Here is a 93,001-nt window from a genome sequence, read left to right as displayed (position 1 = left end):
CCCCCCCCCCCCCCCCCCCCCCCCCCCCCGCGGCACCCGGACGCAGCTGTCCCCCATGACCACGAGCCCGTCCAGCGTCAGCATCTCCGCCATATCCAGCCATGTGCGCTCCGGGGTGGTCACAGGAATCCCATCGACCGTGGTGACCTCGTCGCTGTAGAGCTTCATTCTGTGCACGATGACATGGGGCCTGTTGAGGTGGGCCGCGTCCTCGGGCCTGATGAGACTCCGGCGAACGCCGCGTCTGCAAGGGTGAAGGGGCGGGCGGGGAGTTCCTCCGGCAACGGGCGGGGCGTCTTCATCGGTCCATAAGACCAGACTCGGGCAAAGGTCGCAGAAGTTATCCACAACATCGATCGAGTGCTCCGTACTTGTCGTTCTCGCGCGTGAAAACGACAAGTACGCAGCTATCGATGGAGTCAGTCCTCGCTGTGGAGGTCCCGCTGGCGGGCGCTGAGCAGTTCAAACTCGGGCCGGGCGGCAACGAAACGTTCGACGGCGGCAAGCACCTCAATGAGGTGCGCGCGGTCCGCTGCCACGAGGCCGACGCCCAGCTGGGTGCGCCGGTACTGGCTGTGGTCCCCCACCTCGGCGACGGAGACATCGAAGCGGCGCTTGACTTCAGCGATGAGCGGCCTGATGACTGAGCGTTTTTCCTTAAGGCTCTGGACGTCGCCCAGGAGGATGTCGAATTCGATCCAGCCGATCCACATGGCTCCGGACCTTCCCTAGTCGATGGCGAGCTCGCCCATCTGGTCCCAGCCGTCGCCGTCGAGCTGGCGGCTGATGATCCTGGGAGTTTCGGCGAGCGCCTGGGGCATGTCCGCCATGGCCTGCTTGAAGTGGGCGCTGTTGACGTGGTCCCCGGCGGCGTCGTCCTTGAAGGCTTCCACCAGGACAAACTCGTTGGGGTCGTCCACGCTGCGGGACCAGTCGAACCACAGGTTGCCCGGCTCCTCCCGGGTGGCTTGGGTGAAGTCGGCCACCAGGCTGAGCCAGCGCTCGGACCATTCAGGCTTGACCTTGAACTTGACGACAATAAAAATCACGTGGGGATTCCTTCCGCGGCGAGGGTGCGTGCCCCTTCAATGTACCGGGACGTCACGTAGCGTTGTGCCGCGCGCGTGACAAGGCCGCCGGCGGCGTAGAACCAGTTGGCAGGTTTGCTGAACGCGCGGATCCGCACTAACACCTCCCCGCGAGCGTTGATTTCCACCTCGAAGGATTCCTCGCCCCTCGCCGGATGCCCGGGCAGCGTCCCATAGCCGAATCCTGCCGTCTGCGGCACCGCCTCGGAAGCGGGTTCCCGGACCCACACCACCTCGCACGGGGCGTTCAGCCGGAAGGGCCCAATGCCGAAGCCGCTCACCACCCTTGCCCCCGGTACCGCTACGGGGGAATCGGCCCGGACGCGCAGCCCTGCCCTTCGCTGCAGCTCCCACCCGAGGATGCCCTCCGCAACCCGCCGGTACACGGGCAGGCCAGTGCCTATCCGGACCTCCTTCAGCACGGCGGCGTACCCGGCAGGTGCGGTGCCCTGTTCCGTGTTTCCGATACCGGGATAGTTCAGTGCTCCTGGTGCCCCTCCCCTAGTGCCCACGTGCGCCGCCCAGGCGGGCCCAGCCCAGCTGCTCCCGCTGCTTCCTGTTGAGGCCTGCCACCACCAAGTCATAGGAGTCCTCCACCATGTCCCTGATCATGCCGTCCGGCAATGTCCCGTCCAGCTGCACACCGTTCCAGTGGGTCTTGTTCATGTGCCAGGCACCCGTGATTTCAGGGTGCGCGGCGCGGAGCTGGACTGCCAGGCCCGGCTCGCATTTGAGGTTCACGTATCCGTCCTTGGTGGTCATCGAGGAGAGCGCAAAGACCTTGCCTTCATTCCGGCCGCCGCCGGCAACCTGGGCGCGGACCTTGAAGACGGCGGTTTCAGGTCCAAAGGGATAATCCTCGTACGCGCCGGGGAAGGAGAGGCAGATTTTCCTCAGGGCATCGGGGTCCATGCTGGAAGCCTATAAAGCCGCCGCCTCCGGTGCTAGTCTGCGAAGATGTCACACGATCAGGGAGCCATACCTGTTCTGGACCTGGATACGGCGCGGCTGGCCGACGGGTCATTCAGCCCGGACTTCATTGAGCAGCTGCGGCACGCCACCCACAACGTGGGCTTCTTCCAGGTCACCGGCTATGGTGCGGCCACCGGGCAGGCCGAACACCTGCTGGACGTCATCAGGCGCTTCTTCGACTTGCCGCTGGAGGAGCGCATGAAGCTGGACAACCGGCTGTCACCGCATTTTCGCGGCTACACCCGGATGGGCACCGAGGTGACCCAGGGAAGGGCTGACGCCCGGGAACAGATCGACTACTCGCCCGAACGGGAGCCCGTTACCGATTATCCGGAGGACCAACCGTACTGGCTGCTGCAGGGCCCCAATCTCTGGCCTGACGATTCCTTTCCCGAGCTGCGGCCCGCCGCGATGGCATGGGCGGAGTTAATGTCCAAAGTGGGGATGGAACTTCTCAGGGCGATCGCCGTTTCCCTGCAGCTTCCGGAGGACTACTTTGACGAACCGTTCCAGGGGACGCCAGCCTGGATGGGTAAGCTGGTGCACTACGTGGGAGGAGTCGTGGAGGCCGCTGGTGACCAGGGCGTTGGCTCGCACGCCGACTACGGATTCGTCACCCTGCTGCTCCAGGACGGCGTGGGCGGATTGGAGGTCCTGCCGCCAGGGGCCAGCGACTGGGTTCCGGTGGAACCGATTCCGGGCGCGTTGGTGGTGAACCTGGGCGAGATGCTGGAGGTGGCCACGGAGGGCTACCTTGCGGCCACCATCCACCGCGTACAGGCTCCCCCGCCAGGCGTGGACAGGTATTCCGTTCCCTTTTTCTGGTCGCCGCGGCTTGATGCCGTGATCGATCCTGTGCCGCTGCCACCCGAGCTGAAGGCCGCCGCGAGGGGAATTACCGATGATCCGGCCAATCCCCTTCTTTCGTCATTCGGCCTGAACATGCTCAAGGGCAGGATGCGCGCGCACCCGGACGTCACTGAGCGGCACTATCCGGAGTTCGTGAAGCGCTGAAGCCACCCGCCAGTCAGAGGCTGAACTTCCACGCCTGCTGGGCCGGGCAGCTGTCCATCACGACGTCCAGCCCCGCTGCCTTGGCCCGCTCCGCCGCAGCCTCGTCAATGACGCCCAGCTGCATCCACACCGCTTTTGCGCCCACTGCGATCGCCTGGTCCACCACGGCCCCCACCTTTTGGGAATTGACAAAGCAGTCCACGACGTCGATGGGCTGCTTTGAGGGCGGGATGTCCAAGAGGCTGCGGTACCCGGTTTCGCCGTGGACAGGGTCCCCGGGCAGGTTCACCGGAATGATTTCCATGCCCAGGCGGTCCCTGATGAACAGCGAGGTATCGAAGGCGGCCCGCCATTCGTTGGTGCTCAAGCCAACAATGGCCCACCGCCCCTTGGTGCGCATCAGGCGTTCAATGACTGCGGGATCGTTCGTGTGGCCCATGGGCCCAGCCTACGCGGAGAAACAGTCAGCAGGGCCAAACACCCCCCGCCTGCCCGCCCACGCCTAACGGATGAACTTTTCCAGCCACTTGGTCCCGGGCATGGTCTTTGCGGCAGCGGAAGCAGCGCCATCCTTCTCTGCTGCCGGCTGTCCCGGTTCCGAAAGAATGCCAGGACCAGCGCCGGCCCCCTGCCCGGATTCGCCGTCCGCTGCATCAGGTGCGCTGCCAGCGCCGGCCCCTTGGTCCGCCCTGTCGCCCTGAGCAGTACGGGGCCCGCCGTTTTGCCCGGCGGCGCCGCCATTCTTCTCCGATTCCTTCGCCCCGGCCTGTCCACTGGCGACTGAAAGCTCCCCCGGACCGTTCCGGACCTGACCGGGCGACTGGGGCAAGGGAGCTTGCCCGGCCGGCGGCGATTGCAGGGTCAACGGGGAGTCTTCGGCAAGGGAGGCTTCACTGCCGGCCGGGCCGGCGTCGCGCTGGGCAGGGAGGTCAGTGCCGTCGTCGTGATTGGCCTGCTGATGGAACCCCGGGCCGGCGGCCTGGGGCGTGCGGATGGTCCAGGACGGCGCCCAGTCCTCCAGCATCTGCTGGATCGAGAGGCTGCCGGCAGGGGCGGAACCTGCCGGGCTGGCCGCAACGGTACCCACACCCATGCCCATTCCAGCCACCAGGGCCAGCCCGACGACGGTGGGGCGGTGTGAACGGAGCCGGCGGCGCCTGCCGAGCTCGTCGCCCGGGCCGGGCCTGGTGCCATCGCGGTGCTGGGCGGGAAGATCTTCCGGTGCAGCATCAACGGGCTCGCCCAGCAGCGCTGCCAGCCGTCCCGAGGGAACCGGCACAGGCAAGTTCGCCAGTTGGCCTACGGCGAGGAGGGCGCGGCGAAGTTCCACGTCCTGCGCCAGGCCGGCGTCGAGGAGCATCTCCTCCGCTACGGCGGCGATGTGCTGCGCTTGTGGTGTCATTGCTTCAGGTACTCCTTCACTTCCGCAAGGTCCCGGAGCTTGAGGAGCGCCCGGCGCTGGAGCTGCTTCACGGAACCCTCGCTCCTGCCCATCGCATCCGCTGCCTGCTCCACGGTAAGCCCGGCCACGAGGCGGAGGGACAGTACCTCGCGCTGGTCCTGCGGCAAAGAGTCAAGCAGCCCCAGGACTTCCTGCGGTGAAATACGCTCAAGGGCCTCGGACTCGGCCGACGAATCTTCCCGCTGGTCCAGCTCGGGCTCAAAGGGCAGTCTGGCGGGGGTGCGGCTTTGGCGCCGGTGGTCATCCACCATCCTGGCGTGGGCAACCGAAAAGATGAAGGTGCGGAGTCCTGCGGCTCCCCCGTGTACGGAGTCAAGGCGCGGCAGGATGGAAAGGAACACTTCCTGCATGGCCGCCTCCGGATCCTCGACTCCCCGGGCTGTCAGGTAGCCCAGGACCTGTGCTGCATACGTCCGGTAGACAAGGCTGAAGACGGCTGCCCCAGCGGGCCCGTCCCGCAGGGCCTCGTCTGTCAGGGCATCAGTCACGGACGTAGTGCTTTCAGTCAAAAGGGGTTCGTTTGAGCGGAGAAGCTGCCCGGCCTGCGTAAGGCCGGTTTCCCCGCACCACTTTACCCCTCAGTAATCACCAACCCCGACTGCACCGTATGCCCCGCCGGTCCCATTGGACAGCTGCCCCTGCCCCCGGAAAGTGAAAGAGCCGGCCTGGAACGTGATGGGGGACAAGTTCCAGACCGGCGCTACATAGGGGTAATCGCCGCAGGTACGCCAGGGGTTACGCGTTCGGGGAGAAAACTTTGAAAATCTTTTTTTCCGGGAAGTCAGCGGGCGGCCGCGGCAGTCCAGCGGGGCCTGCTTCCCTGCCGCCGCGGCACCTTGGCGAGGACGAACGTGTGCCCATTCGCCGGGACCCGCGGGTCATCACAGTCCGCCCCTCCGGGCACGGGCGCCCGGCCCTGCACCTCGGCAGGTGAGTCGGCAGGTGACCGGCGCACGGCGACGCCGGCCGGGCAGAGATCGGTGACCAGCCCTGTGCCTGCGCATTCGCGGACGGCAGCGATGCCGGCTGCGAGGGCATGCTTGTCCTCATACGGCCCGGAGACAGCCACCACTGCGCCATCAGGTGCCAGGAGCCGGAACCTGAAATACGCATCAGAGTCGACGAATGCCTCGAACTTTCCGGCCATGACAATCCTTCCTCGGGTCACACGGTGTACAGACGAGTCTCGCGGCCGCGCCTGCAGCCTTACAAGACCACCCGCGTTAATCCTGTGTAAATTGCCGCAAGGCTATTCCCCCGACCTGACAACGACCGCGGCGGGCCACCTCTGGAAGGTGGCCCGCCGCCGTCGTGAGTGCCAAAAAGTCAGTCGTTGATGAGGTCGTTCACCACGATGGTCTGGTCCCGGTCCGGTCCCACGCCGATCGCGGAGAAGCGCGTGCCGGACAGCTTCTCCAGGGCAAGCACGTAATTGCGGGCGTTCTCCGGCAGGTCCGCCAGGGTACGGGCGCCGGTGATGTCCTCGGTCCAGCCCTCGAAGTACTCGAAGATGGGCTTGGCATGGTGGAATTCGGTCTGCGTCATGGGCATTTCATCGTGCCGGACACCGTCCACGTCATAAGCAACGCACACAGGGATCTGCTCGATGCCGGTGAGGACGTCCAGTTTGGTGACGAAGTAGTCCGTGAAGCCGTTGACGCGGGAGGCGTGGCGGGCCAGGACGGCGTCGTACCAGCCGCAGCGGCGCGGACGGCCTGTGTTGACGCCGAACTCCCCGCCCGTCTTCTGCAGGTACATGCCCATCTCGTCGAACAGTTCCGTGGGGAACGGGCCGGCGCCAACGCGGGTGGTGTACGCCTTGATGATGCCGATGGAGCGGGAGATGCGGGTGGGCCCGATGCCCGAACCGACGGAGGCGCCGCCTGCGGTGGGGTTGGAGGAAGTGACGAACGGGTAGGTGCCGTGGTCCACGTCCAGGAACGTTGCCTGGCCGCCTTCCATCAGGACAACCTTGCCCTCGTCCAAAGCCGAGTTCAGGACCAGCGTGCTGTCGATGACCAGGGGGCGGAGCCGCTCGGCGAAGGAGAGGAAGTACTCCACGATCTCCTCCACCAGGACGCCGCGGCGGTTGTAGACCTTCACCAGGAGTTCGTTCTTCTGGCGCAGGGACCCTTCCACCTTCTGGCGGAGGATGGATTCGTCAAAGACGTCCTGCACGCGGATGCCCAGGCGGGCCACCTTGTCCATGTAGGCCGGACCGATGCCGCGGCCGGTGGTGCCGATGGCGCGGCTGCCCAGGAAGCGCTCGGTGACCTTGTCCAGCACCTGGTGGTAGGGGGCAACCAGGTGGGCGTTGGCCGAGACGCGGAGCTTCGAGGTGTCTGCACCGCGGGCCTGCAGGCCGTCAATTTCCTGGAAGAGGGCCTCGAGGTTGACCACGCAGCCGTTGCCGATGATGGGGACTGCGTTGGGGCTGAGAATACCTGCCGGCAGCAGCTTGAGTTCGTACTTTTCACCGCCTACGACGACGGTGTGCCCGGCGTTGTTGCCGCCGTTCGGCTTGACGACGTAGTCAACACGGCCGCCCAGAAGGTCGGTGGCCTTGCCTTTTCCTTCGTCGCCCCACTGGGCTCCTACGATCACAATTGCTGGCATGGGATCCTCCCCCATTCGTTCGGGCTGTCCGGTTGGCCACTGGGTGGCGGTCCTGCACAGCGCCGTTCATGAGAATGCCCCGAACGTACCGGCTGTCGCTGGTCCGCGGGCGGCGCAGCGACGCAAGAGTTCCGGGGCTCTTACCACCCAAGTTTAGCCGATGAGGCACTTGGTCCACTCGTTGGCCGCCGCGGTCCTCCCTGCACGGCAAAGGGCTCGTGCGGGAGGACCGCGGCGGACTGTCAGTGTGTGTTGCTACTCGTCGTCGGCTTCCTCTCCCGGGCGGGAGGTCTGGGTGGCGAGGCTGTCCCAGAAGGAGGTGTCGGCGTCGGCAATTGAACCGTCAGCGATGGCGGCGGCGGTGGCCGTCAGCGTGGTCACCGTCTGCTTGATCAGGTAGCCGTTGCTCCGGAGCCCCAGGGCGTAGCCGTCCAGGTAGTGGTCAGACATGCCGCGCATCTCGAACAGGAGCGTTGCGATGCCGTATTCCACTGCGATGCCGTTGCGGCTGATGGTTTCGGCGCTTCCGCCCACGTACTTGCCCAGGTGGCCCCAGCCGGTGGAATCGACGTTGTGGAACACCACGGCGCCCAGCTGCTTGGACTTTTCCACCAATGCCGGATCGGCGTTGGGGGTGGTGGGGTACAGGATGGAGCCGGACACCAGTTCGCCGTCACGCTGGCTGCGGGTGCCCTGGTGGTGCAGGTCGATCATGTAGTCCACGTTGTACTTGCGCATCACGTTGTTGTGCAGCGCTTGGGTCTCGGGCTGGATCTTGGCCACATGGTCGCGGTTGAGGTCCACTTCGTTCGCGTTGTAGCGCGTCATGTTCCGGTCGCCCTTGGCCAGGTAGTCATCCAGGGAAAAGTTCACGTCACCCATGGCACCGTCCGCGTTGAGCATGGGCACGATGAGGATGTTCACGCCGTCCAGGACATCCTGCGATTTGCCGGTGCCAAGGTGCTTGACGAATTCCAGCGCACCTTCCGTGGTGAGCTGTTCGTTGCCGTGCTGCTGCGTCAGGTAGAGGATGGTGGGCTTGGCCGGGTCCGAGATGTACTTGACCAGGTGGATGTCCCGGCCCTTCACCGTTTGGCCGATGACTTCCAGTTCCATGGCGGACTGGCGGGCGTCCTGGTCTTTGAGGAACGAGACCATCTGGTCGTAGGTGGCAAGCTTCGACGTGGTGATCTGGCCGTTGCCGTCATAGTTGGGGCCTTCGCCCACGGCCATCGCGGGTGCGGGCGCAGCGATTGCCGCAAGGGCCAGGGCTCCCGATACGGCCAGGGTCCTGAAGGTTGCCAGGGTAGTTCTCACGGTGCGGTACCTCTTCCAGTGCATGTGGGTGCGACCAGCCCGCCATGTCCCCCATCACGGGCTGTGACAGAAGCAAACCAACCTGGACGAATCCTGTCAATCGATATGACTGAATGCCGCAGGCAGTTATTACGTTCTGAAAGAGCACATCCGTTGCAGGCGACCGGCGTTTCGTTTCGCCGGGCTTGCTAAACTGGGAAAGGCCGACCAGGAATCGGCCCACCCCAACTAACCGCCGTTGATGAGGCCGTGCCGTCGTGCGCCCATTTTCACCGTCGGAAGCAACATCAATCCCCGCAGGAGATCAAGCACTTCATGACAGCCCTGGCACCCGAATCTTTCCATGAGCAGCTCCTGAGCCGCCGTTACGAACCCAACGTTGCCGCCGTCAACGAACTGTGCGATTCCCTGCAGGACGCCAAGCCCGGCACGGTGGTGCCCTACGTCGATCCCATGCACGACGTGGACGAGTGCCGCATCATCAGCCTGTACTCGAACATCGGCGCGGCGGACAAGTCCGGATTTATCACTCCCGGGGACGATGACGCCGCCACCCGGATGCTGGGCATCCAGTGGAAGCTGGGCCTGCGTCCCGAGTTCGTGATGCCGTGGAATGTCCACCCGTGGCACATCCCGGGGGAAGCGAACGGCAAGTTCACCCCGGACCAGATCTCGGCCGGCCTCAAGCCGCTGCTCAAGTTCCTGGCCCTCGTCCCCCGCGCGTCGGTCATCGTTGCCCACGGCACGGAAGCCAACCGCCTGGCCAACCTGCTGCTGAAGACCGAAGTGCCGCTGCTCTGGCGCCGTGGCCTGAAGACCTACAAGGTGCGCTCCCTCAGCGGCCGCGCCTTCGCCGGCTCACCCGCCCGCCAGGAGGAGTACCTCGAGGACATGCGCGTGGCCTACGCGGACGCGATGGCCCGGACAGGGCTGCAGAAAGCCAGCTGACTCCCGACTTCCAGGCATTACTACGACGGCCGGCACCTTTTCGAGAAAGGTGCCGGCCGTCGTCGTCATACAAAGGGGCCTCCGCCGCCCAGGATTTCCCTGGCTGAGCGAAGCGAGGGAGGCTGTGGGGACCTACTTCGCCTCTATGGCTGCCTTGGCCGCGGGGTCGGAGTCGTTGAGGAACTTCTCGATCCGTTCCGGCTCCTCCGCCTCGCCGATCGCAGCTGACGCCCGGCCAAGCGAGTACAGCGCGCGCAGGAAGCCTTGGTTGGGTTCGTGCTCCCAGGGAATGGGACCAACGCCCCGCCACCCGTTGCGGCGCAGCGAGTCAAGGCCGCGGTGGTAGCCCACGCGCGAGTAGGCGTAGGAATCGATGGTGCGCCCTTCAGCCCAGGCCTCTTCGGCCAGGACGGCCCACAACAGCGAGGACGTGGGGTGCCTGGCCACCAGGTCCAGGGCTTCCTGGCCCGCTTCCAGCTGCTGGTAGACCTCAGTCTCGGCAGGGAGGAGCGTGGGCTCGGGGCCCATCAGGTTCCTTCGGAACTCGTCGGACATTCCTAGAAGGTCTTTCCGGCCGAACCGAGCTGCTTGGTGGCTTCGACAACGCGGGCTGCCAGGCCGGCTTCGGCGGCTGCGCCCCAGACGCGGGGATCGTACGTCTTCTTGTTGCCAACTTCGCCGTCGACCTTCAGGACGCCGTCGTAGTTCTTGAACATGTGGTCCGCCACGGGGCGCGTGTAGGCGTACTGGGTGTCGGTGTCGATGTTCATCTTGATGGTGCCGTAGGAGACTGCGTCCGCGATTTCCTGGTCCGAGGAGCCGGAACCGCCGTGGAACACGAGGTCGAACGGGCTGTCCTTGCCGATCTTGGCGCCAACCTGGGCCTGGATGTCCTTCAGGATCTCCGGGCGCAGCTTCACTCCGCCGGGCTTGTAGACGCCGTGGACGTTGCCGAAGGTCAGGGCGGTGATGTAGCGGCCGTTCTCGCCTGCGCCCAGCGCTTCGATGGTGGCGAGGGCGTCTTCCACGGTGGTGTAGAGCTTCTCGTTGATCTCGTTTTCGACGCCGTCCTCTTCGCCGCCCACGGTGCCGATCTCCACCTCGAGGATCATCTTTGCGGCGGCGGTGCGCTCGAGCAGTTCGCGGGCGATGCGCAGGTTCTCCTGCAGGGTCTCCGCGGAGCCGTCCCACATGTGGGAGTTGAACAGCGGGTTGCGGCCGGCCTTGACCTCGGCCTCGGACGCTGCGAGCAGGGGCAGGACGAAGCCGTCCAGCTTGTCCTTGGGGCAGTGGTCCGTGTGCAGCGCGATGTTGACGTTGTAGTTCTTCGCCACTTCGCGGGCGAAGGCCGCGAAGCCCAGCGAACCGGCAACCATGTCCTTGGTGGACGCGCCGGACCAGTATGCGGCGCCGCCGGTGGAGACCTGGACGATGCCGTCGGACTCAGCTTCGGCGAAGCCTCGGAGGGCGGCGTTCAGCGTCTGTGAGGATGTTACGTTCACGGCCGGGAATGCGAAGCCGCCCGCCTTTGCGCGGTCGATCATCTCGGAGTAGATCTCTGGGGTTGCAATGGGCATGCTGACTCCTATGCTGAGGTTCGTCTGTGGGCTGGTAACCCTGGAGTACCGCTTACGGCTAGCACCATCCTAGCCATTTCCGTGCAGCATGTGCTCCCGGTTACGTCCCGCCGCCACCCGGGACGGCAGTTCAGGACACGGCGGGCTACACGTGCTGGTTGAACACGTGCCGGCGCACCCAGGCGTGCATGGCAATGGCCGCTGCCGAGGCTGCGTTGATGGACCGGGTGGAGCCGAACTGTTCGATGGACAGGGTGGCCACGGCCGCTTCATGGACCTCCGGCGTCAAGCCGGGTCCTTCCTGGCCGAACACCAGCACGCAGTCCCTGGGCAGTTCATAGGTCTCGAGCGGCACGGAGTCCGGGAAGATGTCGATCCCGATGATCGCCAGCCCCTCCCCCTGCGCCCACGCCACGAAGTCCTCCACGGTGGGGTGGTGCCGGACATGCTGGTAGCGGTCGGTGACCATGGCACCCCGCCGGTTCCACCGCCGTCGTCCGATGATGTGCACTTCCTTGGCCAGGAACGCATTGGCCGTGCGCACCACGGTGCCGATGTTCAGGTCGTGCTGCCAGTTCTCGATGGCGACGTGGAAGTTGTGGCGCCGGGAGTCGAGTTCCGCAACAATCGCTTCGTGCTTCCAGTAGCGGTACTTGTCCAGCACATTGCGGCGGTCGCCGTCGGCAAGGAGGTCGGGGTCCCAGTGGTCCCCTTCCGGCAGCTCGCCTTCCCAGGGCCCGACGCCGACCTCCGCCTTTTCAGGGGCGGCCTCCTCAGGCTGCGGGTTGAGTTCGTCTGGCAGGCCGGGCGTCTGGTTCACCCCTCAACACTAGACTGGACCACTGGAGCATTCATCACCGTGGAGGTAGACGTGGCAGAAGCAGACCAGGTAGCAGGGAACCCGGCGGTATACCGCAGCGGCCAGGAGATTGAATGCTGGCTGACGGACATGGACGGCGTCCTGGTCCACGAAAACCAGCCCATCCCCGGCGCGGCCGAGCTCATCCAGCGGTGGGTGGACACCTCCAGGCGCTTCCTGGTGCTGACCAACAATTCCATCTATACCCCGCGCGACCTGGCTGCGCGCCTGCGCTCCTCCGGCCTGGAGATCCCCGAAGAGAACATCTGGACCTCTGCGCTGGCCACGGCGCAGTTCCTCAAGGACCAGGTGCGGGGCTCGGAATCCGGAAACCGCGCCTACACCATCGGTGAGGCGGGCCTGACGACGGCACTGCACGAGGCAGGCTTCATCCTCACCGACCAGAATCCGGACTTCGTGGTGCTTGGCGAGACGCGCACCTACTCCTTCGAGGCCATCACCATGGCCATCCGGCTGATCCTTGCCGGCGCGCGGTTCATTGCCACGAACCCGGACGCCACCGGCCCATCCAAGGACGGCCCCATGCCGGCCACGGGAGCGATCGCGGCGCTGATTACGAAGGCCACCGGCCGTGAGCCGTACATTGTGGGCAAGCCGAACCCCATGATGTTCCGCTCTGCCATGAACCAGATCGATGCCCACTCCGAGACCACTGCCATGATCGGGGACCGGATGGACACGGACATCATCGCCGGCATGGAGGCGGGGCTGCACACCGTCCTGGTCCTCAGCGGCATCACCCACAAGGACGACATCGCTGCGTACCCCTTCCGGCCCAACCAGGTCCTGAACTCCGTGGCGGACCTGAAGAACCAGATCTAGAACACCGTCACCCGGGAACCGCCGCGGGGGAGCGGGAAGTGCTCATCCAGCAGTTCTTCCAGAATGGGCCGGTAGACGTTCGGGTTCCAGCCCGGACTCGCGTGGGCGGGCCTGGCACCGACGGTCTGCAGGGAGCTCGACACCATGTTCGCCTTGAAGGCTACGGCCCACGCCTCCACCGCCGTCTGGTAGCGGACGGTGCGGTCACTGGGGTTGCCGATGTAGGCCATCTTGGCGCCCCCGATCTTGTCCGCGAACCGGCTGCCCTCGAAGTGGTAGATGTATGCCGACTCGGACTGGATGAGCACGCTGGACGGGGCGATCGGTGACAGCTGCTCCAGCGTCTGGTCAAGGATCTGGCGCCAGCTCCGCTCGTCCTTGTGGATGACCCGCTCCCCCAGCTCGTAGCCGCCGCGGAGGGTGGACGGGAACCGGAACCCACGCTCATAAAGGAACACCACGCCGTCGAACCAGCTCTGGTCCAGGACGTCGTGCTTGCTGTAGGGACTGGAATCGAGAACGATGAACTCCACTTCCACGCCGTGGATTTCCAGCAGGCGCGCGGCAACCTGGGTAGCCACCATCCCGCCGAAGCTGTGGCCGTAGAAAAACAGCTTGGTGAGCTTCTGTGCCCGGACGTATTCGATGACCGCAATCACCACCTCGTCGATGTCCAGGCCCTGGTTTGAATATCCGATGGCGGCAAGGCGGGCGCGCTTGTTCAACGCCCCCCGGAGGGAGTTGAGGATCCACTGGGATTCCTCCCAGCTCGTCTTGTAGCCGGGGAACAGGAACCAGCTGGCGTCGGGGTAGTAGGCATCGGCGAAGCCGTCATCGACGGGAAGGATCCGGTTGCTCCGGCGCTGCGACTGCACCTGGCGGGTCAGCAGCATGTCCGCCGCAAGCAGGCCCGAAGCACCGGCTCCGGACAGGAACCCACGCCGGGAAAATTGTTTAAGGGCAGCACCTTCGGCCAGCAGCCGGGCCCCCGGGACCCCGGGCCGGTCCTGCGGACTTACCTCCCCCTCATACGGCACACCCCTACCGTAGGCACACCTGAAGACGCCGCCGCAAGAAGGCGGCTGTAACCATTCAGTGACGCCCGGTCAGGCAGCGGCGCTCAGCTGGCCGCCTGACCCTCCGAGGCAGGCAGGGATGCAGCGGACTCCTGCTGCCGGCGCCGCAACTCTTCGCCAATGTCGTTGTAGCGGCCCAGCAGGTCCGAGCCCGCGAACGCTTTGGGACTGTCCAACAGGGCAAAAATCGAGTCGCTCGCCGTCAGCAGTTCCGCGTCCGAATACTCCTCCAGGGGCCGGCCGCACAAGTCGTCCAGGCGGCCGGCAGGCACCAGCGGAAACCCGTCGGCGAGGTCCCCCACGCCGTCGCAGCCGTCGGCAAGCCCTTCGATGAGTGCCAGCTCCCGTCCGCTTGGCTCCTGACCCGCGGCCCATTCAGCAGTGCCAAGGGTGAGGTCCAGGGAAACGCCGCTGCCATAGATTCCCGGCAACGTGCCGGTGTCAATGGCATTCAGGTCGCTCCGCAGGCCGGCGAGGGCGGAAGACTCCACGAGTACAGCCCCGGAGAGGTAAACGCGGATATGGGAGCGGATGCCCATTCGCCGGATCCGCCGGATGATGTGGGCGAGTTCGGGCCGGGAGCCCTGTGTCAGGCTTCCCCGGACATCGATCCGGACAATGTCCGCGGGGACATCGAGGTTAACAAGGGCATTTAAGGCGCGGTCCATAGGTACTCCAAAAGAGGTGTCTATGGCCGACGGCTCAACCTCGGTAAGCGTAACCTCCCTCGAAGCCCCGCACAACCCGCCAGTAACAAGGAAGGAAGCTTGCTAAGCGCTCTGGTCCGCCTGGACTCTGCCCGGTTCCTGGAAATGGGTCCGGGTGCCGACACCGCCAACGGAATCAACCAGGGACTTGGCGATGTCCCTCAGCTTGGTGTTCGTGTTGGAGGAGGCTTCCGTCAGGATGGCGACTGCCGCCTCCTGGCTGCACCTGTTCTGCGCCATCACAATGCCGATGGCGATGTCGATGATGGTGCGGGATTCCAGGGTGGCCCGGAGGTTTGCCGCGCTGTCCGTATGGAGCGAGAACCGTACGGCAAGCCGCAGCGCCTGGGAGATCTCGCGGGTGAATTGCCGGGCCCTGGCAGTGGCGCGCTCATCGAACTTGTGCGGGGCGTCCGAGTACAGGTTCAGGGCCGCCTTCGCTTCGCCCTGCAGGTTGAAGGGCAGGGACAGCACGGACCGCAGTCCATGGGATGCCACGGCGGAGGCATAGTCCGGGCCCCAGCGGTTCTCCTCGAACAGGTCAGGAACGTGGACTTCGCGTTCCTCCTGGGCGGCGGTGAGGCAGGGGCCCTGCGAGAGTGAATACTGGATCTGGTCCACTTCCCGGGCCGAGTCGCTGCTCCAGCCGATGGTGGCAGCCTTGCGGTCGCGGAGCAGCGTGATGCCGCAGAGCGCGTCGTCGCCGTCGCCCGCCATCTGGTGCGCGGAGAACCGGGCGAGCTCATTGAGGAAGTCCTCAAAGTCGGCACTCTCCAGGATGAGGTTCTGGACCTGATCGGTGGTGCTCAAAGGCTGTTCAGGGGGGAGCATGGTGCACGTTCTCCGTACGGGGAATGAAGGGGTTACCGCAAATGATAGAACAGCCTCACGGTGCGGTCCACATCGGCGGCGGGCACCGCAGGCGGCCCAAGGCCGGCCCGCGGTGGCGCATGGAGCGGGAAGGCTAGGAAAGCCCCAGTTCGTCCTTGCCGAATGCGAACAGGTAGGGCACCCCGGTTTCCGCTTCGATCTTTTCCTTCGCGCCGGTATCGCGGTCCACGATGACGGCAACGGCCACCACGTTGCCTCCGGCCCTCCGGACGCCCTCCACGGCCGTCAGCGCCGAGCCGCCAGTAGTGGACGTGTCCTCCAAAACCAGGACTTTCCGTCCTTCGACCGACGGGCCTTCCACCTGGCGGCCCATGCCATAGGACTTCTGCGCCTTGCGGACCACAAACGCGTCCACAGTGCGTCCGGCGTCCACTGCCGCGTGCATGACCGCGGTACCCACGGGGTCAGCACCCATGGTGAGTCCGCCCGCGCACTCAAAGTCGATTCCGGCGTCGTCCGCCAGCGCCAGCATGACCTGGCCCACCAGCTTGGACGCCTCGTGGTGCAGCGTGATGCGGCGAAGGTCGATGTAGTAGTCAGCCTCGGCTCCGCTGGAGAGGATCACCTTGCCGCGGACCACGGCGAGTTCCTTGATCAGTTCCAGCAGTCGGGCGCGGGCGGCTGCAGTATCCACTGCAGTGTCACTGGGGGAAGTCATGGACTCCAGTTTAGTGGGGGCGGCCCGGTGTGGATGCTTGAGCGTTGTTGACACCGCTGGCTAGGCTGTTCCACATGCGCGAACTCCAGGCCAGCATCATCAAGGAAATGGGCGTACAGCCCCGGATCGATCCCGCCGGGGAGGTGCGCAAGCGCGTCACATTCCTCAAGGATTACCTGAAGGCCACCCATACCAAGGGTTTCGTCCTGGGCATTTCCGGCGGCCTCGATTCGTCGCTCGCCGGAAAGCTGGCCCAGCTTGCGGTCGAAGAACTTGAAGCAGAGGGCGTGGAGGCCAACTTCGTGGCGGTGCGGCTGCCCTATGGCGTCCAGCATGACGAGGAAGACGCCCAGGCCGCCCTCGACTTCATCAAGCCCAAGACGGAATGGACCTTCAACATCTCAGCGGCCGTGGACGGCTTCGAGGATGAGTTCGAGAAAACCGTAGGCACGGAAATCTCCGACTTCCACAAGGGCAACACCAAGGCCCGCACCCGCATGATTGCCCAGTACGCCCTGGCGGGCGAACACAACTACCTGGTGGTCGGCACGGACCACGGCGCCGAGTCCGTGACCGGCTTTTTCACTAAGTACGGCGACGGCGGCGCGGACATCCTGCCGCTGTTCGGCCTGAACAAGCGGCAAAACAGGGCCCTGCTGGCCGAACTTGGAGCGCCGGCACGGGTCTGGGAGAAGGTGCCCACGGCGGACCTCCTGGACGACAAACCAGGCCGCACCGATGAAGACGAGCTGGGCCTGAGCTACGACCAGATCGACGATTACCTGGAAGGCCGGGATGTTCCGGAGTCCGTGGCCGAGTCGATCGAACAGAAGTACCTGCGCACGCGGCACAAGCGCACGGTCCCCGTCACCATCTTTGACACCTGGTGGAAGACCGAGGGCCCGGAGGAGCCGCGCGCAGGGCTGTAGGAATTCAGCGCGCCCGGTTCGCCTTTCCGTCCCCGCCCAGCTGCTGGGTGATGCGGTGGGCCTCCGCCATCAACAGGTTCCCCAGCTCTTCCTGGCGTTCCGCCCGGAAGCGCGGCTCGATCCCGGTGAGTGAGAGGGCCCACGCCGGCCGGCCGGACGGATCGAACACAGCGGCGCCCATTCCCCAACTGCCTTCGAGGACCAGCCCGGGATTAACCGAGTAGCCCGCCTGCCGGGTCCGGGCAAGGTTGGCCCGGACTACCTCCTCGGAGTGCCCCGCCGCGAATGCGCCGGCATGCTCCCGCCAACTGCCCAGCAGCTCCTCCTGCTCGGCCTCCGGCAGGAAGGCCATGATGGCGGTGCCCGCGGAGGCCACCCCGAGCGGGAAGCGCACGCCCTCGTGCAGCACGAAGGACCGGACCGGGAAACTGCCCTCCTCACGCAGCAGGCACACCGTCTCGGAACCGCGGCGGATGGAGAAGAAGGCACTTTCGCCAGTGGCCTCGGCAAGCCGGCGGAGGCTGGGCCTGGCGATGTCCTCCAGCGGAAACCGCGCCGACGCCACCGATCCCATCAGGAGGATCTCCGGGCCCAGGACCCAGTTGCCGCTCCCGGCATCGTGGTCCAGCAGCCCCTCGGAAGCCAGGGAGGAGAGGAGCCGGTGGACGGTGGGCCGCGTCAGGCCTGATTCCTGTACCAGGGCGGCCAGGCCCATTCCCTCCGCGCTGCGGCCCACCAGCCGTAACAATCCGGCGATGCGGCTCACCACCTGGGCTCCCTGCACGGGCACTTGGCTCATTCCACTCCTTCAATGTCCATAATGTGGATGAGGTTCAGCATACCGTCCACAGTGTAAAACGCTGCGTTCTACGCTAATCCGCGCTTCTTGACACCCCTAAAAACTCCCCGTACTGTCCCTTTGCAGACCCGTTGTCCACAACGTGGATAACTCCCGGAGACTCAACGAGGAGACGCCATGACCAAACTCCAGCCAACCGCCGTTGCCGCCCTGGAAGGGGCCCTGCGGGACGGCATCACCCTGGCCGTAGGCGGGTTCGGCCTCAGCGGCATCCCCGCGGACCTGATCGAGGCGGTGCGCAACTCAGGGGTCAAGGACCTGACCGTGGTGTCGAACAACATGGGCGTGGACGGCAAGGGCCTGGGCATCCTCATCGAGGCAGGCCAGGTCCGCAAGGTGATCGCAAGCTATGTGGGCGAAAACAAGCTGTTCGCGGAGCAGTACCTCGCCGGACGGCTCGAGGTTGAGTTCACGCCGCAGGGAACCCTTGCCGAACGCCTCCGGGCCGGCGGCGCCGGGATCCCTGCTTTCTACACCAGGACCGGCGTGGGCACCCTGGTTGCCGAAGGCAAGCCCCACGAGGTGTTCGACGGCGAAACGTACGTCCAGGAGCGCGCCATCCGCGCCGACGTCGCTCTTGTCCACGCCCACACCGCGGACACGGACGGAAACCTCACCTACCGCTACACAGCCCGCAACTTCAACCCCGTCATTGCAACGGCCGGGCTGCTGACCATCGCGGAGGCGGAAGTCATCGTGGAACCGGGCGAACTGGACCCCAACCACATCGTCACGCCCGGCGTGTACGTCCAGCGCCTGGTCAAGGCCAGCAAGCGCCTGAAGGACATCGAGCAGCGGACCGTCCGTCCGCGCCCCCTGTCCATGGATGCCGAAGCGCTGGCCGTCTGAAAAACCGAACCCACGGAGGAGTACCCATCATGGCTTGGACCAGGGATGAAATGGCTGCCATCGCAGCCGAAGAACTGAACGACGGCGACTACGTCAACCTGGGCATCGGCATCCCCACGCTGGTGGCCAACAACCTGCCCGACGGCGTCCGGGTTGTGCTGCAGAGCGAAAACGGACTGCTCGGCATGGGACCGTTCCCCTACGAAGGCGAGGAGGATGCGGACCTCATCAACGCCGGAAAGCAGACCGTCACGGTGTTGCCCGGTGGAAGCATCTTTGACTCGGCCACGTCTTTCGGGATGATCCGCGGCGGCCACGTCAAGGTCGCGATCCTGGGCGCCATGCAGGTATCCGGCAGCGGCGACCTGGCCAACTGGACCATCCCGGGAAAGATGGTCAAGGGCATGGGCGGGGCCATGGATTTGGTGGCCGGGACCCCGCGGGTGGTGGTCCTCACGGAACACACCGCCAAGGACGGCACCGCGAAGATCGTCCGCGAGTGCACGCTGCCGCTGACCGGGTTGAGCTGCGTGGACCGGATCGTCAGCGACCTTGCGGTCTTCGATCTTTACCCCACGGACGACGGCGGGCGGCAGCTTACGCTGACCCGGCTGGCACCGGGGATCACCGTTGAGGAGATCCGCGAAAAGACGGAGGCTGCGTTCACTGCCGCGCTGGAAGAGCCGGCCGCCGCAGAATCCGCCATGGAAGGAGCTTCGGCATGAGCCTCAAGGAACAGTTCGGCAAGGATGTCCTGCTCACGGGCTGGGGCCACAGCCGGTTCGGGAAGCTGGCGGACGAGACCCTGGAATCCCTGATCGTCCAGGTGTCCACCGAGGCCATCAGCAATGCGGGCATCGAGGCCGGCCAGATCGACGAGATCTACCTGGGCCAGTTCAACTCCGGCATGATGCCGCTGGCATTCCCTTCGTCGCTGGCCCTGCAGGTCTCGGACCAACTCGCCAACGTTCCCGCCACACGGGTGGAGAACGCCTGCGCCTCGGGTTCCGCCGCGTTCCAGCAGGGCACCAAGTCCCTCCTGGCCGGCACGGCAAAGACCGTGCTGGTGATCGGCGCCGAGAAGATGACCCACGCGGGAGCCGATGTTGTGGGGGCAGGCCTGCTGGGCGCCGACTATGACATGGCCGGCAAGGCGTCCACCACCGGTTTCACCGGCCTCTTTGCCGAGGTGGCCAAGCACTACGGAAAGCGGTACGGCGACGGGGACCTGGGCGACGTCCTGGGCAGCATCGCCGCCAAGAACCACCGCAACGGCGTGGACAACCCCTATGCCCAGCTCCGCAAGGACCTCGGCGAGGACTTCTGCCGCACCGTGTCGGACAAGAATCCCATGGTGGCTGATCCCCTGCGCCGGACGGACTGCTCCCCGGTCTCAGACGGTGCCGCCGCCGTCGTGCTGTCAACCTCACCAACGGGCGGTGCCGTTGCGCCCGTGCGGCTCGCCGGCTTCGGCCACGCAAACGACTTCTTCCCCGCGGCCCGCCGCGACCCCGTGGCCTTCGAGGCCACGCGGGTGTCCTGGCAGCGCGCCCTGGCGATGGCCGGCGTCGGACTCCAAGACCTGGACTTCGCGGAGGTGCACGACTGCTTCACCATCGCCGAACTGCTGATGTACGAAGCCATGGGACTCACCGATCGCGGCCAGGGGGCCCGCGCCCTGGTCGAAGGCTGGGTGTACAAGGACGGCAAGCTGCCCGTCAACGTCTCGGGGGGCCTTAAGGCGAAGGGCCACCCGGTGGGCGCAACCGGGGTCTCCCAGCACGTCATCGCAGCCATGCAGCTCAGCGGCACCGCCGGGGACATGCAGCTCGCCGGCCCCCGCCGGGCCGCCGTCCAGAACATGGGCGGCGTTGGCATTGCCAACTACGTCAGCGTGCTCGAGGCCCTCTAAGCCCTTGGAGTTTTCGTCCGGATATGCCCACGTCGCAGGCCCGTAGCCCTGCATATCTGGACAAAAACTCCATTCCCTGACGCACCCGGCCCACACTTGCGCCGAGCTCGGGTTGGCACCGGGGCGGCCGCAATTGCCACCGCCACTAGGCGTGAAGGCATGCCCTGACCTCGCCAAATGTTGCCCAACCCTTGCAAGAGGGGCTTCCGCCCCGTACGTTGGGGACTGCGGGGGACGTTCTCCGCGCACTTCGGGCCGACTGCCCGGGGAGAGAATCAGAGTCACACGAAGGAATGCAGCCATGGCAACAGGCACAGTTAAATGGTTCAACGCCGAAAAGGGTTTTGGCTTCATTGCCCCCGATGACGGGTCCGCTGACGTTTTCGCCCACTACTCGGCAATCGCCAGCAGCGGATACCGCTCACTCGATGAGAACCAGAAGGTTGAATTCGATGTGACCCAGGGTCCCAAGGGCCCGCAGGCAGAGAACATCCGCCCGCTCTAAGGCTTAGGCGACCTCCGGCTCCTGCCGGGGAACCTGTACCAGGCAGCGGCCCCTCCAGCATCATGCTGGAGGGGCCGCTGTTTTGCTTTTCCGCTTCAGCTCCGCCCCTCCCCCCCATTCCTGTTCCGGGTTTGGGACAATTGGAGGGTGATGGGACAGGACCAGGGCCAAGACCCCTGGGAGGAGTTCGACAGGCTGGGACCGGCGGCGCCTGACCGCGTTCCCGGGCACCCCGGCGGGGAACCCCTCGGCTTTGGTTTCCGCACCGGCGTGCGCAGCGCGCGTGTCGCCATCGGATTTGCCGTGTACGCCCTCGCGCTGGGGACCGTCCTGGCACTGACCGGATGCATATTTTTCGCTGCCCGCGGGCAATGGCTGCTCGTGGGGCTGATGCTGGCCATCGAGGCAGTCTTCATTTTCGCGTTCAGCCGCCTGGTGGCCCAGGCCCGGAACCGGTCAGCCCGGCGCCATCCCCGCGGCCACGGTTTTCCCGAAAAGCCCGCTTGACCTTGACGCCGCGTCAACCCCTACGCTCAAAGCATGGATGCGGCGGAAGGCACAAGGGGCCCGGACTGGGCCATCCAGGACATCGCGCGGATGGCCGGGACCACCAGCCGCACGCTGCGGCATTATGACGACATTGGGCTTTTGAAGCCCAGCCGGATCGGCGGCAACGGCTACCGGTACTACGACGCCGCCGCCCTCCTGCAGCTGCAGCGGATCCTCCTCCTGCGGGAGCTTGGGCTGGGCCTGCCGGCCATTGCCGAGGTCTTTCGCCAGCAGACGGACGCCGTCAAGGCGCTCAGCCACCACCTGGAGTGGCTGGGCCAGGAACAGGAACGGCTTTCGCGGCAGATGGCGTCTGTCCGGCAAACGATCGAAACAATGAAAGGAGGAGGCGAGATGGTGGCGGAAAAGATGTTCGACGGCTTCGACCACACGCAGTACAAGGACGAGGTGGAAGAACGTTGGGGCAAGGATGCCTACGCAAAGGGCGACGCCTGGTGGCGGGGTATGGATGCAGCGGAAAAACAGGCGTGGAAGTCCGGCGCTGGAAGGCTCGGCAGAGACTGGATCGCTGCCGCAGGTTCCGGGGCTGCCCCGGATGGGGCTGAGGCCCAGGACCTGGCCCGGCGGCATGTGGAATGGCTGTCATCAATTCCGGGGACACCCGCCGCCGAGCAGGGCGGGGACATCAAGGGGTACGTGACTGGGCTGGCGGAAATGTACGTGGCCGATGCCAGGTTCGCCGCCAACTACGGGGGCGAAGCGGGGGCGGAGTTTGTTCGTGATGCACTGCTGGTTTACGCGGGCCGGAACCTCTAGGTTCCGGCCGAAGCAGGGCGGCCCGGCTAGACGAAGGCCGACTTGCCGGTGACGGCACGTCCCACGATGAGGGAATTGATCTCATAGCTGCCCTCGTAGGTGTAGAGGATTTCAGCGTCTCCGAAGAGCTTGCCCATCTCGTAGTCGGCGCTGATGCCATTGCCGCCCAGCAAGGACCGCCCCATGGCCACCGATGCGCGGGCAAGCCGGGTGGTGGTGGCCTTCGCCATGGCGGCCTGGGCCATCTCCAGCTTCCCCTCCTCCTGGATGCGTGCCAGCTGCACCATGAGCGCCAGGGAGGCAGTGGCGTTGCCCAAAATGTCCGCGAGCTGTTGCTGGACCAGCTGGAACCGCGCCAGTTCCCTGCCGAACTGGCGGCGGCTCAACGAGTAGGCGCGGGCAACGTCGAACGCGGCCAGCTGGATCCCGGCGGCCTGCCAGCCCACCCATGCCCGGGAGTCCCGCAGCAGGTGGTTCGCCTTGGTGAAGTCGGTGGCTCCGGGAAGCAGGTTGGCGGCCGGAATACGGACGTCGTGTAGGGTGATGTCCGCATTCTGCATGATCCGCAGGCCTATCTTGTTGCAGATCTTGGTGGCTGCATAGCCGGGCCGGCCCGTCTCCACAAGGAAGGCCTTGACCTGCCGGTCAGCCACGTCCCGCGCCCAGACCAGGGCAAAGTCGGCGATGGTTCCCGCGCCGATCCAGCGCTTGGCGCCGTTCAGGATCCACTCGTCGCCGTCCAGCCTGGCGGACGTCTCCAGCCCTCCGGAAATGTCGGACCCATGGCCGGGTTCCGTCAGCGCAAAGGCCCCCAGGCTGGTGAAGGCTTCCAGCCCCGGCAGCCAGCGGACCTTCTGCTCCTCGGACCCCAGCTCGGTGAGGGTGCCCACGATCAGTTCGTTGTGGATCCCGGCCAGGGCCGAGAGGGACACATCCGCCCGGGCCAACTCCACATACATGAGCCCTTTGAACAGAAGGGAACTGCCGTCCACCTGGAGCGCCCCAAGGCCATGCCGGCCCAACTCCGCCAACAGTTCGAAGGGGAACTCTTCGCGGTTCCAGTACGGGATGGATGCCTGGCGCACCCTTGCCTGCAGGAATTCGCGGACACTGAGGTACCGCTGGCGTTCGCGCACAGGCAGGAGGTCCGCCACATACATCAGGTCCGCGTCAGGAAAAGGGAGTGCGTCGGCGGGACGTTGCGGCTGCAGGGGCTCCACGGGCTGCACGGGTATAAGTCCCTTCCGCTTCACCTAACCATTGGATGTCCTAGTATATTCACAAGGCTAGGAAAAGTGAGCCACGTCACCACAAGGAAAGGTGTGCCATGGCCGCCCCGCTGTCCCGCGATCCCATTGCTGAAGCCCAGCGGAACTGGGAAGAACACGGCTGGGGGGATGTGGCCGCTCCGATGGCGGCCATAACGGCCATTATGCGCACCCAGCAGATCCTGCTCGCCAGGATCGAGTCCATCCTCAAACCGTTCGGCCTCACCTTTGCCCGCTATGAACTCCTGGCGCTGTTGAGCTTCGCCAGGAAGGGCTCGCTTCCCATGAACAAGGCGAGCGCCCTGCTCCAGGTCCACCCCACGTCCATCACCAATGCAGTGGACCGGCTGGAACGCGCCGGCCTGGTGGCCCGCTTCCGGCACCCTACGGACGGCAGGACCACGCTGATTGAACTCACCACCGAGGGGCGCACTATTGCCAAGCGTTCGACGGCGGCACTCAACGCCGAGGTGTTCAGCGCACCTGGGTTTGATCCCGGCGACGTGGAACACCTGATCCGGATCCTCCACGCCTTCCGCCGGAACGCCGGCGATTTTGAGGAGTGAAGGGGATTGTTTGGATTGGTGATGCGGCTGGTCAGCGCCGGAACTTTGCCCGCTTGAACCGCCTGACCACGAGTGCGATCACCGCAACCCCCAAGGCAGCGTAGACAGCGTAGTTCAGGAATCTGGAGTACTGCTCGATCAGCTGGTACTGGGTGCCCAGGAGGTACCCCAGGCCAATCAGTGCTCCGTTCCAGAGGCCGCTGCCGGCCAGGGTGAACAGGCTGAAGGTGCCCACCGGCATGCGGGACGCCCCCGCCGGGAGCGAGATCAGGCTGCGGATCCCGGGGAGCAGCCGGCCGAAAAAGATCGATGACCTGCCGTGGCGGCGGAACCAGCCTGCCGCATGTTCAAAATCCTCCCGGTCCACCAGCGGAAGCCTGGACAACCCCCGGATGGAACGCTCCAGGCCCAGTTTGGCGCCAAGCCAGTAGAGGAACAGTGCACCAAGGTAGGCCCCGAGGGTGCTGGTGACGAACACGAGCAACAGGTTCAGGGCTCCCTGCTTGGCGAGGTAGCCGGCCAACGGCAGGATCACCTCGCTGGGGATAGGCGGCACCACGGTTTCGGCCAGGGTGAACGCACCTACACCCCACTCGCCCAGCCGCTCTATGGCGCGGGCAGCCACACCTACCAAACCGGTGAGATTGCCTGTCGAGCCACCAGCATCCGCCGCCATCGCCCACATACAATTCCCCCATCCGGTTCAAGGTTGCCCTGCCCTGTCTACCTTACGCACCTGTAAACAGGCTGGGCCCATCCTTACCGGTGCCTGAATTCCGGCTGGCGCTTCTCGGTGAACGCCGCCATGCCTTCCTTCTGGTCCTCGGTGGCGAAGAGGGAGTGGAACAGCCGGCGCTCGAACAGGACCCCCTGGGCCAGCCCGGTTTCGAAGGCGGCATTCACGGCTTCCTTCGCCACCATGGCGGCGGGCTTGGACTTGGACGCGATCACCTCGGCAGCCTTGAGGGCTTCCTCCAAAACATCCTCCGCAGGCACCACCCGGGACACCAGGCCGCAGCGGTCAGCCTCCTCCGCTCCAATGAACCGCCCCGTGAGGATCAGGTCCATGGCCTTGGCCTTGCCCACAGCGCGGGTCAGCCGTTGCGAGCCGCCCATGCCCGGCAGGACGCCCAGGTTGATCTCCGGCTGCCCGAACTTGGCGTTGTCCCCCGCGATGATGAGATCGCACATCATGGCCAGTTCGCACCCGCCCCCCAGGGCGAATCCGGACACGGCGGCAATGGTGGGAATGCGGAGCCGGGTGAAATCCTCCCAGCCGCGGAACCAGTCGGCGGCGTACATATCGATGTAGCCCTGGGCCGCCATCTCCTTGATGTCAGCCCCGGCAGCAAAAGCTTTGCCAGAGCCCGTGATGACCACCGCCCCGACGCCCGGATCGGCATCCATGATCCTCACGGCGGACACGAGTTCCTCCATGGTGGCCTTGTTGAGGGCATTAAGCGCCTGTGGCCGGTTCAGCGTCACCAGGCCTACCCGGCCCCGCTGTTCCACGAGGATGTTCGCGTATTCCGTCACTCCGGGCTCCCGTCGTCCTGCGCTGCATTGCGTGCTGCGCTTGGTAGTGCACCGCCTGATGCGTCGTGCGGTGCACTGCTTCTTGAAATGTCTGGTTCGGTGCCGGCCCGGTGCCCGGACATGGCGCGGATGTCCGTGATGATGCCCGAGAAGTCCCTGCCGGCGCCCTCCCCCGCGGCAAACGTATCGTAGATTTCGGCAGCCAGCGGGCCCATCCGCGCCGCCACCCCCGTACTTTTCAGCGCGTTGAGGGCAAGGTTGAGGTCCTTTGCCATCAGGGCTCCGGCGAAACCGGGCTGGTAGTCCCGGTTGGCAGGGCTCGTGGGAACGGGCCCGGGTACCGGGCAGTTGGTGGTGAGCGCCCAGCATTGCCCGGACGCCGCCGACGCTACGTCAAACAGTGCCTGGTGGCTCAGCCCCAGCTTCTCCCCCAGCACAAAAGCCTCGCTGACGGCGATCATGGAGACTCCGAGGATCAGGTTGTTGCAGATCTTGGCAGCCTGGCCCGCGCCGTGCGCTCCGCAGTGGACCACGCGCTTGCCCATGACCTCGAGCAGCGGACGGACGTATTCGAAGTCCTTGTCCTCCCCGCCAACCATGAAGGTCAGGGTGCCGGCTTCTGCGCCCACCACGCCGCCGGAAACCGGAGCGTCCACGGAGCGGTGGCCGGCGCCAACGGCGAGGGCTGCCGCTTCCCGGGCCTCATCGACATTGATGGTGGAGCAGTCCAGGAACATGGTTCCGGGCTTCGCCGCCGCCAGCAGCCCCCGTCGTCCGCCGTTCCCGCGGTAGGCGTCCAAGACATGCCGGCCGCTGGGGAACATCGTGAGGACCACGTCCGCGCCGGATACTGCGTCCTCCGCGCCGGCCGCGGTAGGGACGCCGGCGGCCCCGGCGGCTTCAAGGGCTGCCGGTACCACGTCGAAGCCCGCCACGGGGTAGCCGGCCCTGACCAGGTTCACTGCCATCGGGCCGCCCATGTGGCCAAGGCCCAGGAACGCGACGGTGTACTTTTCAGGCATGGTCAGGCTCCTTCAGCTGCAGGTCCACACTGTTGAGGCCCAGTTCCCGGCTGCCCAGCGGCTCAAAGAAGCGGTCCACTTGGGCAGGCTTCACCCCGGCCAGGGTGGGCGGGTTCCAGCGCGGGTTCCGGTCCTTGTCCACCACCTGCGCCCGGATTCCCTCGCGGAAGTCCGGCGCGGACAGGAACCGGAGGCCAACGCGGTACTCCTGGGCCAGGGCCTCGTCCAGGGTCCGGCCCTTGACCCTGCGCAAGGAGGCCAACGTGACTTTGACCGACGTCGGCGACTTTGCCTCGATGGTGTCCGCGGCCTGCAGGGCCTCGGCGCTCTTCCCGCCCTGGTAGCCTCGCAGGCGCCGCACGATCTCCTCGGCGTCGTCCGAGGCGTAGCAGCTGTCGATCCAGCCCCGCTGCCCCTCCAGCACGGAAGGCGGGGCCTCCTCCCGGTAGCGCCCAATGGCGGCGTCCGGCGTTTCGTCCTCCAGCGCCGCCACCAGGTCGGGCAGCTTTTCGGACCGGACGAAGTGGCTGGCCAGGCCAAGGAACAGGGCGTCCGCTGCGGTCAGGTGGGCACCAGTCAGGGCGGCGTGGGTTCCGGTTTCCCCGGGGGCGCGGGCCAAGAGGAAGGTCCCGCCAACGTCGGGGGCGAAGCCGATGGTTGTTTCCGGCATTCCGGTCCGGGTGCGTTCCGTGACCACTCGGAGGGACCCGTGCGCGGAAATCCCGACGCCGCCGCCCAGCACCAGCCCGTCCATCAGTGCCACGTAGGGCTTGGGGTACCGGGCGATGAGGGAGTTGACTTGGTACTCCGTCTCCCAGAATTGCGCCGTCCGGCCACCGCCCGCCACCATGTCCTCGTAGATCGCCACAATGTCACCGCCGGCACAGAGGCCCCGGTCGCCCGCCCCCTGCACCAGTACCGTGGCAACGCCGTCGTCGTCCGCCCATAGGGTGAGCTGCTTCAACAGCGCCCCAACCATCCCCGCCGTCAGCGCATTCACCGCCTTGGGCCGGTTGAGCGTCACCACCCCCAGCCTGCCGCGGCGCTCGAACAGCACCTCTGCGATGCTGCCTGCAGGTCCGTCCGGATTCCCCGCACGGTTCGCTGCGCCCTTTGCCATGCTTGCAGTCATCAGCTTCCTTCCGGCATCACGAAGCTGGCTCCGTGCCGTATTCCTGAGGGCCACCGTGTGGTGACCGTCTTGGTCTTGGTATAGAAACGGAACGCGTCCGCGCCGTGCTGGTTCAGGTCGCCGAACCCTGAGGCCTTCCAGCCCCCGAACGTGTAATAGGCGATGGGCACGGGGATGGGGACGTTGATGCCCACCATGCCCACGTCCACCCGGGTGGCGAAATCCCTGGCGGCATCGCCATCGCGGGTGAAGATCGCCACGCCGTTCCCGAACTCGTTTTCTGTGCACAGCCGCAGGGCGTCGTCGTAATCAGCCGCCCTGACGACACTGAGGACGGGACCAAAAATCTCGTTGCGGTAGATGGCCATGTCCTTGGTGACGTGGTCAAAGAGGGTTGGCCCTACCCAGAAGCCGTCTTTATGCCCCTTTACGCTGAATCCCCGGCCGTCGGCCAGCAGAGTGGCGCCTTCGTCCACCCCTGCCTGGATGTAGCCCTCGATGCGTTCCTTGGCGGCAGCGGTGACAACCGGGCCAAAGTCAGTGTCCTTGTCCAGGCTGGGGCCCACCTTGAGCGCCTTGACCCGGTCCTGGAGCCTTGCCACCAGCCGGTTGGCCGTTTCCTCCCCCACCGGCACTGCCACTGAAACAGCCATGCATCGCTCGCCCGCGGAGCCGTAGCCCGCACCGACCAGGGCGTCGGCTGCCTGGTCCAGGTCCGCGTCGGGCATGACCACCATGTGGTTCTTGGCGCCGCCAAAGCACTGCGCCCGCTTTCCGTGGGCCGCGGCCGTGGCGTAAATGTACTGTGCGATGGGGGTGGAGCCCACGAACCCGACTGCTTTTACCCGGGGATCCTCCAGCAGCGCGTCCACTGCCTCCTTGTCTCCGTTCACCACGTTGAACACCCCGTCCGGAACACCTGCCTCGGTGTACAGCTCGGCCAGGCGGAGGGGCACGGAGGGATCGCGTTCGGAGGGCTTCAGGATGAAGGCGTTGCCGGCGGCCAGGGCGGGGCCGGATTTCCACAGCGGAATCATGGCGGGAAAGTTGAACGGCGTGATGCCGGCAACCACGCCAAGGGGCTGGCGCAGCGAGTGGATGTCGATCCCCGGGCCCGCGTCGCTGGAGAACTCGCCCTTGAGCAGGTGCGGCGCGGCGGCAGCGAATTCCACCACTTCAAGGCCGCGCTGGATATCGCCTTTCGAATCGGCGAGGGTCTTGCCGTGCTCCGAGGAGAGCAGCCTGGCGAGCCCATCGATGTCCCGGTTGGCCAGGTCCACGAACCGCAGCATGATCCTGCCGCGCCGCTGCGGGTTCATGGCTGCCCATTCCCCCTGCGCCTTCTCAGCAACAGCGACGGCGTTCCGTACCTCGTCCCGGCCGGCGAGCGGTACCCGGGCCTGGACCTGGCCGGTGCACGGATCAAAGACGTCGCCAAAGCGGCCCGACAGGCCGGCAACATGCTGGCCGCCGACAAAATGGGACAGTTCGCGGACCATGGCTGCAGGCTCCTTCGCATGTGATCCAGGTCATTCCTGGTTGCGAATATACTCGGACTTCCTACTAACTTCCATACGGGCTGCCCTGCCCTGGGGCACTGGGGCGGGCGCCGCCGTCGTGCCCACATTGGTGCCCGGTTTCGCCTGGCTCGGCCCCACGCGTGCGCGGGTCCGCGCCGTTGTGCCCCGTTTCGGAGCCCTGCCCGGTCCGCATTTCCAGCGCTCAAGGTAGGTTAGGAACTGTGAAGATTGCTACCTGGAATGTGAACTCCCTCCGTGCCCGCGCCGACCGCGTGGAAGCCTGGCTTCAGCGCAGCGACTGCGATGTCCTGGCCATCCAGGAGACAAAGTGCAAGGACGACAACTTCCCGTGGGAGCTCTTTGAGCGGATGGGCTACGAGGTTGCCCACTTCGGCGTCAACCAGTGGAACGGCGTGGCCATCGCCTCCCGGGTGGGGCTGGAGGACGTGGAACGCACCTTCCTGGACCAGCCCTCGTTCGGCAAGGCCGGCAAGGATCCTGTACAGGAAGCCCGCGCCATGGCTGCCACCTGCGCCGGCATCCGCATCTGGAGCCTGTACGTCCCCAACGGCCGTTCCCTGGACGACGAACACATGCCGTACAAGCTCAAATGGCTCGAGAGCCTGAAGACGCACGCGCAGGAACTCGTCACGCAGGACCCCGGGGCCCAGGTGGCCCTGATGGGCGACTGGAACATCGCACCGTTCGATGACGACGTCTGGGACATCGATCTGTTCGTCAACAACCGCTACACCCACGTCAGCCCGCCCGAGCGTGCCGCCTTCCACGCCTTCGAGTCAGCCGGCTTTACCGACGTTGTGCGCCCGTACACCCCGGGCCCGGGCGTGTACACCTACTGGGACTACACGCAGCTGCGCTTCCCCAAGAAGGAGGGCATGCGGATCGACTTCGTGCTGGCCAGCCCGGCCCTGGCGGCACGCGTCACCGGCGCTTCGATCGACCGCGAGGAGCGCAAGGGCAAGGGCGCCTCGGACCACGCCCCCGTGCTGGTGGAACTGGCGGACTGATGGCAGCATCCTGGACCCACATTAGGAGGCCCTGATGACCGGAAACCTCTACCGGGGCCAGGCCGGCCTGCCGTTCTCGTCCACCCTCCGGGTCTACGAGCCGCTGGAGGCCTTCCCCGAGGAGCAGCGCCAGGCAATCCAGGCGGAGGGGGCGCGCTCGGCTTCCCGCGCCGCCGTCGAAAATGCTGAACTGCTGGCCTCGCTGGGACGCATCACGCGCTCCGGCGGTGATCCCTTCCCCACGGGACGCACGGACCTGGTGCGCGTCACCACTGCTCCGGCACCAACCAGCGGAACCGCCGGTGAAGCATCCGACGACGGTGCTGACGAGGAGCCTGTGCTGCTCTACTGCCCCAGCCAGCTGGTGCTCCGGGCCGGTTTGGCGGCCAACGCCCTGATGGAAGGCATCCACGGTCCGCTGGCCGAGCTGCTGATCCCCGAGGAGCAGCGGGACAAGCATCAGGAACGGATAGACCAAGTCAAGGCCCGCGACGGATCCGTCCGGGTGCACACCCGCGCCTCCACCTGGGGAATCCCTTTCAGCTGGTTTTCCCTGTTCATGGAATCAGACCACAAGGACGTGGTGGAGGCCGGTGGCCGGATCGTCACCGTACGGGTGTGGGCGCCCATAACGGACGCCTTGGAGCGCGCACGCTACGCCGTGGCGAACCTGGCCCTCGCCGCACCGGACCTGGACATGCTGGACGACCTCGCCCAGCTCACGGAATGGCTGGAACTGTTCCACGTCAATTCGATGGTGGAGCTCGATTACGGGGCTGTTGCCGACAAGGTGTACCCGGACGATTCGCCCATGGACATCCGGCTGGGCATTGAATGCCTTGCTGAGGGGGACATGACCGGCGCCGCTGCAGCCTACCGGCGCCTGGCATCCCGGTGGATCCCTATCCGCCAGCTGGCGCGCGCCTCCTGACGCTGGCCGCGCAGGCCAGGCGTTCAAGCCTGGGGCGGCGCCGTTGTCCTTCGGACGATCAGTTCATGGGGCGCGACGGCGGACCGGACGGCGCCGATCTCGCCGTCCAGTTCGTCCAGGAGCATCTTGGTAGCCAGTTCGGCCTGCTCATCGGGCCGCTGGCCAACAGTGGTCAGTCCCATGGCGTCGGCGAAATCGTGGTTATCGATGCCCACCACGGAAAGTTCCTCCGGAACCCGGATGCCAAGGCGGGCCGCTTCAAAGATGACGCCCATGGCCATTTCGTCCGAGGCGCAGAAGATGGCAGTCGGCTTCTTCCCCGGCTTGGACCAGAGACGCCGCAAGGCTTCCTGGCCGCTGCGGACGGTGAAGTCACCCCATTCATCCCACTCCGGGCGCGTGGGGAGGCCGGCTGCCGTCATGACATCCTTGAATGCAAGGATGCGGACCCGGGGAACGTCGAAGTTCAGGTCCGTCTCGTCGTCTCCGTGCAGCAGGGCAATGTCCCGGTGGCCAAGGTCGATCAGGTGGCGGACGGCAGCGGAGGCAGCGGCATAGTCGTCGATGCCGATGTAGGCACACTCTTCGACGTGGCCCCCCACCACCACCAGGGGGATGTCGATTTTCTGCAGGTGGTCCAGCTCTTCATGGGTCAGAGCCATACACAGCACCAGCAGGGCATCGATCTGCTTGTAGACCATGGTCTTGCTGAAAAGCCGCTCCCGGTTGCTCCCGTGGCCGCCCAGGTTGAAGAGCGAAAGATTGTAGTTGCGGGCATGCAGCTCGCGGTCCGCGCCCTCGATCGCCTTGGAGAAGAACCAGCGGCTCACGAACGGGGCAAGGACCCCGATGGTCCTGGTGCGTCCGGTGGCCAGGCCGGACGCGGAGGAGGAAGCAACGTAGCCCAGGTTCCCGGCGACCTCCAGGATCTTCTCCCGGGTGGCAGGCGATACCCGGGGCAGCCCCCGTACCGCCCGCGAAACCGTGGCAGTGGAAACTCCTGCTGCTGCGGCCACATCCTCGATGCTGACACCGCTGTGGCCTCCCCGTTGAGACCTTTCAGTTGTGCGTGCCACGGTGTCCCCTCATGTACTCCCTGCAGGTACCCGCCCTGCTTAATGCGATACGCCTGTGCCAATCGTATTTTGGACACAGGCCTGCCTCGCAGTGTTACCGCGCCGGGTGGACGCCGGCAGCGGGTAAGCCGTGCTACTTCCGGTCCGGCAGCCGCCGCCGCAGCCGCACCATTCCGTACAGTGCCAAAAGCATTGCCAGCAGGCCCAGGGCCCAGCCGAGGGCGGGCTGCGCAGTCACCTCCATCCAGACGGTGACCACCAGCAGGACCAGGGCCCAGAAGCCGAGGAACCCGATGATGATGTCAAAATCCTCGCCGGACCTCAGGAGCCGGCGGCTGCCTCCCGCCCCCGGAGTGCGGGAGCGGGAAGCGTCGCGTGTCACTTGACCGCACCCGCCGTCAGGCCGGCAACGATCTTGCGCTGGAAGACCAGCACCAGGATCACCAAAGGAATGGTGACGATGGTGCCTGCCGCCATGATGGCGGTGTACGGAATCTGGTTGGGCTGCGCGCCGGCAAAGCTGGCGATGGCGACCGTGACCGGCTTCGTTGCCTCATTGGACAGCTGGCTGGCGATCAGGAATTCATTCCAGGAGGAGATGAAGGCCAGGATCGCCGTGGTGAAGATGGCCGGGGCTGCCAGGGGCATGATCACTTTCCGGAACGCCTGGCCCTGCGTGCAACCGTCAACACGGGCTGATTCCTCAAGCTCCCACGGCATCTCGCGGAAGAAGGAGGTCAGTGTGTAGACGGTGAGCGGCAGGACGAAGGAGATGTTCGGGATGATCAGGGCCTGGTAGGTGCCCATCCAGCCGATGTTGGTGAACAGCTGGAACAGCGGCGTGATCAGGGCAACGCCGGGGAACATGGAAGCGCCCAGGATGAACCCCAGCACAAGGTACTTGAACCGGAAGTTCAGGCGTGCCAACGCATAGGCGGCGAAGACGCCGATCACCAGCGAGACCACCGTGACAGTCACGCCGATGATGATGCTGTTGATGAGCGCCTGGCCGAACTTGTTGCCGAACGACGTATCGAAGGCAGTGATGAAGTTGTCCATGGTCACGTGCGTGGGCCAAGGCGTGGTGTCGTAGGTGAAGCCCACCTCGCGGAACGCCGTCACCACCATCCAGTAAGCCGGTGCAAGGCACCAGATCAGGATCACGACGGCGCTGATATAGGTGCGGGCGCTGGCCCACTTTTCCCGGGTCTGGGCGGCCTTGCGGCCCTTGTCCTGCTGCGCCCGCAATGCCGTGGCGGCAGTTGTGGTTGTCATTTCTTCCCCTTACCGGTGGCTCCGCTTTGTTCCACGACGTTCGCACCGAGGAACCGGACGAAGATGAATGCGACCAGGAAAATGATGATGAACGTGATGGTGGACAAGGCAGCTGCCGAGTTGAACCCTTGCCTGATCTGGTTGATCACCAGGATGGAGAGCGTGGTGGTGTTGTTGGCACCGCCGGTCAGGATGTAGGGAAGGTCGAACATGCGCAGGGCGTCCAGGGTACGGAACAGGATGGCCACCATCAGCGCGGGCTTCACCAGCGGAAGCGTGATGAGGCGGAAGCGCTGCCAGGCAGTGGCGCCGTCGACCTTTGCGGCCTCGTAGACCTCAGCCGGAATCATCTGCAGGCCGGCAAGGATCAGCAGCGCCATGAACGGCGTGGTTTTCCAGGTGTCCGCGATGATCACTGCCCACTTCGCCGGCCATTCGCTGCCGGTCCACAGGATGGACGCATTGAACAGCTTGTTGATGATGCCGTTGAAGTCGAACATGAAGAGCCACAGCTGGGCCGTGACAGCGGTGGGGATGGCCCACGGAACGAGGACGGCTGCGCGGACCAGGCCGCGGCCCTTGAACGTCCGCGCCATGATCATGGCCATCCAGAAGCCAAGCACTGTCTCGAAGGCCACGGTGATGACGGTGAAGAGGAAGGTGGTCCCGGTGGCGGTCCAGAACTGGCCGCCCAGGGTGCCCGGCGGGCAAGCGACGGTACCGCCGTTCGGGGCGGCGCACTGCTGCCCCAGCCAGTTCACGTAGTTTTGGATCCCCGCGGGGCCGCCGGCGGTGAACAGCCCGGTGGCCGGGTCCAGCCCCGCGTCCTTCTGGAAGGACATCACAATGGCGCTGATGATGGGGTAAACAATGACGATGCCCAGGGCAATGATGGTGGGAGCCAACAGCCAGGAGGCCCATTTGCCTTGGCTGAGGATCGCGTTGTCTTCACCTACACCTTTGGGACCGTGGTGTACATCGGGGGCGCCCGACGCCGGCTTTACCGGCGTCGGGCCCAATTCGGTTGCCATGGCTAAGCTACGATCCTGCGCCAGCGGACTCGATGGACTTCTGCATGTCGGACAGCGCGTCCTTCGCAGGCTTCTCACCCTTCAGTGCAGCGTAGGCATTTTCCTGGATCGCCTGCGTGACAGCCGGGTAGAACGGGGTTACCGGACGGGGAACAGCGTTCTCGATGGAAGTCTTCAGCACCGGCAGGTACGGAAGCTTGGCAACCAGTTCTTTGTCTTCATACAGTGCGCCGAAGACCGGAGCCAGGGAGCCCTGGGTTGCGAAGAACTTCTGCTGTTCTTCCTCGATCAGGAACTTCACGAAGTCCAGGGAAGTTGCCTTGTGGTCCGAGTAGACGCTGATGGCTGCGCTGTGGCCGCCGAGGGAGGAGGCGCCGGGGCCGTCCTTGCCCGGCAGGGCAGCCATGCCCAGCACGTCCTTCACCTTGGAGGAACCTTCAGTGGTGGCCAGGTTGTAGACGTAGGGCCAGTTGCGGAGGAAGAGCAGCTTGCCTTCCTGGAACGCGCGGCGGCTTTCCTCTTCCTGGTAGGTGATGGCCTCGGCCGGGATGTTCCCGTTCTTGAAGGCCTCCACCAGGTTGTTCAGGCCCTTTTCTGCCTCGGGGGTGTTCAGGTTCGGCTTGCCCTGGTCATTAAGGACCGATCCGCCGGCCGAGTTGATGGCCTCGGAAGCATTGACCGTGAGGCCTTCATACTGCTTGAACTGTCCCGAGTAGCAGCCCATGTTGTTCTGCTTTGCGATGGAGCACATCCCCATCATCTCGTCCCACGTCTTGGGTGCTTCCGGCACCAGGTCCTTGCGGTAGTACAGAATGCCGCCATCGGAGGACACCGGGGCTGCGTAAAGAGTGCCCTTGTACGAACCGGCTTCGACCGTAGGTTCAAGCATTCCCTTGGTTTCCACTGCCATCTTGTCCTTGAGCGGCTGCAGCCAACCCTTGGCTGCAAACTCGGCAGTCCACACAACGTCCACGCTTGCAACATCGTAATCGGCGTTCTTGGCCTGGAAGTTCTGCACCAGGTCGTCATGCTGCTGGTCGGCCTGGTCGGTCTGCTCCTTGAACGTGACCTTCTCGTCCGGGTGGGCAGCATTCCACTTTTCGATCAGGGGACGCACCACGTTGCTGTTGTCTTTGCCTTGGACGTACGTAATGGGACCGCGGCTGTCCAGGTTCTTTTCGGCGTCGCCGCCGCCACCGCCAGTGGTCCCGCCGCCGCCTCCGCCGCCGCATGCGGTCAGGGACAGGGCCAGGACACCGGCAGTTGCAGCCGGCAGTAGGAATCTAGGGGTTTTCATGGGCTTGAAGCTCCTCGCTGAGTGACAAGTAAGTCGGCAGTGCGCTTGCTAGGTGAGGTTGATGTGGTGACCATCACACTAGTAATGTTGCTCGTGGTTATGCAAGCGTTTACATCAAAAAGTTATCTGAGAGGAACCAAATGTCCAACCCGGCCGTTCCTGCCTCCGACACTTCCCGGGAATGGTGGGCCGATGCCGTCGTCTACCAGATCTACCCCCGGTCCTTCGCGGACGGCAACGGTGATGGCATGGGCGACCTCCGCGGGGTAATGGACCGCCTGCCCTACCTGGAACGGCTGGGAGTGGATGCCATTTGGCTGTCGCCGTTCTACAAATCTCCCCAGGCCGACGGCGGCTACGACGTTGCGGATTACCGGCAGGTCGACCCCCTCTTCGGGTCCCTGGCGGATTTCGATGCGATGTTGCAGGAAAGTCACCGGCGAGGCATGAAGGTCATCGTGGACCTGGTCCCCAACCACACCTCCGACGAACACGAATGGTTCCGGGAAGCCCTTGCGGCCCCGCCGGGTTCCCCTGAACGCGACCGCTACATCTTCCGCCACGGAAAAGACGAGGTGCCCGGATCCGGCGACGGCAACCGGGCACCGAACAACTGGAAATCGATTTTCGGAGGACCGGCGTGGACCCGGATCACCGAGGCGGACGGCTCCCCCGGTGAGTGGTACCTCCACCTGTTCGACACGAAGCAACCGGACCTGAACTGGGAAAACCAGGAAGTGCGGGAGGAAATGCGTTCCGTCCTCCGCTTCTGGCTGGACCGTGGAGCGGATGGCTTCCGGGTGGACGTTGCCCACGGGATGGTCAAGGAGGCCGGCCTGCCGGACTGGGATGGGGTCGCGGCAATGGTTGAAGGTACATCGGCTGAGGGCAAGGCGGCTGAGGGCAAGGTGGAGGTGCACAGGGAACCCTCCCTGCCCGGCGACGCGCCTGGTGCGCACACCGATGCTGAGGAGCCCCACCGCGCCGTATCCCCCGTGTATCCGCCGTCGCCCTTTTTCGACCAGGACGGCGTGCATGAGATTTACCGCGACTGGCACCGCGTCCTGTCGGAGTACGGCAGCGACCGGATGATGGTTGCCGAGGCCTGGGTGGAACCAGCGGAGCGGCTGGCCCTGTATGTCCGGCAGGACGAAATGCAGCAGGCCTTCAACTTCGACTTCCTGATGGCAGGCTGGGATGCAGAACGGATGTCCGAGGCAATTGACGCGTCCTTGAAAGCCGCCGCAGCCGTGGGTGCACCCTGCACCTGGGTCCTGAGCAACCATGACACCGTCCGCCATTCCACCCGCTTCGGCCTCAAGGATCCCACCACCTTTCCCAAGGGCATCGCGGCGGACGATGAGCAGCCGGATGCCGCCCTGGGAGTGGCCCGGGCCCGGGCCGCCACCTTGGTGGAGCTGGCACTTCCGGGTTCCGCCTACCTGTACCAGGGCGAGGAACTGGGACTCCCTGAGCACACCACGCTTCCGGCGGAGGCCCGCCAGGACCCCACCTTTTTCCGGACGCAGGGGGCGGAAACCGGACGGGACGGGTGCCGCGTCCCGCTGCCGTGGGCGGCGGAACAACCCGGTTACGGCTTCTCAGGGTCCTTCCCGGGCGAAGCGGCCCCGCCCTGGCTTCCGCAGCCCGAGAGCTTCGGCCCGCTGGCAGCCGACCAACAGGAAATCGAGGAGGGCTCCACGCTGCAGCTTTACCGGGCCGCACTGGCCTTCCGGTCCGCCCGGAACCTCGGCAAGGGTTCCCTTGAATGGGCCGAGGTCCACGCGCCGGAAAGCGGGCTGCTGGGCTTCCACAATGGAGATGTCCTGGTCCTGGCCAACATGGGCTTTGCCTCCGCCCCCATCCCGGAAGGCTATTCCGTGGAGCTGTCCAGCGGCACGGAGCCTGCCTCGGAATGGGAACAGATGAGTGAGGTGCCGGTGGACTGCGCCGTCTACCTCACCAGGAGCTAGGAGTTCAGCGGACGCGCTCGGCCCTGCCGAAGCGCGTCCGCGCCCCGGCGCCGATGTGGATGAGCACGGGAATCTTCCTGCCCACCACGTCCTCCAGGGAATCCAGCAGCCCGGCGACTTCCGCGGCGAGCAGGTGCGGTGCGACGCCCTGCCGGGGCAGGAGCCGCACCTTCAGGGCCGGGGACCCTTTAACGTCATAGGTAACCACCGTGGCACCGGCAAGGTCCGGCCGGCCGGCGAGGGCCTGCTTGAGGGCTTGCTCCGCCACTCCCCCGCTGATCCGGACATCCCCGGGAACGTCGCCGGGATCGTACTCGGCGGCCAGCAGGTTGAAGCGGCCCTTGCCCTGCTGCGCGATCCAGGCCACCATGAGGCCGATCAGCACCAGCAGGGCGAAGGCCACCACAATCCACAGCCAGCTCTCCGTGCGGCCAGGGAACCGGGTGGCGTTGAAGGCGCTGTTGGCCGTATCCCAAAGTCCCGCGGACCAGGCGTGCCACCACGGCCTGACCGCCGGCACGGCTGCCAGCAACATCAACAGCACGCCTATGGCCAGGAGCTTGATGCCCAGGACGGCGACCAGGATCCGGTTGAGGAGGCTTGGGGTGCTGTTCATGCCCCGATCACCCCGGACGGCGCCACGTTGATGCGGACCTCGGGTGAGGGGTCGAGCCCCATCTCGTTGAGCTCGTCCTGGACGGCGGCGAGCACGCTTTCGTCCTGGACAGGCACGCCGGACGTTGGCCGGACATTCACCACAACCTGCCGCTGGGAGACCACCACCATCACCTGTTCGGGTGTGACGTTGGCGGCGAGCCGGGCCCGCCGGGCCAGCGAGGACGCGATGACCTCGTCATCCACCACGACGGCGGGTCCGTCGCCTCCGCGTCCGCTTGGTGCCAGAAGGTGCCTGGCACGCCGTCCGGGCAGTACCCCGTTGAGGAAGAAGATCAGGCCAACCATCGCCAGCACGGCACCGATGGCGCCCAGCAGCAGCGGCGGGATACCTTCAGGCAACGCCACGATGCGCTGCGCCGCCACTTGGGGATCGATGAGCCATGGTGGTTCGCCGATGGCATGCACAGCAGCTTCCAGGAGGCCGTACGCGGCCAGCACCATGACGACGACTGCGGCAACGGTTGCCACCACCGCACGGGTTGAATGCGTTTCCCGCCGCAGGATCCGCTCCATGTCGGGCCCATTGGCGTTGCGGACCCGCGTCCGGGGGATGGAAACTTCCGCGCTGCTGCCCTGCCGGGTCCTGTTCACTGCACCCGCCCTCCTTGGCTGGTCCTGACGCCGCTGATCCTGATATCCACCCGGCTCAGCTGTGCGCCGCTGAGCTCTGCCACGGTACGAAGGATGTGGGCTTTGGCGCGGACGGCGCGGTCCCAGATGGAGCCGCCGAAAGCCTCCACCCGGTGGGGGTCGCGGGCTGCCGCCTGCAGCGGCGGTGCGCTGATCGGCGCGACGAGGGACAGCGCCAGCAGGCCGTCGTCGTCGGTCCAATCAGCCCTGACGTCCTGTGCATCGACGCCCAGGGCCTGGGCTGCCGCCGCCTTTGCGAGGCTGGTCAGCGCCTGGGTGCTGATGCGGTTGTGGCCGTTGAGCACCTGCGCCCGCACGGCCGGCGCGGGCGCACTCATGAGGATGAGCGCCGGCCGATGATGGCATCCAGCACGCCGCGCAGGTCCAGTTTGCCCTCCGCGGCGCGGCCCAGCAGCGCTCCGACCGCCATGAAGAGCAGGGAGATAAGGAAGCCCCACAGGCCGAACTGCAGGGACATGAAGGCGACGAACGCGCCCATCGCCATACCGGCTACGGTGAGGTTCACAGCAGCGCCTCCCTTTCTGCAGTTCCTGGGGTGGTTGGCTTGACGGGAGGCGGCACGTAGACGTCCGTGACCTCCACGTTGACCTCGATGACCTGGAGTCCCACGAGCTCCTCGACCGCACGGTAGACGGCCGCCCTGACCTGGTCGGCGAGGGAGTGGAGTGGAGTTCCGTAGCTGGCCACCAGGCTGATGTCCACGGCAACCTGGGTTTCGCCAACTTCAGCATGCACCCCGGCAGCATGGTCCGAACTGCCGACGGCGTCCCGGATGGCGCCCAGGGCGCGTGACGGTCCTGATCCCAGTGAATAGACCCCGGGGACGGCGCGGGCGGCGATTCCTGCCACCTTGGCAACGGCTGTTTCGGAGATTACGGTGCGGCCCAGGGCGGAAGCCGGCGCTGGGACCGGCACGGCGCGGCCCTGGATGGCCGCCTCGGGTTGTGGGTTCTGGTATTCCATCAGGCACTCCCCCTTCTGTTGCTCCCAACCCTATCCCTTGGCTGAGGCTTAACGGCAGAAGCAGGCGCCCGCGCAGGGGAGGTCCGGAACACCGGGGACGGGCGTTAAGCAGAAAAGCACCAGTTCCGAAGAACTGATGCTTCCCAGTGGTGGCTCCGACCGGCGTCGATCCGGTGACCTTTCGATTTTCAGTCGAACGCTCTACCAACTGAGCTACAGAGCCTAGGTGACTAGTCACCATGAGAGCCGGAATTTCTTCCAACAATCAGAGCGACCCTGACGGGACTTGAACCCGCGACCTCCGCCGTGACAGGGCGGCGCGCTAACCAACTGCGCTACAGGGCCTTGCTTTTCTTGCTTCCACAGTATCGCTACTGCTTTTTTCAAGGCCTCCAGCGTACCAGACATTTTCTGCCTGCTTGACCAGTTCCTTGCGTACCCCCAACGGGATTCGAACCCGTGCCGCCGCCGTGAAAGGGCGGTGTCCTAGGCCGCTAGACGATGGGGGCCAGAACCCGTTCGGAACAAAATAAAAGGCGTAAAGCGGGGCTTTCCGTCTTTGTCCTTTGCGTTTCTCCGAACTGGACTCTAAAACTATAGGGCCTAGGCAGGAATTATCCAAAATCGGCCAAAAACACCGCCACGGGGCGGACGGGACGAGTAAAGATGGACGGATGGATGCCGTAGCAGCGCTCAACGAGATCGCCTTCTGGCTGGAGCGCGGACGCGCCGCCACCTTCAAGGTCCAGGCGTTCCGCAAGGCGGCAGCGGCCATCAGCCCGTTGCCGCCGGAGGAAGTGGCCGCACGTGCCCGCAACGGCCGGCTGAAGTCAATGAAGGGCATTGGCGACCGGACGTACCAGGTGATCCGGCAGGCGGTGGAGGGCGAGGTCCCGGATTACCTCACCGACCTCCGCGAGAAGGGCGCCCAGCCGCTGGTTTCCGGCGGAGCTTCCATCCGGGAGGTCCTGCGGGGCGACCTGCACAGCCACAGCGAATGGTCGGACGGCGGCTCCCCCATCGAGCTGATGGTGGCGGCCGCCGGGGTGCTGGGCAGGGACTACCTCGCACTCACGGACCACTCGCCCAACCTCACCATCGCGAACGGCCTCTCGGCCGAACGCCTCCTGGAGCAGCTGGACGTGGTGGAATCCATCAACAGCGGCAATCCCGGCACCCACCCCGGGCTCGACGACGCGCAGGCTGCCGACCCGGTGCGGCTGCTGGCCGGCATCGAGGTGGACATCCTGGAATCCGGGGACCTGGACCAGGAACCTGAGCTGCTGGACCGCCTGGACATCGTGGTGGCCAGCGTTCATTCAAAGCTCCGCGCGGACGGCAGGACCATGACCCGGCGGATGCTCGGCGGAATCCAGGACCCGCACACCAACGTCCTGGGCCACTGCACCGGGCGCCTGGTGGAGGGATCGCGGGGCACGCGCCCGCCGTCGGAATTCGACGCCAAGGAGGTGTTCGCCGCCTGCGCCGAACACAACGTTGCGGTGGAGATCAACTCGCGGCCGGAGCGGCAGGACCCGCCGGACGCCCTGATCCAGCTGGCGCTCGATGCCGGCTGCCTGTTCTCCATCGACAGCGATGCCCACGCGCCGGGCCAACTGGACTTCCTGCAGTACGGAGCCGAGCGTGCCGAGCGGAACGGGGTCCCCGCTGACCGCATCATCACCACCTGGCCGGTGGAACGCCTCCTGGAATGGGCGGGCGCCCGGTAGTCACCGGCGGAACGGGCCTACTTGGCGGCGTCCGCGAGCTTCTGCCGGAAATCCGCCTTGGTGGTCAGCGTGAGCTTTTCGCCGTTGAGGAAAAAGGTGGGGGTTCCGGTCACGCCCAGCGCCTCGCCGTCCGCAATGTCGGCCAGGATGCGCTCCTCCGTCTTGGGGTCGGCCACTGCGGCATCGAACCGGGAAAGGTCCAGTCCCAACTGCTCGGCGTAGGTGCGGAAGAGGGGAGCCTGGGACTGCTGGCTCCCGGCCCATTGCGCCTGGGTTTCAAACAGCCGGTTCGCCATCTGCTGGTACTGCCCCTGCTGGCCGGCGGCCTCGGCTGCCAGGGCCGCCTGCCCCGAATTCGGGTGGGCGGACAGGGGGAAGTGCCGGTGGACGAACGTGATCCTGTCCCCGAACTCCGCCTTGAATTCCTCCACCACCGGGTGGATGGAACCGCAGGACGGGCATTCGAAATCGAGGAACTCCACCAACTGTGCCTTCTCCACGGCCGGGCTGGTCAGCCGGTGGCTGTCCGTCCGCACGAGCTGCTCGGCACCTCCCGGCTGGGGCGCCGATTCCGGTGGCTTCCCCAGCGTCAGCACCGAGTACCAGGCAACACAACCGGCCACAATCAGCGCAAGGATGATCCAGATGACCTTCCTGGCAAGGCGTGCAGAATCGCGGGGTGGAGCCGGGTTTGAGACCATAAACCGCATCCTAGCCGAGGAGCCGGTACCCGGGGCTGCGGGGGCGGCCCGCCTTTTGGCAGGAACTTGCCCAGACATGGCTGATTTCCGCCAGCCAGCAACACCGGCACGCCGCTAGATTTGCCTCATGCCTTCAACCAGCCCCGCCAGCCGGACCACCACCGCACCACCCCAGGCCGCCGCTACCCGGGTGAAGGCGCTCGGGGTGGCTGCCATGGTGGTTACCGTGGTCCTCTGGGCATCGGCCTTTGTGGGTATCCGGGCAATCGGCCCGCACTTTTCCCCCGGCTCCCTGACGCTCGGCAGGCTGGCGATTGCCGCCGTCGTCCTGGCCGTGCTGGTCCTCCCCCAACTGCTGAAGAGCCGGCTGCTTCCCCGGGGCCGGGAATGGTGGCCCATCCTGGGCTACGGAGTGATGTGGTTCGGCGGGTACAACGTGGCGCTGAACGCCGCAGAGCATGTGCTTGACGCCGGAACCAGTGCCCTGCTGATCAATGTCAACCCGATCCTGGTGGCCATCATGGCCGGCATTTTCCTCAAGGAAGGCTTCCCGCGCTGGCTGATCATCGGGAGCCTGGTTGCCTTCGCCGGGGTGGCGCTCATCGCCTTCGGGTCCGGCCAGGCGTCCATGCCCGGGGGACGCACGACGGCGGACGTCGCAGGCGTGCTGCTATGCCTCCTTGCCGCCGTGCTCGCCGCAGTCAGCGTCATCATCCAGAAGCCTGTGCTGCGGAAGTTTCCCGCCGCACAGGCCACGTGGTTCGGGATCGTTGTGGGCGCGCTGTGTTGCCTGCCCTTTGCCGGCCAGCTGATCAGCGAAGTGCAGGCGGCCCCGCCGCAGGCAACCTGGGGGCTCGCCTACCTGGGCGTCTTCCCAACAGCGATCGCCTTCACCACCTGGGCGTACGCGCTCTCGCTGGTGGACGCCGGGAAGCTGGCGGCCACCACTTATCTGGTACCCGGCACCACCATCCTGATTTCCTGGCTGCTGCTCGGTGAAATTCCCGCCGTCCTGGGCCTGGTTGGCGGGCTGGTGTGCCTGGTGGGCGTGGGGCTGACCCGGCGCAGGAGCCGGAATCCGAGAGGCGCCGGGCCGTCCGCTTCCCGCTAAAATCCATGTATGCCAGCCAGCCTGCCGCCGGGCCTGCCGATCGTTCCTGAGGGCCCCAGCGAGCCCCTTCGCTTCACCATGCCCGAGGACGAGTTCGAGGCGGCGGTCCAGGACGCCCTGGATAGCATTCCGGAAAAGTTGGCGGGCGCCATGGACAACGTGGCGGTCTTCATCGAGGACGACTACGTGCCAAAACCCGGGGAGGACCCGGACACGGTCCTGCTGGGGCTCTATGAGGGCGTGCCGTTGACCGAACGTGATTCCTGGTGGGACGCCGGCTCGCTGCCGGACAGGATCACCATCTACCGCGAACCCATCCTGGAGATCTGCTCCTCCCGGGAGGACGTCATCCATGAAGTTGCGGTGACGGTTGTGCACGAAATCGCGCACCACTTCGGGATCGACGACCATCGGCTGCACGAGCTCGGCTGGGGCTAGCCTTGTAGGCATGGGACACGACCACAGCCACACCCACGGAATCACTGCGACGGGCCGGCACCGGAAACGGCTGGTGGCCGTCCTGGTGATCACGCTCGTGGTGGTCCTGGTCCAGGTGGCGGGCGCCGTCCTTTCCGGATCATTGTCCCTGCTGGCCGATGCCGGCCACATGCTCTCCGACGCCGCGGGGGTGACCATCGCCCTGCTGGCCGCGTGGATAGCGGGACGCCCTGCCAGCGACCAGAGAACCTATGGCTACCAGCGCGCCGAGGTGCTGGCCGCACTGGCCAACGCATTGATCCTGATCGTGATCTCCGTGGTCATCTTCACCGAAGCGGTGCGCCGGATCGGGGCGGCACCCGAGGTGCAGACCGGCATCATGCTGTTCGCCGCCATCCTCGGCGCGGCCGCCAATGTGGCGTCCCTCCTGATCCTGCACGGCGCCCACCAGGAGAGCCTGAACGTGCGGGGCGCCTACCTGGAGGTGCTGGGCGACCTGCTGGGATCGTTTGCCGTGATTGCCGCAGCCGTTGTGATCATGGTGACCGGCTTCCAGGCCGCGGACACCATCGCTTCCGTGGTGATCGCCCTCCTGATCCTGCCCCGGGCCTGGTCGCTGCTCCGCGACGTGGTGGATGTCCTGCTGGAGGCCAGCCCCAAGGGCGTGGAAGTACAGATGATCCGTGAGCACATCCTGTCCGTCGACGGCGTCACGGACGTGCATGACATCCACATCTGGACCATCACCTCCGGCGTTCCGGTCTTCTCCGCGCACGTGGTGGTGGAGGACGGGGTGCTCAACGCCCGCGGCGCGGACCAACTGCTGGACAAGCTGATCACCTGCCTGGGCTCGCACTTCGACACCGACCACTGCACCTTCCAGCTGGAACCTGCCAGCCATTCCGAACACGAGGCCCACCAGCACGCCTAGCAAAAGCGTTCGGCGCCCCGCTGTCCGGAACACGGGAACGACACGCCGGCCTTTTGGGTGCGATCAAATGACACTGATGTGTTTTATGTTATTGATGTGACTCTTGTTGCCAAAGTGCAATCTGTCACGTAGCCTCGGACTGCTGGCGGGCATCAGGGGGGGCAGTTGTGTGCCCCCGGACCTCCAGCCCTACCGCTTCGAGGTTTCCTGCAGATGGTTTCAAACAAATCCCAGCGCACGTCACTGCGCACGTCCTTTCTGGGCACGACCCTGCGCGCTTCCTTCTTAGGCACTTCCTTGCGCAAGTCCGCCGCAGTGTGTGCCGCCGTCGTCATGCTGGGGACTGCGGCAGCGCCCGCAGGCGCCCTGCCCGCGCCACAGCGGCCCTCCATCTCCGTCCCGGCCTCACCCGAGATCCCCTCGGCCGAGGACATCGCCGCAGCGAAATCCAGCGAGGCCGCCGCGGCGGACCAGGTGGCCGCGATCGAACGGATCCTTGGCTCCGCGGCAGAATCCCAGCAGGCCGCCTTTGCCGTGGCGATGCAGGCCAACAATGCCTACAGCGAAGCCCTGGTGGAGTTGCAGCAGCGCAGTTCTGCAGCGGCCGCGGCATCAGCCAGGGCCGCGACGGCCCAGGAGCAGCAGGACAAGACCCGCAGGCAGGTGGGGCAGCTGGCCGGCGACCTCTACCGCAACGGCGGGCTGAACCCCACGCTGGGCACATTCGCCAGCGGGGGCGGCGAAACCCTGGAGCAGGCAGCCACCCTCCAGGCCCTTGCGGCAAGCCGGAGCCGGGCCTTTGAAGCTGCAGATGCCGCCGCGGAAGCGTCACGCTCCCTGACCACGGCAGCGCAGGAAGCCACGAAGGCCGCCGACGAGGCCGCGCGGACAGCCGAAACCCGTAAATCCCAGGCGGACGTGGCCAACACAGCCTCCGCCAAAGCCGTGGCGGACGCCAGGGCACAGCGCACTGTCCTGGTGGACCAGCTCGCCCAACTGCGGAACACCACCGTGGCGCTTGAGTCGGCCCGGGTGGACGCCCTGGACCGGCAGCGGGAGGAAGCCCGGCTGGCGGCGCTGACGGCAGCGGCAGAAAAAGCCGCGTCGGAGGCGGAAACCCGGGAGCAGCGCACCACGGCGGACAACCGGCCGGCCGCTGCGGCACCGGCGGCCCCGGCAGTTCCCGCTCCCGCAGCTCCCCCACCCGCGGCTGCTCCCGCACCGGCGGCGCCAGCCCCGCAGGCCCCAGCCCCGGCACCAGCTCCGGCGGCTCCGGCACCCGCTCCGGCGGCTCCGGCACCCGCTCCGGCACCCGCCCCGGCACCCGCCCCGGCACCCGCACCCGCCCCACCGCTTGGCGGAGGAACCTACGAGGCAGCCATCTCGGCGGCGCTGGGCAAGGTGGGCGCGCCCTACTACTACCAGTGGGGCGGTACCGGTCCCTACGGTTTTGACTGCTCGGGGCTGGTGCAGACGGCGTTCGCGGCCGCCGGGAAGTACCTCCCGCGCACGGCCGCGCAGCAGTACGCCTCCGCCTCCACCCACGTACCCATCTCCCAGGCGCGGCGCGGCGACCTGCTGGTGTGGGGATCGCCGTCGAACTTCTACCATGTGGCCATCTACCTGGGGAACGGGCAGGTGGTCCACGCACTGAACCCGCAGGAGGGCATAGCGGTGACCCAGCTCAGCGCACTGGCCGGGATGCAGCTCCACCCGTACGCCGCACGCTACTAGCGCGGTTCAGCTCAGTACGTCCTTGGTGACAAACCGGCCGTAGGCGAGGGCTCCGAACACGGCGACGTATCCCGCCTGCAGCAGGGCGTTGCTGGCGAACGAGTCCCACAGGACGGGCTGGCGGAGCAGGTCCCCGAAGCCCAGCCAGTAGTGGCTGAACAGCCATGGGTGCAGCCACTCAAGCTGTGGCAACTGGTCGAGGACCTGGGACACCACGGAGAGCACCACCGTGGCGGCCATGGCACCCACCGGAACCACGGTGAGGGTGGACAGGAACAGCCCGATCGCGGACAGCCCGGCCAGGGAGACGGCCAGGTACGCGGCGATCAGGAGGAGGCGGAGCGCGGCCTCCGGCGGCTGGATGACGTCCCCTGACAGCAGGGTCACCGGTCCCACGGGGAAAAGCGCCGTCCCGATGGCGGCCCCGGCAAGGGCCACCGTGAGCGGTGCGGCGAGGCCGAAGGCCAGCGCTCCGGCATACTTCACCAGGAGCAGGCGGACACGGCCCGTCGGGGCAACCAGCAGGTACCTCAGTGTTCCCAGGTTTGCCTCGCCCGCGATGGTATCCCCCGCCACCACGCCCACCGTGAGCGGCAGGAACAGCGGGACGGACACCAGCATGGCGGTGAACGCCACGAACAGGCCGTTCTGCGTAATGCGGTCCAGGAAGGCCGGACCACGCCCGGGAGGAACGGCCGAGGAGACCCGGACGGCCACCGCAATCAGGACCGGAATGGCGGCCAGCGCCAGCAGCAGGGCCCAGGTTCTCCTGCGCCGGAACAGTACGGCGATTTCCGAACCCAGAAGGGACCAGCCGGCTCTGCGCGGGAGCGCCGCGGCCTTGACCGCGGACGTTTCCCGGCCCTTGTCCCGGTTCTGGTCCTGCTCCTGGTCCGGCACGCTACTGGGCAACATCGAACCCCTCCCCCGTCAAGGCGACAAACCGGTCCTCCAGGCTCTCCCGTTCCACCGCAAAGCCGCGGACCCGGACACCAGCCCTTACCAGCTCCGCCACCAGGTCCTCCGGGGCAGGGTGTGCCGCCCCGGAGCCCGGGACGGCAAGGGCGGCCGTCACCACGTGCCCGTCCGGCTGGGCCGGTCCCTCCTCCGGCGCCAGGCCCAGCCGGACCAGGACCTCCGATGCCTGGCCAGCGTCCGGCGTCACCAGCCGCATGCGCGAACTCCCGGACCGGCGCAGGTCCGGCAGCGGGCCCTGGGCCACCAGCTTGCCCGCACTCATGACGGCGGCATGGGTGCAGATCTGTTCCACTTCAGCCAGCAGGTGGCTGGAAACAAAAACGGTGGTCCCGTCTGCTGCCAGGGACCGGACTAGGTTCCGCACTTCCCGGGTCCCTTGCGGGTCCAGGCCGTTGGTGGGCTCATCCAGCACCAGCAGTTCGCGGGGGGACAGCAGGGCGTTGGCGATCCCCAGCCGTTGCTTCATGCCCAGCGAATAGGCATGGACGCGCTTGCCGGCGGCGTGGCTGAGCCCCACGCGTTCCAGCGCCGCCTCCACCCGTGCCTTACGCGTTGCGGGATCGGCGTGCCGGCCCGCGGCGTCCAGCCGGTGGAGGTTCGCCGTTCCCGACAGGAACGGGTAGAAGGCCGGTCCCTCCACAAGCGCCCCGACGCGCGGCAGGACATCCTGGAAGCTGCCCGGCATGTCCCTTCCGAGCAGCGTGACCGTCCCGGCGGAAGCGGCCGCGAGGCCCAGCAGCATCCGGATGGTGGTTGTCTTTCCGGATCCGTTGGGCCCCAGGAAGCCGAAGACAGCGCCGGGCGGCACGGCAAGATCCAGGCTGTCCACCGCCACCTGCCGGCCAAAATGCTTTGTCAGCCCGCGTGTTTCGATCGTCAGGCCGTACGCCCAGGGCCCGCGAAGCCCTGCCGCGCCGGTCACGGGGCCGAGGCGGCGGCTTGCAGTGCGTCCGCCGGGACCATGCCCGCAAGGATGCGGCCGTCGTCGGTGAGCAGGACGTTGAAGAGTGCAGTGGAAAGCAGCCGCCCGCCAGGAACAACGACGGCGGCCTGGGCCAGCACCGGATTCTGTGCCAGCGCTTTGCCCAGGGCAGCGGCGGCGTCGGTTCCTGCCGGAAGTTCCGCGATGGTTTCCCATCCTGCCCCTGCCAGGTAGGGCCGGGCCTTTTCCTGGGCATCGGCGGCAAGCTGGTCCGGGGTGATGTGCATTCCGGGATCCCGGGGGTAGCCCGGGCCGTGCGGCAGGCCGTGTGAAGGCGGAAGCTGCAGTTCCTTCACCGTGCTGCCCGGCGGCGGGACGAAGGTGAAGAGGGCGTCATCCGGGGTGTCAAGGGACAGGCTGGTGAATCCGGCGCTGAACGCCGGCTCTGCGGCGCCCCGCGCGGTTACTTGCACGGAGAGCGGCATGCCGTTCCCGCCGTCGACGGCGATGGCCACTTTGCCAACAAGTGTCCCGCCTGTGCGGGGCTCAAGGACGAGGTTGTACGCGGGGCGGCCGGCCACCTGGAGGTCGGGGCCCACCGTTACGGCGGTCGAACTGTCCGCCGCGGCGAGGAACTTCCGAGCCAGTTCCTGGGGCGTCGGCGGCACCGGCATTCCACCCGGGACGGGATCAGCGGGGGAAGTCGTGGGAGGCTGCTGGCCAGGGTCCATCAGCGGCAGGTCGCTGGCGTGGGCCGGCAGGGCCAGGTGCGCCGCCGTGTTGTCCTTGGACGAGTAGAACCAGACGTCATTGCCGTGCCGGATGACGTCCCGTTCCGCGAGCCGGTCCACCACCTGGACGCGCGCCTTGTCCTTGCCGTCCATGAAGATCCGTGCAGTGTGGCGGCCGGTGAGAAACTCAACCGCGGACGCTGCCCCGCCGGCCGACGCCGGACCGGACGCAGGACCGGTTGCCGGCAACTCCGGCAACCCCAGGTCCGAGGACTGTTCCAGGGTGCCTGAGAAGGTGTGCGCGGTGTGGGAGCCGAAGAGGGCGATCACTTCCGCCGGGGTCTTCTCCGGAAGGGGATCGCCGGCCCGCGCGGGGAGGGATCCAACCAGGACGCCGGCCGCTATCACCGCAGGAACAGCCACTGCAGGAATCCATCGCAAATAGGACCGTTTCATGCCGCGGTCCCGCGACGCGGCCATGTTCCGGTAGCTTGCATACCGGCCGCCCATTGTCCGGCCGTCTCCGTCATTGGAGCCCATAATCCAAGGGTACGCCTCAGGACCGCTCGCTTCACCTGCCCGGCGGCCCGCAGGGGGCTAAGCAGGCACTATGGTTCCTGCCCCGCCGTCGACCGTAATTCTTTGTCCCGTGGCAAGCCGGGAGGTGGCCTCCGGAACCCCCACGACGGCGGGAATGCCATACTCCCGGGCCACCACGGCACCGTGCGAATTGGGCCCGCCCATTTCCATCACCAGGCCGCCGGCCGTCAGGAACAAGGGGGTCCAGCCGGGATCGGTGGACGGCGCCACCAGGATCTCCCCGGGTTCAAGGTGGGCACCCACCGGGTCCAGGATTACCCGGGCGGGACCCGTGGCCGAGCCCGCTGATGCGGGGCTGCCGGACAGCGCACCGTTCGCAGCGCCGCCGGCCGCTCCCGCAGCCGCAGCGTGGAGCACCTCGGGCTCGGTGCCGTCCGACAGCAGGACCCTGGGGATGTGCCGCCGGCCAAGTTCGCTGGTGTAGGCGGCGCGCCGCTCCAGGACGAGCTCGCGCAGCCTCCGCGGCTGGCTGGTTCCATTCGCGGCGCCGCTAACCAAGGCCTCCCGGGCCTCCCCGAAATCGAGGAAGAAGATGTCGTCCGCGTGCTCCAGCCAACCGGCGGACTCCAGCACGGCTCCCACCTGGGCCACCTGTTTGCGTACTTCGGCGAGGCCCAGGACCAGCTGGTACTTGGGCAGTTCCCGCAGCCCGGCGAACAACCTGGTGCGGCGCAGTGCAGCGGCAACCAGCAGCGCACGCATCCTGCCGCGGCGCCGGGCCTCGGCAACCAGCCGCTCCACTTCCCCCTCTGCCTCGGCGTTCGCCCTGCTGAACTGCACGTCCGGCGCCAGTGCGGGATCAGTGAGGCGCAGGTAGTTGGCCAAGACACCCAGGATGTGCGTGGGGTCATCGGACCAGCGTGGCAGGCCCACATCGATTTCGGCCACCGCACGTTGCCCGTAGCGGTGAAGGAACCGCACCAGGCCCGCATGCAGGACAGGAGGCAGGTTGCCGGCCTTGAACTCCGCCGCCAGGTCCGCTGGCTGCCCCTCCTCCAGGGCCCTGCGCGACTCGCGGTCATCCTTGACAGCGGATGCCAGCCGCCACAGGTCCAGGTCCATCTCGGTGGTGACGTTCTGCGGCAGGCCCCGGAGAACCTTCTCCAGGTCATTCCAGCGGTCCCGGCCCCCGAGAAGCTTTCCGGCCATCCACAGCGCCGCAAATCCCAGTGCGGGCAGGGGCAGGATGGCGGGGACCACCGCAAACAGCCGGTTGCCCAGGATCTGCTCTGCATGGTCGAGCCGCTGGACCGGTCCCGCCCCCGCCTCCAGCTCGAGGCCGTCCGCGAATTGCTGCGTGAAGCGGTCCAGCCGGCGCAGCGCTGCCTTGGGCCGGAGCAGTCCCCGGAGCACCGACTCTGGGACCCGGGCACGTACGGCGGCGGGCAGGACATGGCGCAGCAGTCCGAACGGGGTCCTGCGGGTCACCGAAAACCGGGGGTCCGTAAAAACCTGGCGCAGCACCATGGCGGACCTGGCTTCCATAACGTCGAAGATCCGCGGAAGGAGCCGGCGCCCCACACTGCTCCTGACCGGCGTTGTGAGGTCAAAGTAAAGGCGCTGCGCCGCCTCCGCGTACGGCGGTGGACCGAGCCGGGGGTCCGGAACGGCGAAACCTGCCGCCTTGGCCACGGAGGAGCCAATGAGCCGCAGCGACGCCAGGCCCATGGGGGTGAGGGGGCGGGTGAGGCCCTGGGCCAGGCTGAAGCACAAGTACACCCTTGTTCCTCCGCCTCCGGACCGGCGTTCCGGCACCGGGAACAGTGTTGTGATGGGCCTGGACTGGGTTAACCAGAGTGCGCCGCGGGCGTCGATGGCCCATTCGGCGTCCTGCGGTGCACCAAAATGCCTTTCCGCCCGCATTCCCAACGCTGCAAGCCCAATGGCCTGGCCGTCCGTAAGGCTGGACGCATTCGCCTGGCCCGGCATGTCCCGCACCTCGGTTCCGCCGCCGGGAAGGGGCCGGACAATGACGCGTTTATCCCCCAGTCTTCGCTCGAGGACCCTCGATTTTTCGGTGTCCACCACAAAGTGGTCCGGATTGACCGCCCCTGAAACCACTGCTTCACCGAGCCCCGGGGCAGCATCGATCACAGCCTCCCGGCGCCTGCCTGTCAGTGGATTGGCCGTGAACATCACCCCGGCCGCCTGGGCGTCAACCATCCGCTGGACTACGACGGCGAGGGCTACTTCGTGCGGTTTGATCCCCAGGGCGGCCCGGTAGGCCACCGCCCGGTCCGTCCAGAGGGAGGCCCAGCAGTCCCGCACGGCCCCAAGGACGGCATCACTGCCGATGACATTCAGGTAGGTGTCCTGCTGGCCGGCGAAGCTCGCGAACGGAAGGTCCTCTGCAGTGGCGGAGGACCGTACCGCCACCGGAGCCGCTGTTCCCAGCGCCGCATATGCCTGCTCCACGGCGGCCACGATCCGCGGCGGAACCGGGATGGCCCGGATGGACTCCCGTGCCCTGCCGGCCAACACAGCGAGTTCGGCGTCCCGGCCGGGGGTTCCCGGGCGCAGTGCGGCCTGGCGGCTGCCCAGTTCTGCGAGCACGCCGTCCTGGACGGTCCTGGTGGCCTCCCTGTAAGCCGCCGTGGTGAGGCAGAACCCTTCCGGCACGGGCAGCCCGGCTGCCATCAGCTCGCCGAGGTTGGCCGCCTTGCCTCCCACCAGCGGAAGCATGCTGCCATCAACCTGGTTGAGGCCCAGGATCAAGGCAGGGGCCGTGTCCCCCGCATGTGGGCGGGTAACCTCCCCGGCCTTTCCTGATGGTTCGGCGGCCATCGCGGCGCTCCCGGCAGCAGGATCTTGTCAGGAGCCGAGAACGGGGCCGAACTTGGCGCGGTCCGCCAACCGGGGGTCTTCACGGTCCGGAACCACCATGACGGGGCCCTTGGCATGGTGGAGTATGCCATCGGACGTGGAGCCCAGGAGCATTCCGGTGAAGCCACCCCGGCCGCGGGTGCCCACCACCACCAGTTCCACATGCCGGCTTTCCTCGACGAGGACGTCCACCGGCGAACCGTCCTTCAGCTCCGATTCGGTGTGAAGATTGGGGAAGTGGCTGCGCAGCCACGCCATGCCGGCGTCCAGGGTCACCTGGATATCGGCGAAAAGGGCTTTGCGGTCCATGGGAGCCGGCACCCACGCCAGGGAGCCGCTGTACTGCGGCACTGCACAGACCACGCGCAGGGTTGCGCCCAGGCGTTCCGCCTGGTCTGCCGCCTCCAGGACGGCCACCCGCGCCTGCTCCGAGCCGTCAACGCCCACCACCACCACATTCTCCACGCGCTGGTGCCCGGCTTTGGCCTGCTCTGCCTTGATGCGCCTGTCCTCGGTGGTTTCGCCCAGCCGGTCCGCGCAGATCAGCGGCACGGTCACGGTGGGGCATTTGGCGTGGGCTGGCAGGGCGCTGCTCACCGAACCGAGGAGCCTGCCCACAAAACCGCCGCGGCCGCGGGTGCCAAACACCAGGAGCTCGGCAGTCTGGGACATCTCCAGAAGTACTCCGGAGGCATCGCCGTTCTCCACGGATGCGGTGACATCGAGGTCGTAGGTGGAGATCTTGTCCAGGGCCTGCTTGACCACCGCCTCGGCGCCCTCACGGATCACCGAGTCGTCCACGGTTGCATAACCGCCGTCGAGGCCCGATGCGGCGAAGATGGGCACCGAGTAGGCGGTGACGATATGCAGCGGACGGCGCCGGCGCTGGGCCTCGCGCGCTGCCCACACAAGCGCGCACTGGCCGTGGTCTGAGCCATCCACGCCAACAACGATCCCCTCGGGAGCAGCAGTGCTGCCGCCGTCCTGCGGGTCCGGATGCAACTCTTGTGCGCCCATGGGGCCGCCTCCTCGCGATACTGCCTGATGTTGCGGCTATTCTGCCAGAAACCGGACCCTTCCCCGTGCACCCGTACCCCGGCCTGAGCTGGGAAGGAAGGCCTGCTTCCGCTTCCCACTATTCTCCGTCGCCGGTGCCATAGCAAGCGGGAAACACCGGGTTATCCACAGGCGCTCCAGCGGTCCGGGAAAGCGCCTTCAAGGCGTGGGAAGGTGTTTTCGGTTTGGGCTATCCACCGCCGGAAATGTTCTGTAGTCTTCAGGACATTGTTGGTCCGGGACGCCTACTGCCTCTTTTCGCCAGGGCTGCCCGCCAACGTACTGCGGCCGGACTTTGGGGGTAACGGGACGCATGCGGGCGAGGACGCCTGCACCTGCCGAAACTTCGAAGGAGGGAAACTGTAGTGTCAAGCATGCCTGGGAATGCCGGGACCGAGCAGACCACCACCGTGATCATTGGCACGGGCCTCTCCGGGCTTGCCGTGGCCGCTGAGCTGTGCCGCCGCGGGGTGGACTCGATTGTGGTGGACGGACTGGACATCCTTGGCGCCGCACAGCCGGCCAACACCGCTTCACTGCAACGCTGCGACGCGGCGGATTCCGCCACCCTCCGCGAGCGGAACGAGATCCTGCGGCACCTGCGCAATTACGCCGCCAGCCATGCCGTGGACGTGCGGCACACCACCCGCGCTGTCCAGTTGACCATGCTGGACGGTCCTGGAACCGCCGCTCCGCAGTGGGAAGTCCACACCCCTACCGGCATTCTGGTGGCCGACCATATTGTCCTGACCCGCTGCGCCCACAGCCAGTTGCGGCGCATGATCAACGACTTCGGGATCGCCGTGGGCCGGAACCTCGCCGCTGCCATGCGGGCAATCGGCATCTACCTGGTGGGCGTGGGCGAGCTCATCACCCCATCACCCAAAGAGGTCCTGCGCCAGGCCAAGACCGTGGGCCAGGCGATCTCCGCAAAAGTCCATCCCGACAGCGTCGCCTTCCCGGGCACCGGAAGCTTCGCGGCCCTGCCCTGCTAGCGTCAGCGAAGGCGCCCGCCGGTGCCCGTCAGCCCTCCTCGTCCGTGCCGGCCGTGAGCCTGCGCCTGGCGAGGACGGCAAGGGTAGCCAGCAGCCCTGCCGCGACGGCGGCGAAAATGACGATGCTCCACTGGAACGGCTGCCCGGCGTCCGCCGGGTCCGCGGGTTCAGCCGTGGTTCCGGGCTGCGCCGTCCCCATGGCCGGAGCGGTGCCAGGAACCGTACCGGCCGCCGTCGGACTTCCTGCCGGTGATGCGCCCGGCGCGGCGGAAGCGGCCGTAAAAACAAACGTCCCCTCGATGGGGTGCGAGTCCGAACTGACCACGCGCCAGGCGACGGTGTACTGCCCGGCCGGGCCTCCCGCCCTGACCTTCTGTGACGCCACGTTGTCCACGATCTCCACGGGACCGTCCGCCCACTCGGCGCCGGCGGCGTCCTTGACGGAGATGGAGGCACCAATCCCCAGCGGATTCTTGTTGAACGTGACCGAAACCTGTTCCGGGGGCGCGGTAACCGAGGCGCCCTGTGCGGGGCTGGTGGACTCGGCGGCGTCATGCGCGGCTGCGGGCCCGGCAAGGCCCAGCACGGCAGCGGCGAAAACGAGGATTCCAAGCCCAAGGGCCAGGATCCGGCGGCGGATGGGACGCATGCTGTGGGGGCTCCTTGTGTTGGCTTCCTTACAGACTAGGCGAAATTGCCTGCCGCCCAGCCGCCGTCCCCATAGGATTCAGGTATCCCCACAGACTTCCCCGGAGGACTAATGCTTAAGCAAGGCTCTGCCCTGGACCGGTATTTCAAGATCACCGAACGCGGTTCCAACCTTTCCCGCGAGATCCGCGGCGGCTTCGCCACGTTCTTCGCCATGAGCTACATCGTGGTGCTGAACCCCCTGATCCTCTCCGGACCGGACTCCAGCGGCACCACGCTGGGGTTCACCGCCGTTGCCGCCGTAACGGCCTTCGTGGCCGGCCTCCTCACCATCCTGATGGGCGCCTGGGCGCGGCACCCCTTCGCGCTCGCCACGGGCCTGGGCGTCAACGCCTTTGTAGCCGTCACTGTTGCCACCAATCCTGAACTGACGTGGCCGGACATGATGGGCCTGGTGGTCCTGTCCGGCGTCACCATGCTGATCCTGGTGCTCACCGGGTTCCGCACCGCCGTCTTCAAAGCCGTTCCGGACGGGCTGAAGACGGCCATTGTGGTGGGCATCGGGCTGTTCATCGCCCTGATCGGGCTGGTCAATGCCGGCTTCGTCCGCCGTATCCCCGACGTGGCCGGCACCACCGTCCCCGTGGGACTGGGCTTCGACGGGAAGCTCCTGGGCTGGCCCACCGCCGTGTTCGTTTTCGGCCTGATCCTGACCATCGCCCTGGTGGTCCGCAAGGTCAAGGGCGCCATCCTGATCGGCATCATCACCTCCACCATCATCTCCGTGCTCCTGGAGATGACCCTGCATATCGGACCGAGCTTCGACGGCAAAACCTCCAACCCGCAGGGCTGGTCCCTGGTGGCGCCCACGTTCACCGAATGGGCGGCCCCGGACCTGTCCCTGATCGGCAAGGCAAACCCGTTCGGCGCCTTTGAGCACCTGGGCTTCGTTGCCGCCTCGCTGCTGGCGTTCGTGATCCTGCTGAGCATCTTCTTCGACGCCATGGGAACGATGGTGGGCCTGGCCAACGAGGCCGGAACCGTTGACGAACACGGCAATATCCCCGACGTGGACCGCGTCCTCCAGGTGGACGCGCTGGGCGCGATCGTGGGCGGCGGCGCATCCGTATCCTCCAACCAGATCTACGTCGAAGCCGGCGCCGGCATCGGCGAGGGCGCGCGCACCGGCGTTGCCTCGATCGTCACCGGCCTGCTGTTCCTGGTGGCCATGTTCTTCACCCCGCTGATCAACCTGGTGCCCTTCGAGGCTGTTGCCCCGGCACTGGTGGTGGTGGGCTTCATGATGGTGTCCCAGGTGGGGAAGATCGACTGGCAGGACTGGGGCATCGCGATCCCGGCCTTCCTGACCTTCACGCTGATGCCGTTCACCTACTCCATCGCCAACGGCCTGGGCGCCGGGTTCATCGCCTTTGTGCTGATCCGCACTGTCCAGGGCCGGATTAAGGAGATCCACCCGTTGATGTGGGCGGTGGCGGCTGCCTTCCTGCTGTTCTTCGCCGTCGGTCCCATCGAGGCCGCCCTGGGCATGCTGTAGCCCTGCCCCGCCGCCTACACGGGTGTGTTGGGGGCCAGCCCCTCGTCACCGGACACCACACGGGCCTTCCTCTCGCGCAGCCTGTCCAGCCGGTTCATCAAGGGTGAGGTGGTGGCGCCGTGGATCACGATCGACAACGCCACCACCAGCCCCACGAACGCCCAGAGCCACTCCGCCTGGTCGGCGAACTTGCCTTTCCCCAGCGCATAGGCGAGGTAGTAGAGCGAGCCGATCCCCCGGATCCCGAAGAAGGACAGGGCAATCCGCTCCCGCGGGCCGGTCTTGCCGCCCAGCAGCCCCACCCAGCCGGCCAGCGGGCGGACCAGCAGCAGGAATGCCAGGGCCACCAGCACCTCGGCCCAGCCGATGCCTTCCAGGAGCCCGCGGGCAATCGCGCCGCCCAGCAGGACCAGGATCACCACCGTGAGGAGCCGCTCCAGCTGCTCCACATAGGAGTGCAGCACGCGGTGGTACCCGTGGGTGCGTTCGGCGGCGCGGATGGTGACGGCGCAGACGAACACCGCAATGAATCCGTAGCCCTCGATCATCTCGGTCACGCCGTAGGCCAGGAACGTGGCAGCGAGCGCCACGAAGCCCTCCGAATGGTTGGACAGCCGCAGGCTCTCGGCGCGGGCGGAGAAGAACAGCCGGGCCAGGACCTTTCCGGTCAGGAAGCCAAGCAGCAGTCCAAGGGCCAGGCGCCACAGGACGTCCACGCCGAACCATGCCGGGAACCATTCCAGCGGGGACGAACCCACGATGCTGATGGCTATCGCCAGGTAGACAAAGGGGAAGGCCAGCCCGTCATTGAGGCCGGCTTCGGAGGTGAGCCCGAAACGGACCTCGTCCTCCTTGTCGGTGCCGTCGTCGTGGTCCGCCGGTTCACCCACCTGCACCTCCGAGGCCAGGACCGGGTCCGTGGGCGCGAGGCTGGAGGCCACCAGCAGGGCAGCTCCCAGGCCCAGGCCCAGGAACCACAGGCCCAGCAGGGTCAGCGCAATGATGCACAGCGGCATGGCGATTCCCAGGAGCCGCCACGTAGTGGCCCAGCGCTGGCGTCCCACCGGCCGGTCCAGCGCCAGTCCGGCGCCCATCAGCGAGATGATCACGCAGACCTCGGCAAGGTGCAGGACGAAGTCGCCGTGCACCACCGGGTCCGGATCGGGAAGTGTGGGGATCAGCGCGAACGCGGCCATCCCCGCCCCGAGGAACACCATTGGCATGGAAAAAGGCATGTCGCGCAGGAGTTTGGGGAGGACGGCGGCCACGAAAACAGCCGCGCCCGCGGCCGCAAACAGGATACTGGGGGCTTCAAACATTCTGTGCTCTCCGGCCTGGTTCTCATGCGCCGTACGGCGCAGGCAAGGTAACGCGGTCCCCGGGGAGGGACTGCTCCACCATAGCCCCTGCTCCCTGGCGGGCTCCTTGCCAATGCCAGTGGTCTTGGATTCCGGACATCACGACGGCGGCGCTGCTGGTTTTCGCGGTTCGCATGCGGTGAGCTGGGGACATGGCCCTTTCGATACCTGCCGTTGATGTCCCGCCCCAGCCCTGGAAGGGCAGGTTCGACGGCGACGACGCCAGCCACCGCCGCTGGTGGCAGGCGGTGGTTCCGTACGGAACCGAGACGGAGGCGGGTGCCCTTCGCGGGGGCGTGGAACAGACACCACAACCGGTTGCCCTGCTGGGCTTCGCCAGCGACGAGGGCGTGCGCCGGAACAAGGGCCGCCCCGGTGCGGCGGCAGCGCCCGCCGCCATCCGCAGCGCCCTGGGGCCCTTGGCGTTCCATCTGGACCGGACCGTGGCCGACGCGGGGGATGTCGTGGTGTCCGGCGGCGCGCTTGAAGCCGGCCAGGAACGGGCCGGCCGGGCTGTCACCGCGCTGCTCGACTCCGGACAGCTCACCGCGGTGCTGGGCGGCGGCCACGAGACCGCGTTTGCCAGTTACCTGGGGGTCAGTTCCTCCGCGGCGGTGCAGGGCGGGCAGCGGCTTGGCATCCTGAACCTCGACGCCCACTTCGACCTGCGCGACGAGGCCGTCCCCAGCTCCGGGACACCGTTCCTCCAGATGGCCCGCGCTGAAGCCGCCGCCGGGCGCGATTTCCGCTACGCCGTCGTCGGAATCTCTGAACCCAACAACACGCGCGCCCTCTTCAATACTGCCCGGATGCTGGGCGTGCAGTACCTGCTGGACGAGGACTGCGGTGCGGAGCGCGTCGGGGACTTCGTGGCGGGGTTCCTGGCCGGCGTCGACGTGCTGTACCTGACCATCGACCTTGATGTGCTGCCGGCCGCGGTGGCGCCGGGCGTGAGCGCACCCGCCGCGTACGGCGTGCCGCTGCCTGTCATCAGTGCGGTGTGCCGGCAGGTGGCCGCGTCGGGGAAGCTGGTGCACCTCGACATCGCGGAGCTGAACCCGGAGTTTGACATCGATGGCCGGACCGCACGGGTGGCGGCGCGCCTGCTGGACACCCTGCTGCGCTGAGCCGGACCTCCCGGGGGCCCGGCTACCGGCCCTTGAGGACGTAGCGCCGCTCCGGCCGGCCCACGCCGTACTTGAGCCTTACCTCCAGCGTCCCTTCGTCGTGCAGGTACTCGAGGTAGCGGCGGGCGCTGACGCGGGAGGTTCCGAGCTGCTCCGCGACCTCGGCCGCGGAGAGATCGCCTTCGGCGGAGTTGAGGGTGGCTTCCACGAGCTTGAGCGTTTCGATGCTGCAGCCCTTGGGAAGGGGCCGGTCCGTGCGGTCCAGGCCGAACACACGGTTGACGTCCGACTGCTCGGCCACGTCCTTGGCTGAGTCCAGGCCATGGTAGGCGCTCCGGTAATGCTCCAGCCGCTCCTGGAGGTCGGATTGGGAAAACGGCTTGATGAGATAGTGCACGATGCCGCCGCGGAGGGCCTTGCGCACGGTCTCCACTTCCCGGGCGGCGCTGATCACCAGCACGTCGAGTTCGGGGGCAACCTCCCGCAGCCGGTGCATTAGCTCCAGCCCGTTGATGTCCGGCAGGTGGATGTCCAGCAGCACAAGATCCGGCTGCAGGCGTTCTGTTTCGACCACTGCCCGGGCCCCGGTGTGGGCCACCCCCACCACGGTGAAGCCCGGCGTCCGCTGGATGAAGCCGGCGTGGACCTTGGCCACCATAAAGTCGTCGTCGACGATCAGCACGTTGATCATGGCTTCATTGCCCCTCTCCTGAGTTGTGCGGTGAAGACTGCGCCGTTGTCATTTGCCACCGTCAGGTCCCCGCCGGAGCGCCGGCAGACCACCCTTGAGAGGGCCAGCCCGAAGCCGCGGCCCTCAGCGGGCCCTGCTTCCTTGGTGGAAAACCCCTGCCGGAAGATGTCCTCCACGGACTCGCCGGGAACCCCTGGCCCGGTGTCCCGGACGGTGACGGTGACGTGGTCCTTGCCGTCCTCCACCAGCACCCTGACGGCGGCCTCCGGAAGCCCCGTGACGGCGTCGAACGCGTTGTCCACCAGGTTCCCCACCACCGTGGTGAGGTCCCGGGACAGCTCGTCGCTGACCGGGCGCAGCGTGGACGCGGGGTCAAGCTGCAGCGCCACGCCGCGTTCGGTGGCGAGGCTGGACTTGGCAATCAGCAGGGCGGCGAGCGCGGGGTCCTGGATCCGGCTGGTCACTTCGTCATTCAGCCTGGTCCGGTCCACCGTGGCGCCGTTGACGAACTGCACCACGGAATCGTATTCGCCGATTTGGATCAGGCCGGAGATGACGTGCAGCTGGTTGGCGAACTCGTGGGCCTGGGCGCGCAGCGTGTCCGTGGCGGTCCGGGTGGCACCGAGCTCACGCTCGAGGGAGGACAGCTCCGTCCGGTCCCTCAGCGTGGTGACGGAGCCGATGTTCCGGCCGCGCGAGCGGATGGGAACACGGTTGAGCACCACCAGCCGCTCCCCCACCAGGACCAGCTGGTCCGGGTCCGGCTGTTCCCGGGTGAGGACCACCTTGAGCGCCGGGTCGACGGGCAGGGACGCGAGCCTCTTGCCTACGCAGTCCGCCGGCAGGCCCAGCAGTTTCCGTGCGCTGTCATTCGCCACAGTGACGCGCTCATTGGGGTCCAGCGCCACCACGCCTTCCTTCAGTCCGTGCAGCATCGCCTCGCGGTTTTCCACCAGCCCGGTGATCTCGCTGGGCTCCATGCCCAGGGTCTGCCGCTTGACGCGGCGGGAGAGCAGCAGGGACCCGGCAACGCCCAGGACGCTGGCCACGCCGAGGTATGTCAAGAGGTTGGGCACGGCGTCTCCCAGCCGTTCAAGGGTGGACGGGTAATTGCGGCCGATGGCGGCGATCCCGATCATCTTTCCCGCATCATCGAGGACCGGCACGTGGGCGGACAGGACGGCGTTGCCGCCTTGGTCCACCACGCCGGTCCAGGCGCGCCCTTCCATGACCCGGCTGGCCCCCAGTTCCAGCGGGTTGCCCAGCAGGCCGGGATCGCTGGAGGCCACCACCGTGCGGTCCAACTTGGCAAGCGTGACATTGGACGAGCCCGAGACGGTGCGGACGGACTCTGCCACTGCCGGGAGCGCTGAACCGACCCGCGGCTGGGCATCCGGCAGCAGCGCCCGTACCGCCGGGTTGTTGCCGAGGGCTTCAGCTGCAGAGAGCGCCCTGCGGCCTTCCGTCCGTTCAAAGGCGGCAGCGGACTGGGCAAGGGAGATGGCCACCACCGCCACCAGCACGGCCAGGACGATCAGCAACTGCAGCACAAGGTACTGTCCGGCGAGGGACATTCCTCTTCGTCGAGTCACTCCGGGAATTCCTTTTGTTCTTTGATGCCTGATCCTGGTGCCTGGTCCTGGTCCTGGTGCCTGGGCCGGCCCTGCGGCAGTACCGGGAACTATATCCCACCCGTGCCCCGCCATCAGCGCTGTCCAGCGCCAAGGTGGGGCGCCGGAAACGTGAACGCAATGAACTTAACTTTCTCTGCGTACACAAGAGTGAGGTCCGTCACTGCGGGCCCTAGCATCGGAAGCACAGATCAGGTCCGCTGATCATCCTGTAGAGAATTGCATTACTGAGAAGAGGAACACCATGCGCCAGATCCGCGCATTGCGAGTCGCCGCCGTCGCCGCCGGCATCGCCCTTATGGCCACCGGCTGCGGTGCCACCGGCAAGAGCTCCACCGGCGCGGAAAGCTCCAGCGCCGCAGCCGGGCCCATCACCGGCCTGCAGATCATGGTCCCCAACACCCCGGGCGGCGGCTACGACACCACTGCCCGCGCTGCGGCCAAGGTCCTCGAGGACGAGAAGATCACCAGCAACACCGAGGTCTTCAACCTCGCCGGCGCCGGCGGCACCGTGGGCCTTGCCCGCGTGGTCAACGAGAAGGGCAACGGCGACCTCGCCATGCTCATGGGCCTTGGCGTGGTAGGAGCCAGCTACACCAACAAGTCGGAGTCCAAGCTGACCGAGACCACCCCGCTTGCACGGCTCATCGAAGAGCCCGGCGCCATTATGGTCAGCAAGGATTCCCCTTACAAGACCATCGACGACCTCGTGAAGGCCTGGAAGGCAGACCCGGGCTCCATCTCCGTGGGCGGCGGCTCCTCCCCCGGCGGGCCCGACCACCTCCTGCCCATGCAGCTCGCAGGCGCCGTGGGCATCGACGCCACCAAGGTGAACTTCGTTTCCTACGACGGCGGCGGGGACCTCCTGCCTGCGATCCTTGGCAACAAGCTTGGCTTTGCAGCCTCCGGTGCCGGCGAGTACCTGCAGCAGATCCAGTCCGGTGAAGTCCGGGTCCTGGCCACCAGCGGCGAAAAGCGCCTTGAGGGCGTGGACGCCCCCACGCTGAAGGAATCCAACATCGACCTGGTGTTCACCAACTGGCGCGGCATCGTGGCGCCTCCGGGCATCAGCGACGCTGACAAGGCATCCCTGATCGCAGCCCTTGAAAAGATGCACGCCACCGAGGGCTGGAAGGAAGCGCTGAAGACCCACAGCTGGACTGACGCCTTCATCACCGGCGACAAGTTCGAAACGTTCCTCGCCGAGCAGGACAAGCGGGTGGCGGACGTCCTCACCAAGCTTGGGTTGGCGTGAGCTCCCTGACCACAGGCCTTAAGGGCCGCGCCGAGCTGGGAGTTTCCCTCCTGCTCGGCGCGGCCGGCGTCCTTGTCTTCCTGGACGCCAACGGCCTGGTAACCCCGTACTCCCAGTCGGACCCCGTGGGGCCCAAAACAGTTCCGTACATCGTGGCCGGCTTGCTGGTGGTATGCGCGGTCCTGCTGGCCATCAACGTGATGCGGGGCGGCCAGGGCGAGGCGGAAGGCGGCGAGGACGTTGACCTCACCCACCCCGCCGACTGGAAAACCGTCCTGCCCCTGGCGGGAGCCTTCATCCTGAACATCCTGCTCATCGACTGGGCCGGCTGGGTCATCTCCGGCACCGTCCTGTTCTGGGGCAGCGTCCTGGCACTGGGCAGCCGGCGCTACATCCGCGACGGGCTCATCTCCGTAGCCCTGTCCCTGCTGACCTTCTACGGCTTCTACCTCGGCCTTGGCATCGCACTGCCCGCCGGACTCCTGGAAGGAATCCTCTGATGGACGTCTGGTCCTCACTGATGGACGGTTTCGCCACCGCCCTCACCCCCATGAATCTCCTCTACGCCGTGATCGGCGTCATCCTGGGCACCGCCGTCGGAGTCCTCCCCGGACTCGGCCCGGCCATGACCGTGGCCCTGCTCCTGCCCGTCACCTACGCCCTTGAACCCACCAGCGCCTTCATCATGTTCGCCGGCATCTACTACGGCGGCATGTACGGCGGTTCCACCACATCGATCCTGCTGAATACACCCGGTGAATCGTCGTCCGTGGTCACTGCGATCGAGGGCAACAAAATGGCCAAGGCGGGGCGCGCGGCGCAGGCGCTTGCGACGGCGGCCATCGGCTCGTTCGTCGCGGGCACCATCGGCACGGCCCTGCTCGCCGTCTGCGCCCCTATCGTGGTCAAGTTCGCCGTGAGCCTGGGTGCGCCCAGCTACTTCGCCATCATGGTCCTGGCCCTGCTGGCCGTCACCGCGGTCCTGGGTTCGTCCCGGCTGCGCGGCTTCGCCTCATTGGCCCTCGGCCTGGCCATCGGCCTGGTGGGTATGGACTCGGTCACCGGCCAGCGCCGCCTGACTTTCGGCCAGCCGCTCCTCGCCGACGGCCTGGACATCGTGGTGGTGGCCGTGGCCATCTTTGCCGTGGGTGAAGCCCTCTGGGTTGCAGCCCACCTGCGCCGCACGCCGCTGCACGTCATTCCCGTGGGCCGGCCCTGGATGGGCAAGAAGGACTGGAGCCGCTCCTGGAAGCCATGGCTTCGCGGCACCGCCTTCGGCTTCCCGTTCGGCGCACTCCCCGCCGGCGGCGCCGAGATCCCCACGTTCCTCTCCTACGTCACCGAGAAGCGCCTCACCAAGCACCCGGAAGAGTTCGGCAAGGGCGCCATCGAGGGCGTCGCCGGGCCGGAAGCGGCCAACAACGCTGCCGCCGCCGGCACCCTCACGCCCATGCTGGCACTGGGCCTGCCCACCAACGCCACGGCCGCCGTCATGCTGGCAGCCTTCACCTCCTACGGCATCCAGCCCGGCCCGCAGCTGTTCTCCAGCCAGGGACCGCTGGTGTGGGCGCTGATCGCAAGCCTGTTCATCGGCAACCTGCTGCTCCTGCTGATCAACCTGCCGCTGGCTCCCCTGTGGGCCAAGCTCCTGCAGCTCCCCCGGCCGTACCTGTACGCGGGCATCCTCTTCTTTGCCACGCTGGGCGCCTACTCGGTGAACCTGCAGGCGTTCGACCTGGTGATCCTGCTGGTGCTCGGTGCCCTCGGGTTCATGATGCGCCGGTTCGGGCTGCCCGTGCTGCCCCTCATCCTCGGCGTCATCCTGGGCCCGCGCATCGAAGGCCAGCTCCGCAAGACTTTGCAGCTCAGCGCCGGCGATCCGGCAGGGCTCTTCAGCGAGCCGATCGCCGTCGTGATCTACATCATTGTGGGGCTCATCCTGGCCTGGCCGCTGCTCTTCAAACTGGTGCGGCGGAACCGCCCGGCGCGCAGTTCACTGCTGCCCGCCAATTCCGGGGCAGCAGACTACAGCGACTGACCGCCCGGCAGTCCGCCGAAACCGAAGCCCCACATTCAGCAAATACAAGGAGATACCATGACGATCGTGGTGGGATACGTCCCGACCCCCGAGGGTGAAGCCGCCCTGACCCAGGCCATTGCCGAAGCCCGGAAGAGCAACACCACGCTGCTGGTCATCAACTCTTCCAAGGGCGACGCGCTGGTGGACAACCGGTATGCCCAAGAGCCGGAGATCCAGAGCATCGAGGACCGCCTGGCCATCCAGGGCATCCAGCACGTGATCAAGCAGCCGGTCCGCGGCCACGACGCCGCCGCCGAAGTCCTGGACGCCGCGGAAGAACACAACGCCGAATTGATCGTGATCGGACTGCGCCGGCGGACGCCCGTGGGCAAGCTCATCATGGGCAGCGTGTCGCAGCGGATCCTGCTGGAGGCCGACTGCCCTGTCCTGGCGGTCAAGGCCGGCTGAGGCTGCTGAGGCCGCCCGGGCGACGCGTTCCCGGGGCTGGATTCCGTGGTTCCCGGGCAGCCAAAGAGCAGTCATCTGACGTTTGGCCGGAGCAGCCGGTAGAATGGGAGGGCCCTTAGGCATGAAACACAGAAAGTTCTCCCAATGACTACAGCCACCATGGAACGCGACCCCGCCGTTTCCTCCCCCGCCGAAGCACCGGCAGCCAGGTCCATCGACCTGGAGTTTTCCACCGCGCGTGAAGTCCACGCCGGGCTGGAAGAAGCCGTGTCCGAGCTGATTGAGGTTGCCGCGCAGGAAGCCTCCTGCGGCATCCTGGTCACCAGGCTGCACCCCGGCCGCTACACAGTAGCCCTGGATGAATCAGTACCGTTCGGCGAGACCTACGAGGCCATCGCCGCCTGACGAGCAACGCTGCCGGGCGCCTGTCCCGGACGCAACGAAATCCCCGCCCTGCTTGTGCAGTAGGCGGGGATTTCTGTCGTTGTGCTTCCGGGAGCTGCTAGCCGCGGCGCACCTGCACGCCGTCGGATTTCAGGAAGAGCTGTTTCTCCGACGGACCGGCCGGCACCAGCCACAGAACGTTGCCGCTCTGGGACACCTCTTCCACCTCCCCGGCGGCAACCACATGCGCATGCTTAATGATCTCGACGTGGTCCCCGGCCTGGAGGGTTTTCCAGTCGGAAACAGCGGCGGAATGGGCATTGCGCCTTGATAGGACTGCCCCACGTGCTTTCATTTGAACTTCTACCCCTTTGTATACGTTCGGCGCCACAGCCTCTTTGATGTGACTTTCACTACATCTTCAGTTCTACTACACTCGGCGCCCCGGAGCGGACCGTGTCGGACGAAATTCCACCAAGTGGACGCCGAGTGCGCAGGCGCTGAAGATCCTTCGGAATCAGGCGAGGATTCCGACGGCGGATTCGGCCGCCCGGCGTACCTCGCCCGCGGCCAGCAGCCGGTCCGCCGCCTCCAGTTCCGGTGACAGGAAGCGGTCCGTCCCTGGTCCGTCCACCACGCCACGGAGGGCGGAGATGACGGCGGCGCCCGCAGGCCCCGGCGTCAAGACCCCGCCGGAGAGCCCGCTTCGCATGTCGAGGGCGCGTGCCGACGTCACCAGCTCGATGGCCAGGACCCTGCGCAGGTTCTCCACCGCCTTCCGCAGCTTGCGGGCGGCATGCCAGCCCATCGAAACGTGGTCTTCCTGCATGGCGGAGCTCGGGATGGAATCCACGGACGCCGGAACAGCAAGCCGCTTGTTGTCCGAGACCAGGCCGGCCTGGGTGTACTGGGCGATCATCAGGCCGGAGTCCACGCCGGGATCTGCCGCAAGGAAGGCCGGAAGCCCGTGCGAGCGGGCCGGATCCAACATCCTGTCCGTCCGGCGCTCCGCGATGGAGCTCAGATCCGCGACGGCGATGGCCAGGAAGTCCAGGACGTAGGCCACCGGGGCGCCGTGGAAGTTGCCGTTGGAGCTGACCCGGCCGTCCGGCAGGACAACGGGGTTGTCTATGGCCGCGGCCAGTTCCCGGGAGGCCACCAATTCGGCGTGGTCAACGGTGTCCCTCACCGCACCGGCCACCTGCGGGGCGCAGCGGAGCGAGTAGGCGTCCTGGACCCGGGAATCTCCCACCTTGTGGGACGCGACGATGGGGGAATCGGACAGGACCCGCAGCATGTTGTGAGCACTTGCGGCCTGCCCCGGGTGCGAACGAAGGGCGGCGTGCAGCTCCGGCAGGAACACCTGGTCGGTGCCCAGCAAAGCCTCCACGCTCATCGCGGCGGTGATGTCCGCCGTCGTCAGCAGCTCGCGAAGGTCCGCGATGGCCATGAGGAGCATGCCCAGCATGCCTTCGGTGCCGTTGACCAGGGCCAGGCCTTCCTTTTCGGCAAGGGTCACGGGCTCGATGCCGTGTCCGGCAAGCAGCTCGGCGACAGGCCGCTCTCCCCGCCCGCCGTACCTCACGCCGTCGGGCCCTTCCGCCTCACCCTCGCCCATGAGCACCAGGGCGCAGTGGGACAGCGGCGCGAGGTCGCCCGAGCAGCCGAGCGAGCCGAACTCGCGGACCACGGGAGTGATGCCGGCGTTGAGGACGTCCACCATGGTCTGCAGGACCACGGGGCGGACGCCGGTGCGGCCGGACGCCAGGGTCTTGGCGCGCAGGAACATGATCCCGCGCACCACTTCGCGTTCCACTGCCGGACCCATTCCGGCGGCGTGGCTGCGGATCAGGCTTTTCTGGAGCTGGGTGCGCAGCTCGTTCGGGATGTGCCGGTTGGCCAGGGCGCCGAAGCCGGTGGAGATGCCGTAGGCCGGGACGTCACTGGCGGCGAGGTCGTCGATGTGCGCGCGCACCTTCGCAACTGTTTCCAAAGCTTCCGCGGAGATGGCCACTTTGGCGTCGTGGCGCGCGACGGCGAGCACATCCTCGGGCGTGACGCCGCTGGAGCCGAGGGTGACGGTCAGCGGTTCATGGGTTGTTATGGTCATGATTCCTACTTTTGTGGTGTGTGGGGATCGATTGGTCCCTACCTGCCGTTTTCAGGGCTCGAAACGACGGGTACGGAGCAATCGATGGACTAGTTGGTCTCGGAAGACTCTTGCATCGGGATGCGGACGCCGCGTTCCTTGGCGACGTCGAGCGCTCGTTCATAGCCGGCGTCGGCGTGGCGGATGACGCCCATGCCGGGGTCGTTGGTGAGGAGGCGCTCGAGCTTCTGCGCGGCGAGGTCGGTGCCGTCCGCGACGGAGACCTGGCCGGCGTGGATGGAGCGGCCGATGCCCACGCCGCCGCCGTGGTGCAGGGACACCCAGGTGGCGCCGGAGGCGGTGTTGAGCAGGGCGTTCAGCAGGGGCCAGTCGGCGATGGCGTCCGAGCCGTCGGCCATGGCTTCTGTTTCGCGGTACGGGGAGGCGACGGAGCCGGAGTCCAGGTGGTCGCGGCCGATGACGATGGGGGCCTTGACCTTGCCTTCCTTCACGAGCTGGTTGAACAGCAGGCCGGCCTTGTGGCGCTCACCGTAGCCGAGCCAGCAGATGCGCGCCGGGAGGCCTTCAAACTCGACACGTTCCTGAGCGGCGTCGATCCAGCGGTGCAGGTGCTTGTTCTCCGGGAACAGCTCCTTGATCGCTTCGTCGGTGACGCGGATGTCCTCCGGGTCCCCGGACAGGGCCACCCAGCGGAACGGGCCCAGGCCCTCGCAGAACAGGGGCCGGATGTAGGCCGGGACGAAGCCGGGGAACTCGAACGCACGGGCATAACCGCCCTTGCGGGCTTCGTCGCGGATGGAGTTGCCGTAGTCAAAGACCTCGGCGCCGGCGTCCTGGAATTCCACCATGGCCTGGACGTGCTTGGCCATCGATGCCTGTGCCTTCTTGGTGAATCCTTCGGGGTCTGACTCGGCTTCGCGGTGCCACTCCTGCACAGAGATGCCCTCGGGCAGGTAGGACAGCGGATCGTGCGCGGAGGTCTGGTCGGTGACGATGTCCACGGTGAGCTCGCCTGCCCGGTGGCGGCGGAGGATCTCGGGGAAGACCTCGGCAGCGTTGCCCACGTAGCCCACGGACCAGCCGCGGCGCTCCTCCTTGGCTTTGAGGACTTTGGCGATGGCGGCGTCGAGGTCTGTTTCCACTTCGTCGAGGTAGCGCTTGCCGGCGCGGCGGCGCAGGCGGGTCTCGTCGACGTCGACAATGAGGCAGGCGCCCTCGTTCAGTGTCACGGCCAGCGGCTGGGCGCCACCCATGCCGCCGCAGCCTCCCGTCAGGGTCAGCGTGCCGGCGAGGGTGCGGTTCTCGTCTCCGGTCAGCTTGCGGGCGATTGCGGCGAAGGTTTCGAACGTGCCCTGCAGGATGCCCTGGGTGCCGATGTAGATCCAGGATCCGGCGGTCATCTGGCCGTACATCATCAGGCCTTCGGCCTCGAGCCGGCGGAACTCGGGCCAGGTGGCCCAGTCCCCCACCAGGTTGGAGTTCGCCAGCAGCACGCGCGGTGCCCATTCGTGGGTGCGGAACACACCGACCGGCTTGCCGGACTGGACCAGGAGGGTCTCGTCCTTCTCCATGGTTTCCAGCGTGCGGGTGATCGCATCGAACGCAGCCCAACTGCGGACGGCGCGGCCGGTGCCACCGTAAACCACCAGGTCATCGGGGCGTTCTGCCACTTCCGGGTCCAGGTTGTTCATCAGCATCCGCAACGGCGCCTCGGTCTGCCAGGACTTGGCGGTGAGCTCAGTGCCGCGGGCTGCTTTGACCGGGCGGGCACCGGTGGTGAAAGCGGCGGGTGCCATGGTGGCTCCTTTTCGTCTCGTGTCTGTGGTGTGGAAGAAGTTCTGTATCAACTAAAGCCCGTTGCCGAAGGGCTTTATAGGGGTTTTGGAGGGGCCCTGTCCGGGATTCCAGACGGCTCCCCCTCCCCCGCTTGCGCCATCACTTGTCGTCGTCGAAGGGCCCGAACGGGGACCAGGAGTGACAGGGAAAACTGGGGTTTGGGGCTACTTTGCGGGGCGGCCGTGGAGCCGCACCGAGAGTTCGTCGGCGACCTTCTGGACGCGCCCAGCCAGGACGGGCCATTGCTCTGCCGGCACTTTGTCCTCGAGGAACGTCACGGCGACTGCCGCCGTCGGCCATCCCAGGTGGTCCGTGACTGCGGCGGCGATGGAGCCGAAGCCGGGCGTGACCTCGCCGTGTTCGGTGGCGTAGCCGCGCTGCCTGACCTGGTCCAGGTGGGAGGACAGTGCCGAGTACTTCATGATGGCGCCTTCCACCTCATGCCGGGCAGTAAAGGCCGCGGCATTCGGGTACAGCGCACGCACCTGGGACTTGGGCAGCGCTGCAAGGATGGCACGGCCGCTCGCGGTGAGGTGGCTGGGAAGCCGGACGCCGACGTCGGTCACCAGGGAGGGGCGGTTTTTGGCCCGTTCCTCCACGATGTACAGCACGTCCCGCCCGTGGAGCACCGCCAGGTGCGAACTCTCGCCGAGCGCATCCACCAGGGAGGCAAGCAATGGGCGGCCCAGCCGAGACAGGGGCTCCTGCCTGGAGTAGGCGGAACTGAGCTCGAACGCGCTGATGCCCAACCCGTACCGCTGCTCCTCGTGCAGGTGGAGCACAAAGCCGTTGGCCTCCATCACCCCCAGCAGGTGATAGACGCTGGAGCGGGGCAGGCCCAGGGAGGAAGCAATTTGCGACGCCGCCATGGGACCCCGACGCGATGCCAGCAGTTTGAGGATGCGCAGCGTGTTCTCTGCGGCGGGGACCTTGGACGTCACCTTTGAGGCCGCTTTTGGCGCCGCTTTCATGCCGCTGCCGGCCTGCGGCCCTGCCTCCGTAGTCAACACCTGTCCTCCTTGGTTATCTGCGGTACCCCAGAGCTGTCCGGGATCCCGTACTTAAGCTTGCGCCTCCTGCGGCTTCGTGACACTCCTGAACGCGCGCAAGGTGTCTGGTATGCCGGACAGGCCAGACATGAGCACCGGAAGGTTCCTGCACAGATCGGGGACCTGCCCCCTGTTGGCCGGCCCGCCGACAACGCCCTGCTTGAGGCGGGAATCACTTCCCTGGCCGAGGCAGCTTCACTTGGCCGCAGGAAACTGCTGGCAATGCACGGCATCGGGCCGAAGGCCGTTCGGCTCCTCGAAGCGGCCGCTTTGGAGCGCGGGCTCACCTTCCAGCCCTGAAGCGGCGCAGTTCCCCGGCGAAAGAGGAGGAGCAAGGACCGTGGTCCCTGGATACCCAATCCTCCGGCATCCCTGCCTATGTGGATATCGCGGCACCTTCCCGCCCCACCTTGAGCGAAAAGGCAACGCCCTGTCCAATCTGGAATGAAAGACACCAAGCCCCCGTGAGGCTCATCACGTCGCCCGGCAAAGTGGTCTGCTGGTTAGCGGTTCCCCTCCCAATGACGAGAAGGTTATTCGCATGCAACCAGCACCAAGCCCAACCCGGAACGAAAGTCCGGCCGCCCAGCAAACCGCAACATCCGCCGTCGGAAGCGTCCTCAACCGGGGCCTGAACGTGCGCCACATCCGGTTCATGGCCTTGGGCTCGGCGATCGGTACGGGCCTTTTCTACGGTTCAGCCTCGGCCATCCAAAAAGCCGGCCCTGCCGTCCTGCTGGCCTACATCATCGGGGGCGCCGCGGTGTTCATGGTGATGCGGGCCCTCGGCGAGATGGCCGTACGGCATCCCGTCTCCGGCTCCTTCGGCCAGTATGCCAGCCGCTACCTCGGCCCGCTGGCCGGCTTTGTGACCGGCTGGACCTACGTCTTCGAAATGGCGATCGTGGCCATCGCCGACGTCACCGCATTCAGCATCTACATGGGCTTTTGGTTCCCGCAGGTTGAACGCTGGATCTGGATCCTGGCCATCATCCTTTTCCTCGCCGCACTCAACCTGCTCAGCGTCAAGGTCTTCGGCGAGCTGGAGTTCTGGTTCTCGCTGGTCAAGGTGGCGGCCATCATCGCCATGATCGCAGGCGGTGCAGCGATCATCGTTTTCGGCTTCCAGGCCGGCGGCTCCACTGTTGCACCGGGCATCGGCAACCTTGTTGAACACGGGGGATTCTTCCCGTTCGGCTTTGAGGGGCTGCTCGCATCCTTCGCCGTCGTGATGTTTGCGTTTGGCGGGATCGAGACGCTCGGCATCACGGCCGGAGAGGCCGCCAACCCCAAGCAGGTCATCCCCAAGGCCGTCAATACTGTTCCGGTGCGCGTCCTGCTGTTCTACGTCCTGACGCTGGGGGTGCTCATGAGCCTCTTCCCATGGGACGGGATCGGCAGCAACGGCAGCCCCTTCGTCCAGATCTTCAGCGGGCTGGGCATCCCGGCGGCACCGCACATCCTCAACGCTGTGGTGATCACCGCCGCGCTCTCCGCCATCAACAGCGACATCTTCGGCGCCGGACGCATCCTCTTCGGCCTGTCCCGCCAAGGCCACGCCCCCGCTGCCTTCGGCAAAGTGTCCAGGCACGGCGTCCCTTGGATGACGGTGGTGATGATGGCCGCGATCCTCCTGGTGGGCGTGGTCCTCAACGCCGTCATCCCGGAAAACGTGTTTGTCCTCATCGCCTCCATCGCCACGTTCGCCACCGTGTGGGTGTGGGTGATGATCCTCGCCTCGCATGTCGCCATGAAGCGGGAGATCGCACAGACTGGCCTGCCGGCGTCGGAATTCCCTTCGCCGTGGTGGCCCGGCGCCTCCCTTCTCACCATCGCCTTCATGGCGCTGGTGATCGCCGTCCTGGGCGCGTTCGAGGGCACGCGCATCGCGCTCTATGTGGGCGGAACCTGGCTGGCGCTGCTGGTCCTGGCGTACCGGCTGTGGGTCAGGGGTGACGGACGACGGCGGGCGGAGCTTGTGGACGAAACCTCACCGCTGCCGGTGGTCACCCCCGCCCCCTGAGCAACACCTTCCAGGCCCAACGCCCACCCGACCCTCTCTCACTTGATGGTGCTTTTGGCCGGACCCTCGCTCACTCGCTTGGAGAAAGTGAGAGGGCGCTGGCCGAAACAGCGCATTAAGTGAGAGAGCGTCGCCCGGGGCGGGGGGAGTGCGGGGGTTGGGAGGGGCGGCGGCAGGTCAGGCAGCCGCAGCGGCAGCGCGCACCGCCTCGGACAGCGACGTAGCCGGGCGGCCGATCAGCCGGCGGAGGTCCCCGGTGCTCACCAGGAGGTCGCCGCGGGCAATGCCGAGGTCTGAATCGGCGAGGATTTCCGCGAATGCTTCCGGAACTCCAAATCCGGCCAGCAGTCCGGCATATTCCGGTGCGGGGAGGTCCTGGTAGGTGATGGCCTTGCCAGTGGCAGCGGTGATTTCGGCTGCCAGGTCCGCCATGCTGAAGGCATTGTCGCCGCCCAGTTCGTAGACCCTGCCCGCCTGGCCTTCAGCCACGAGCACAGCGGCAGCGGCATGGGCGTAGTCGGCGCGGGACGCCGCGCTCACCTTGCCTTCCCCTGCGCTGCCGGCCAGTCCGCCCTGGGCCAGCGTGCCGGGCAACTGGTCCGTGTAGTTCTCCAGGTACCAGCCGTTGCGCAGGAGGACAAAGGGAACAGCGGATTCCCGCAGGATGGCCTCCGTTGCCTGGTGCTCAGCCGCCAGCAGCATGCCCGTGGTGTCGGCATTGGCAATGCTCGTGTAGGCCAGCAGCTCCACGCCTTCTGCCTTTGCCGCCTCGATTACTGTGCGGTGCTGCTCCACCCTCTGCCCCACCTCGCTGCCGGAAATGAGGAGCACCTTCCCGGCTCCTTTCAGGGCGGCCGCCACTGACTGGGCATCCGAGTAGTCCATCGCTTTGACCCGCACGCCCCGTTCGGCGAAGTCGGCCAGCTTTTCCACGGAACGCCCCGCAGCCACGATGTCCTCCGCGGGAACGTTGCGCTCCAGCAGCGCTTCGATGGCGTGGCGGCCCAGCTTGCCTGTTGCTCCGGTGATGACGATGCTCATGAAAGTTCCTTCCGTTGGTTGTCTGTCATGGTGGACAACCACGCTCCCACCGGAATACTTCCCTAAAGAGAGTACGCACTTTGAGGTAAGGTACTGTCATGAAAGTAAGTACCGGCAGTGCCGTGCAGAGTGCTCCCCTTCCGGTGGCCCTTGCCGACGGCGTTTTCCCGGCGGGGTGCCCCAGCAGGACAGTGCTGGACCACATCACCAGCAAGTGGGGCGTCCTGATCCTGCTCGCCCTGTCCGAGGGTGAGCAGCGGTGGAGCGATCTGCGGCGCCGCGCGGAGGGAATAAGCGAGAAGATGCTGGCCCAGACGCTCAAGACGCTGGAGCGGGACGGCCTGGTGCGCCGGGACGCGCAGCCCGTCATTCCGCCACGGGTGGACTACAGCCTCACCGATCGCGGCTATGAGCTCAGTACCCTGCTGGTCCCGCTGGTGGCCTGGGCGTTCGAGAACGCAGACGACATCGTGAAAGGCCAGCGCTGAACATCAGCTTCCGCTGGCAAGTATCAGCGGCGGGAAAAAATGAGTACCTGTTACTGGTGTGACTGATGTGAATAGCGCCTAGCTTAGGCGTAAGGTGCTTAGCCGGAATGGGAGGGCCGCCCTCTGCTGGGAGCGTTCCGCAACCTGCACCGCAGTGAGCGGCCGTGCGCCGCTTTCGAGGAGTGGTTTGCATGGTCAGAGCCGTCGTCCGGGACCCGTCCAGCATGGGCCGGCCAATCAGCCTGAGCCAGGTAGTGGTGCAGGCATGGAACCGCGTCACAAGGTCCTTCGGCCCGCGGTCCCCCTACAAAATCGGTGATGCCGTAGTGGCGGATGACCCTTTCAAGGGGCGCCGCGAGGGATTGGTGGTGTTCCTGCAGGGCACATCCGTGGGTGTGGACACCGTCCACGGCGTGTTCTTTTACGACCACCGGCAACTCAAACAGCTGGATTGAGTTTTTTCAGATATGCAGGGCTGTGGAGGCCCTGCATATCTGGACAAAACTGCGGAACGGTACGGCTATTAGAGCTAGCGGGCCGACCAGCCGCCGTCCATGGTGTAACTGGCGCCGGTCACCATGCCGGCGTGGTCGGACGCCAGCCAGGCCACCAGGGAAGCCACTTCCTCCGGCTCCACGAGCCGCTTGATGGCGGACTCGGTCAGCATGATCTTCGCCAACACCTCGGCTTCGGGGATGCCGTGGACCTTGGCCTGGTCCGCTATCTGCGATTCCACCAGCGGCGTGCGGACGTAGCCTGGGTTGATGCAGTTGGAGGTAACACCGTACGCCCCGCCCTCCAGCGCCGTCACCTTGCTGAGCCCTTCCAGGCCGTGCTTGGCGGAAACGTACGCGCTCTTGAACGGGGACGCACGGATTCCGTGGACCGAAGAAAGGTTGATGATCCGGCCGAAGTTGTTGGCATACATGTGCGGCAGCGCGGCCCGGATCAGCAGGAACGGTGCCTCAAGCATGAGGGTGATGAGCCGGCGGAAATCGGCCGGTTCAAACTCCTCGATGGGGCTGATGCGCTGGATTCCTGCGTTGTTGACAAGGATGTCGCAGTCCAGGCTGAGTGCCGAAAGGGCATCCACGTCCAGCAGGTCCACCGCCCAGGAGGTGCCGCCCACCTCGTCGGCAAGCGCTTCCGCAGCCGCCTCGTCAACGTCCGCGATCACCACCTTGGCGCCCCGTGCGGCGAGGGCGCGCACACTGGCAGCGCCGATCCCGCCGGCTCCGCCGGTCACCAGTGCCTTGCGGCCGTTCAGCGTGTTTTCCATTTCCCAGCCTTCCAGTTCAAAGATTTTCTACGAACCGGCTGGCTCCAGCAGCGCTGGAGCCAGCCACACCCAAGCAGCTCAGCGCGTGGCTGCCGCTACCGCCAGGCCTTCGCGTTCGGCGTCGGCCCTGTCCACGTCCTCAAGGGCTATGCCCTTGGTTTCCTTGAGGCTCAGCACCGCCACGGTGGTGATGGCGCACGCCACCACCAGGTAGATGGCGGTGGGAACCCACGAGCCCGTGTCCTTCAGCCACTGGGTGGCCAGGAGCGGCGCCAGCGAGCCGGCGACGATCGAGGTGACTTGCGAGCCCAGCGACACCCCGGCGTAGCGCATCCGGGTGGGGAAGAGCTCCGACATGATGGCCGGCTGCCCGGCATACATAAAGGCGTGCAGGCAGAGTCCGATGGTTACGGCCAGGACGATCACCACCGCGTTCTTCGTGTCGAACATGGGGAACGCGAAGAAGGGCCAGGTGGCACCGGTGATGGCGCCCACCAGGTACACCGGCTTGCGGCCCCAGCTGTCCACGAGGCGTCCCACCTGCGGAATGACCAGGAAGTGGATGACGTGGGCAATCAGCAGGGCGAGGAGGAGCGAGGACGTGTCGTACTTATGGACGCTCTTGAGGTACACAATCGCGAAGCTGACCACGAGGTAGTACATGATGTTTTCCGCGAACCGGAGGCCCATGGCCTGCAGGATGCCCTTGGGGTACTTGCGGATGACCTCGCGCACGCCGTAGCTCACGGCCTGTTCCTGCTCCACCAGTTCCTTGGCCTTCAGGAAGATGGGCGCTTCAGTAACGTGGGTGCGGATGTAGTAGCCCACGAAGACGATCACCGCGGACAGCCAGAAGGCCACCCGCCAGCCCCAGCCGAGGAACGCTTCCGGGCTGAGCGTGGAGGACATGACGAACAGCACCAGCGTGGCCAGTAGGTTGCCCACCGGAACGGCGGACTGGGGCCAGCTGGACCAGAATCCGCGGGACTTGTTGGGGCTGTGTTCGGCGACAAGAAGCACGGCGCCACCCCATTCGCCGCCCAGTGCAAAGCCCTGGATAAAGCGCAGGAACACCAGCAGTGCCGGTGCGAGGTAGCCGATCTCGGCGAAGCCCGGGAGGCAGCCCATCAGGAAAGTGGACACGCCGATGATCACGATGGTGAGCTGCAAGGTGGGCTTGCGGCCCAGCTTGTCCCCGATCTGGCCGAAGACGATGCCGCCGAGCGGCCGTGCGACGAAGCCCACGGCGTAGGTGATGAACGCCTGGATGATGCCGTCCAGCTCGTTGCCGGTGGCAGGGAAGAAGTACTTGCCGAACACCAGGGTTGCTGCAGTGGCGTAGAGGAAGAACTCGTACCATTCCACTACGGTGCCAACCATGGAGGCTGCGACGATTTTCTTGAGGCCAGCGCCCTTTGGGGCAGGCTCGGCCGATGGTGCAGAGCGTTGTTCTACGCTCATAAATGTTCTCCTTGGTGTCTACGTCGACACGCGCTGTGATGCACAGCACTGAATGGGCTCAGATGAGTATTGCCGCAGAAAGTCTGCGATTCAATGGCCAAACCAGCACCCTCTGTGTGCAGAATTGCAGATATGGATACGAACCCGGATGACCTGCTGGTCCTGCTGGCCGTCTCGCGGTCAGCAAAATTCACGACGGCGGCGCAGTCCTTGGGACTGAACCACACCACCGTCTCGCGCCGGATAGCCGCCCTGGAGAAGTCGCTGGGCGGCCGGGTGCTGGCCCGGGCAGCGGGAGGCTGGGAGCTGACCGACCTCGGCGCCCAGGCGGTGCGCGTGGCCGAACAGGTGGAGGCGGCGGTGGGCACGCTGGGACCTGCCGGCAAGGCACCGGACCCCATTACCGGCGTCGTCCGCATGACCGCGACGGACGGGTTCAGCGCCTACATTGCCGCTCCCGCCGTGGCGAGGCTGCGGCGGAACCACCCGGGGCTGAGCGTGGAAGTGGTGACCATGACCCGGCGGGCGCTGCAACAGCGCTCGGGCCTGGACATTGAAGTGGTGGTGGGTGAACCGCAGGTGCACCGGGCCGAAGCGGTGAGGCTGGGCGACTACATGCTGGGGATGTACGCCTCGAGGGCGTACCTCGCGGAGCACGGGACCCCCGCCAGCGTCGCTGAACTCAACGGGCACCCGCTGGTCTATTTCGTGGACTCGATGCTGCAGGTGGACGACCTCGACGCGCCGCGCAGGCTGGTGCCGGGGATGCGGGACGGGCTGACCTCCACCAACGTCTTTGTCCACGTGGAAGCAACGCGCGCCGGAGCGGGGATTGGTTTCCTGCCCTGCTTCATGGGCGACCTCCATGAGGACCTGGTCCGCCTCCTGCCCACCGAAATCGCCGAACTGCTGCCCTACTGGATGGTGCTGAGGCCGGACTCGCTGCGCCGGCCTGCCGTGGCGGCAGTTGTCCATGCGCTCCGGGAACAGGTGGCCGCGCACCGGGAAAAGCTCCTGGGGAGGGGAAAGACCTCGTCCACTGTTTCGTAGCTGTCGTTTAGGAGGGCGAAAACGACCCCTATGGAGCAGTCGACGGGGTTACCGGCGGGTCGTGGCGGACCGGGGCTCCGGCCGCAAACGCCCGGACCTGCGCGTCGTCCCACAGGTGCGCCGGGACGGCGCCGCCCAGGAGGCGCCGGGCGAGCTTCGGGTCATCGCCGAAGGGTGTGTCGCTGCCGGCCATCACCATGTTGCCGTAGCGCCGGCCCTTGAGCATGGCCGGGTCTGCGATGATGACGGTGTGCCTGAAGGAGGCCGCGATGGTGGCGGCATCCTCCCGGGCGTTCTTCAGGTCCGGCGCGTCGCCGGAGTTCACCACGTACATCCCGCCGGGAGCAAGGACGCGGCGGACGTGCTGGTTGAACTCGGCGGTGGTCAGCGGACGCGGGGTCACCGCGCCGGCAAAAACGTCCCGGATGATGAAGTCTCGGGTCTCCGCCGTCAGGGTTTCGGTCACGTGCCGGGCCTCCCCCACGCGAAGGCGCAGCAGCGGCGCCTTGGGGAGGTCGAACCAGCCGCGCACGTACTCCGCCAGCTTGCCGTCCAGTTCCACCACCACCTGCCTGGCGTCCGGGTAGACGGCGTGGAAGTAGCGGGCCAGGGAGCAGGCGCCGCCGCCCAGGTGCAGGCCGCGCAGCTTTGGGGCTTCAGGCTTCTGCGCGGCACCGGAGGAAACGCCCGACGGCGGCCAGCGGGACTCGATGAGCGCGGCCATCCATCGCATGTACTCGAAGTCCAGGAACAGCGGGTCCGCGAGGTCGATGTGCGAGCTCATGACGCCGTTGATCTTCAGGAGCCAGCCGGTGGAGTTGTCCTGGTCCGCGATCAGCTCGCAGTCACCGGTGTCGATGTAGTACACACCCTCAACCGGACCGTTCGGCCGGGTTCCTTTGGGCACTTCCACCACGCCCGCCGCCGGACGGCTGCCGCGGTGCCCGGGTTTTCCGCGCTTCGCCATGACCCGTGCCCCGCTTCAGTCCGTCCAACCAGTTCGAGTATCCAACCCTAGTTGGTCTGCACCGCCCCTTCACCTTCGCGGATCCGGTTCACCACGGCAGTGGTGGAACGCTCCGCCACGTAATCCAGGATGGCCACCCGGCCGCCGTACTCCTCCACGGCCGGGGTTTCGGCCAGCATCTCCGGGGTGTAGTCCCCGCCCTTGGCGTACACCTCGGGCCGGAGCTGCCGGATCAGCGGGGCCGCGGTGGGGGTATCGAAGACGGTCACGTAGTCCACGCAGCTCAGTGCCGCCACCACGGCGGCCCGGTCCGCGACCCCGTTGATGGGCCGTCCCGCGCCCTTGAGCCGCCGGACGGAGCCGTCACTGTTCAGGGCCACCACCAGGATGTCGCCCAGCTGTTTGGCCTGGTTTAGGTACCGGGTGTGCCCGCTGTGCAGCACATCGAAGCAGCCGTTGGTCAGGACGATGCGCTGCCCCTCCGCCCGGTGCACTTCCAGCTGCCGTTCCAGTTCGTCCGCACCCAGGGCCGTGTCCGCGAAGGCCTTCAGGTACCGGCTGAGCTGTGCCGTGCTGCAGACCGACGTGCCGGGCTGATGCACCACCACGTCCGCAGCGGACTGCGCCAGGTCCAGGCTCGCCGTCAGCGGCAGGCCGGCCGAACGCGCCAGGGTCAGGGCGGCCACAAAAGTGTCGCCTGCTCCCGACGCCTGCTTTTCGGCGGCCGGGCGCGCCCACGTCCGGTGCGTGACGCCGTCGGGCCTCAGCAGGACTGTGCCGTCGCGGTCCAGCGTGACCACCACGGCTCCTGCTCCCGTGGCCGCCAGCAGCGCATCCGCGTGCCTGCCCACCTCGGCCACCCTGTCCTGCCCCTCGGGAAGCCGCACATCCAGCATCCGCGCCGTTTCCTGCGCGTTGGGGGTCACCAGGTCGGGATGCAGCGCGGCCCAAGGCCGGGGGTCGTGCGAATCGACCACCAGCAGGGGCCGCCCGCCGGCATCCCCGCGGTCCTTGCCCGCCAGGGCGTCCTCCAGGCCACGGCGGACGGGGTCCGCCAGGACGCCGGTGCCGTAATCGCACACCATCACGGAGTCCTGGTGCTCGACGGCGGCGCGCACCGAGGCAGCCAGCTCCGCCAGCGCTTCAGCGGGCACGGACTTGGCCGCGTCATCGATGCGGAGCATCACCTGGCCGCCGCTGCTGATCCGGATCTTGGTGGTGGTGACCATGTCCGGGTGGTCCAGCAGGTAGGTGACGTCGATCCCCGCCGCCACCAGCTGGCTCCGGAGGTCCACCCCGGCGTCGTCCGTTCCGATGATGCCGGCAACGGACACCCGCGCCCCCAGGGCGGCCAGGTTCATGGCGGTGTTGGCGGCCCCGCCGGGTACGGACGCGCGGGACTGGATGTCCACCACCGGAGCCGGGGCCTCACGGCAGAGCCGCTCGATGCTGCCGCTCCACCACCCGTCCAGCATGACGTCGCCGAGCACCAGGATGGCCGGCTGCTCCGCCGCCAGCCGCCCGGGCAGCCATTCGGCGAGCGCCCGCTGCTCCGACAGGTCCCCTGCCTCGGGGGTGATGCTCATGGCCGGTCCTCCCCCTCTTGCTGTGTTGCCTGGGCCGGCGGTGCCGCGATGTGCACCACTTTCACCCGGCTGAACTCATCCAGGAGTTCCGGGCCGTAGCCGAAACCGGCACCGCTCGCACCCCGCGGCTGGGCGGCGCCGCCGGGGGCACCGCCAAACACCTCGTTGATCTTCACCGTGCCCACGGGAAGGGCGGCCACCGCCTGCTGGATGTGGGCAATATTGCCGGACAGGACTGTGGCAGCGAGGCCATACCTGCCGCTGCACGCGAGCCGCAGGCCGTCGTCGAACGTTTTCACCACCTGCACCGGCGCGACGGGCCCGAAAGTTTCCTCCGTCATCACCTCCATTGTGTCGGTGCATCCGGTCAGCACCGTGGCGGGATAGAAGGAGCCCGGACCGTCGGGAAGGGCGCCGCCCTCCACGGCGCGGGCGCCCTGCTGCAGTGCGTCGGCCACGTGTGCGTGGACGGCCTCGCGCATCCGCCCGTCCACCAGCGGGGCAACCGTGCCGTTGCCGTTGCGGAGCGCGGCCTCTGCCTCCAGGGCGGCGCAGAATTCAGCTGCGATGGCCTCGTGGACGTAGATCCGTTCAACCGCCACGCAGATCTGCCCGCTGTTGCTGAAGGCGCCGATCGCGGCCTGCTCGGCTGCCCACACGGGATCCACGTCCCGGTCCACCAGCAGCGGATCGTTTCCGCCGTTTTCCCGGATGACGTGCGCACCGGTGAGGGCTCCGGCCCTGGCAATGCGGGCACCGGAAGCGCTTGAGCCCACGTGCGCGATAACGTCCACCTCGGACTCGGCAAGGAGCGCGCCGACGCCCGCGCCGCCTGACAGCGTCTGGAAGACACCCGGCGGGAAGGCCGGCGCCAGGACCTCCCCGAGGGCTTCGCCGAGGCGCGGGCAGCGCTCGCTGGGTTTGTGGATCACGGTATTGCCGGTGGCCAGCGCGGCGCCGATCAACCCGCACGCCACGGCCACGGGATCATTCCACGGGGTGAGGAGCGCGGCCACTCCCCGCGGCTCCGCCACCGTGTAGTCCGAGGCCAGCGCATTTCCCCGCAGGCTGAGGCCGCGGTGGATGGGGCCGAGCTCGGCATACTGCTCCAGGGTGGACACTCCGGCGGCAATCCCCGCCAGCGATTCGTCCACCGGCCGGCCCGTTTCGCTGGCATTCAGCCCGGCCAGTTCCTGGGCGGCCGCATCGAGCGCGCGCGCGGCCGCCTTGAGTGCGGCACCCCGCTGGGCTGCGGCAGTGGAAGCCCAGTCCGGGGACGCGCTGCGGGCTACCTCCACGGCACGGGCCACGGCATCCGGCCCGGCCTCCGGCACGGTCCAGAGGACCTCCCCGGTGCGCGGGTTGCGGATGGTGATGCCGCCGCGCTCAGCCAATTCCTGGTCCGTTGTTGTTTCGATGGCAGTGGTGGGCATGGTGTTCCTCCCGTCGTTTCCGGTCTGGTGGACTGTTGCCTTTAGGGCCAGGAGCCCTCTTCCTCGTGGCAGATCAGCATTTCGCGGACCTCGCAGCCGGTGGGCTGGTTCAACGCGAACAGGATGGCCTGCGCGGTGTTGGCGGGGTCGTTGAGGCGCGAATCGTCCTGCGGCTTGTACTGCTCCGTGCGGTCATCGAAGAACCGCGTTTTCATGCCGCCGGGGATCATGGTGGTCACGCCGATCTCTCCCCCCGTCTCGGCTGCGAGCGCGTGGCTGAAGCCCACCACGCCGAACTTCGAGGCGCAGTAGGCCGTCGCATCGGCAACGGCGCGCTTGCCCAGGGTGGAAGCAACGGTCACCACCCGGCCGTGGCTGGCCTTGAGGTAGGGCAGGGCCGCCCGCACCACGGACACCGTGCCCATCAGGTTCACGCCGATGACCTTTTCCCACTCGGTGGCTTCGACGTCGGCGAGCTTGCCGCAGCGGTCGATGCCGGCTGCGGTGACCACGGCTTCCAGCCCGCCAAGCGATTCGGCGGCTTCCTTTACTGCGGCCTCCACGGCGGCGCGGTCCGCCACGTCCACTTCGAAGGCCTTGACGTTGGAGACGCTGCTGATGTCCCGGTCCAGCACCACCGGGGTGCCGCCCGCCTTGAGGACGGCGTCGACGACGGCGGCCCCCAGTCCGGAGGCACCTCCCGTTACGAGCACGCGGCCGGGGGTCTGCGAGGCAGGCACATTTACTTCTGCAGTCATGGTGTTCCTTTCAATGGGAAATACAAACTTTGGGGCGGGTGGGCGGCTGGCTCACCTGGCGGGCAGGCCCACCTTTCAGCTCACCTTGGCGAGGGCATCGGCCAGTCCGGTGGTGGAACGGGCGGGGTGGTAGGGGACGGTGATGCACCGACCGCCCCACTTCTCCACGAGGTCGGCCTCCGGGAGGCGGGCGCCCTTGTAGTCGCCGCCCTTGACCCAGATGTCCGGGCGAAGCCGTTCCAGGGCCGCTTCCGGGGTGTCTTCATCGAAGATCATCACGGCGTCCACGCATTCCATGGCCAGCAGCAGTTCGGCCCTGTCCTGCTGGCCGATGATGGGACGCTCCGGCCCCTTGAGCCGGCGTACCGAATCATCGGAGTTGAGGCAGACGATCAGGCAGTCCCCCAGCTCGCGTGCGGCCGCAAGGGACCGGACATGGCCGGCATGCAGGAGGTCGAAGCAACCGCCGGTGGCCACCACCTTGCCGCCGTTGTCCCGCACCACGCGGGCCAGCAGCAGCGGTTCGCTGATGCGGCGCTTGCCGCCAACCGGGGTGGGGGGCCTCAGCGGACCGGCAGTGGCGGCACCGGCGCCCGCGCCGGCGCCCGCGCCGGAAGCAGCCTCTGCCTCGCGGCCTGTCCCGGGGCCTGTTTCGGGGTCCGCTTCGGAGTCGGGAAAGGCAGATACTCCCCCGTTGGCCAGGAAGTCGGCGGCATCATGGACTGCGAGCCTGGCGGCCTCCCCGAGCTCCCTGCCGGCCAGGAGGTGGACGGCCAGGCTGGCCGCGAGCCGGTCACCCGCACCGCAGGGATCGCCCGCTTCCACCCGGGGCGCCGGGACGGCATCCGGGGAAGTCCGGCCCTCCCGCAGCAGCACCGCGCCCTGTTCACCCTTGGTCACCAGCACGGCACGGCTTTGCCAGTGCTCCAGCAGGATCCGGCCGGCCTGGACGGCCTCATCCTGCGGCTCCTGCGTCAGCGGATCCCCAGCCACGCCGTGGACGTCCCGGCCAGCGCCGGCGGACGCCGCGGCCTGCCCGCCGCCGCGTTCCCCGGCGAGCGCCTGGGCCGCCTTGCTCGCTTCGGCGAGGTTGGGGGTCACTACGGCAACGCCCGGGACGGGGTCGGCGCCGGCGGGATGCGGGTCCCAGATGATGGGGATGGTCCCGGCCAGCCGGGCCAGGAGGTCCCGCAGCTGCGGATTCGCCGCCAGGCCCCTTCCGTAGTCGGCCACGATGATCACGCCGGCCTTCTCGACGGCGCGGAGCATGGCCGGCGTGGCGTCCGGAATGGGGGCCTTCCCGCAGCCCTGGTCGAAACGGACCACCGGGTGGGATCCCGCCCTGACCCGGGTCTTGACGGGCGAGGCGTAGCCGCTGGGACCTGAGACCAGCCGCACTCCGGCGAGGTGCTGTTCCAGCTGCCGCCCGGCGTCGTCATCGCCCAGGACCGTCACCAGCGTCACGGGCCAGCCGTCCTGGGCGAGCATCCGGGCTACCAGGCCAGCACCGCCGGCACGCCGCTTCACCCCGGAAACATCCACCACGGGCACGGGCGCATCGGGGCTGAGCCGGGTGGCGTCACCGGACAGGTCCACATCCAGCATCACGTCGCCCACCACCACGATCCTCATGGCCGGCCTCCCCGCAATGACAGGCCGGCATCGGGGGCGCTGCGCCGTCCCACTTCCAGGTCGAACGCACGGCACATCGCGTGCAGGGCGATGAGGTGCCCTTCCTGGGCGTTGGCGTTGAGGGCGTCGATCATCACGGCTTCATCGCAGGCGTCGGCCAGGGGGTTGGGCCCGACGCCGGTCAGCGCCCAGGTGGTGATGTTCAGCTTTGCGGCAACCTCCGCCGCCCGCAGCAGGTTGGGGCTCTTCCCGCTCGTTGACAGCAACATCAGCACGTCGCCGGACCGGCCGTGCGCGCGCACCTGCCGCGCGAAGACGTCATCGAAGCCGTAGTCGTTGGCGATGGCCGTGACGGCGGACGACTCAGCGTGCAGCGAGATCGCGGAGAACGGGACGCGTTCGCCGTCGAACCTGCCCACCAGCTCGGCAGTCAGGTGCTGCGCCTCCGCCGCCGAGCCGCCGTTCCCGGCTGCGAGCAGCCGCTGCCCGCGCAGCAGGCGCTGGGCAAGCTCCACTCCCCAGGCCGCAAGGCGGCTGGACTGGCTGCGCAGCGAATCCAGCGCCGGCAGCACATTGTCCAGGTGCGTCAAAACGATGTCCGAGCTGACCGGGTCCACAAAGCCGGAACCCGGCAGGACCGCGGGGAGGGCCGGCGTGGCGGCCAAAGTGCGCAGGTCGGTTTCACGAAGGGACCATTCGGCAGTCACAGTGCCGCTCCTTCCATCGGGACAACGCCGGCAGGGGCCCCCGCCACAGCCTGCTGGTAGGCCTTTTCGGTTTCGGCAGCCACCCGGTCCCACGAGTACCTGGTCCGGGCCCGCAGCCTGCCCGCGTTTCCGAGCTCTGCCCGCAGCGTGGGGTTATCCAGCAGCGTGGCCAGGGCGGACGCGATGGCCTCGGGGTCGCGCGGCGGCACGTGCAGCCCGGTCCCGTGGTCCACCACGGTGTCACGGAGGCCGCCCACGGCCGCAGCCACCACGGGGACGCCGCAGGCCATGGCCTCCAGCGGAACGATGCCGAAGGGCTCGTACCAGGGGGCGCACACCACGGCATCGGCACTGCGGAAAATCCCCGGCATCGCCTCCCGCGGCACCTGGCCCTGCAGCCTCACCTGGTCCGAGACGCCCAGTTCGGCGGCAAGGTCCATCAGGCGGCGCACCTCGGGATCGGCCTCGAGCGCCCCGGAGTCCCCGCCGCCGCCCACGATCAGGAGCTCGACGTCGTCGAATCCTGCCTCGCGGAGGTACGGCAGCGCCCTGATCACCAAATCCACGCCCTTGCGCGGCACCAGGCGGCCTACCGAGAGGATGCGGTGCCGGCGCGCCCGCGCATCCACGGGACCCTCGGCGGAGAAGAAGCCAAGGTCCACGCCGCAGGGGGCGATGGAGATCTTGGCGGTGCTGATACCCATGGCCTTGAGCTCGAACACCTCGTCCGAGCAGGTGGCAATGATCCGGTCCGCGGAGCGTCCCACACCCGGTTCAAGCCAGCGGCGTTCCTGCGGGCTGGTGTCCTCCGCGCCCTGGTGCCGCCGTTTGACCGTGCCAAGGGCGTGGAAGGTCTGGATGACGGGGACGCGGTACCCGGCATCGGGCCGCCTGGCTGCATCGAGGGCGGCCACGCCGGACATCCAGAAGTGGCCGTGCACCACGTCCGGCGGCCGCTGGATCCAGTCTTTGGCCACGCCGTCCGCCAGCTCGCCCATGAAGGGCAGCAGTTCGTCCTTGGGAACGTGGCGTGCCGGTCCTGCATCCACATGGACCACCTCAAGGCGGCGGCCCACCTGGACCCTGGCGGGAAGCTCCGTTGAATCCCTGCGGGTGTACACGGTGACCTGGTGGCCCCGCTTGGCAAGGGCTTCGGACAGCGCCGCGACGTGCACGTTCTGCCCGCCGGCGTCCACTCCGCCAAGTGCCGCCAATGGGCTGGCGTGCTCGGAAATCATCGAGATTCTCATGGGGTCTTCCTCTCCCGCGCCGGAACGAGGATCCGCTCGTCCAGGGGTTCGTTGTGGCGGTGGCCGGACTTGCTGCCGAGGTCCGCCAGGATCTCGTCCCAGCGGTGGTGGAACTTACCCAGGCCGTAGCGTTCCAGTGCCGCCTCGCGGGCGGCGGCTCCCCGCCGTCGTGCTTCCTCCGGATTGGCCACCAGCCGCCGCGCGCAGCGGAGCAGTTCGTCGATGTCGGCGGAGACGGCGCCGGCTTCCGGCGGCACCGCGCGGGGCGCTTCGGTGGTGGCCAGGGCAACCACCGGCATGCCCAGGTGCATGGCCTCCAGGAGGGACAGTCCCAGGGAGGTCCAGCGCATGGGGTGGATGTACACGCGGCACTTGGCCAGTTCACGGTGCAGCTCCAGGGTCTTCAGGTCGCCCCGCGGGGTCAGGCGTGACTCCCCGATCCCGGTGGCGGCGGCCAGGCCCTCGGTCTTCATGCCGAAGACCTGCAGCGGCGCCACTGAAGCGAAGGCGGGGAACAGGTCCGTTCCGGTGACGCGGCCGCGGCGGATGGGTTCATTCACCACCACCCCCAATTCGGGCAGTTCCCCCGTGTAGAGCTGTCCGGGGTCAGGGATTCCGTGCTCCACCACCAGGCTGGGTGCCGAGCCGTTGTCCCAGGCCAGCCTGTTGAAGTGCGTCACGTGGACCAGGGGGATGCTGGTCTGGTCCGCGAGCGGGTGGCTGGTATTGGGGAAATTTCCCTTGGGGGTGTTGTGCTCCACATACACGGCAGGAAGGTCCGCGCCTGGCCGCCGGCCCAGCAGCCGGGCAACTTCGTCGAGTTCTTCCGGGCGTTGGAGGACGACGGCGTCAACCTCCGCCGCGTCCAGCGAGGCGAGGTCCACCTCCCGCACAGACGCAGGCCAGTCCCTGCCTGCACGGCCAAGCCCCCAGGGTCCGCCCCCTGGCAGGACAGGAAGGAGGTACTCGTGACGGCCGCGCACAAAGGCGTCCGTCCAGGAACCGTGGACATGCCAGAGCAGGATTTTCATCTGTTACGGGCCTTTCTACGGGTGCTGACGTGGGTACTGAAGGAGCTCACTCCGCCCATCAGGCGCTCCACCGCCGCCACCACGTCCTCGGGGGACACGGAGTCCAGGCAGGGGTGGCCCGGAACCGGGCAGACGCGGGCGCGGGTCATCCGGCAGGCTGCGTTCTGGTCCCCGAGGAGTTCCAGCGGGACCCCGTACGGTGCCCAGCGGATGGCGGGCACCACCGGCGAAAAGAGGCAGGCAACGGGCGTGCCCACGGCCGCCGCGAGGTGTGCGGGACCGGTGTTGCCGGTGACCACCGCCTCGGCCCCGGCCATGACGCCGGCCAGGGTGTGCAGGTCCGTCCGGCCCCCGAGGTCCAGCGCCGAGGGCCCTGCCACCGTTGCGGTCAGCGATGTTTCCCCGGGACCGCCCGTCACCACCACGCGGTGCCCCGCACCCTGGAGGAGTTCGACGGCGGCCGCGTGGTGGAGCGGCGGCCAGGCCCGTGCCGGAACGGCCGCGCCGGGGTGGACCACCACATACGGTTCCTGGCCCACCAGGTCCCGGACATCCGGCACGGACGCCAGGTGGAGCTTGCCGTCGTCGCTGGCCGGGAGCCTGAAGCCTGCGGCCTCGGCGATGCCAAGTGCGCGTTCCGCCTCGGGCTGGTCCTCGGGGAAGTCCTCCCCCGGCTTGAGCCGGACGTCCAGGAGGGAGCCCGCATAGTCGGTGGACGCGCCGGTGATGCGCTCAACGCCGGCCAGCCGCAGCAGCAGCGCCAGCGGCAGGGGGGACTGGTGGAAGGACGTGAGGATCACGGCTTCAGTGATCCTGGAGTTCCGGACATATTCGATCAGCCTGTCGGCGTGCGGCCCGGTCATTTTGGGGGCCGGGTTCGTGATCCACGGGCTGTCCCAGCTGTAGACCTCCGCGGCTCCCGGCAGCACGCCTGCCGCAGCCTCCCCCTGCCTGCCGCACAGCAGGACCACGTGGTTGGGCTTGCTGCCGTCCGGGATCCTGCCGTTGGCAACGGCCCTGACTGCAGGACCGGCCAGCAGGACGTCTCCCATGCTGTCCAGGCGCGCCACCAGGACGCGGCCCATTACCGCCCCTCCTGCAGCAGGAGCACGGCCCCTGCCAGGTCCTGGGCCACCAGGCGGGCTTCAGCCACTTCTTCGGCAAGGGTCACCGGCGTAGGGACCAGCACCCCGGTGGCGCCCGCCGCTTCGGCGGCCCGGACGTCAGCGCCGATGTCACCGATCAGTGCAGCCTCGAATTCCCCGATGCCGAGCCTCCGGCATGCACTGTGGACCATGCCGGGCGCCGGCTTCCGGCAGAGGCAGCCGTCCTGCTCGGCATGGGGACAGACCTCCCACACGTCAAAGGGGCCCAGCAGTTCGTCCACCCTGGCATTCACACTGGCCACGTCGGCGGCAGTGATCATGCCGCGGGCGATGCCTGACTGGTTGCTGACCACGCCGGTGGCAATGCCTTCGGACCGCAGGGCGTCCAGCACGGCTTTGGCGCCTGGCATTGGCCGGACAAGGTCGGGGTTCCCGTTGTAGGGGACATCGACCACCAGGGTCCCGTCCCGGTCGAACAGGACAGCCCTGAGCTTGGAGGTTACGGAGCTTCCCATACCCTCCCTGTTCCCCCCTGCTGCTGCTCCTAAACAGGGCCGTTCGGTTTTCTCACCTTCCGGACCGCGCCCACGCAATCCGCCTGAACAGGCAAGATAGCGCGGCAGCGCCTACTGATGCCCGTTCCGGCACGTGGCTTGCGGCCGTGTGCGGCAGTTCTCGGGAGTGGGCTGGAAGGTCACCTGTTCCCGGCCCTGGCGCTGCCCCTGCGCGTGGCATTCTTGCCGGCCGGGGCTTGGTTCCCCTGCCCGCACACTGCCTGCAGGGTCCTGCCGGATCCTGTTGCCACCCCTGCTTGCCGCCCGGCATTTGCCGGTGCTTCATCCGATGAGCCCGCAAGCGAGCTGCCTTCAAGCCGGCGCTGGAGCTCCACCAGGACTTTCGCAAGGCGCCGTGAAACCTGCATCTGGGACATGCCAAGCCGCTTCCCCAGCTGCACCTGGGTCTCTTCACAGAAGTAGCGGCGATACAGGAGTTCCCGGTCCGCGGTATCCAGGTCCTGGATGGCGTCACGCAGGCAGGCCAGCTCCTCCAGCCGTTCCAGCGGCGTCTCTGGACATGCCAGCACCTCGCCGATGGACGGCGCGTCCGAATGCGGGTTGACGGCGTCGAGCGAGTCGGGGTGCATGCTGCTGGACGCCGAGATGGCCTCCTGCACTGCGGCGGGATCCTCATCGAGCACCCCTGCCAGTTCGGCCACGCTGGGGTTCCGTCCCAGCGATTGGGTCAGCTCCGGCTCGGCCCGGAACATCCGGGTGCGCAAGTCCTGGATGTGCCTGGGCGGCCTGACCACCCAGGTACGGTCGCGAAGGTACCGCTTCAGCTCCCCGGTAATGGTGGGAGCCGCGTAGGCGGGGAAACTCTCGCCCTTGGTCTGGTCAAAGCCGCGGGCCGCCTTGACCAGGCCAAGGTAGGCCACCTGGTTCAGGTCGGCGCGTTCGCGCCCGCGGGCCTCGAACCTGGCGGCCAGGGCCTCGGCGAGGTCCAGGTAGCCGAGGACCAGGTCGTTTTCAAAGGTCTGGCGCAGCCGCCCGGCCCGGGCGCTGGCAGGGCTGTCCCTTGGGAGTTCTGGCTGCTGCTGGTGGACAGGAGTAGCATCCACGGCAAGTGCGGAAAAGTATTCTGGCATTGTCGTTGGTTCCCTCGGTCGGGGTCCGAAAGCCTGCGGCAAGACTTAGAAGTAGGAAATCATAAGCCTGCTTATAAAACAATCCTTCCCGGTTATAGGCTCGGTGTGTAAGCGGTACTGACCGGCCACGCCAAGGAGCCCTGCCATGCACATCGCCATCACCGGAGCCAGCGGTAACGCGGGAACGGCACTGTTGCGCAGGCTGCAGGCCCGCCTGTCCGAAAAGCCGGGAAGCCTGACGTTGACGGGGATCAGCAGGCGCCGCCCGGACACCAGCCGGGCGCCCTATTCAGGTGTTGAGTGGCACACGCTGGACGTGGGCCTGGAAAGCGACCGGCCCCTGCTGGACGCGGCGCTGGCAGGAGTGGACGCCGTGGTCCACCTGGCGTGGCAGATCCAGCCCAACCGGGACCTCGAGCAGCTCTACCGGACCAACGTCACCGGCACCAGGAACGTCCTGTCGGCGGCCGGGAGGGCGGGCGTGAAACAGGTGGTCTGCGCGTCATCCGTGGGCGCCTACAGCAAGGCTCCCAAGGACCGGCGGACCGACGAATCGTGGCCCGCCCGCGGCATGCCGGGCTCACACTACAGCCGGCACAAGGCGGAGCAGGAAGAAGCCCTGGACGCATTCATGGCAGCGCATCCGGGCGTCCCGGTGGCCAGGCTCCGCCCGGCCCTGATCTTCCAGCGCGACGCCGGAAGCGAGATCGGAAGATATTTCCTGGGGCCACTCATACCAAGGCTCCTGCCGGGGAGGCTGCGGATACCACTCCTGCCGGCCCCCGAGGACCTGATCTTCCAGGCGGTCCATGCGGACGATGTGGCTGATGCCTATTGGCGCGTTATTGACCGGCGAGCCTCCGGAGCCTTCAATGTCGCAGCAGAACCCGTCCTGACACCGCAGGAACTCGCCCGCATCCTGGGCGCCCGACGGATCCTGCCTATCCCCATGGGACTGCTCCACAAGATCGTTGGCGCGGCATGGAGGCTGCGGCTCCAGCCCACGGATTCGGGATGGATTGAGATGGCAGCCGGTGCCCCCATCATGGATACCAGCCGGGCAGGGCGGATTCTTGGCTGGGAGCCAAAGTTCTCATCCACCGAGGCCGTCGCCGAGGTGCTGGCGGGCATGGGAACGGGGGAAGGAATCACTCCCTCCCCCGTCCTGAAACCAAGGTAGATCCTGCCGCGCGCGGACTAGATGCCGGGGCGGGGATTCTCCCTGTCCCCGTGGCCGCCGCCGGCAGGATTGGTGCCCTCATTACGCCGCTCATCCCGGTCGACGTCGCCACGGGCTCCGTCACCGGCAGCCGGGCCTCCTGCAGTGCCAGTCCCACCGGCCATGGCGCCCTCACCGCCGGCGCCCTCCCGGTGGGCGTGGCGCCCGTCCTCACGGTCCGCACGGCCGGCGTCGTCACGGTCGGCGTGGCTGGCAGTGCCGGCGTTGGCCTGGCCGGCGCCGTCGCGGTTGGTACGGTCCCGGCGGCCGCCCGTGCCATCTGCGGCCAGTGTGACGTCCGGGTCAAGCTCGTCCGCCTTGCGGGTCCGCTCATTCACGTCATCACGGAGCGACTTGGCCTCCGCCACCTGCTGGTCTGCCTGCTGGCGCAACCGCGCCGCATCCACCTGGGCCTGCTCCGCATCCGCCCTGGCCCGTGTTGCCTTCGCTTCCCGTTCACGGGCGTCGAGCTCCCGGACTTCGGCCTCGCGGCGGATCTCAGCGGCTTTTTCCCGGTGTGCGTCGTCCCGCTTTTGCTGCATCGCCTTCCGGCGCCGCCCGCTGGCCAGCACCAGCAGCACAATCAGGACCACCACAACGATGGCAACCAACACCCAAACCCATGGAGCTGTTTCCAAACTACCCACCACTTTCCACTTCGATGTGCCCGGCAGGCCCACGCCTTCCGGCTGACTCTTTCGGAACCTTTTGCAACTCGCTTAGCAAGGGTACTTACCTTTTATTAGTAATCATGCTTATTATTTTACGGCCAGTATTGCTGGTTCTTGATCAACAACCGGCCTTCTTGGAAAGAGAGAGCGAAGATGACAGAGAACCAATGGCCCCAGGATCCCGCCTACACGGCTCCGCCGGCCTCTACAGGAATTCCGGGTGAGCGCACCGCCGCCACCTTCCCATCCGCCGCCACTCCCCAGTACGGCGAAGGCCAGGCCGCTTCCGCCTCGGGGACATCCACCAAGGATGCGGCCAAGGAAGAAGCAGCAGACGTAGCCCGCACAGCGAAGGGTTCCGCCCAGAACGTTGCCCAGACGGCCAAGGAGGAAGCCGCCCACGTGGCCTCCGAGGCG

At 66.9% G+C, this 93,001-nt stretch carries 96 protein-coding genes, 3 tRNA genes and 1 pseudogene; 34 read left to right on the top strand and 66 right to left on the bottom strand.

All coding sequences use genetic code 11. The features are described from left to right. Positions 1-419 precede the first annotated feature (419 nt). Genes FHJ30_RS02810 through FHJ30_RS02795 form a run of 4 tightly spaced genes read right to left on the bottom strand, consistent with a single transcriptional unit; the run spans position 420 to position 2,000 of the window. Positions 420-713 (bottom strand): DUF503 domain-containing protein, encoded by a 294-nt coding sequence (locus FHJ30_RS02810; protein WP_139027744.1) that lies wholly within the window; start codon positions 711-713, stop codon positions 420-422. 15 nt (positions 714-728) lie between these two features. Next, on the bottom strand, positions 729-1,049 hold the full coding sequence (locus FHJ30_RS02805; RefSeq protein WP_139027743.1) for a putative quinol monooxygenase: 321 nt from the start codon (positions 1,047-1,049) through the stop codon (positions 729-731). Continuing rightward, positions 1,046-1,600: a DUF1990 family protein gene (locus tag FHJ30_RS02800; RefSeq protein ID WP_240793549.1), complete on the bottom strand. Its 555-nt coding sequence runs from the start codon at positions 1,598-1,600 to the stop codon at positions 1,046-1,048. Before FHJ30_RS02800 ends, FHJ30_RS02805 begins: the two co-directional genes overlap by 4 nt. Continuing rightward, on the bottom strand, positions 1,590-2,000 hold the full coding sequence (locus FHJ30_RS02795) for an MmcQ/YjbR family DNA-binding protein (RefSeq protein WP_139027741.1): 411 nt from the start codon (positions 1,998-2,000) through the stop codon (positions 1,590-1,592). The genes FHJ30_RS02800 and FHJ30_RS02795 overlap by 11 nt, the downstream gene beginning before the upstream one ends. A gap of 45 nt (positions 2,001-2,045) precedes the next feature. Between FHJ30_RS02795 and FHJ30_RS02790 the strand changes: the two genes are divergently transcribed. Further along, positions 2,046-3,074: an isopenicillin N synthase family oxygenase gene (locus FHJ30_RS02790; RefSeq protein ID WP_139027740.1), complete on the top strand. Its 1,029-nt coding sequence runs from the start codon at positions 2,046-2,048 to the stop codon at positions 3,072-3,074. A gap of 13 nt (positions 3,075-3,087) precedes the next feature. Here the strand turns inward: FHJ30_RS02790 and FHJ30_RS02785 are convergent, their stop codons facing one another. From FHJ30_RS02785 to FHJ30_RS02760, 6 genes are all read right to left on the bottom strand, one after another. Next, entirely contained in the window at positions 3,088-3,513 is a 426-nt protein-coding gene (locus FHJ30_RS02785; RefSeq protein WP_139027739.1) for a CoA-binding protein, read from the bottom strand. A 63-nt stretch (positions 3,514-3,576) separates the two neighbouring features. Next, on the bottom strand, positions 3,577-4,476 hold the full coding sequence (locus FHJ30_RS02780) for a hypothetical protein (RefSeq protein WP_139027738.1): 900 nt from the start codon (positions 4,474-4,476) through the stop codon (positions 3,577-3,579). Next, positions 4,473-5,024 carry an RNA polymerase sigma factor gene (locus FHJ30_RS02775; protein WP_139027762.1) on the bottom strand — a complete coding sequence of 184 codons (552 nt, stop codon included), beginning with the start codon at positions 5,022-5,024 and terminating at the stop codon, positions 4,473-4,475. Before FHJ30_RS02775 ends, FHJ30_RS02780 begins: the two co-directional genes overlap by 4 nt. Positions 5,025-5,317: 293 nt before the next feature. Then, positions 5,318-5,683, bottom strand: a complete 366-nt coding sequence (locus tag FHJ30_RS02770; RefSeq protein WP_139027737.1) for a YegP family protein — start codon at positions 5,681-5,683, stop codon at positions 5,318-5,320. Positions 5,684-5,862: 179 nt separating this feature from the next. Beyond that, positions 5,863-7,152, bottom strand: coding sequence for an adenylosuccinate synthase (locus tag FHJ30_RS02765; RefSeq protein WP_139027736.1), 1,290 nt, complete (start codon positions 7,150-7,152; stop codon positions 5,863-5,865). Positions 7,153-7,407: 255 nt separating this feature from the next. Continuing rightward, positions 7,408-8,493: a M14 family zinc carboxypeptidase gene (locus FHJ30_RS02760; protein ID WP_139027735.1), complete on the bottom strand. Its 1,086-nt coding sequence runs from the start codon at positions 8,491-8,493 to the stop codon at positions 7,408-7,410. 291 nt (positions 8,494-8,784) lie between these two features. Between FHJ30_RS02760 and FHJ30_RS02755 the strand changes: the two genes are divergently transcribed. After that, complete coding sequence (locus FHJ30_RS02755; RefSeq protein ID WP_139027734.1) at positions 8,785-9,417, top strand: uracil-DNA glycosylase; 633 nt, start codon at positions 8,785-8,787, stop codon at positions 9,415-9,417. 132 nt (positions 9,418-9,549) lie between these two features. Here the strand turns inward: FHJ30_RS02755 and FHJ30_RS02750 are convergent, their stop codons facing one another. The 3 genes from FHJ30_RS02750 to FHJ30_RS02740 all read right to left on the bottom strand — a co-directional run bounded on the left by FHJ30_RS02750 (position 9,550) and on the right by FHJ30_RS02740 (position 11,814). Beyond that, positions 9,550-9,972 (bottom strand): DUF3151 domain-containing protein, encoded by a 423-nt coding sequence (locus tag FHJ30_RS02750; protein ID WP_139027733.1) that lies wholly within the window; start codon positions 9,970-9,972, stop codon positions 9,550-9,552. Between the two features lie 2 nt (positions 9,973-9,974). Then, positions 9,975-10,994: a class II fructose-bisphosphate aldolase gene (gene fbaA / locus FHJ30_RS02745; protein ID WP_139027732.1), complete on the bottom strand. Its 1,020-nt coding sequence runs from the start codon at positions 10,992-10,994 to the stop codon at positions 9,975-9,977. A gap of 145 nt (positions 10,995-11,139) precedes the next feature. Continuing rightward, positions 11,140-11,814: a TrmH family RNA methyltransferase gene (locus FHJ30_RS02740; protein ID WP_139027731.1), complete on the bottom strand. Its 675-nt coding sequence runs from the start codon at positions 11,812-11,814 to the stop codon at positions 11,140-11,142. Positions 11,815-11,865: 51 nt separating this feature from the next. On the opposite strand from FHJ30_RS02740, the gene FHJ30_RS02735 reads away from it, so the two are divergent. Then, on the top strand, positions 11,866-12,696 hold the full coding sequence (locus FHJ30_RS02735) for an HAD-IIA family hydrolase (RefSeq protein ID WP_228405197.1): 831 nt from the start codon (positions 11,866-11,868) through the stop codon (positions 12,694-12,696). On the opposite strand, the gene FHJ30_RS02730 is transcribed toward FHJ30_RS02735, so the two are convergent. From FHJ30_RS02730 to pyrE, 4 genes are all read right to left on the bottom strand, one after another. Further along, entirely contained in the window at positions 12,693-13,733 is a 1,041-nt protein-coding gene (locus tag FHJ30_RS02730) for an alpha/beta fold hydrolase (RefSeq protein ID WP_139027729.1), read from the bottom strand. The two genes, FHJ30_RS02735 and FHJ30_RS02730, sit on opposite strands and share 4 nt — an antisense overlap. 83 nt (positions 13,734-13,816) lie before the next feature. Next, positions 13,817-14,440, bottom strand: a complete 624-nt coding sequence (locus FHJ30_RS02725) for a hypothetical protein (protein WP_139027728.1) — start codon at positions 14,438-14,440, stop codon at positions 13,817-13,819. 102 nt (positions 14,441-14,542) lie between these two features. After that, the gene (locus FHJ30_RS02720) at positions 14,543-15,310 is read right to left on the bottom strand and encodes a GAF and ANTAR domain-containing protein (RefSeq protein WP_139027727.1); all 768 of its coding nucleotides are present in this window, start codon (positions 15,308-15,310) and stop codon (positions 14,543-14,545) included. A 133-nt stretch (positions 15,311-15,443) separates the two neighbouring features. Continuing rightward, on the bottom strand, positions 15,444-16,028 hold the full coding sequence (gene pyrE / locus FHJ30_RS02715; RefSeq protein ID WP_139027726.1) for an orotate phosphoribosyltransferase: 585 nt from the start codon (positions 16,026-16,028) through the stop codon (positions 15,444-15,446). Between the two features lie 74 nt (positions 16,029-16,102). On the opposite strand from pyrE, the gene nadE reads away from it, so the two are divergent. After that, complete coding sequence (nadE, locus tag FHJ30_RS02710; RefSeq protein ID WP_139027725.1) at positions 16,103-16,957, top strand: ammonia-dependent NAD(+) synthetase; 855 nt, start codon at positions 16,103-16,105, stop codon at positions 16,955-16,957. A 4-nt stretch (positions 16,958-16,961) separates the two neighbouring features. On the opposite strand, the gene FHJ30_RS02705 is transcribed toward nadE, so the two are convergent. Next, entirely contained in the window at positions 16,962-17,756 is a 795-nt protein-coding gene (locus tag FHJ30_RS02705) for an IclR family transcriptional regulator (protein WP_139027724.1), read from the bottom strand. 177 nt (positions 17,757-17,933) lie between these two features. Between FHJ30_RS02705 and FHJ30_RS02700 the strand changes: the two genes are divergently transcribed. The 6 genes from FHJ30_RS02700 to FHJ30_RS02675 all read left to right on the top strand — a co-directional run bounded on the left by FHJ30_RS02700 (position 17,934) and on the right by FHJ30_RS02675 (position 22,408). Continuing rightward, positions 17,934-18,665 (top strand): CoA transferase subunit A, encoded by a 732-nt coding sequence (locus FHJ30_RS02700; RefSeq protein ID WP_139027723.1) that lies wholly within the window; start codon positions 17,934-17,936, stop codon positions 18,663-18,665. Positions 18,666-18,694: 29 nt separating this feature from the next. After that, positions 18,695-19,390, top strand: a complete 696-nt coding sequence (locus tag FHJ30_RS02695; protein ID WP_139027722.1) for a CoA transferase subunit B — start codon at positions 18,695-18,697, stop codon at positions 19,388-19,390. Then, positions 19,387-20,577 (top strand): acetyl-CoA acetyltransferase, encoded by a 1,191-nt coding sequence (locus tag FHJ30_RS02690; protein WP_139027721.1) that lies wholly within the window; start codon positions 19,387-19,389, stop codon positions 20,575-20,577. Before FHJ30_RS02695 ends, FHJ30_RS02690 begins: the two co-directional genes overlap by 4 nt. 301 nt (positions 20,578-20,878) lie before the next feature. Next, positions 20,879-21,082, top strand: coding sequence for a cold-shock protein (locus FHJ30_RS02685; RefSeq protein ID WP_013599688.1), 204 nt, complete (start codon positions 20,879-20,881; stop codon positions 21,080-21,082). Positions 21,083-21,232: 150 nt separating this feature from the next. Then, positions 21,233-21,589, top strand: a complete 357-nt coding sequence (locus FHJ30_RS02680; RefSeq protein WP_139027720.1) for a hypothetical protein — start codon at positions 21,233-21,235, stop codon at positions 21,587-21,589. Positions 21,590-21,622: 33 nt separating this feature from the next. Further along, positions 21,623-22,408, top strand: a complete 786-nt coding sequence (locus FHJ30_RS02675) for a TipAS antibiotic-recognition domain-containing protein (RefSeq protein ID WP_139027719.1) — start codon at positions 21,623-21,625, stop codon at positions 22,406-22,408. Positions 22,409-22,434: 26 nt separating this feature from the next. Here the strand turns inward: FHJ30_RS02675 and FHJ30_RS02670 are convergent, their stop codons facing one another. Further along, on the bottom strand, positions 22,435-23,568 hold the full coding sequence (locus tag FHJ30_RS02670; protein ID WP_139027761.1) for an acyl-CoA dehydrogenase family protein: 1,134 nt from the start codon (positions 23,566-23,568) through the stop codon (positions 22,435-22,437). Between the two features lie 167 nt (positions 23,569-23,735). Between FHJ30_RS02670 and FHJ30_RS02665 the strand changes: the two genes are divergently transcribed. Continuing rightward, positions 23,736-24,242, top strand: coding sequence for a MarR family winged helix-turn-helix transcriptional regulator (locus FHJ30_RS02665; protein ID WP_139027718.1), 507 nt, complete (start codon positions 23,736-23,738; stop codon positions 24,240-24,242). Positions 24,243-24,273: 31 nt separating this feature from the next. Here the strand turns inward: FHJ30_RS02665 and FHJ30_RS02660 are convergent, their stop codons facing one another. The 5 genes from FHJ30_RS02660 to FHJ30_RS02640 all read right to left on the bottom strand — a co-directional run bounded on the left by FHJ30_RS02660 (position 24,274) and on the right by FHJ30_RS02640 (position 29,431). Beyond that, the gene (locus FHJ30_RS02660; RefSeq protein ID WP_139027717.1) at positions 24,274-24,927 is read right to left on the bottom strand and encodes a DedA family protein; all 654 of its coding nucleotides are present in this window, start codon (positions 24,925-24,927) and stop codon (positions 24,274-24,276) included. 74 nt (positions 24,928-25,001) lie between these two features. Next, positions 25,002-25,778 carry an enoyl-CoA hydratase gene (locus FHJ30_RS02655; protein WP_139027716.1) on the bottom strand — a complete coding sequence of 259 codons (777 nt, stop codon included), beginning with the start codon at positions 25,776-25,778 and terminating at the stop codon, positions 25,002-25,004. Beyond that, positions 25,775-26,800: a 3-hydroxyisobutyrate dehydrogenase gene (mmsB, locus tag FHJ30_RS02650; protein ID WP_139027715.1), complete on the bottom strand. Its 1,026-nt coding sequence runs from the start codon at positions 26,798-26,800 to the stop codon at positions 25,775-25,777. Before mmsB ends, FHJ30_RS02655 begins: the two co-directional genes overlap by 4 nt. Further along, positions 26,793-27,932 carry an enoyl-CoA hydratase/isomerase family protein gene (locus tag FHJ30_RS02645; protein WP_373683162.1) on the bottom strand — a complete coding sequence of 380 codons (1,140 nt, stop codon included), beginning with the start codon at positions 27,930-27,932 and terminating at the stop codon, positions 26,793-26,795. The genes mmsB and FHJ30_RS02645 overlap by 8 nt, the downstream gene beginning before the upstream one ends. Further along, positions 27,932-29,431, bottom strand: a complete 1,500-nt coding sequence (locus FHJ30_RS02640; RefSeq protein ID WP_139027714.1) for a CoA-acylating methylmalonate-semialdehyde dehydrogenase — start codon at positions 29,429-29,431, stop codon at positions 27,932-27,934. The genes FHJ30_RS02645 and FHJ30_RS02640 overlap by 1 nt, the downstream gene beginning before the upstream one ends. 242 nt (positions 29,432-29,673) lie before the next feature. On the opposite strand from FHJ30_RS02640, the gene FHJ30_RS02635 reads away from it, so the two are divergent. After that, the gene (locus FHJ30_RS02635) at positions 29,674-30,480 is read left to right on the top strand and encodes an exodeoxyribonuclease III (protein WP_139027713.1); all 807 of its coding nucleotides are present in this window, start codon (positions 29,674-29,676) and stop codon (positions 30,478-30,480) included. A 34-nt stretch (positions 30,481-30,514) separates the two neighbouring features. Then, a complete protein-coding gene (locus FHJ30_RS02630) occupies positions 30,515-31,411 on the top strand; it encodes a hypothetical protein (protein WP_139027712.1) in 897 nt (298 codons plus the stop codon). A gap of 23 nt (positions 31,412-31,434) precedes the next feature. Here FHJ30_RS02630 and FHJ30_RS02625 read toward each other — a convergent pair whose 3' ends face one another. From FHJ30_RS02625 to FHJ30_RS02605, 5 genes are all read right to left on the bottom strand, one after another. Further along, positions 31,435-32,487, bottom strand: a complete 1,053-nt coding sequence (locus FHJ30_RS02625; RefSeq protein WP_139027711.1) for a LacI family DNA-binding transcriptional regulator — start codon at positions 32,485-32,487, stop codon at positions 31,435-31,437. A 133-nt stretch (positions 32,488-32,620) separates the two neighbouring features. Further along, positions 32,621-32,869, bottom strand: coding sequence for a hypothetical protein (locus FHJ30_RS02620; protein ID WP_139027710.1), 249 nt, complete (start codon positions 32,867-32,869; stop codon positions 32,621-32,623). Further along, positions 32,866-33,762 carry a carbohydrate ABC transporter permease gene (locus FHJ30_RS02615; protein ID WP_139027709.1) on the bottom strand — a complete coding sequence of 299 codons (897 nt, stop codon included), beginning with the start codon at positions 33,760-33,762 and terminating at the stop codon, positions 32,866-32,868. Before FHJ30_RS02615 ends, FHJ30_RS02620 begins: the two co-directional genes overlap by 4 nt. Continuing rightward, a complete protein-coding gene (locus FHJ30_RS02610; protein ID WP_139027708.1) occupies positions 33,759-34,793 on the bottom strand; it encodes a carbohydrate ABC transporter permease in 1,035 nt (344 codons plus the stop codon). Before FHJ30_RS02610 ends, FHJ30_RS02615 begins: the two co-directional genes overlap by 4 nt. A gap of 7 nt (positions 34,794-34,800) precedes the next feature. After that, positions 34,801-36,090, bottom strand: coding sequence for an ABC transporter substrate-binding protein (locus FHJ30_RS02605; protein WP_139027707.1), 1,290 nt, complete (start codon positions 36,088-36,090; stop codon positions 34,801-34,803). A 140-nt stretch (positions 36,091-36,230) separates the two neighbouring features. On the opposite strand from FHJ30_RS02605, the gene FHJ30_RS02600 reads away from it, so the two are divergent. Further along, positions 36,231-38,063 carry a glycoside hydrolase family 13 protein gene (locus FHJ30_RS02600; RefSeq protein ID WP_139027706.1) on the top strand — a complete coding sequence of 611 codons (1,833 nt, stop codon included), beginning with the start codon at positions 36,231-36,233 and terminating at the stop codon, positions 38,061-38,063. Positions 38,064-38,067: 4 nt separating this feature from the next. Here the strand turns inward: FHJ30_RS02600 and FHJ30_RS02595 are convergent, their stop codons facing one another. From FHJ30_RS02595 to FHJ30_RS02560, 8 genes are all read right to left on the bottom strand, one after another. Beyond that, positions 38,068-38,679, bottom strand: a complete 612-nt coding sequence (locus FHJ30_RS02595; protein WP_139027705.1) for a hypothetical protein — start codon at positions 38,677-38,679, stop codon at positions 38,068-38,070. Continuing rightward, positions 38,676-39,254, bottom strand: coding sequence for a DUF6286 domain-containing protein (locus FHJ30_RS02590; protein ID WP_240793551.1), 579 nt, complete (start codon positions 39,252-39,254; stop codon positions 38,676-38,678). Before FHJ30_RS02590 ends, FHJ30_RS02595 begins: the two co-directional genes overlap by 4 nt. Positions 39,255-39,328: 74 nt before the next feature. Then, positions 39,329-39,709 (bottom strand): hypothetical protein, encoded by a 381-nt coding sequence (locus FHJ30_RS02585; RefSeq protein ID WP_139027704.1) that lies wholly within the window; start codon positions 39,707-39,709, stop codon positions 39,329-39,331. Beyond that, positions 39,706-39,897 (bottom strand): hypothetical protein, encoded by a 192-nt coding sequence (locus FHJ30_RS02580; RefSeq protein ID WP_104996645.1) that lies wholly within the window; start codon positions 39,895-39,897, stop codon positions 39,706-39,708. Before FHJ30_RS02580 ends, FHJ30_RS02585 begins: the two co-directional genes overlap by 4 nt. After that, positions 39,894-40,355, bottom strand: a complete 462-nt coding sequence (locus FHJ30_RS02575) for an Asp23/Gls24 family envelope stress response protein (RefSeq protein ID WP_139027703.1) — start codon at positions 40,353-40,355, stop codon at positions 39,894-39,896. The genes FHJ30_RS02580 and FHJ30_RS02575 overlap by 4 nt, the downstream gene beginning before the upstream one ends. A 147-nt stretch (positions 40,356-40,502) precedes the next feature. Then, positions 40,503-40,578, bottom strand: a tRNA-Phe gene (locus FHJ30_RS02570). Positions 40,579-40,626: 48 nt separating this feature from the next. Beyond that, positions 40,627-40,700: transfer RNA gene (locus tag FHJ30_RS02565), tRNA-Asp, on the bottom strand. A gap of 91 nt (positions 40,701-40,791) precedes the next feature. Then, positions 40,792-40,864: transfer RNA gene (locus FHJ30_RS02560), tRNA-Glu, on the bottom strand. 165 nt (positions 40,865-41,029) lie between these two features. Between FHJ30_RS02560 and FHJ30_RS02555 the strand changes: the two genes are divergently transcribed. Next, positions 41,030-42,085, top strand: a complete 1,056-nt coding sequence (locus FHJ30_RS02555; protein WP_139027702.1) for a PHP domain-containing protein — start codon at positions 41,030-41,032, stop codon at positions 42,083-42,085. 17 nt (positions 42,086-42,102) lie between these two features. Here the strand turns inward: FHJ30_RS02555 and FHJ30_RS02550 are convergent, their stop codons facing one another. Then, the gene (locus FHJ30_RS02550; protein ID WP_139027701.1) at positions 42,103-42,786 is read right to left on the bottom strand and encodes a thioredoxin domain-containing protein; all 684 of its coding nucleotides are present in this window, start codon (positions 42,784-42,786) and stop codon (positions 42,103-42,105) included. Between the two features lie 127 nt (positions 42,787-42,913). On the opposite strand from FHJ30_RS02550, the gene FHJ30_RS02545 reads away from it, so the two are divergent. The 4 genes from FHJ30_RS02545 (at position 42,914) to FHJ30_RS02530 (ending at position 47,000) form a co-directional block, all read left to right on the top strand. Further along, a complete protein-coding gene (locus FHJ30_RS02545; protein ID WP_171058888.1) occupies positions 42,914-43,897 on the top strand; it encodes a DMT family transporter in 984 nt (327 codons plus the stop codon). 9 nt (positions 43,898-43,906) lie between these two features. Continuing rightward, entirely contained in the window at positions 43,907-44,335 is a 429-nt protein-coding gene (locus FHJ30_RS02540) for a metallopeptidase family protein (RefSeq protein ID WP_139027700.1), read from the top strand. Positions 44,336-44,345: 10 nt separating this feature from the next. Next, on the top strand, positions 44,346-45,266 hold the full coding sequence (locus FHJ30_RS02535; RefSeq protein WP_139027699.1) for a cation diffusion facilitator family transporter: 921 nt from the start codon (positions 44,346-44,348) through the stop codon (positions 45,264-45,266). Positions 45,267-45,599: 333 nt separating this feature from the next. Next, positions 45,600-47,000 (top strand): C40 family peptidase, encoded by a 1,401-nt coding sequence (locus FHJ30_RS02530; RefSeq protein WP_139027755.1) that lies wholly within the window; start codon positions 45,600-45,602, stop codon positions 46,998-47,000. Positions 47,001-47,006: 6 nt separating this feature from the next. On the opposite strand, the gene FHJ30_RS02525 is transcribed toward FHJ30_RS02530, so the two are convergent. The 5 genes from FHJ30_RS02525 to FHJ30_RS02505 are packed head-to-tail and all read right to left on the bottom strand — an operon-like array spanning position 47,007 to position 54,071. Beyond that, positions 47,007-47,912 carry an ABC transporter permease gene (locus FHJ30_RS02525; protein ID WP_373683163.1) on the bottom strand — a complete coding sequence of 302 codons (906 nt, stop codon included), beginning with the start codon at positions 47,910-47,912 and terminating at the stop codon, positions 47,007-47,009. After that, complete coding sequence (locus FHJ30_RS02520; RefSeq protein ID WP_139027698.1) at positions 47,902-48,900, bottom strand: ABC transporter ATP-binding protein; 999 nt, start codon at positions 48,898-48,900, stop codon at positions 47,902-47,904. The genes FHJ30_RS02525 and FHJ30_RS02520 overlap by 11 nt, the downstream gene beginning before the upstream one ends. Further along, positions 48,897-50,171 (bottom strand): hypothetical protein, encoded by a 1,275-nt coding sequence (locus tag FHJ30_RS02515; RefSeq protein WP_306669398.1) that lies wholly within the window; start codon positions 50,169-50,171, stop codon positions 48,897-48,899. Before FHJ30_RS02515 ends, FHJ30_RS02520 begins: the two co-directional genes overlap by 4 nt. Before the next feature lie 57 nt (positions 50,172-50,228). Continuing rightward, positions 50,229-53,015, bottom strand: coding sequence for a PEP/pyruvate-binding domain-containing protein (locus FHJ30_RS02510; protein ID WP_139027697.1), 2,787 nt, complete (start codon positions 53,013-53,015; stop codon positions 50,229-50,231). A 27-nt stretch (positions 53,016-53,042) separates the two neighbouring features. Continuing rightward, a complete protein-coding gene (locus tag FHJ30_RS02505; protein WP_139027696.1) occupies positions 53,043-54,071 on the bottom strand; it encodes a universal stress protein in 1,029 nt (342 codons plus the stop codon). Positions 54,072-54,484: 413 nt separating this feature from the next. Here FHJ30_RS02505 and FHJ30_RS02500 point away from each other — a divergent pair, with 413 nt between their 5' ends. Beyond that, positions 54,485-55,105 (top strand): FAD-dependent monooxygenase, encoded by a 621-nt coding sequence (locus FHJ30_RS02500; RefSeq protein ID WP_139027750.1) that lies wholly within the window; start codon positions 54,485-54,487, stop codon positions 55,103-55,105. A 28-nt stretch (positions 55,106-55,133) separates the two neighbouring features. Here the strand turns inward: FHJ30_RS02500 and FHJ30_RS02495 are convergent, their stop codons facing one another. Further along, positions 55,134-55,754, bottom strand: a complete 621-nt coding sequence (locus FHJ30_RS02495; protein ID WP_139027695.1) for a copper resistance CopC family protein — start codon at positions 55,752-55,754, stop codon at positions 55,134-55,136. A gap of 111 nt (positions 55,755-55,865) precedes the next feature. On the opposite strand from FHJ30_RS02495, the gene FHJ30_RS02490 reads away from it, so the two are divergent. Next, entirely contained in the window at positions 55,866-57,308 is a 1,443-nt protein-coding gene (locus FHJ30_RS02490) for an NCS2 family permease (RefSeq protein WP_139027694.1), read from the top strand. Between the two features lie 14 nt (positions 57,309-57,322). Here the strand turns inward: FHJ30_RS02490 and FHJ30_RS02485 are convergent, their stop codons facing one another. Then, positions 57,323-58,627 (bottom strand): sodium:proton antiporter, encoded by a 1,305-nt coding sequence (locus FHJ30_RS02485; RefSeq protein ID WP_139027693.1) that lies wholly within the window; start codon positions 58,625-58,627, stop codon positions 57,323-57,325. A 191-nt stretch (positions 58,628-58,818) separates the two neighbouring features. Here FHJ30_RS02485 and hutG point away from each other — a divergent pair, with 191 nt between their 5' ends. Next, complete coding sequence (hutG, locus tag FHJ30_RS02480) at positions 58,819-59,793, top strand: formimidoylglutamase (RefSeq protein WP_139027692.1); 975 nt, start codon at positions 58,819-58,821, stop codon at positions 59,791-59,793. Between the two features lie 22 nt (positions 59,794-59,815). Here the strand turns inward: hutG and FHJ30_RS02475 are convergent, their stop codons facing one another. Together FHJ30_RS02475 and FHJ30_RS02470 are read right to left on the bottom strand one after the other, a co-directional pair. Next, complete coding sequence (locus FHJ30_RS02475) at positions 59,816-60,484, bottom strand: response regulator (RefSeq protein ID WP_139027691.1); 669 nt, start codon at positions 60,482-60,484, stop codon at positions 59,816-59,818. Next, positions 60,481-62,058, bottom strand: coding sequence for a sensor histidine kinase (locus FHJ30_RS02470; protein ID WP_139027749.1), 1,578 nt, complete (start codon positions 62,056-62,058; stop codon positions 60,481-60,483). Before FHJ30_RS02470 ends, FHJ30_RS02475 begins: the two co-directional genes overlap by 4 nt. Positions 62,059-62,359: 301 nt before the next feature. On the opposite strand from FHJ30_RS02470, the gene FHJ30_RS02465 reads away from it, so the two are divergent. The 5 genes from FHJ30_RS02465 to FHJ30_RS02445 all read left to right on the top strand — a co-directional run bounded on the left by FHJ30_RS02465 (position 62,360) and on the right by FHJ30_RS02445 (position 66,263). Beyond that, a complete protein-coding gene (locus FHJ30_RS02465) occupies positions 62,360-63,370 on the top strand; it encodes a tripartite tricarboxylate transporter substrate binding protein (protein ID WP_139027690.1) in 1,011 nt (336 codons plus the stop codon). Next, positions 63,367-63,870 (top strand): tripartite tricarboxylate transporter TctB family protein, encoded by a 504-nt coding sequence (locus tag FHJ30_RS02460; protein ID WP_139027689.1) that lies wholly within the window; start codon positions 63,367-63,369, stop codon positions 63,868-63,870. The genes FHJ30_RS02465 and FHJ30_RS02460 overlap by 4 nt, the downstream gene beginning before the upstream one ends. Further along, complete coding sequence (locus FHJ30_RS02455; RefSeq protein WP_139027688.1) at positions 63,870-65,408, top strand: tripartite tricarboxylate transporter permease; 1,539 nt, start codon at positions 63,870-63,872, stop codon at positions 65,406-65,408. The genes FHJ30_RS02460 and FHJ30_RS02455 overlap by 1 nt, the downstream gene beginning before the upstream one ends. Positions 65,409-65,465: 57 nt before the next feature. Further along, complete coding sequence (locus FHJ30_RS02450; RefSeq protein WP_139027687.1) at positions 65,466-65,858, top strand: universal stress protein; 393 nt, start codon at positions 65,466-65,468, stop codon at positions 65,856-65,858. Positions 65,859-66,002: 144 nt separating this feature from the next. Further along, complete coding sequence (locus FHJ30_RS02445) at positions 66,003-66,263, top strand: hypothetical protein (RefSeq protein ID WP_139027686.1); 261 nt, start codon at positions 66,003-66,005, stop codon at positions 66,261-66,263. A 97-nt stretch (positions 66,264-66,360) separates the two neighbouring features. Here FHJ30_RS02445 and FHJ30_RS02440 read toward each other — a convergent pair whose 3' ends face one another. The 4 genes from FHJ30_RS02440 to FHJ30_RS02425 form a co-directional block, all read right to left on the bottom strand. Beyond that, a complete protein-coding gene (locus FHJ30_RS02440) occupies positions 66,361-66,597 on the bottom strand; it encodes a hypothetical protein (RefSeq protein ID WP_139027685.1) in 237 nt (78 codons plus the stop codon). 162 nt (positions 66,598-66,759) lie between these two features. Then, on the bottom strand, positions 66,760-68,352 hold the full coding sequence (gene hutH, locus FHJ30_RS02435; protein ID WP_139027684.1) for a histidine ammonia-lyase: 1,593 nt from the start codon (positions 68,350-68,352) through the stop codon (positions 66,760-66,762). Between the two features lie 89 nt (positions 68,353-68,441). After that, a complete protein-coding gene (gene hutU, locus FHJ30_RS02430; RefSeq protein ID WP_139027683.1) occupies positions 68,442-70,148 on the bottom strand; it encodes a urocanate hydratase in 1,707 nt (568 codons plus the stop codon). A 204-nt stretch (positions 70,149-70,352) separates the two neighbouring features. Beyond that, positions 70,353-71,159, bottom strand: coding sequence for an IclR family transcriptional regulator (locus FHJ30_RS02425; RefSeq protein ID WP_139027747.1), 807 nt, complete (start codon positions 71,157-71,159; stop codon positions 70,353-70,355). Positions 71,160-71,255: 96 nt separating this feature from the next. Between FHJ30_RS02425 and FHJ30_RS02420 the strand changes: the two genes are divergently transcribed. Both FHJ30_RS02420 and FHJ30_RS02415 read left to right on the top strand, forming a co-directional pair. Next, on the top strand, positions 71,256-71,537 hold the full coding sequence (locus FHJ30_RS02420) for a hypothetical protein (protein ID WP_240793547.1): 282 nt from the start codon (positions 71,256-71,258) through the stop codon (positions 71,535-71,537). A gap of 241 nt (positions 71,538-71,778) precedes the next feature. Further along, positions 71,779-73,260 carry an amino acid permease gene (locus FHJ30_RS02415; RefSeq protein WP_139027682.1) on the top strand — a complete coding sequence of 494 codons (1,482 nt, stop codon included), beginning with the start codon at positions 71,779-71,781 and terminating at the stop codon, positions 73,258-73,260. Between the two features lie 177 nt (positions 73,261-73,437). Here FHJ30_RS02415 and FHJ30_RS02410 read toward each other — a convergent pair whose 3' ends face one another. Then, positions 73,438-74,301: an SDR family oxidoreductase gene (locus FHJ30_RS02410; protein WP_139027681.1), complete on the bottom strand. Its 864-nt coding sequence runs from the start codon at positions 74,299-74,301 to the stop codon at positions 73,438-73,440. A gap of 98 nt (positions 74,302-74,399) precedes the next feature. On the opposite strand from FHJ30_RS02410, the gene FHJ30_RS02405 reads away from it, so the two are divergent. Together FHJ30_RS02405 and FHJ30_RS02400 are read left to right on the top strand one after the other, a co-directional pair. Beyond that, on the top strand, positions 74,400-74,789 hold the full coding sequence (locus tag FHJ30_RS02405; RefSeq protein WP_139027680.1) for a helix-turn-helix domain-containing protein: 390 nt from the start codon (positions 74,400-74,402) through the stop codon (positions 74,787-74,789). A gap of 191 nt (positions 74,790-74,980) precedes the next feature. Further along, positions 74,981-75,244 (top strand): hypothetical protein, encoded by a 264-nt coding sequence (locus tag FHJ30_RS02400; RefSeq protein ID WP_139027679.1) that lies wholly within the window; start codon positions 74,981-74,983, stop codon positions 75,242-75,244. 74 nt (positions 75,245-75,318) lie between these two features. Here FHJ30_RS02400 and FHJ30_RS02395 read toward each other — a convergent pair whose 3' ends face one another. Beyond that, positions 75,319-76,068, bottom strand: coding sequence for a 3-hydroxybutyrate dehydrogenase (locus tag FHJ30_RS02395; protein ID WP_139027678.1), 750 nt, complete (start codon positions 76,066-76,068; stop codon positions 75,319-75,321). A gap of 78 nt (positions 76,069-76,146) precedes the next feature. Beyond that, the gene (locus FHJ30_RS02390) at positions 76,147-77,529 is read right to left on the bottom strand and encodes an MFS transporter (RefSeq protein WP_139027677.1); all 1,383 of its coding nucleotides are present in this window, start codon (positions 77,527-77,529) and stop codon (positions 76,147-76,149) included. A gap of 132 nt (positions 77,530-77,661) precedes the next feature. Between FHJ30_RS02390 and FHJ30_RS02385 the strand changes: the two genes are divergently transcribed. Further along, positions 77,662-78,579, top strand: coding sequence for a LysR family transcriptional regulator (locus tag FHJ30_RS02385; protein ID WP_139027676.1), 918 nt, complete (start codon positions 77,662-77,664; stop codon positions 78,577-78,579). Between the two features lie 28 nt (positions 78,580-78,607). On the opposite strand, the gene FHJ30_RS02380 is transcribed toward FHJ30_RS02385, so the two are convergent. From FHJ30_RS02380 to FHJ30_RS02330, 11 genes are all read right to left on the bottom strand, one after another. Beyond that, on the bottom strand, positions 78,608-79,546 hold the full coding sequence (locus FHJ30_RS02380) for a spermidine synthase (protein WP_139027675.1): 939 nt from the start codon (positions 79,544-79,546) through the stop codon (positions 78,608-78,610). Positions 79,547-79,593: 47 nt separating this feature from the next. Continuing rightward, positions 79,594-81,132: a D-glycero-beta-D-manno-heptose 1-phosphate adenylyltransferase gene (gene rfaE2 / locus FHJ30_RS02375; protein ID WP_139027674.1), complete on the bottom strand. Its 1,539-nt coding sequence runs from the start codon at positions 81,130-81,132 to the stop codon at positions 79,594-79,596. Next, positions 81,129-82,565, bottom strand: a complete 1,437-nt coding sequence (locus FHJ30_RS02370) for an aldehyde dehydrogenase (protein WP_139027673.1) — start codon at positions 82,563-82,565, stop codon at positions 81,129-81,131. The genes rfaE2 and FHJ30_RS02370 overlap by 4 nt, the downstream gene beginning before the upstream one ends. Before the next feature lie 41 nt (positions 82,566-82,606). Continuing rightward, complete coding sequence (locus tag FHJ30_RS02365; RefSeq protein ID WP_139027672.1) at positions 82,607-83,323, bottom strand: SDR family oxidoreductase; 717 nt, start codon at positions 83,321-83,323, stop codon at positions 82,607-82,609. Positions 83,324-83,398: 75 nt separating this feature from the next. After that, the gene (locus tag FHJ30_RS02360) at positions 83,399-84,955 is read right to left on the bottom strand and encodes a PfkB family carbohydrate kinase (RefSeq protein WP_139027671.1); all 1,557 of its coding nucleotides are present in this window, start codon (positions 84,953-84,955) and stop codon (positions 83,399-83,401) included. Beyond that, positions 84,952-85,662, bottom strand: a complete 711-nt coding sequence (locus FHJ30_RS02355) for an SIS domain-containing protein (protein ID WP_139027670.1) — start codon at positions 85,660-85,662, stop codon at positions 84,952-84,954. The genes FHJ30_RS02360 and FHJ30_RS02355 overlap by 4 nt, the downstream gene beginning before the upstream one ends. Continuing rightward, a complete protein-coding gene (locus FHJ30_RS02350; RefSeq protein WP_139027669.1) occupies positions 85,659-86,912 on the bottom strand; it encodes a glycosyltransferase in 1,254 nt (417 codons plus the stop codon). The genes FHJ30_RS02355 and FHJ30_RS02350 overlap by 4 nt, the downstream gene beginning before the upstream one ends. Next, positions 86,909-87,943 carry a glycosyltransferase gene (locus tag FHJ30_RS02345; protein WP_139027668.1) on the bottom strand — a complete coding sequence of 345 codons (1,035 nt, stop codon included), beginning with the start codon at positions 87,941-87,943 and terminating at the stop codon, positions 86,909-86,911. Before FHJ30_RS02345 ends, FHJ30_RS02350 begins: the two co-directional genes overlap by 4 nt. Beyond that, positions 87,940-89,028: a glycosyltransferase family 9 protein gene (locus tag FHJ30_RS02340; protein WP_139027667.1), complete on the bottom strand. Its 1,089-nt coding sequence runs from the start codon at positions 89,026-89,028 to the stop codon at positions 87,940-87,942. Before FHJ30_RS02340 ends, FHJ30_RS02345 begins: the two co-directional genes overlap by 4 nt. After that, positions 89,028-89,564: an HAD-IIIA family hydrolase gene (locus FHJ30_RS02335; RefSeq protein WP_139027666.1), complete on the bottom strand. Its 537-nt coding sequence runs from the start codon at positions 89,562-89,564 to the stop codon at positions 89,028-89,030. Before FHJ30_RS02335 ends, FHJ30_RS02340 begins: the two co-directional genes overlap by 1 nt. Before the next feature lie 179 nt (positions 89,565-89,743). Beyond that, entirely contained in the window at positions 89,744-90,694 is a 951-nt protein-coding gene (locus FHJ30_RS02330; RefSeq protein ID WP_139027665.1) for a sigma-70 family RNA polymerase sigma factor, read from the bottom strand. Between the two features lie 145 nt (positions 90,695-90,839). Here FHJ30_RS02330 and FHJ30_RS02325 point away from each other — a divergent pair, with 145 nt between their 5' ends. Then, complete coding sequence (locus tag FHJ30_RS02325) at positions 90,840-91,874, top strand: NAD-dependent epimerase/dehydratase family protein (RefSeq protein WP_139027664.1); 1,035 nt, start codon at positions 90,840-90,842, stop codon at positions 91,872-91,874. A 17-nt stretch (positions 91,875-91,891) separates the two neighbouring features. Here FHJ30_RS02325 and FHJ30_RS02320 read toward each other — a convergent pair whose 3' ends face one another. Next, positions 91,892-92,524, bottom strand: a complete 633-nt coding sequence (locus tag FHJ30_RS02320) for a hypothetical protein (RefSeq protein WP_139027663.1) — start codon at positions 92,522-92,524, stop codon at positions 91,892-91,894. A 213-nt stretch (positions 92,525-92,737) separates the two neighbouring features. Between FHJ30_RS02320 and FHJ30_RS02315 the strand changes: the two are divergent. Next, positions 92,738-93,001 (top strand): annotated as a pseudogene (locus FHJ30_RS02315) (hypothetical protein); the annotation flags it as partial.

Origin of the sequence: Arthrobacter sp. BB-1, from assembly GCF_006151685.1 — a bacterium.
Taxonomy (GTDB): Bacteria; Actinomycetota; Actinomycetes; order Actinomycetales; family Micrococcaceae; genus Arthrobacter.
This window is presented reverse-complemented; position numbering and strand designations above follow the sequence as displayed.

Coding starts and splice junctions, on each gene's coding strand:
- FHJ30_RS02785 (WP_139027739.1), bottom strand. CDS start 3,513: ATGGGCCACACGAACGATCCCGCAGTCATTGAACGCCTGATGCGCACC.
- FHJ30_RS02795 (WP_139027741.1), bottom strand. CDS start 2,000: ATGGACCCCGATGCCCTGAGGAAAATCTGCCTCTCCTTCCCCGGCGCG.
- FHJ30_RS02645 (WP_373683162.1), bottom strand. CDS start 27,932: ATGACTGCAAGCATGGCAAAGGGCGCAGCGAACCGTGCGGGGAATCCG.
- FHJ30_RS02425 (WP_139027747.1), bottom strand. CDS start 71,159: ATGAAAGCGGCGCCAAAAGCGGCCTCAAAGGTGACGTCCAAGGTCCCC.
- FHJ30_RS02765 (WP_139027736.1), bottom strand. CDS start 7,152: ATGCCAGCAATTGTGATCGTAGGAGCCCAGTGGGGCGACGAAGGAAAA.
- FHJ30_RS02550 (WP_139027701.1), bottom strand. CDS start 42,786: ATGGTCTCAAACCCGGCTCCACCCCGCGATTCTGCACGCCTTGCCAGG.
- FHJ30_RS02470 (WP_139027749.1), bottom strand. CDS start 62,058: ATGTCCCTCGCCGGACAGTACCTTGTGCTGCAGTTGCTGATCGTCCTG.
- FHJ30_RS02400 (WP_139027679.1), top strand. CDS start 74,981: ATGGTCAGAGCCGTCGTCCGGGACCCGTCCAGCATGGGCCGGCCAATC.
- FHJ30_RS02370 (WP_139027673.1), bottom strand. CDS start 82,565: ATGCCCACCACTGCCATCGAAACAACAACGGACCAGGAATTGGCTGAG.
- FHJ30_RS02590 (WP_240793551.1), bottom strand. CDS start 39,254: ATGGAGCGGATCCTGCGGCGGGAAACGCATTCAACCCGTGCGGTGGTG.
- FHJ30_RS02385 (WP_139027676.1), top strand. CDS start 77,662: ATGGATACGAACCCGGATGACCTGCTGGTCCTGCTGGCCGTCTCGCGG.
- FHJ30_RS02395 (WP_139027678.1), bottom strand. CDS start 76,068: ATGGAAAACACGCTGAACGGCCGCAAGGCACTGGTGACCGGCGGAGCC.
- FHJ30_RS02615 (WP_139027709.1), bottom strand. CDS start 33,762: ATGACAACCACAACTGCCGCCACGGCATTGCGGGCGCAGCAGGACAAG.
- FHJ30_RS02485 (WP_139027693.1), bottom strand. CDS start 58,627: ATGTTTGAAGCCCCCAGTATCCTGTTTGCGGCCGCGGGCGCGGCTGTT.
- FHJ30_RS02345 (WP_139027668.1), bottom strand. CDS start 87,943: ATGAAAATCCTGCTCTGGCATGTCCACGGTTCCTGGACGGACGCCTTT.
- FHJ30_RS02555 (WP_139027702.1), top strand. CDS start 41,030: ATGGATGCCGTAGCAGCGCTCAACGAGATCGCCTTCTGGCTGGAGCGC.
- FHJ30_RS02755 (WP_139027734.1), top strand. CDS start 8,785: ATGACAGCCCTGGCACCCGAATCTTTCCATGAGCAGCTCCTGAGCCGC.
- FHJ30_RS02695 (WP_139027722.1), top strand. CDS start 18,695: ATGGCTTGGACCAGGGATGAAATGGCTGCCATCGCAGCCGAAGAACTG.
- FHJ30_RS02505 (WP_139027696.1), bottom strand. CDS start 54,071: ATGGGCGCACAAGAGTTGCATCCGGACCCGCAGGACGGCGGCAGCACT.
- fbaA (WP_139027732.1), bottom strand. CDS start 10,994: ATGCCCATTGCAACCCCAGAGATCTACTCCGAGATGATCGACCGCGCA.
- FHJ30_RS02685 (WP_013599688.1), top strand. CDS start 20,879: ATGGCAACAGGCACAGTTAAATGGTTCAACGCCGAAAAGGGTTTTGGC.
- FHJ30_RS02490 (WP_139027694.1), top strand. CDS start 55,866: ATGCTTAAGCAAGGCTCTGCCCTGGACCGGTATTTCAAGATCACCGAA.
- FHJ30_RS02705 (WP_139027724.1), bottom strand. CDS start 17,756: ATGAGCCAAGTGCCCGTGCAGGGAGCCCAGGTGGTGAGCCGCATCGCC.
- FHJ30_RS02350 (WP_139027669.1), bottom strand. CDS start 86,912: ATGAGAATCTCGATGATTTCCGAGCACGCCAGCCCATTGGCGGCACTT.
- FHJ30_RS02760 (WP_139027735.1), bottom strand. CDS start 8,493: ATGCACTGGAAGAGGTACCGCACCGTGAGAACTACCCTGGCAACCTTC.
- FHJ30_RS02365 (WP_139027672.1), bottom strand. CDS start 83,323: ATGACTGCAGAAGTAAATGTGCCTGCCTCGCAGACCCCCGGCCGCGTG.
- FHJ30_RS02720 (WP_139027727.1), bottom strand. CDS start 15,310: ATGCTCCCCCCTGAACAGCCTTTGAGCACCACCGATCAGGTCCAGAAC.
- FHJ30_RS02450 (WP_139027687.1), top strand. CDS start 65,466: ATGACGATCGTGGTGGGATACGTCCCGACCCCCGAGGGTGAAGCCGCC.
- FHJ30_RS02340 (WP_139027667.1), bottom strand. CDS start 89,028: ATGGGCCGCGTCCTGGTGGCGCGCCTGGACAGCATGGGAGACGTCCTG.
- nadE (WP_139027725.1), top strand. CDS start 16,103: ATGCGCGAACTCCAGGCCAGCATCATCAAGGAAATGGGCGTACAGCCC.
- FHJ30_RS02605 (WP_139027707.1), bottom strand. CDS start 36,090: ATGAAAACCCCTAGATTCCTACTGCCGGCTGCAACTGCCGGTGTCCTG.
- FHJ30_RS02440 (WP_139027685.1), bottom strand. CDS start 66,597: ATGAAAGCACGTGGGGCAGTCCTATCAAGGCGCAATGCCCATTCCGCC.
- FHJ30_RS02640 (WP_139027714.1), bottom strand. CDS start 29,431: ATGGTCCGCGAACTGTCCCATTTTGTCGGCGGCCAGCATGTTGCCGGC.
- FHJ30_RS02475 (WP_139027691.1), bottom strand. CDS start 60,484: ATGATCAACGTGCTGATCGTCGACGACGACTTTATGGTGGCCAAGGTC.
- FHJ30_RS02410 (WP_139027681.1), bottom strand. CDS start 74,301: ATGAGCATCGTCATCACCGGAGCAACAGGCAAGCTGGGCCGCCACGCC.
- FHJ30_RS02495 (WP_139027695.1), bottom strand. CDS start 55,754: ATGCGTCCCATCCGCCGCCGGATCCTGGCCCTTGGGCTTGGAATCCTC.
- FHJ30_RS02515 (WP_306669398.1), bottom strand. CDS start 50,171: ATGGGCTCCAATGACGGAGACGGCCGGACAATGGGCGGCCGGTATGCA.
- hutU (WP_139027683.1), bottom strand. CDS start 70,148: ATGGCACCCGCCGCTTTCACCACCGGTGCCCGCCCGGTCAAAGCAGCC.
- FHJ30_RS02770 (WP_139027737.1), bottom strand. CDS start 5,683: ATGGCCGGAAAGTTCGAGGCATTCGTCGACTCTGATGCGTATTTCAGG.
- FHJ30_RS02665 (WP_139027718.1), top strand. CDS start 23,736: ATGGCCGCCCCGCTGTCCCGCGATCCCATTGCTGAAGCCCAGCGGAAC.
- FHJ30_RS02675 (WP_139027719.1), top strand. CDS start 21,623: ATGGATGCGGCGGAAGGCACAAGGGGCCCGGACTGGGCCATCCAGGAC.
- FHJ30_RS02500 (WP_139027750.1), top strand. CDS start 54,485: ATGCCTGGGAATGCCGGGACCGAGCAGACCACCACCGTGATCATTGGC.
- FHJ30_RS02750 (WP_139027733.1), bottom strand. CDS start 9,972: ATGTCCGACGAGTTCCGAAGGAACCTGATGGGCCCCGAGCCCACGCTC.
- FHJ30_RS02415 (WP_139027682.1), top strand. CDS start 71,779: ATGCAACCAGCACCAAGCCCAACCCGGAACGAAAGTCCGGCCGCCCAG.
- FHJ30_RS02530 (WP_139027755.1), top strand. CDS start 45,600: ATGCTGGGGACTGCGGCAGCGCCCGCAGGCGCCCTGCCCGCGCCACAG.
- rfaE2 (WP_139027674.1), bottom strand. CDS start 81,132: ATGAGCATCACCCCCGAGGCAGGGGACCTGTCGGAGCAGCGGGCGCTC.
- FHJ30_RS02790 (WP_139027740.1), top strand. CDS start 2,046: ATGTCACACGATCAGGGAGCCATACCTGTTCTGGACCTGGATACGGCG.
- FHJ30_RS02700 (WP_139027723.1), top strand. CDS start 17,934: ATGACCAAACTCCAGCCAACCGCCGTTGCCGCCCTGGAAGGGGCCCTG.
- FHJ30_RS02575 (WP_139027703.1), bottom strand. CDS start 40,355: ATGGAATACCAGAACCCACAACCCGAGGCGGCCATCCAGGGCCGCGCC.
- pyrE (WP_139027726.1), bottom strand. CDS start 16,028: ATGACTTCCCCCAGTGACACTGCAGTGGATACTGCAGCCGCCCGCGCC.
- FHJ30_RS02325 (WP_139027664.1), top strand. CDS start 90,840: ATGCACATCGCCATCACCGGAGCCAGCGGTAACGCGGGAACGGCACTG.
- mmsB (WP_139027715.1), bottom strand. CDS start 26,800: ATGCCTGAAAAGTACACCGTCGCGTTCCTGGGCCTTGGCCACATGGGC.
- FHJ30_RS02390 (WP_139027677.1), bottom strand. CDS start 77,529: ATGAGCGTAGAACAACGCTCTGCACCATCGGCCGAGCCTGCCCCAAAG.
- FHJ30_RS02725 (WP_139027728.1), bottom strand. CDS start 14,440: ATGGACCGCGCCTTAAATGCCCTTGTTAACCTCGATGTCCCCGCGGAC.
- FHJ30_RS02465 (WP_139027690.1), top strand. CDS start 62,360: ATGCGCCAGATCCGCGCATTGCGAGTCGCCGCCGTCGCCGCCGGCATC.
- FHJ30_RS02680 (WP_139027720.1), top strand. CDS start 21,233: ATGGGACAGGACCAGGGCCAAGACCCCTGGGAGGAGTTCGACAGGCTG.
- FHJ30_RS02630 (WP_139027712.1), top strand. CDS start 30,515: ATGACCGGAAACCTCTACCGGGGCCAGGCCGGCCTGCCGTTCTCGTCC.
- hutH (WP_139027684.1), bottom strand. CDS start 68,352: ATGACCATAACAACCCATGAACCGCTGACCGTCACCCTCGGCTCCAGC.
- FHJ30_RS02510 (WP_139027697.1), bottom strand. CDS start 53,015: ATGGCCGCCGAACCATCAGGAAAGGCCGGGGAGGTTACCCGCCCACAT.
- FHJ30_RS02690 (WP_139027721.1), top strand. CDS start 19,387: ATGAGCCTCAAGGAACAGTTCGGCAAGGATGTCCTGCTCACGGGCTGG.
- FHJ30_RS02610 (WP_139027708.1), bottom strand. CDS start 34,793: ATGGCAACCGAATTGGGCCCGACGCCGGTAAAGCCGGCGTCGGGCGCC.
- FHJ30_RS02780 (WP_139027738.1), bottom strand. CDS start 4,476: ATGACACCACAAGCGCAGCACATCGCCGCCGTAGCGGAGGAGATGCTC.
- FHJ30_RS02380 (WP_139027675.1), bottom strand. CDS start 79,546: ATGGCGAAGCGCGGAAAACCCGGGCACCGCGGCAGCCGTCCGGCGGCG.
- FHJ30_RS02660 (WP_139027717.1), bottom strand. CDS start 24,927: ATGTGGGCGATGGCGGCGGATGCTGGTGGCTCGACAGGCAATCTCACC.
- FHJ30_RS02600 (WP_139027706.1), top strand. CDS start 36,231: ATGTCCAACCCGGCCGTTCCTGCCTCCGACACTTCCCGGGAATGGTGG.
- FHJ30_RS02330 (WP_139027665.1), bottom strand. CDS start 90,694: ATGCCAGAATACTTTTCCGCACTTGCCGTGGATGCTACTCCTGTCCAC.
- FHJ30_RS02545 (WP_171058888.1), top strand. CDS start 42,914: ATGCCTTCAACCAGCCCCGCCAGCCGGACCACCACCGCACCACCCCAG.
- FHJ30_RS02670 (WP_139027761.1), bottom strand. CDS start 23,568: ATGTATGTGGCGGACCTCCTGCCTGTGCGCGAACGCCAGCGGTACCTC.
- FHJ30_RS02360 (WP_139027671.1), bottom strand. CDS start 84,955: ATGAGGATCGTGGTGGTGGGCGACGTGATGCTGGATGTGGACCTGTCC.
- FHJ30_RS02585 (WP_139027704.1), bottom strand. CDS start 39,709: ATGAGTGCGCCCGCGCCGGCCGTGCGGGCGCAGGTGCTCAACGGCCAC.
- FHJ30_RS02535 (WP_139027699.1), top strand. CDS start 44,346: ATGGGACACGACCACAGCCACACCCACGGAATCACTGCGACGGGCCGG.
- hutG (WP_139027692.1), top strand. CDS start 58,819: ATGGCCCTTTCGATACCTGCCGTTGATGTCCCGCCCCAGCCCTGGAAG.
- FHJ30_RS02445 (WP_139027686.1), top strand. CDS start 66,003: ATGACTACAGCCACCATGGAACGCGACCCCGCCGTTTCCTCCCCCGCC.
- FHJ30_RS02540 (WP_139027700.1), top strand. CDS start 43,907: ATGCCAGCCAGCCTGCCGCCGGGCCTGCCGATCGTTCCTGAGGGCCCC.
- FHJ30_RS02335 (WP_139027666.1), bottom strand. CDS start 89,564: ATGGGAAGCTCCGTAACCTCCAAGCTCAGGGCTGTCCTGTTCGACCGG.
- FHJ30_RS02455 (WP_139027688.1), top strand. CDS start 63,870: ATGGACGTCTGGTCCTCACTGATGGACGGTTTCGCCACCGCCCTCACC.
- FHJ30_RS02595 (WP_139027705.1), bottom strand. CDS start 38,679: ATGAACAGCACCCCAAGCCTCCTCAACCGGATCCTGGTCGCCGTCCTG.
- FHJ30_RS02810 (WP_139027744.1), bottom strand. CDS start 713: ATGTGGATCGGCTGGATCGAATTCGACATCCTCCTGGGCGACGTCCAG.
- FHJ30_RS02405 (WP_139027680.1), top strand. CDS start 74,400: ATGAAAGTAAGTACCGGCAGTGCCGTGCAGAGTGCTCCCCTTCCGGTG.